Annotated in this window: 114 protein-coding genes and 2 pseudogenes (2 of these 116 only partly in view); 40 read left to right on the top strand and 76 right to left on the bottom strand. The window is 62.6% G+C overall.

What is annotated here, in order from left to right; all coding sequences use genetic code 11:
- A protein-coding gene (locus ATY29_RS31190; protein ID WP_097533741.1) for a GNAT family N-acetyltransferase crosses the window boundary here: on the bottom strand, positions 1-238 show its 5' portion. 206 nt of this gene lie to the left of the window's left edge; 238 of the gene's 444 nt are visible here — the first part of the coding sequence; the start codon lies at positions 236-238; the stop codon falls past the left edge of the window.
- Positions 239-249: 11 nt separating this feature from the next.
- Positions 250-1,197: an aldo/keto reductase gene (locus tag ATY29_RS31185; protein ID WP_025417540.1), complete on the bottom strand. Its 948-nt coding sequence runs from the start codon at positions 1,195-1,197 to the stop codon at positions 250-252.
- Between the two features lie 177 nt (positions 1,198-1,374).
- Here ATY29_RS31185 and ATY29_RS31180 point away from each other — a divergent pair, with 177 nt between their 5' ends.
- Positions 1,375-2,361, top strand: coding sequence for a Gfo/Idh/MocA family protein (locus ATY29_RS31180; protein WP_025417541.1), 987 nt, complete (start codon positions 1,375-1,377; stop codon positions 2,359-2,361).
- Positions 2,362-2,465: 104 nt separating this feature from the next.
- Here ATY29_RS31180 and ATY29_RS31175 read toward each other — a convergent pair whose 3' ends face one another.
- Both ATY29_RS31175 and ATY29_RS31170 read right to left on the bottom strand, forming a co-directional pair.
- Positions 2,466-2,843, bottom strand: a complete 378-nt coding sequence (locus tag ATY29_RS31175; RefSeq protein WP_025417542.1) for a GtrA family protein — start codon at positions 2,841-2,843, stop codon at positions 2,466-2,468.
- On the bottom strand, positions 2,840-3,847 hold the full coding sequence (locus ATY29_RS31170) for a glycosyltransferase (RefSeq protein WP_097533739.1): 1,008 nt from the start codon (positions 3,845-3,847) through the stop codon (positions 2,840-2,842). The genes ATY29_RS31175 and ATY29_RS31170 overlap by 4 nt, the downstream gene beginning before the upstream one ends.
- 161 nt (positions 3,848-4,008) lie before the next feature.
- Here ATY29_RS31170 and ATY29_RS31165 point away from each other — a divergent pair, with 161 nt between their 5' ends.
- The gene (locus ATY29_RS31165; protein WP_097533737.1) at positions 4,009-5,850 is read left to right on the top strand and encodes a hypothetical protein; all 1,842 of its coding nucleotides are present in this window, start codon (positions 4,009-4,011) and stop codon (positions 5,848-5,850) included.
- A gap of 23 nt (positions 5,851-5,873) precedes the next feature.
- Here ATY29_RS31165 and ATY29_RS31160 read toward each other — a convergent pair whose 3' ends face one another.
- Positions 5,874-6,122, bottom strand: a complete 249-nt coding sequence (locus ATY29_RS31160) for a hypothetical protein (RefSeq protein ID WP_003570968.1) — start codon at positions 6,120-6,122, stop codon at positions 5,874-5,876.
- A gap of 319 nt (positions 6,123-6,441) precedes the next feature.
- Between ATY29_RS31160 and xseA the strand changes: the two genes are divergently transcribed.
- Positions 6,442-8,028 (top strand): exodeoxyribonuclease VII large subunit, encoded by a 1,587-nt coding sequence (gene xseA / locus ATY29_RS31155; RefSeq protein WP_097533736.1) that lies wholly within the window; start codon positions 6,442-6,444, stop codon positions 8,026-8,028.
- A 1-nt stretch (position 8,029) separates the two neighbouring features.
- Positions 8,030-8,623: an NAD(P)H-dependent oxidoreductase gene (locus ATY29_RS31150; RefSeq protein WP_097533735.1), complete on the top strand. Its 594-nt coding sequence runs from the start codon at positions 8,030-8,032 to the stop codon at positions 8,621-8,623.
- On the opposite strand, the gene ATY29_RS31145 is transcribed toward ATY29_RS31150, so the two are convergent.
- Complete coding sequence (locus ATY29_RS31145) at positions 8,624-9,121, bottom strand: MarR family winged helix-turn-helix transcriptional regulator (protein ID WP_003570964.1); 498 nt, start codon at positions 9,119-9,121, stop codon at positions 8,624-8,626.
- A gap of 81 nt (positions 9,122-9,202) precedes the next feature.
- Here ATY29_RS31145 and ATY29_RS31140 point away from each other — a divergent pair, with 81 nt between their 5' ends.
- Positions 9,203-10,114 carry an EamA family transporter gene (locus ATY29_RS31140; protein WP_003570962.1) on the top strand — a complete coding sequence of 304 codons (912 nt, stop codon included), beginning with the start codon at positions 9,203-9,205 and terminating at the stop codon, positions 10,112-10,114.
- Here the strand turns inward: ATY29_RS31140 and ATY29_RS31135 are convergent.
- Both ATY29_RS31135 and ATY29_RS31130 read right to left on the bottom strand, forming a co-directional pair.
- Complete coding sequence (locus ATY29_RS31135; protein WP_097533734.1) at positions 10,062-11,315, bottom strand: aminopeptidase; 1,254 nt, start codon at positions 11,313-11,315, stop codon at positions 10,062-10,064. The two genes, ATY29_RS31140 and ATY29_RS31135, sit on opposite strands and share 53 nt — an antisense overlap.
- 249 nt (positions 11,316-11,564) lie before the next feature.
- The gene (locus ATY29_RS31130; protein ID WP_003570959.1) at positions 11,565-12,248 is read right to left on the bottom strand and encodes a glutathione S-transferase family protein; all 684 of its coding nucleotides are present in this window, start codon (positions 12,246-12,248) and stop codon (positions 11,565-11,567) included.
- 79 nt (positions 12,249-12,327) lie between these two features.
- On the opposite strand from ATY29_RS31130, the gene ATY29_RS31125 reads away from it, so the two are divergent.
- Positions 12,328-12,771: a MarR family winged helix-turn-helix transcriptional regulator gene (locus ATY29_RS31125; protein ID WP_037092517.1), complete on the top strand. Its 444-nt coding sequence runs from the start codon at positions 12,328-12,330 to the stop codon at positions 12,769-12,771.
- 2 nt (positions 12,772-12,773) lie between these two features.
- Here ATY29_RS31125 and ybaK read toward each other — a convergent pair whose 3' ends face one another.
- From ybaK to ATY29_RS31110, 3 genes are all read right to left on the bottom strand, one after another.
- Positions 12,774-13,247: a Cys-tRNA(Pro) deacylase gene (gene ybaK, locus ATY29_RS31120; protein ID WP_097533733.1), complete on the bottom strand. Its 474-nt coding sequence runs from the start codon at positions 13,245-13,247 to the stop codon at positions 12,774-12,776.
- A gap of 3 nt (positions 13,248-13,250) precedes the next feature.
- Positions 13,251-13,601 carry an ArsC family reductase gene (locus ATY29_RS31115; protein WP_097533732.1) on the bottom strand — a complete coding sequence of 117 codons (351 nt, stop codon included), beginning with the start codon at positions 13,599-13,601 and terminating at the stop codon, positions 13,251-13,253.
- Positions 13,602-13,703: 102 nt separating this feature from the next.
- The gene (locus ATY29_RS31110) at positions 13,704-14,765 is read right to left on the bottom strand and encodes a succinylglutamate desuccinylase/aspartoacylase family protein (protein WP_025417553.1); all 1,062 of its coding nucleotides are present in this window, start codon (positions 14,763-14,765) and stop codon (positions 13,704-13,706) included.
- 169 nt (positions 14,766-14,934) lie between these two features.
- Between ATY29_RS31110 and ATY29_RS31105 the strand changes: the two genes are divergently transcribed.
- Positions 14,935-15,501, top strand: a complete 567-nt coding sequence (locus ATY29_RS31105) for a methylated-DNA--[protein]-cysteine S-methyltransferase (RefSeq protein ID WP_025417554.1) — start codon at positions 14,935-14,937, stop codon at positions 15,499-15,501.
- A gap of 23 nt (positions 15,502-15,524) precedes the next feature.
- Here ATY29_RS31105 and ATY29_RS31100 read toward each other — a convergent pair whose 3' ends face one another.
- Genes ATY29_RS31100 through ATY29_RS31090 form a run of 3 tightly spaced genes read right to left on the bottom strand, consistent with a single transcriptional unit; the run spans position 15,525 to position 17,584 of the window.
- Complete coding sequence (locus tag ATY29_RS31100; RefSeq protein WP_025417555.1) at positions 15,525-16,259, bottom strand: SDR family oxidoreductase; 735 nt, start codon at positions 16,257-16,259, stop codon at positions 15,525-15,527.
- A gap of 42 nt (positions 16,260-16,301) precedes the next feature.
- The gene (locus tag ATY29_RS31095) at positions 16,302-17,153 is read right to left on the bottom strand and encodes an oxidoreductase (protein WP_172644317.1); all 852 of its coding nucleotides are present in this window, start codon (positions 17,151-17,153) and stop codon (positions 16,302-16,304) included.
- A 56-nt stretch (positions 17,154-17,209) separates the two neighbouring features.
- A complete protein-coding gene (locus tag ATY29_RS31090; RefSeq protein WP_003570941.1) occupies positions 17,210-17,584 on the bottom strand; it encodes an Atu4866 domain-containing protein in 375 nt (124 codons plus the stop codon).
- 97 nt (positions 17,585-17,681) lie between these two features.
- On the opposite strand from ATY29_RS31090, the gene ATY29_RS31085 reads away from it, so the two are divergent.
- The 4 genes and pseudogenes from ATY29_RS31085 to ATY29_RS38060 all read left to right on the top strand — a co-directional run.
- Positions 17,682-18,578: a LysR family transcriptional regulator gene (locus ATY29_RS31085; RefSeq protein ID WP_003570940.1), complete on the top strand. Its 897-nt coding sequence runs from the start codon at positions 17,682-17,684 to the stop codon at positions 18,576-18,578.
- A gap of 197 nt (positions 18,579-18,775) precedes the next feature.
- The gene (locus ATY29_RS31080; protein ID WP_003570939.1) at positions 18,776-19,630 is read left to right on the top strand and encodes an AraC family transcriptional regulator; all 855 of its coding nucleotides are present in this window, start codon (positions 18,776-18,778) and stop codon (positions 19,628-19,630) included.
- A gap of 38 nt (positions 19,631-19,668) precedes the next feature.
- Positions 19,669-20,214: a YbhB/YbcL family Raf kinase inhibitor-like protein gene (locus ATY29_RS31075; protein WP_025417559.1), complete on the top strand. Its 546-nt coding sequence runs from the start codon at positions 19,669-19,671 to the stop codon at positions 20,212-20,214.
- Between the two features lie 24 nt (positions 20,215-20,238).
- A pseudogene (locus tag ATY29_RS38060) lies at positions 20,239-20,334 on the top strand (VapC toxin family PIN domain ribonuclease); the annotation flags it as partial.
- A 109-nt stretch (positions 20,335-20,443) separates the two neighbouring features.
- On the opposite strand, the gene ATY29_RS31065 reads toward ATY29_RS38060, so the two are convergent.
- On the bottom strand, positions 20,444-21,346 hold the full coding sequence (locus ATY29_RS31065) for an MBL fold metallo-hydrolase (RefSeq protein WP_025417560.1): 903 nt from the start codon (positions 21,344-21,346) through the stop codon (positions 20,444-20,446).
- A gap of 56 nt (positions 21,347-21,402) precedes the next feature.
- Positions 21,403-22,035, bottom strand: a complete 633-nt coding sequence (locus tag ATY29_RS31060; protein ID WP_097533729.1) for a DsbA family protein — start codon at positions 22,033-22,035, stop codon at positions 21,403-21,405.
- Positions 22,036-22,148: 113 nt separating this feature from the next.
- On the opposite strand from ATY29_RS31060, the gene ATY29_RS31055 reads away from it, so the two are divergent.
- On the top strand, positions 22,149-23,054 hold the full coding sequence (locus tag ATY29_RS31055) for a LysR family transcriptional regulator (protein ID WP_025417562.1): 906 nt from the start codon (positions 22,149-22,151) through the stop codon (positions 23,052-23,054).
- Between the two features lie 96 nt (positions 23,055-23,150).
- Positions 23,151-24,032, top strand: a complete 882-nt coding sequence (locus ATY29_RS31050) for an AraC family transcriptional regulator (protein ID WP_003570934.1) — start codon at positions 23,151-23,153, stop codon at positions 24,030-24,032.
- A 121-nt stretch (positions 24,033-24,153) separates the two neighbouring features.
- Here the strand turns inward: ATY29_RS31050 and rpiB are convergent.
- From rpiB to ATY29_RS31030, 4 genes and pseudogenes are all read right to left on the bottom strand, one after another.
- A pseudogene (gene rpiB, locus ATY29_RS31045) lies at positions 24,154-24,602 on the bottom strand (ribose 5-phosphate isomerase B).
- Between the two features lie 64 nt (positions 24,603-24,666).
- Complete coding sequence (gene guaA / locus ATY29_RS31040; RefSeq protein WP_097533728.1) at positions 24,667-26,229, bottom strand: glutamine-hydrolyzing GMP synthase; 1,563 nt, start codon at positions 26,227-26,229, stop codon at positions 24,667-24,669.
- A 93-nt stretch (positions 26,230-26,322) separates the two neighbouring features.
- A complete protein-coding gene (locus ATY29_RS31035; RefSeq protein WP_025417564.1) occupies positions 26,323-26,961 on the bottom strand; it encodes a 5'-methylthioadenosine/S-adenosylhomocysteine nucleosidase in 639 nt (212 codons plus the stop codon).
- A complete protein-coding gene (locus ATY29_RS31030) occupies positions 26,958-27,407 on the bottom strand; it encodes a PaaI family thioesterase (RefSeq protein WP_003570928.1) in 450 nt (149 codons plus the stop codon). Before ATY29_RS31030 ends, ATY29_RS31035 begins: the two co-directional genes overlap by 4 nt.
- A gap of 228 nt (positions 27,408-27,635) precedes the next feature.
- On the opposite strand from ATY29_RS31030, the gene ATY29_RS31025 reads away from it, so the two are divergent.
- Positions 27,636-28,712 (top strand): DUF2252 family protein, encoded by a 1,077-nt coding sequence (locus ATY29_RS31025; protein WP_097533826.1) that lies wholly within the window; start codon positions 27,636-27,638, stop codon positions 28,710-28,712.
- A 68-nt stretch (positions 28,713-28,780) separates the two neighbouring features.
- On the opposite strand, the gene ATY29_RS31020 is transcribed toward ATY29_RS31025, so the two are convergent.
- From ATY29_RS31020 to ATY29_RS30980, 9 genes are all read right to left on the bottom strand, one after another.
- Positions 28,781-29,863 carry a DUF1513 domain-containing protein gene (locus tag ATY29_RS31020; RefSeq protein ID WP_097533727.1) on the bottom strand — a complete coding sequence of 361 codons (1,083 nt, stop codon included), beginning with the start codon at positions 29,861-29,863 and terminating at the stop codon, positions 28,781-28,783.
- A 4-nt stretch (positions 29,864-29,867) separates the two neighbouring features.
- Complete coding sequence (locus ATY29_RS31015) at positions 29,868-30,968, bottom strand: imelysin family protein (RefSeq protein WP_025417567.1); 1,101 nt, start codon at positions 30,966-30,968, stop codon at positions 29,868-29,870.
- Complete coding sequence (locus ATY29_RS31010; RefSeq protein ID WP_097533726.1) at positions 30,968-32,506, bottom strand: di-heme oxidoreductase family protein; 1,539 nt, start codon at positions 32,504-32,506, stop codon at positions 30,968-30,970. Before ATY29_RS31010 ends, ATY29_RS31015 begins: the two co-directional genes overlap by 1 nt.
- A gap of 43 nt (positions 32,507-32,549) precedes the next feature.
- A complete protein-coding gene (locus ATY29_RS31005; protein ID WP_097533725.1) occupies positions 32,550-33,824 on the bottom strand; it encodes an imelysin family protein in 1,275 nt (424 codons plus the stop codon).
- Positions 33,825-34,021: 197 nt separating this feature from the next.
- The gene (locus ATY29_RS31000) at positions 34,022-35,311 is read right to left on the bottom strand and encodes an RsmB/NOP family class I SAM-dependent RNA methyltransferase (RefSeq protein ID WP_097533724.1); all 1,290 of its coding nucleotides are present in this window, start codon (positions 35,309-35,311) and stop codon (positions 34,022-34,024) included.
- A gap of 149 nt (positions 35,312-35,460) precedes the next feature.
- The gene (locus tag ATY29_RS30995) at positions 35,461-35,823 is read right to left on the bottom strand and encodes a septal ring lytic transglycosylase RlpA family protein (protein ID WP_085735759.1); all 363 of its coding nucleotides are present in this window, start codon (positions 35,821-35,823) and stop codon (positions 35,461-35,463) included.
- 409 nt (positions 35,824-36,232) lie between these two features.
- Entirely contained in the window at positions 36,233-37,102 is an 870-nt protein-coding gene (locus ATY29_RS30990) for an SDR family oxidoreductase (protein WP_097533723.1), read from the bottom strand.
- On the bottom strand, positions 37,102-38,259 hold the full coding sequence (gene queG, locus ATY29_RS30985) for a tRNA epoxyqueuosine(34) reductase QueG (RefSeq protein ID WP_097533722.1): 1,158 nt from the start codon (positions 38,257-38,259) through the stop codon (positions 37,102-37,104). Before queG ends, ATY29_RS30990 begins: the two co-directional genes overlap by 1 nt.
- Before the next feature lie 12 nt (positions 38,260-38,271).
- Positions 38,272-38,964, bottom strand: coding sequence for a glutathione S-transferase family protein (locus tag ATY29_RS30980; protein WP_003570914.1), 693 nt, complete (start codon positions 38,962-38,964; stop codon positions 38,272-38,274).
- 229 nt (positions 38,965-39,193) lie between these two features.
- On the opposite strand from ATY29_RS30980, the gene ATY29_RS30975 reads away from it, so the two are divergent.
- A complete protein-coding gene (locus ATY29_RS30975; RefSeq protein WP_097533721.1) occupies positions 39,194-39,991 on the top strand; it encodes an undecaprenyl-diphosphate phosphatase in 798 nt (265 codons plus the stop codon).
- Between the two features lie 231 nt (positions 39,992-40,222).
- Here ATY29_RS30975 and ATY29_RS37115 read toward each other — a convergent pair whose 3' ends face one another.
- The 8 genes from ATY29_RS37115 to dnaN all read right to left on the bottom strand — a co-directional run bounded on the left by ATY29_RS37115 (position 40,223) and on the right by dnaN (position 46,142).
- Positions 40,223-40,375, bottom strand: coding sequence for a hypothetical protein (locus ATY29_RS37115; RefSeq protein ID WP_003570911.1), 153 nt, complete (start codon positions 40,373-40,375; stop codon positions 40,223-40,225).
- A gap of 280 nt (positions 40,376-40,655) precedes the next feature.
- Entirely contained in the window at positions 40,656-41,636 is a 981-nt protein-coding gene (locus tag ATY29_RS30970; protein ID WP_025417572.1) for a complex I NDUFA9 subunit family protein, read from the bottom strand.
- A gap of 112 nt (positions 41,637-41,748) precedes the next feature.
- Complete coding sequence (locus ATY29_RS30965; RefSeq protein ID WP_025417573.1) at positions 41,749-42,036, bottom strand: DUF1330 domain-containing protein; 288 nt, start codon at positions 42,034-42,036, stop codon at positions 41,749-41,751.
- A gap of 28 nt (positions 42,037-42,064) precedes the next feature.
- Positions 42,065-42,772, bottom strand: a complete 708-nt coding sequence (pyrF, locus tag ATY29_RS30960) for an orotidine-5'-phosphate decarboxylase (protein ID WP_025417574.1) — start codon at positions 42,770-42,772, stop codon at positions 42,065-42,067.
- A 6-nt stretch (positions 42,773-42,778) separates the two neighbouring features.
- Entirely contained in the window at positions 42,779-43,360 is a 582-nt protein-coding gene (locus ATY29_RS30955) for a histidine phosphatase family protein (protein ID WP_097533720.1), read from the bottom strand.
- A gap of 1 nt (position 43,361) precedes the next feature.
- Positions 43,362-43,961 (bottom strand): phospholipid N-methyltransferase PmtA, encoded by a 600-nt coding sequence (pmtA, locus tag ATY29_RS30950; RefSeq protein WP_003570903.1) that lies wholly within the window; start codon positions 43,959-43,961, stop codon positions 43,362-43,364.
- A gap of 95 nt (positions 43,962-44,056) precedes the next feature.
- Positions 44,057-44,968: a DUF72 domain-containing protein gene (locus tag ATY29_RS30945; RefSeq protein WP_003570901.1), complete on the bottom strand. Its 912-nt coding sequence runs from the start codon at positions 44,966-44,968 to the stop codon at positions 44,057-44,059.
- Between the two features lie 55 nt (positions 44,969-45,023).
- The gene (gene dnaN / locus ATY29_RS30940) at positions 45,024-46,142 is read right to left on the bottom strand and encodes a DNA polymerase III subunit beta (RefSeq protein WP_003570899.1); all 1,119 of its coding nucleotides are present in this window, start codon (positions 46,140-46,142) and stop codon (positions 45,024-45,026) included.
- 249 nt (positions 46,143-46,391) lie between these two features.
- Here dnaN and rsmI point away from each other — a divergent pair, with 249 nt between their 5' ends.
- From rsmI to ATY29_RS30925, 3 genes are all read left to right on the top strand, one after another.
- Entirely contained in the window at positions 46,392-47,309 is a 918-nt protein-coding gene (rsmI, locus tag ATY29_RS30935; RefSeq protein WP_097533719.1) for a 16S rRNA (cytidine(1402)-2'-O)-methyltransferase, read from the top strand.
- Positions 47,299-47,667: a YraN family protein gene (locus ATY29_RS30930; protein WP_097533718.1), complete on the top strand. Its 369-nt coding sequence runs from the start codon at positions 47,299-47,301 to the stop codon at positions 47,665-47,667. The genes rsmI and ATY29_RS30930 overlap by 11 nt, the downstream gene beginning before the upstream one ends.
- Positions 47,668-47,780: 113 nt before the next feature.
- Positions 47,781-48,284: a cupin domain-containing protein gene (locus tag ATY29_RS30925; RefSeq protein ID WP_097533717.1), complete on the top strand. Its 504-nt coding sequence runs from the start codon at positions 47,781-47,783 to the stop codon at positions 48,282-48,284.
- A gap of 20 nt (positions 48,285-48,304) precedes the next feature.
- On the opposite strand, the gene ATY29_RS30920 is transcribed toward ATY29_RS30925, so the two are convergent.
- Positions 48,305-49,315, bottom strand: a complete 1,011-nt coding sequence (locus tag ATY29_RS30920; RefSeq protein WP_003570892.1) for a LacI family DNA-binding transcriptional regulator — start codon at positions 49,313-49,315, stop codon at positions 48,305-48,307.
- A 333-nt stretch (positions 49,316-49,648) separates the two neighbouring features.
- On the opposite strand from ATY29_RS30920, the gene ATY29_RS30915 reads away from it, so the two are divergent.
- From ATY29_RS30915 to ATY29_RS30890, 6 genes are all read left to right on the top strand, one after another.
- Positions 49,649-50,632, top strand: coding sequence for a sugar ABC transporter substrate-binding protein (locus tag ATY29_RS30915; protein ID WP_097533715.1), 984 nt, complete (start codon positions 49,649-49,651; stop codon positions 50,630-50,632).
- Between the two features lie 152 nt (positions 50,633-50,784).
- Complete coding sequence (locus ATY29_RS30910; RefSeq protein ID WP_097533713.1) at positions 50,785-52,320, top strand: sugar ABC transporter ATP-binding protein; 1,536 nt, start codon at positions 50,785-50,787, stop codon at positions 52,318-52,320.
- Entirely contained in the window at positions 52,304-53,326 is a 1,023-nt protein-coding gene (locus ATY29_RS30905; RefSeq protein WP_097533711.1) for an ABC transporter permease, read from the top strand. The genes ATY29_RS30910 and ATY29_RS30905 overlap by 17 nt, the downstream gene beginning before the upstream one ends.
- Before the next feature lie 105 nt (positions 53,327-53,431).
- Positions 53,432-54,379, top strand: a complete 948-nt coding sequence (gshB, locus tag ATY29_RS30900) for a glutathione synthase (RefSeq protein ID WP_003570884.1) — start codon at positions 53,432-53,434, stop codon at positions 54,377-54,379.
- Positions 54,380-54,548: 169 nt separating this feature from the next.
- Complete coding sequence (locus ATY29_RS30895) at positions 54,549-56,081, top strand: YifB family Mg chelatase-like AAA ATPase (protein ID WP_097533709.1); 1,533 nt, start codon at positions 54,549-54,551, stop codon at positions 56,079-56,081.
- Between the two features lie 99 nt (positions 56,082-56,180).
- Entirely contained in the window at positions 56,181-56,654 is a 474-nt protein-coding gene (locus ATY29_RS30890) for a nucleoside deaminase (RefSeq protein WP_003570881.1), read from the top strand.
- 262 nt (positions 56,655-56,916) lie between these two features.
- Here the strand turns inward: ATY29_RS30890 and cysK are convergent, their stop codons facing one another.
- Both cysK and ATY29_RS30880 read right to left on the bottom strand, forming a co-directional pair.
- Positions 56,917-57,879 (bottom strand): cysteine synthase A, encoded by a 963-nt coding sequence (gene cysK / locus ATY29_RS30885; protein ID WP_003570880.1) that lies wholly within the window; start codon positions 57,877-57,879, stop codon positions 56,917-56,919.
- Between the two features lie 144 nt (positions 57,880-58,023).
- Positions 58,024-58,641, bottom strand: a complete 618-nt coding sequence (locus ATY29_RS30880; RefSeq protein WP_003583749.1) for a LysE family translocator — start codon at positions 58,639-58,641, stop codon at positions 58,024-58,026.
- 231 nt (positions 58,642-58,872) lie between these two features.
- Here ATY29_RS30880 and ATY29_RS30875 point away from each other — a divergent pair, with 231 nt between their 5' ends.
- Complete coding sequence (locus ATY29_RS30875; protein WP_025417595.1) at positions 58,873-59,391, top strand: Dps family protein; 519 nt, start codon at positions 58,873-58,875, stop codon at positions 59,389-59,391.
- Between the two features lie 45 nt (positions 59,392-59,436).
- Here ATY29_RS30875 and ATY29_RS30870 read toward each other — a convergent pair whose 3' ends face one another.
- Positions 59,437-60,336, bottom strand: a complete 900-nt coding sequence (locus tag ATY29_RS30870; protein WP_097533707.1) for a DMT family transporter — start codon at positions 60,334-60,336, stop codon at positions 59,437-59,439.
- A gap of 112 nt (positions 60,337-60,448) precedes the next feature.
- On the opposite strand from ATY29_RS30870, the gene ATY29_RS30865 reads away from it, so the two are divergent.
- On the top strand, positions 60,449-60,913 hold the full coding sequence (locus ATY29_RS30865; RefSeq protein ID WP_003570872.1) for an Lrp/AsnC family transcriptional regulator: 465 nt from the start codon (positions 60,449-60,451) through the stop codon (positions 60,911-60,913).
- A 118-nt stretch (positions 60,914-61,031) separates the two neighbouring features.
- Here ATY29_RS30865 and ATY29_RS30860 read toward each other — a convergent pair whose 3' ends face one another.
- Entirely contained in the window at positions 61,032-61,931 is a 900-nt protein-coding gene (locus tag ATY29_RS30860) for a GNAT family N-acetyltransferase (RefSeq protein ID WP_037092513.1), read from the bottom strand.
- A complete protein-coding gene (gene dut / locus ATY29_RS30855; RefSeq protein WP_003570870.1) occupies positions 61,931-62,401 on the bottom strand; it encodes a dUTP diphosphatase in 471 nt (156 codons plus the stop codon). The genes ATY29_RS30860 and dut overlap by 1 nt, the downstream gene beginning before the upstream one ends.
- A 90-nt stretch (positions 62,402-62,491) precedes the next feature.
- Between dut and ATY29_RS30850 the strand changes: the two genes are divergently transcribed.
- Positions 62,492-64,075 carry a peptide chain release factor 3 gene (locus ATY29_RS30850; protein WP_025417598.1) on the top strand — a complete coding sequence of 528 codons (1,584 nt, stop codon included), beginning with the start codon at positions 62,492-62,494 and terminating at the stop codon, positions 64,073-64,075.
- 26 nt (positions 64,076-64,101) lie between these two features.
- Here the strand turns inward: ATY29_RS30850 and ATY29_RS30845 are convergent, their stop codons facing one another.
- Positions 64,102-64,992, bottom strand: a complete 891-nt coding sequence (locus tag ATY29_RS30845; RefSeq protein ID WP_025417599.1) for a LysR family transcriptional regulator — start codon at positions 64,990-64,992, stop codon at positions 64,102-64,104.
- Between the two features lie 114 nt (positions 64,993-65,106).
- Between ATY29_RS30845 and ATY29_RS30840 the strand changes: the two genes are divergently transcribed.
- Positions 65,107-65,814, top strand: coding sequence for a glutathione S-transferase family protein (locus ATY29_RS30840; RefSeq protein ID WP_097533705.1), 708 nt, complete (start codon positions 65,107-65,109; stop codon positions 65,812-65,814).
- A gap of 102 nt (positions 65,815-65,916) precedes the next feature.
- On the opposite strand, the gene ATY29_RS30835 is transcribed toward ATY29_RS30840, so the two are convergent.
- The 4 genes from ATY29_RS30835 to ATY29_RS30820 form a co-directional block, all read right to left on the bottom strand.
- Positions 65,917-66,318: a GFA family protein gene (locus tag ATY29_RS30835; protein ID WP_097533703.1), complete on the bottom strand. Its 402-nt coding sequence runs from the start codon at positions 66,316-66,318 to the stop codon at positions 65,917-65,919.
- 9 nt (positions 66,319-66,327) lie between these two features.
- Positions 66,328-67,860 carry a S10 family peptidase gene (locus ATY29_RS30830; RefSeq protein WP_097533701.1) on the bottom strand — a complete coding sequence of 511 codons (1,533 nt, stop codon included), beginning with the start codon at positions 67,858-67,860 and terminating at the stop codon, positions 66,328-66,330.
- Positions 67,861-67,983: 123 nt separating this feature from the next.
- Positions 67,984-69,273 (bottom strand): CynX/NimT family MFS transporter, encoded by a 1,290-nt coding sequence (locus ATY29_RS30825; RefSeq protein ID WP_097533699.1) that lies wholly within the window; start codon positions 69,271-69,273, stop codon positions 67,984-67,986.
- Complete coding sequence (locus ATY29_RS30820) at positions 69,270-69,947, bottom strand: FadR/GntR family transcriptional regulator (RefSeq protein WP_097533697.1); 678 nt, start codon at positions 69,945-69,947, stop codon at positions 69,270-69,272. Before ATY29_RS30820 ends, ATY29_RS30825 begins: the two co-directional genes overlap by 4 nt.
- A 511-nt stretch (positions 69,948-70,458) precedes the next feature.
- On the opposite strand from ATY29_RS30820, the gene ATY29_RS30815 reads away from it, so the two are divergent.
- Complete coding sequence (locus ATY29_RS30815) at positions 70,459-71,271, top strand: class II glutamine amidotransferase (protein WP_003570859.1); 813 nt, start codon at positions 70,459-70,461, stop codon at positions 71,269-71,271.
- A gap of 12 nt (positions 71,272-71,283) precedes the next feature.
- Here the strand turns inward: ATY29_RS30815 and coaBC are convergent, their stop codons facing one another.
- Positions 71,284-72,489, bottom strand: coding sequence for a bifunctional phosphopantothenoylcysteine decarboxylase/phosphopantothenate--cysteine ligase CoaBC (gene coaBC / locus ATY29_RS30810; protein ID WP_003570858.1), 1,206 nt, complete (start codon positions 72,487-72,489; stop codon positions 71,284-71,286).
- 264 nt (positions 72,490-72,753) lie between these two features.
- Positions 72,754-73,518, bottom strand: coding sequence for an SDR family oxidoreductase (locus ATY29_RS30800; protein WP_003570857.1), 765 nt, complete (start codon positions 73,516-73,518; stop codon positions 72,754-72,756).
- Between the two features lie 126 nt (positions 73,519-73,644).
- Here ATY29_RS30800 and ATY29_RS30795 point away from each other — a divergent pair, with 126 nt between their 5' ends.
- Both ATY29_RS30795 and ATY29_RS30790 read left to right on the top strand, forming a co-directional pair.
- Entirely contained in the window at positions 73,645-74,550 is a 906-nt protein-coding gene (locus ATY29_RS30795; protein ID WP_097533695.1) for a LysR family transcriptional regulator, read from the top strand.
- Between the two features lie 30 nt (positions 74,551-74,580).
- Positions 74,581-75,822, top strand: coding sequence for an MFS transporter (locus tag ATY29_RS30790; RefSeq protein ID WP_097533693.1), 1,242 nt, complete (start codon positions 74,581-74,583; stop codon positions 75,820-75,822).
- 111 nt (positions 75,823-75,933) lie between these two features.
- Here ATY29_RS30790 and ertB read toward each other — a convergent pair whose 3' ends face one another.
- The 8 genes from ertB to ubiE all read right to left on the bottom strand — a co-directional run bounded on the left by ertB (position 75,934) and on the right by ubiE (position 85,819).
- Positions 75,934-77,595: a thiourocanate hydratase gene (gene ertB, locus ATY29_RS30785; protein WP_097533691.1), complete on the bottom strand. Its 1,662-nt coding sequence runs from the start codon at positions 77,593-77,595 to the stop codon at positions 75,934-75,936.
- 63 nt (positions 77,596-77,658) lie between these two features.
- A complete protein-coding gene (locus ATY29_RS30780) occupies positions 77,659-77,988 on the bottom strand; it encodes a TfoX/Sxy family protein (RefSeq protein WP_003570850.1) in 330 nt (109 codons plus the stop codon).
- A 3-nt stretch (positions 77,989-77,991) separates the two neighbouring features.
- Entirely contained in the window at positions 77,992-79,089 is a 1,098-nt protein-coding gene (gene ertC / locus ATY29_RS30775; protein WP_097533689.1) for a thiohydantoin desulfurase, read from the bottom strand.
- Positions 79,070-80,350, bottom strand: coding sequence for a Zn-dependent hydrolase (locus ATY29_RS30770; protein WP_097533687.1), 1,281 nt, complete (start codon positions 80,348-80,350; stop codon positions 79,070-79,072). The genes ertC and ATY29_RS30770 overlap by 20 nt, the downstream gene beginning before the upstream one ends.
- Positions 80,347-81,726 (bottom strand): hydantoin-5-propionate amidohydrolase, encoded by a 1,380-nt coding sequence (gene ertD / locus ATY29_RS30765; RefSeq protein ID WP_097533685.1) that lies wholly within the window; start codon positions 81,724-81,726, stop codon positions 80,347-80,349. Before ertD ends, ATY29_RS30770 begins: the two co-directional genes overlap by 4 nt.
- Before the next feature lie 13 nt (positions 81,727-81,739).
- Positions 81,740-83,329 (bottom strand): aromatic amino acid lyase, encoded by a 1,590-nt coding sequence (locus ATY29_RS30760; protein WP_003570844.1) that lies wholly within the window; start codon positions 83,327-83,329, stop codon positions 81,740-81,742.
- 90 nt (positions 83,330-83,419) lie between these two features.
- The gene (gene ubiB / locus ATY29_RS30755) at positions 83,420-84,994 is read right to left on the bottom strand and encodes a 2-polyprenylphenol 6-hydroxylase (RefSeq protein WP_025417614.1); all 1,575 of its coding nucleotides are present in this window, start codon (positions 84,992-84,994) and stop codon (positions 83,420-83,422) included.
- 48 nt (positions 84,995-85,042) lie between these two features.
- A complete protein-coding gene (ubiE, locus tag ATY29_RS30750; protein ID WP_003570840.1) occupies positions 85,043-85,819 on the bottom strand; it encodes a bifunctional demethylmenaquinone methyltransferase/2-methoxy-6-polyprenyl-1,4-benzoquinol methylase UbiE in 777 nt (258 codons plus the stop codon).
- Positions 85,820-85,967: 148 nt separating this feature from the next.
- On the opposite strand from ubiE, the gene mutM reads away from it, so the two are divergent.
- From mutM to ATY29_RS30725, 5 genes are all read left to right on the top strand, one after another.
- Positions 85,968-86,858 carry a bifunctional DNA-formamidopyrimidine glycosylase/DNA-(apurinic or apyrimidinic site) lyase gene (gene mutM / locus ATY29_RS30745; RefSeq protein WP_003570839.1) on the top strand — a complete coding sequence of 297 codons (891 nt, stop codon included), beginning with the start codon at positions 85,968-85,970 and terminating at the stop codon, positions 86,856-86,858.
- A gap of 20 nt (positions 86,859-86,878) precedes the next feature.
- On the top strand, positions 86,879-87,652 hold the full coding sequence (locus ATY29_RS30740) for an enoyl-CoA hydratase (protein ID WP_003570837.1): 774 nt from the start codon (positions 86,879-86,881) through the stop codon (positions 87,650-87,652).
- 191 nt (positions 87,653-87,843) lie between these two features.
- Entirely contained in the window at positions 87,844-88,122 is a 279-nt protein-coding gene (rpsT, locus tag ATY29_RS30735; RefSeq protein WP_003570835.1) for a 30S ribosomal protein S20, read from the top strand.
- Between the two features lie 856 nt (positions 88,123-88,978).
- Positions 88,979-90,529 (top strand): chromosomal replication initiator protein DnaA, encoded by a 1,551-nt coding sequence (gene dnaA, locus ATY29_RS30730; RefSeq protein WP_003570833.1) that lies wholly within the window; start codon positions 88,979-88,981, stop codon positions 90,527-90,529.
- Between the two features lie 211 nt (positions 90,530-90,740).
- Complete coding sequence (locus tag ATY29_RS30725) at positions 90,741-91,823, top strand: saccharopine dehydrogenase family protein (protein ID WP_003570832.1); 1,083 nt, start codon at positions 90,741-90,743, stop codon at positions 91,821-91,823.
- 65 nt (positions 91,824-91,888) lie between these two features.
- Here the strand turns inward: ATY29_RS30725 and hemW are convergent, their stop codons facing one another.
- Genes hemW through rph form a run of 4 tightly spaced genes read right to left on the bottom strand, consistent with a single transcriptional unit; the run spans position 91,889 to position 94,887 of the window.
- Positions 91,889-93,091, bottom strand: coding sequence for a radical SAM family heme chaperone HemW (gene hemW, locus ATY29_RS30720; RefSeq protein WP_003570831.1), 1,203 nt, complete (start codon positions 93,089-93,091; stop codon positions 91,889-91,891).
- Between the two features lie 9 nt (positions 93,092-93,100).
- Positions 93,101-93,745, bottom strand: a complete 645-nt coding sequence (rdgB, locus tag ATY29_RS30715) for an RdgB/HAM1 family non-canonical purine NTP pyrophosphatase (protein WP_097533683.1) — start codon at positions 93,743-93,745, stop codon at positions 93,101-93,103.
- Complete coding sequence (locus ATY29_RS30710; protein WP_097533681.1) at positions 93,746-94,171, bottom strand: VOC family protein; 426 nt, start codon at positions 94,169-94,171, stop codon at positions 93,746-93,748.
- Positions 94,168-94,887, bottom strand: coding sequence for a ribonuclease PH (gene rph / locus ATY29_RS30705; protein WP_025415198.1), 720 nt, complete (start codon positions 94,885-94,887; stop codon positions 94,168-94,170). The genes ATY29_RS30710 and rph overlap by 4 nt, the downstream gene beginning before the upstream one ends.
- Positions 94,888-95,013: 126 nt before the next feature.
- Between rph and hrcA the strand changes: the two genes are divergently transcribed.
- Together hrcA and grpE are read left to right on the top strand one after the other, a co-directional pair.
- Positions 95,014-96,102, top strand: a complete 1,089-nt coding sequence (gene hrcA, locus ATY29_RS30700) for a heat-inducible transcriptional repressor HrcA (protein WP_003570826.1) — start codon at positions 95,014-95,016, stop codon at positions 96,100-96,102.
- 108 nt (positions 96,103-96,210) lie between these two features.
- Positions 96,211-96,843: a nucleotide exchange factor GrpE gene (gene grpE, locus ATY29_RS30695; protein WP_003570825.1), complete on the top strand. Its 633-nt coding sequence runs from the start codon at positions 96,211-96,213 to the stop codon at positions 96,841-96,843.
- Positions 96,844-96,874: 31 nt separating this feature from the next.
- Here grpE and ATY29_RS30690 read toward each other — a convergent pair whose 3' ends face one another.
- The gene (locus ATY29_RS30690; protein WP_025415200.1) at positions 96,875-97,819 is read right to left on the bottom strand and encodes a nucleoside hydrolase; all 945 of its coding nucleotides are present in this window, start codon (positions 97,817-97,819) and stop codon (positions 96,875-96,877) included.
- Between the two features lie 290 nt (positions 97,820-98,109).
- Here ATY29_RS30690 and ATY29_RS30685 point away from each other — a divergent pair, with 290 nt between their 5' ends.
- Positions 98,110-98,535, top strand: coding sequence for an Hsp20 family protein (locus tag ATY29_RS30685; RefSeq protein ID WP_003570823.1), 426 nt, complete (start codon positions 98,110-98,112; stop codon positions 98,533-98,535).
- A gap of 47 nt (positions 98,536-98,582) precedes the next feature.
- Complete coding sequence (locus ATY29_RS30680; RefSeq protein WP_003570822.1) at positions 98,583-98,840, top strand: BQ00720 family protein; 258 nt, start codon at positions 98,583-98,585, stop codon at positions 98,838-98,840.
- A 224-nt stretch (positions 98,841-99,064) separates the two neighbouring features.
- On the opposite strand, the gene trmB is transcribed toward ATY29_RS30680, so the two are convergent.
- The 13 genes from trmB to ATY29_RS30615 all read right to left on the bottom strand — a co-directional run.
- On the bottom strand, positions 99,065-99,766 hold the full coding sequence (gene trmB, locus ATY29_RS30675) for a tRNA (guanine(46)-N(7))-methyltransferase TrmB (RefSeq protein WP_097533679.1): 702 nt from the start codon (positions 99,764-99,766) through the stop codon (positions 99,065-99,067).
- Positions 99,767-99,774: 8 nt separating this feature from the next.
- Complete coding sequence (gene metK / locus ATY29_RS30670; protein WP_003570820.1) at positions 99,775-101,013, bottom strand: methionine adenosyltransferase; 1,239 nt, start codon at positions 101,011-101,013, stop codon at positions 99,775-99,777.
- A gap of 178 nt (positions 101,014-101,191) precedes the next feature.
- Positions 101,192-101,611 (bottom strand): helix-turn-helix domain-containing protein, encoded by a 420-nt coding sequence (locus tag ATY29_RS30665; RefSeq protein ID WP_003570819.1) that lies wholly within the window; start codon positions 101,609-101,611, stop codon positions 101,192-101,194.
- Between the two features lie 147 nt (positions 101,612-101,758).
- Positions 101,759-103,363 (bottom strand): apolipoprotein N-acyltransferase, encoded by a 1,605-nt coding sequence (gene lnt, locus ATY29_RS30660; protein WP_003570817.1) that lies wholly within the window; start codon positions 103,361-103,363, stop codon positions 101,759-101,761.
- A gap of 66 nt (positions 103,364-103,429) precedes the next feature.
- Entirely contained in the window at positions 103,430-104,584 is a 1,155-nt protein-coding gene (locus ATY29_RS30655) for a hemolysin family protein (RefSeq protein ID WP_097533677.1), read from the bottom strand.
- Positions 104,581-105,096 (bottom strand): rRNA maturation RNase YbeY, encoded by a 516-nt coding sequence (gene ybeY / locus ATY29_RS30650; protein WP_003570815.1) that lies wholly within the window; start codon positions 105,094-105,096, stop codon positions 104,581-104,583. The genes ATY29_RS30655 and ybeY overlap by 4 nt, the downstream gene beginning before the upstream one ends.
- Entirely contained in the window at positions 105,096-106,148 is a 1,053-nt protein-coding gene (locus ATY29_RS30645) for a PhoH family protein (RefSeq protein ID WP_003570814.1), read from the bottom strand. Before ATY29_RS30645 ends, ybeY begins: the two co-directional genes overlap by 1 nt.
- A gap of 18 nt (positions 106,149-106,166) precedes the next feature.
- The gene (gene miaB, locus ATY29_RS30640; RefSeq protein WP_097533674.1) at positions 106,167-107,576 is read right to left on the bottom strand and encodes a tRNA (N6-isopentenyl adenosine(37)-C2)-methylthiotransferase MiaB; all 1,410 of its coding nucleotides are present in this window, start codon (positions 107,574-107,576) and stop codon (positions 106,167-106,169) included.
- Between the two features lie 151 nt (positions 107,577-107,727).
- A complete protein-coding gene (olsA, locus tag ATY29_RS30635; RefSeq protein ID WP_003570812.1) occupies positions 107,728-108,525 on the bottom strand; it encodes a lyso-ornithine lipid O-acyltransferase in 798 nt (265 codons plus the stop codon).
- Positions 108,526-108,552: 27 nt separating this feature from the next.
- Entirely contained in the window at positions 108,553-108,981 is a 429-nt protein-coding gene (locus tag ATY29_RS30630) for a Fur family transcriptional regulator (RefSeq protein WP_003570811.1), read from the bottom strand.
- Positions 108,982-109,065: 84 nt separating this feature from the next.
- Entirely contained in the window at positions 109,066-109,566 is a 501-nt protein-coding gene (locus tag ATY29_RS30625) for a GNAT family N-acetyltransferase (RefSeq protein WP_003570810.1), read from the bottom strand.
- Positions 109,563-110,225, bottom strand: a complete 663-nt coding sequence (tsaB, locus tag ATY29_RS30620) for a tRNA (adenosine(37)-N6)-threonylcarbamoyltransferase complex dimerization subunit type 1 TsaB (protein WP_003570809.1) — start codon at positions 110,223-110,225, stop codon at positions 109,563-109,565. Before tsaB ends, ATY29_RS30625 begins: the two co-directional genes overlap by 4 nt.
- 88 nt (positions 110,226-110,313) lie before the next feature.
- Positions 110,314-110,869, bottom strand: the 3' portion of a protein-coding gene (locus ATY29_RS30615; RefSeq protein ID WP_003570808.1) for a NifU family protein. Its footprint extends 11 nt past the window's final position; the window shows 556 of its 567 coding nt (coding positions 12-567); its start codon lies beyond the right edge, outside the window; the stop codon is at positions 110,314-110,316.

Below are 110,869 nucleotides of genomic sequence, written 5' to 3'. Positions count from 1 at the left end.
AGTCCCTGCCGCGGATCCACGTGCCCTCATGGGTGAGATAAAGCGCAAAGCCCATCGGTCTGCCATCGACGACGGCGACACGCATGGCAATCGCCGACGCCGGATCGAAGATCCGGCGCCATGTCAGATCGCTGATATCGGCATCGACCGCGACCTCGTAAAAGGCGAGATAGTCAGCCCAAAGTTCGCGCCAGCGTGCTTCGTCTTCCGGCCGGGCATCGCGGATTGTCACGGTCATGGGAGTTCCTTTCAGGCGCCGGCTTCGTCGAGCAGCGACATCGCCTCTTGGGAAAGCTGGAGTGTCGCCGATTTCACCAGGCTTTCAAGCTGCGAAAGGCTGGTGGCGCTGGCAATCGGCGCCGTCACGCCCTTCTTGCGCAACAGCCAGGCGAGCGAAATTTCCGCGGGCTTGGCGCCGGTCTCGGCCGAAACCGTGTCGAGTGCCGCCAGGATGCGCAGACCCTTGTCATCGAGATATTGCGAGACGCGACCCTCGCGGGCGCGGCCTTGCGTATCGGCCTTGCTGCGGTATTTTCCGGTGAGGAAACCGGCGGCGAGACTGAAATAGGTGATGACGCCGATATCTTGGCCGACGCAGAGATCGGCAAGCTGCCACTCGAAGCTTGCGCGCTCATAGAGATTATACTCCGGCTGAACCACGTCGTAACGCGGCAGGCCGGCCTTTTCGGCCGCGTCGAACGAGGCCTGCAGCAGCGTCGCATCGTAGTTCGAGCAGCCGATGGCGCGGATCTTGCCCTGCTGTTTCAGCTTGGCGAAGGCGCTGAGCGTTTCCTCGTGCGGCGTATCGGCATCCGGCCAGTGCGAGAGATAGAGATCGATATAATCAGTTTGCAGCCGGCTGAGTGAATCCTCGACCGCCTTCAGGATATAGCTCTCCTTGAGCGTCTTCCCTTGTCCCATGTCCGAACCGACCTTGGTGACGATGACGGCTCTATCGCGGGAAACTTTGCCCTGCTTCAGCCAGCGCCCGATGATCTCCTCGGAATCGCCGCCCTTATTGCCGGGAACCCAGGCCGAATAGACATCTGCCGTATCGATCGTATTCAGGCCGGCATCGAAGAAGGCATCGAGAATGGCGAAGGATGTTTTCTCGTCGGCCGTCCAGCCGAAGACATTGCCGCCGATGACGATCGGCGCGACTGAAAGACCTGTTTTTCCAAGCCGGCGCATTTCCATGACGCTCTCCAAAATGACTGAAATGTTTGAAATCGCAGTTAGGGCAGAACGCCGCCTGAACTAACCTAGCGCGATCCCGGGATCAGGGAAACCAAACTTCCGTGATTTCCAGTCGCGCCATTGCGCTGCAGCTAGGGCCTGAATAAGGTTCGCGGACATCAGCTTTGGGAGATTGATATGTTGCGCTTCGGTATCCTTTCAACGGCGAAGATCGGCCGCGACAATGTCGTTCCCGCAATCCAGGACGCCGAAAACTGCGTCGTCACGGCGATTGCAAGCCGTGATCTCTCACGCGCCAGGGAGATGGCGGACCGCTTCTCCGTGCCGCATGCCTTCGGTTCCTACGAGGAGATGCTGGCCTCCGACGTCATCGACGCCGTCTATATCCCGCTGCCGACCTCGCAGCATATAGAATGGACGATCAAAGCAGCCGATGCCGGCAAGCACGTGCTCTGCGAAAAACCGATTGCGTTGAAATCAGGCGATATCGACGATGTGATCGCCGCCCGCGATCGCAACCGCGTGGTGGTCACCGAAGCCTACATGATCACCTATTCACCGGTCTGGCTGAAGGTGCGCGCGCTGATCGACCAGGGTGCAATCGGTTCGCTCCGGCATGTGCAGGGCGCCTTCACCTATTTCAACCGCGATGCCGCCAACATGCGCAACATTCCCGAGCTCGGCGGCGGCGGCCTTCCCGATATCGGCGTCTATCCTGTCATGAGCACCCGATTTTCTACCGGCAAGGAACCGTTGCGGATCCAGGCGATCACCGAACGCGATTTGGATTTTGGCACGGATATCTATTCGAGCGTCAAGGCCGATTTCGGCGATTTCGAGCTGAGCTTCTATATCTCGACGCAAATGGCCAACCGCCAGATGATGGTCTTTCACGGCACCGACGGCTATATCGAGGTCAAATCGCCTTTCAACGCCAATCGCTGGGGGCCTGAGGAGATCGAGCTCGCCGACCGCAGCCACAATGAATCGCGTATCTTCCGCTTCCAGGACAGCCGCCAGTACAAGCGTGAGGTCGAGGCCTTCGCGCGGGCGGTCAAGGACGGCAAGGAAGAGATCGTCACGCTGGAAAATTCGAAGCTGAACCAGAAGGTGATCGACGCGATCTACCGGGCGAGCGAGAAGGACGGCTGGGAGGCGGTCTAGCGCATAACCCCGAAAATCGGAATCGATTTTCGGAAAGGATTATCGGCAGATTCAAGGTGTGACAGCGTCCTTTGCGCGTCCGAAAAAGGCGCGCGGCGCTATAATTATTCGGCGCGGAAGACGAAGCGCGAATAGCCGAAGAAGCTGAAGACCATCGAGGCGATGCTGGCGATCACCATGGCTGCAAGCGGCTGTAGTGCCGGCAGCGACAGCAGAAGCGCCGAATAGAGCCCGTAATTGACCAGCGCTGCCGTTACCCCCACCGAACCGTAGCGAAAGCCTTCAGCGGCAAGAGAACGACTGGTGCGCTCGAAGGTGAAGCTCCGGTTGAAAGCCCAGGTCGCCGCCATTGCGAGGGCGATCGCGACGAGCCGTGCCAGAAAAGGCCCGAGCGGCGTCAGATGGAGCAGCCCCGACAGGACGCCGGCATCGACGAGGAAGCCGATGCCGCCGGCGATAGTGAAGCGGATGAGCTTTCTCATGCCGCATCCGCCTTGCCGGGACGCGCGCGCGATACGGGCGCTGTTTGGCTGAGAGGCGCCTTGACCGCGCTCGGCGTCTCCAGGCTCATATAGTGGATACGAAGCTGTTCGGCGCGGGCGCGGGCCACCGAATCCAGGATGACGCCGGCGGTAAACAGCATGAAGGAGATCATCATCAGCGCCATCGACAGCACCCAGGTCGGCATGCGGCTGACGAGGCCCGTTGCGAAATATTCCGCCAGCACCGGCGCCATGAAGCCGAGGCTTGCCAGCATGAAGGTGGCGCTGATCGTGCTGAAGAAGGCGAAAGGCCGGGTTTCCTTCATCAGCATGGCGAACATCCAGAGGATCTTGCCGCCGTCGCGGAAGGTCGAAAGCTTGGAATGCGAGCCTTCCGGCCGGCGGCCGTAATCGAGTTCCAGTTCGCTGACCGGCAGCTTCAGCCGGGAGGCGTGCACGGACATTTCGGTTTCGATCTCGAAACCGCCTGACACCGCTGGGAAGCTCTTGACGAAGCGGCGCGAGAAAGCGCGGTAGCCGGAAAAGATATCGGTGAAGTCGGGGCCGAAGATCGTCCGGTAGAGCAGGTTGAAAAGCCGGTTGCCGAGCGCATGGCCCTGACGGCCGGCATCTGCGTGAACGCCGCGTCGGGTTCCAACCACCATGTCGGCGCGCTCGGTCAGCAGTGTCCGCACCAGCTCTTCGGCATCGCCTGGCGCGTAAGTGCCGTCGCCGTCGGCAATGATGTATATGTCGGCGTCGATATCGGCGAACATACGGCGCACGACGTGGCCCTTGCCCTGCCGCCGTTCGCGTACGACTTGCGCGCCCGCAAGCATCGCCTGCAGCGCGGTGCCGTCGGTGGAATTATTGTCATAGACGTGGATCGCTGCCTCCGGCAGCGTCGCGCGGAAGCCTCGCACTACGGGACCGATTGTCGCTGCCTCGTTATAACAGGGAAGCAGAACGGCAATGTTCGGGTTATCGGTACGCGATCGGGCCATGACTCTACTCGTTACACTTAAAGCCGCACGCAGCCTAAATCACGCGCCGTTAATAAGACCCTATGACGAGCGCAAAATCGGCCGCTGCCGCAATCGGCTTTACACTTTCTTGATCGGCGACGGCTAAGCTTCGGCCATCTGGAAACGAAGCGCTAACCACGATGAACGCCGTGCAGCCGATCGCCAATGCCGCATCCGTGACCGCCGCCCGAAGGGGCGGGTTGGGGAGGCTGATGATGCGCCTGTGGCCAACCGTCATTGCCTATAGCGTTATTCTCGCCACCATCCTCCTCGTCGCCAAGCTTTCCACCGCGACCGATTATGTCGGTCCCGACAATGACGACGGAATGCGTCTCATCGAGGTCCGCGATTTTCTCGCCGGGCAGGGATGGTTCGATCTGATGCAATATCGCCTCGGCCTCGGTGGCGGCACGCTGATGCACTGGTCGCGGCTGATCGATCTGCCGATCGCTTCGCTGGTCTGGTTCTTCGGCCTGTTTGCGCGCCACGAGACAGCCGAGGCCCTGGCGCTCGCCATCTGGCCGGTTTCGCTCGTCCTGCCCGCCATGCTTGCCATGGCCGTTGCCGGGCGGCGTATCGGCGGTATTGCCGGCATGCATATCTGTCTCGGCATGACCGGTCTTGCGATCTACACCGGCAACCGTTTCGCGCCGGGCGCCATCGATCATCACAATGCGCAGCTGGCGCTGGTTGCGACGATGGTGGCGATGTTGTTGGATCCACATCGGCGCGGTTGGAGTTATGCGATTGCCGGTGTGGCGGCCGCGGTTGCCATCGCCATCGGCGCCGAGACGACGCCGTTCGTCGCTGCCGTCTGTCTGACCATCGCTTTACTCTGGGCGTGGGAAGGGGAAGAATTCGCCGCCGCCGCGAAGGCCTTCGGCTTGGCGCTGGCAATTGCGATCAGCATTCTCTTTGTCGCAACGGTTCCGCCCCGGCTCTATTCGACGGTCACCTGCGACAATCTCTCGCTCGGTTACTACAGCCTGGCGGCAATCGGCGGCGGGTTGCTGCTGTTCTCGGCGGTCGTCACGAGCCACTTGCATCGGCTGTTGCGCTTTGCGGCGCTTGGCCTGGTCGGTGCCGGTGTTTTCGGTTCGGCGATAGTGATTGCGCCGCAATGCCTGAGCGATCCGCTCGCCGGTCTTGATCCGATGCTGGTCGAACTCTGGCTGAGGAATGTGTCGGAAGCACAGTCGGCCTTCGTTCTTGCTCGCACCGATCCCTTCTCCATCGGTGGCTTCTATGCGGCCGGCCTGTTCGGCATCGCGGTCTGCATCTTCCGCATCGTTCGGCGCGACCGCATGCAGGTCCATCTGGTCCTGCTTTTCCTGCTGGCCACGAGCTGGGCGATTGCGCTGGTCCAGGTGCGCGGCTCGACTTTCTCGAACCTACTCTCCATTCTGCCACTTGCCCTGCTGATCATCGATATCAGGCGGATCTCCAATAGCGACAGCGAGAACGTTGCCGCCGCCTTCGTTTATATCGTGACTGTCCTCGCAAGCGTGCCGGCCGCCTGGGCTCTCGGCGGCGGACTTGTCTCGCTGCAGATGGGCAATGGCGCGCAGAAGCAGGCGGCGGAAAAGGTGCTTTCCTGCACATCGAGGCAGGCACTGGCGCCGATTGCCGGTCTTCCGGCCGGGTTGGTTTCCGCACCCTCGGAAATGGGCGTGCCGATCCTCCGTTTTACGCAAAACCGGGTTCTTTCCGCGCCCTACCACCGCAATCAGCGCGGCATGCTGACGGAACTGCACATCGGGCTGGCGGAGCCGCAGGAGGCAGAAGCCTTCCTGAAGGGGGCTGGTGTGACGGAGCTTGGCTTCTGTCCCGGTGATCTACAGACGCGAGAGATTGCCAAGTTGAAACCGCATGGGCTCTATGCCGAACTCGGCAAGGGAAATATACCGCCCTATCTGGCGCCGCTTCCGAAGGCGGCGAACGTCGGCGTTCAGTTCTTTCGCTATCGGCCGGCGGCGAATTGACGCCGGCAGTTTTGGCCAATCCTTTAGTGGGAAACGCGCGTCGTCATGCGGCGAAGGCGCGTATTGGCATAGAGCCCGAGCACGAAGAGCATGAGGCCGCCATTATAGCCGAGGACGGCGTAGACGAAGGCCAGGATTGAGACCGGGCCGGGCGAGGTTATCGCCGCCAACGCGAAGGTTATTCCAATGAGCGCGGCGATCAACGCGATCGCGGCAGCCGAGCGCGTTTGCCCGGCGCTGATGCCCAATGCTGCTGCTGTGAGAGTAATCATTTCAGCACCTTCCCAGAGATAACGAGGGGAAGCATAGGAAGCGCCAGCTAACAAAGACTTACCGGCAATGCCCGCCGAAAAGCCTTTGAATTGCGGTGGTTAGCAATCCCTTTCGTCTATAACGCGCATTGTAACTATGCGTTCCGCAACCAAACGGATTTACCCGATTTCACTGTTCATCCGCCAAGCTCCGCGACCGCATACAGACGATGAGTAACGCAGACTGCGGCCGCCGCCAACGAGCTCGACAGCCGGGAAAACAGGCTTCGTCGGCGGACGCGACCTTCCAGTTTCCTGCCGATCGACATAGAAACAAGGGATGAGCAACGTCTTCGACAGCGATTCGCCGACCAACCTTGCCGAATATTCGGTTTCGGAGCTTTCCGGCTCGATCAAGCGCACCGTCGAAACGGCCTTCGATCAGGTTCGCGTGCGCGGCGAAATATCAGGCTATCGTGGCCCGCACTCCTCGGGCCATGCCTATTTCTCGCTGAAGGACGATCGTGCGCGCATCGACGCCGTCATCTGGAAGGGCACCTTCTCGCGGCTGAAGTTCCGTCCGGAAGAGGGCATGGAAGTGATTGCCACCGGCAAGGTGACGACCTTTCCCGGCTCCTCGAAATATCAGATCGTCATCGAGACGCTGGAACCGGCCGGCGCCGGCGCGCTGATGGCGCTGATCGAGGAGCGCAAGCGCAAGCTCGGCGCCGAAGGCCTGTTCGATGCCGCCCGCAAGAAGCGGCTGCCCTTTATGCCTCGTGTGATCGGCGTCGTCACCTCGCCGACCGGCGCGGTCATCCGCGATATCCTTCACCGTATCTCGGATCGTTTTCCAGTGCATGTCCTCGTCTGGCCGGTGAAGGTCCAGGGCGAGGGCTCCGGCGAGGAGGTGGCGAATGCCATCCGCGGTTTCAACGCGCTGGAACCTTCAGGCGCCATCCCGCGTCCGGACGTGCTGATCGTCGCGCGCGGCGGCGGCAGCCTGGAAGATCTCTGGAGTTTCAACGACGAAATAGTCGTGCGTGCTGCGGCCGAAAGCCGGATACCGCTGATCTCGGCCGTCGGCCACGAAACCGACTGGACGCTGATCGACTATGCCGCCGATGTCCGAGCGCCAACGCCGACCGGGGCTGCGGAAATGGCAGTGCCGGTCAAGGCGGAGCTCGAGGCGCAGGCCGCCACCCTTGCCGCGCGGCTGCAGGGCTGCATGAACCGACAGATGGATCAGCGCCGCCAGTCGGTGCGCGCCCTGATGCGGGCTCTGCCGTCGCTCGATCAGCTGCTCGCCTTGCCGCGTCGGCGTTTCGACGAAGCGGCGGCCGGCCTTGGCCGCGGACTGGAACTCAACACCATCAACAAACGCCGCGGCTTCGAGCGTGTCGCCGCGCATCTGCGCCCTGATGTGCTGTCCAATCGCATCGCCGAGCGCCGCCAGACGCTCAACGAGCGCATGGTGCGGGCCGAACGCATGGTCGAACGGCTGATCGATCGCTCGACATCCCGTGTCGACCGCGCCGAGGCGGTCTTCGCCTCGCTGCCCGCTCGCCTGCAGGCGCAAACCGGCCGCGCCCGCGACCATCTCGCCAATCTCATCCGGCACGCCGATATCGCGACGTCCCATCGGCTGATCCGGGCAAAAGCTGCGCTTGCGGCGCAGGACCGCGTGCTGCAGTCGCTCTCCTATAAAAATGTGCTGAAGCGCGGTTACGCGGTGATCCGCGACGACGAAGACAGGCCGGTGTCGCAGGCCGCCGCTCTTTCGGCCGGTGCCGCGGTCTCGATCGAATTTTCCGACGGCCGCATCGGCGCCGTCACCACCGAGGGCGGCACAGCGCCCGCGGCGCTGAAGAAGCGACCCACTCGGCAGGAAGCGGGCGATCCCTCGAAGCAGGGAAGTCTGTTCTGAGATGCGGATCTTGCTGGTGCTTGCCCATCCATTGCCGGAAAGCTTTGCAGCCTCGGTGGCGCGCACGGCCCGCGAGGCACTGGAAGCTTCCGGCCATGTCGTCGATCTCATTGATCTTTATGGCGAGGATTTCGATCCGCGTCTGTCTCCGGCCGAGCGCCGCAATTATTTCGATGTGCCGTACGACACGTCAGCAGTGGCCGATATCGTTGCCCGCCTGAGGGCAGCCGAGGGTCTTATTCTCGTCTTTCCGCAGTGGTGGTTCAATTTCCCGGCCATTCTGAAGGGCTTCTTCGATCGCATTTTTGCCCCCGGCATTGCTTTCACCCATGATGCCGCCGGCGGTCGCATCGTGCCGCAGCTCACCAATATCCGGCTGCTCTATGCGCTGACCACGACGGCCTCACCCTGGTGGCTGGTGCATCTCTATATGGGCAATCCGCTCCGCCGCCTGCTGAAGCGCGGCATCGCCAATTTCTGCTCGAAGAAGCTCGTCTTCCGCATGCTGAGCCTGCACGACATGGACCGCACGACGGAAGCCAGGCGCAAGGCGCATCTGGAACGCGTTCGCAAGACGCTCGCTGCCGTCTGGTAACTATTCGAAATCCGACAGGAATTTCTTCAGCAGCCGGTCGAGTTCCGCCTTGTCGGCAGCGCTCAGATTTGCCGTCAGCCGTTGCTGGTTGGCGGCATGGGCGTCGACCGCCTCTTCGACAGTGGCAAACCCCTTGTCCGTCAGGGCAATCAGCACGCTGCGCCTGTCTTCCGGATTGAGAATGCGCTGGACGAAGCCCGCCTTCTCCAACCGGTCGATCCGGTTCGTCATCGTCCCGGAACTGACCATCGTCATCTCCAGAAGCTCGCCCGGCGAAAGCCGGTGAGGCGCGCCGGAGCGGCGAAGGGTGGCCAACACATCGAAGGCCGAGGTGGAAAGGCCGTGTTTCAGCAGCACGACTTCGACCTCGCGGCCGAGATGAGTGCCAAGCCGCTTCAGACGCCCGAGAATGCCCATCGGTTCGACATCGAGATCCGGCCGCTCACGCCGCCATTGCGCCAGGATCCTGTCGACGTGGTCTTGCTTCTCTTTAGCCATTCCCTATCGATATCAGTGGACATCTTGACGTCAAGATAAAATACGCTATCCTGAATTTATCTTGAACTAGAGATTCTTGATATGAAGACAAATCCGCGATACCTCGGCGACGTGCTGACCACCGCTGTGGCGCCGGCCATCTGGGGCAGCACCTATTTCGTCACCACATCCTTCCTGCCCCAGGGCTATCCGCTGACGGTCGCCCTGCTGCGCGCCCTGCCGGCGGGCCTGCTGCTGCTGCTGATTGTTCGGAAGCTGCCGACCGGCCTCTGGTGGGGAAGGGCGTTCATTCTCGGCGCCCTGAACTTCTCGTTCTTTTGGGCCATGCTCTTCGTCTCGGCCTACCGGCTGCCCGGCGGCGTTGCCGCAACGGTCGGCGCCGTGCAGCCGCTGATCGTCATCGCGCTGTCACGGCTTTTCCTCGGCAATCCGATCCGGCCGCTTGCCGTGCTGGCGGGTCTTGCCGGCATGGCCGGCGTCGGCTTGCTGGTGCTGACGCCGAAGGCTGGGCTCGATCCTGTGGGTGTTGCCGCCGGGCTTGCCGGCGCCGTCTCGATGGCCTTCGGCACGGTGCTGACGCGGCGCTGGGCGCCGCCGGTGTCAAACCTCACCTTCACCGCCTGGCAATTGACCGCAGGCGGCATCCTGCTGCTGCCCTTCGCGCTTTTGCTCGAACCGTCGCTGCCGGCACCGAGCGCCGCAAACATTGCCGGCATCGCCTATCTGGGCCTGATCGGCGCGGCTTTCACCTATCTGCTCTGGTTTCGCGGCCTGTCGCGCATCGAGCCCTCGGCGGTCGCCTCGCTCGGTTTTCTCAGCCCTGTTGTCGCGACCCTGCTCGGCTGGCTGGCGCTCGGCCAGAGCCTGGCGCCGGCGCAGATCGCCGGCTTCGCCATGGTGCTTGCCGGCGTCTGGTTCAGTCAGCGCGCGACGATGCCGGTCAGGCCCATTCGCCCTGCCGCATCACCGGAACCCGCGAACCATCCGGTGTGATGCCGTCGATATCGACCTTGTTTGAACCGATCATCCAGTCGATATGGATCAGGCTGGAATTGCCGCCCTGCGCCTTGATCTCTTCCTGGCTCAGCGTCGCGCCGTTCAGGAAGCACTTGGAATAGCACTGGCCGAGCGCGATATGGCAGGAGGCGTTTTCGTCGAACAGCGTGTTGTAGAACAGAATGCCGCTGGCCGAGATCGGCGAGGAATGTGGCACCAGCGCCACTTCGCCGAGCCGGCGCGCGCCCTCGTCGGTATCGAGCACCTTGTTCAACACCTCTTCGCCGCGCGACGCCTTCGCCTCGACGATACGCCCGCCCTCGAAATGCACCTGGATATCGTCGATCAGCGTGCCCTGATGCGAAAGCGGCTTGGTGCTCGACACATGGCCTTCGACGCGCAGCGCATGCGGCGTGGTGAACACTTCCTCGGTCGGGATGTTCGGATTGCAGGTCACGCCATTCTTGGCAGTGGACGCGCCGCCATGCCATTCATGCCCGTCGGCAAGGCCGACCGTCAGATCGGTGCCGGGTCCCCTGAAATGCAGTGCGGCGAAGCGCTCGCCGTTCAGCCAGGCGGAGCGCTTGGCAAGATTGGCATTGTGCTCGGCCCAGGCGGCGATCGGGTCGCTGACATCGACACGCGAGGCGGCAAAGATCGCCTTGGCGAGCTTGGCGATCGCGATCGGCTCGGGGTCGTCGGGGAAAACCACCTTGGCCCAGGACGGATTGGGATAGGAGACGATGTTCCAGTTGATGTCGAAATTCGAGATCTTTTCCAGCGCCGGCTTATAGGCGGCGGAGTTGGCGCGATTGGCACGGCCGACCTTGCCGGCATCTTGCCCGGACAGCAGCAGCGGATTGTCGCCGGCGACCGCCAGACGGGCCGCGCCGTTGGCATAGGCCTTGGCCATGCCCTCATAGAGCCACTCGGAGGCGCGGTCGAAGCTTTCGTCGCTGCCGTGTTGATAGCGCGCCAGCGTCGTTTCTTCGTCGGAATAAAAGGCGGTCACCAGCCCGGCGCCGGCCTGATAGGCGTGTTTGGTGATCAGGCGGACGAGCGGCAACGCCACGACAGGCGCGGTGACCACCAGATCCTGACCCTCCTGCAGTTGCAGCCCGACCTTGACGGCAACTTCGGCAAGCTTGTCCAGCTTGTCGGGATCAATGGTATTCTGGCTCTGGGGCATGAAAGTCATGGTTCAACCTGCCTTCTGTGATCGACGCTAGAGCAATTCCAGGAAAAGTGCGAAGCGGTTTTCTCAGGCAAAGCGCGAAGCGCTTTTGCCGGGAATTGCGTGAATCCAAAAGATTGGAGCGGTTCTGCGCTTCCGTGAAAGCTGAACCGCTCCAGAGGTTGGCAGACTTAGCCCCGTTTGCGGCGAAAATGAAGTGCGCCGCTGCCGAAATTGATGCGGCCGGAAGTCGGTCCGGCCGCGCGGCGGGCCTCAAGCGGCGGCAGACTGCCTGAGCAGGATCGAGCTATGTTTCTCGAGAAACTCCATCAGCCGCTGCGGGTAATCCGCGCCGACGGCGTCCTTGACGCTCGCCCGCTGAGACAGCGCCGTGCGCCAGCGTTTGACCCGCTCGAGCCCGTCGAAAATGCCGCTATCGCTGAGCGTGTCGAAGAGATCGAAATAACGGAAGACCGGCGCGAAGACGGCGTCGACAAGGCTGAAGCTGCTGCCGGCGAAATAGGGTCCATCGGTCAGCGCGCCCTCGATCGTCGTGAATTTGGAAATCAGCGCCTGGCGCTTGGTCTCCAACTGCACCGCGTCCTGCGCCGTTTCATAACCCCAGAGGTCGGAGAGCACCGACGAGCCGAATTCCATCCAGCCGCGATGACGGGCGCGGGTCAGCGGATCGGCCGGATGCAGGGCGGCGCCCGCTTGCGTCTCTTCCAGATATTCGCAGATGACGCTGCTTTCGAACAGCACGGCCTCGCTGCCATCCGCCTCCTCGATCCGCAGCAGCGGCACCTTGCCGAGTGGCGAGATTTTCAGAAACCAGTCCGGCTTATTGGCAAGATCGATGTTGATGCGCTCGAAGGCCACGCCCTTTTCGAGAAGCGCGATGGCGGCGCGCTGCACATAGGGGCAGAGGTGATGGCTGATGAGGGTAAGCTTGCTCATAGGAAATCTCCCAACATTATATATGCAAATGCATCTAATATCGCTTGCTGCGGATTTCAAGGTAGATGTAATTGCATTGATGTCGCATAAAACAGTAGAGCCGAGCGAAGCCTCCACCCGCGCCTGGACGAGCATCATCCGCGCCCGCGAGCGTCTGCTCGGGGCGATCGAAGCCGATCTGAAAGCGGCCGGCATGCCGCCGCTTGCCTGGTACGACGTGCTGTGGGAATTGGCGCGCGCGCAAGATGGCAGGCTGCGTCCCTATGAGATCGAAGAGCAGACATTGCTTGCGCAATATAATCTTTCCCGCCTGATCGACCGGCTGGAAAGAGAGGGGCTCGTCCGGCGCGAAGTCTTCGCCAGGGATGGGCGAGGCCGCTGGGTTGTCATCACCGAGCATGGCCGGCAGCTGCGCGAGCGCATGTGGGGCGTCTATGGCAAATCGATCGAGACACATATCGGCTGCAGGCTTGCCGAAAGCGAAGCGAAGATGCTCGCGTGCCTGCTCGACCGTTTTCTCTGATATCAGGCGATCAATGGCGCAGCGATGGCCTTCAGCGTCTTCAACGCATCCTTCGGATCGAGCCGCACCTGCAGCCCGCGCTGTCCGCCATTGATATAGACGAGCGGCTCGGCAAGGGCCGATGCCTCGATCGCCGTCGGCACGCTCTTCTTCTGGCCGAAGGGGCTGATGCCGCCGACATGGTAGCCCGTCAGCCGCTCGGCATCTGCGGGTTTCATCATATTAGCCGACTTGCCGCCAAAGGCGCTCGCAAGCTTCTTCATGCTGACTTCGCGATCCGACGGCACAACGACGCAGACCGGCCTGCCGTCGACTTCGGCCATCAGCGTCTTCAGCACCCGATGCGGGGCCTCGCCAAGCGCTTCCGCCGCCTGCAGCCCGACACGCTCGGCGCCGGGGTCGTATTCATAGGCATGAACGGAGAAGGTGACGCCTGACTGCGAAAGAAGCTGTGTGGCGCGGGTGGTTTTGGACATTGCTCAGCCCTTGAACATATCCGCATAAACTTCTGGCCTGAAGCCGATCAGCAGCCTGCCCTTCGTCTCCAGCACCGGCCGCTTGATCATCGACGGCTGGTCGAGCATCAGCGCGATCGCCTTCTCCCGGGTCAGGTTCTCGCGCTCGGCATCGGGCAGTTTGCGGAAGGTCGTGCCGGCACGGTTGAGCACGGTGTCGAGGCCGGCCTGATCGATCCAGCTCTCGAGATGGGCGCGGTCGATGCCCAGCGCCTTGTAATCGTGAAATTCATGGGCGACGCCGTGGTCTTCCAGCCAGTTGCGGGCCTTCTTCATCGTGTCGCAATTCTTGATGCCATAGATGGTGACGGCCATGCCCGATCGATCTCCCTGTGATGGCAGCGAGATAGCATGGGCGAAGGCCGGCGCAAACGCCGTGCAGCCTTTTATCCCCTAGCGCATCGGTACTGGCGCGGCTCAATTCTCCAGCGTGCCGGCCTTGCGCAAGGCGCTACTGGGGCCGTCGCAGGCGATCTTCATCAGGTCGCCGCGTCGCCGTACCAGCCGGTCGGACGTTCGGGTCAGGACCAGGCCGTCCTGCGGGGCATGCAAGTCGATGCTACCGCCCGGCTGCCCCGGCCGGCTGACGATCGTCGCCAGAAGTTCCCCTTCGGCGATTCTTTGGCCGATGTTGCGATGGAAGAGCACGGCGCCGCCTTCGGGAGCACGAAGAATCTCGACATTGTCGAGCGGCACGGCGGGGCCGGAAAACGCGGCCGGCAGCACCTTCTCCTCGCCGACGATTCCTCGTGCGGCCAGGAAACGCCAGAGCCCATCCGCATCCTGCTTCGCCAGCATCGGATCGACATCGCGCTTGCCACGCAACTCGACAGTGACGGAAAGCCTGCCCGGCAGCCGGGATCGGCGCTCGCCGGGAACCTCATATTTCCATGCAAAACCGACGGCTTCCTCGAAGGCCGAGCTTTCGCCATCCGAAAGCAGCACGGCCTCCATCTCGAGCGCGGTGGCGAGATCGGCTGCCTCCGGCCAGAAGGCCTCGTCGATATAGGCATATTGCAGGGACTCGTCGTCGCAATGCAGGTCGAGGACAAGATCGGCGCCGAGTGCCATATGCAGCAACTGCCGCTTCAGCCTATCGGTAGCCGGGTAATCATCGAGATCGTCCAGCAGCGTGGCGCGATCGGCGACGGAGATCAGCGGAAAATCCCGGTTGAAATTGGTGCGCGAGCCAAGGTCGAAGCGGCCCTGCAGGTCGCCGAAATGCGATTGCGCCGCACCGATCGGATTGGCCTGCGGCACAATGGTGATGTCGCTGGCAATTCCGCCTTCGCTTTCCGCTTGCCGCAGCCTCTCACAGAGGAAATGCAAGGCCACGGTTCCCGGCAACTCGCCGGCATGCAGTGCCGCCTGTATATAGACCTTCGGCGCCTTCGGATCGCGGCCCTGGAAGCGCAGTACCGGCAGCCGCCATTCCGTTCCCGGCGTATCGCCCGGGATGGTGATCTCTGAAACGTCCATGATTTGGTCCCGCTTGCAATCGGATAGATTATCCGAGTTTTATGGACATAAATCCGGCCAGCACAAGGCCGTGATCGGAACAAAAAAAGAACTTGCGCGCAAGAAACGGGTTGAATCAGCGGCCACTCGGTACGATTTTGGTTTCAATCGAAAACGCGGAGGCTATGTCATGGACGAGTCGACAAGGCACCACTATCTCATTTTCGAAACCGCAGGCGGTTTCTGCGGCATCGCCTGGAGCGACGTCGGCATCACCCGTTTCCAGCTGCCGACGAAAACTGCGGAAGCGACCGAACGGCTGCTGTTGCGCCGCCTGCCGGATGCCGAACCCAGTACCCCGACCCCTGATGTGCTGGAGACGGTCGCCGCCGTGAAGCGTTATTTCCAGGGTGAGGAAATCGATTTTTCCGGCGTCGAACTCGATCTTGCCGGCCAGGATGACTTCTTCCGAAATATTTACGCGGCGGCACGACGTGTCGGCTGGGGCCGAACGACCACTTACGGCGCGCTGGCAAAGGAGCTCGGCGCCGGGCCGGAAGCGGCCCGCGATGTCGGCCAGGCGATGGCAAAAAATCCCGTCGCGCTGATCATTCCCTGCCACCGGGTGCTGGCCGCCGGTGGCAAGATCGGCGGCTTCTCCGCGCCCGGCGGCTCGTCATCGAAGACCCGGATGCTGGAACTCGAAGGTGTCCAACTCGGCCCACCGCCGCCAGCCCAGCAATCGCTGGGTTTTTAGGCGGCGAGCCGAACGTCAGCGGCTCAATGAGGGCTGGCTGTCGGGCGGATGATGATCTCGCTGACATCGACGTCATCGGGCTGGCTGATGGCATAGAGGATCGAATTGGCGATGGCCTCCGGGCTGATCGTGACCGCCCTGAACGCCTTCATGGCGTCGCGCGCGGTCGGATCGGTGATCGTCTCGGCCAGTTCCGAGGTCGTGGTGCCAGGAGAAATGACGGTGACGCGGATGCGATCGGTTTCCTGCCGCAGCCCGTCCGAGATCGCCCGGACCGCGTATTTGGTTGCGCAATAGACGGCCGCCGTCGGTGAGACACTGTGGCCGCCGATCGAAGACAGGTTGATGATCTGCCCCGATCCCTGCGCCTTCATGATCGGAAGGGCCGCCGCGATGCCGTAGAGAACGCCCTTGATATTGACGTCGACCATCCGGTCCCACTCCTCGACTTTGAGGGCCTCGAGCGGCGAGAGCGGCATGACGCCGGCATTGTTGACGATGACATCGAGCCGGCCGAATTCGGATCTGGCAAAGCTTGTAAAGGCCTCCACCTCGGAGCGGTTGGTGACGTCGAGCTTGCGCGGGCGCACCACGCCACCCTTCGCGGCGATTTCATCGGCGAGTTTTTCGAGGCGCTCGGTGCGGCGCGCGCCGATGACGATATGGGCGCCTGCGGCAGCAAGGACCTTTGCCGTGGCCTCTCCGATGCCGCTGCTGGCCCCGGTAATGGCAACTACCTTTGCTTTGATATCGGACATTTTAAACTCCATTTGCAGGTTTGAGGATTTCTGGGCGTCCGCTCAGCTCGGGAAGTCGGCGCTGAGCGTCGTTTCCGCCCAGGCATCGAAATTTGCCCGCAGCGCATCGAGCCGGTCGCGGGCGATTTTCAATGCGGGGGCGCCGAGCAGCAGGCGCAGCGGCGGCTCCTCCGCCTCGAACGCCGATATAATTGCCGTTGCGGCGCGCGCCGGGTCACCCGGCTGCTTGCCGGAGGCCGAACGGGTGGTCTGGCGCCGCTTGCCCGATGTGTCGGCATAGTCGTCGATAACAGTCTTGGATTCGACCATCGACCGGCCGGCCCAATCTGTGCGGAAAGCACCGGGTTCGAGGATCGTCACCTCAATGCCGAGCGGCTTGACCTCATGGGACAGCGATTCCGACAGGGCTTCGACCGCGAACTTGGTGGCGTGGTAATAGCCGGTCGCGGCGAAGGCGACGAGCCCGCCAAGCGAAGAGAGGTTGAAGATATGCCCCCGCCGGCGTGAGCGCATGCCGGGCAGAACCCGTTTGGTGACATCGATCAAGCCGAAGACATTGGTCTCGAACTGGGCGCGTATATCGGCATCCTCGCCCTCTTCGATCGACGAGAGGTAGCCATAGCCGGCATTGTTGACCAGCACGTCGATCGCGCCGAAATGGGTTTCAGCGTCATGCACCGCGCTGGCGACGGAGCGGCTGTCCGTCACATCGAGGGCAAGCGCCAGCGCGCGGTCGCCGTGTTCTGCCGTGAGATCGCTCAAGGCCTCGGGTCTGCGCGCCGTAATGGCGGCGCGCCAGCCGCGGGCGAGAACCGCTTCGGCAAGGGCCCGGCCGAGGCCGGACGATGCGCCTGTTATCAGCCAGATGGGGGTCGTGGAAGACATGATCGTCATCCTTTCCGGCCGCGCGACGCGGCCTCATCCTGTGTGAGTTTGCCTTTGAGACGGCATCACTTGCGGCGAAACACCATGCCGCCGTGATGGAGGGTGTTGCCGTCGACGAAATCGCCGTCGGCGGTGAAGCCGGTGTCGTCCCAATATTCGATGTGGTTTCCGGTGACTTCGTAACGGCCTCGATAGGCGCTTTCCCGACTGCCGCGGGCTTCGTCGTAACGGCCATTGGGCAGAAGTTCGTGGCGGATCCGGCCGTCATCCGTTACCCACATGCCGATATAAGGATGTTGCTGCATTGTGTTCTCACCTGGCTGTTGACGCATGCGGTTTCGGTCGTTCGAGCCATCTGCTGATGAGGCCGGGATCGCCGCGCCGACCAAGGTGGCCGCGGCGAGAAAATGCAGAACGCCGTTGCTTGAGAAGTTACGCATCGCTTTTCCTTTCGCTTGACCGCGACAGCAAGATAGCGTTTCTAAACGGGGCGATTAAGTTGCCAATCAGCGACGCCTTGGTTAGAATTGCTAACCAATGGTCGATGATCTCGAAGGTATCTCTGTCTTTCTTGCGGTGGCGGAGGCGCGCAATTTCCGCCTTGCCGGCGAGCGGCTCGGTGTCACCCGCTCAGCCGTCAGCCAGGCGCTGCAGCGCCTGGAGGATCGAGTGGGTGTCGCCCTGGTCCAGCGCACAACGCGCAGCGTCAGGCTGACCGAAGCCGGTGAAGTGTTCTTCGAGGCGGTTCGTCCATCGCTACGGCAGGTGAGGGATGCGGTGCAGACGGTGCGGGAGATGCAGGCGCGCCCGAGTGGCTTGCTGAGGATCACCGTTTCCTCGATCGCCGAGAGCTTCCTGTCCGGCACTTTGCTGGCCGGCTTCATGCAGGCCTGCCCTGAAATCAAACTCGATATCACCATCGGCGATGACGAATTCGATATCGTCGAGGCCGGCTTCGATGCGGGCGTCCGACTCGGCGAGCTGATCGAACAGGATATGATCGCGATCTCGGTCTCCGGCCAGCAGCGGCAATGCGCGGCCGCGTCGCCCGGCTACCTCGAGCGCCGTGGCCAACCCCGCCATCCCCGCGACCTTCAGAACCATGCCTGCATCGGCTGGCGGCCGCGCCCCGATACCGCGCCCTATCGCTGGGAATTCACCGAAAACGATCGCGACTTCGACGTCGCGGTTGATCCCGTCGTCACGACCAACGACATGGGAATGATGATCCGCATGGCCTGCGCCGGCGCTGGTATCACCTTCGGGATGGTGGAAACCTTTGAGCCCTATATCGAACGCGGTGAACTCCTGCCGCTGCTGGAAGACTTCTGCCCACCCTTCCCGGGCTTCCATCTCTATTATCCCCGGCGTCAGCGGCAGCCGCTGAAGCTGCGGGCCCTGGTCGATTATATCAGGAGGTCCGGCAGGCTGTAGAGATCGTCCATCTCCGATGCGCAGATTCATAGTGTTAGAGCGCCGCGCGTCCGGAAGAACGCACGGCGCCGTCATTTTTCAGCTGACCTCTTCGCGAGGCGCCGCCCGGTCGAGATTGCCCCTAGCACGGGCATTTGCTATTTCCGGCGCTCATGGCCGCCTGGGTCCATGATCATCCATCCGTTGCGGGAGAACCTATGCTGGACAATGTTTTTCCCGTTCCGACCAGGGCCCTGATCCGCCAGGGTGTGCGCGCCTGTTTTTATCGTCTCGTCAATACCAGCCCCTTGTTGTTCCGGGTGCAATCGGGAACGAAGATCATCATGGCGGATGAGAGGCCTTTGCGCCTCGAGGCCGGCGCGTATGGCCTGCTGCCCGACTATCAGCCATTGACGATGGAGAACATTCCGAAAGCCCCGCGAAACTATCAGACCGTAGCACTCCCTGTTCCCAGACAGTTGTTCGAGGATGCCTATGTCAGCATGGGGTCGATTGCCGTTCCCTCGCGGCCGCTCCCGGCAAGCGCCTCGAGCCTGCCGCAGGAAGCAGCGGAATTGTTTGACTATTGCTGCCAGCCCGGCAATTTGGCGAGGCTTCCCGGCGCCATTGCCAAGGCTCGTTTGGTGGAACTCGTCACCTGGTTTGCGCTCTGCGGTGCGGTGCTGGGTGAGAGCCAGAGTCCTCGGCTTGAGGATCGGCTGAGGCAGTTGATCGAAGGTAATCCGGCCTTTGCTTGGACATTGGCGCACGCGGCGCGTTCCTTCAACATGAGCGAAGCGACGCTGAGGCGCAGGCTCGCCGCGGAAAATACCGGCTTCAGCGAGATCCTGAGCGACACAAGGATGAACAGGGCCTTGGGGCTCATTCATACGACGACGCTTCCGATGGCGCAGGTCGCATTGGAGGTTGGTTACGATTCGCCGTCTCAATTTTCGGCGCGGTTCAAGGAGCGGTTCGGCGTCAATCCACGCCATGTGCGCAACGGCCCCGAGCCTTTTGAGCGGATCGGGGCAGAAGTTGAGCATAGCGGGGCAGATGCGCTCCTTCGATGACGATAGTTTTCCGGCGTCATCAACCGCAGGAAAACCAAATGCGTTTTATCACAACAGCACTTCTCGCCGCGTCCGTCGTCGGCGCCACGGCCGCACAGGCCGAAATGAAACTCACCTCTAAAGATCTGACGTCAGGCAAGGCCATGGCCGACGCGCAGGTCTTCAACGGCTTCGGCTGCTCGGGCAAGAACATCTCGCCGGAACTGGTCTGGTCCGGCGCTCCTGAGGGCACCAAGAGCTTTGCTGTCATGGCTTACGATCCCGATGCCCCGACCGGCTCCGGCTGGTGGCACTGGTCGGTGTTCAATATTCCCGCAGATGCTTCGAAGATCGCCACCGGCGCAAGCGGCGACAAGAAGCTGCCGGCTGGCGCCGTGCAAGGTCACACCGACTTTGGTGCGTCGGGATATGGCGGCGCATGCCCGCCGGCCGGCGATGCGCCGCACCACTACCAGTTCACCGTCTATGCACTTAAGGTCGACAGCCTGCCGCTTCCCGATACCGCGCCGGCCGCCATGGTCGGTTTCTATGTCCGGGCAAATATGCTCGACAAGGCATCCGTCGAGGTCACCTACGGCCGCTGAAGCCGGCTCTGGATCCGCAACACCGCCGTCGCTGTTGCGAACGGCTGCGTCGTGGTGTCGGACAACGAGAAGGACTTTGCCGGTCTCCAGATCGTCAACCCGATCGGCGGAGCCGGCTGACGCGGCTGCTGATGTTCGGATGTCGGAACAGGCAGAGCGGCCGGGAAGTGGCGCCGCGCTGCTCGGAGGGCCTTCACAGGTCCTCCGGATCAGGTCGGGATCGGCAGTCTCAGCCCCACTTCATTTCGCCTTTGGCGACCTTCGAGCCGATATCGAGGGCGACGCCCATGCCGAGGCCGGGGAAGCGGGCTTCCATGGCGGCCTTCAGCGCGGCGGCGTCCGGGGCCTTGGCCAGCTCTTCCTCGAAGGCGAGGAGGTAGGCCTTGGTGTGGGCGACGCCGGAAAGGTCGGTCGCCGCTTCGGGCACGAGGTGTCCCGGCACGACGACGGCCGGCTTGCGGGCCGCAATCTTGTCGAGCGTGGCGATCCAGGCGGTGCGCTGCTCTTTGCTCTGCGTGTCGGCTGTCCAGACATGGACGCCGGAGAAGATCATCACACCGCCGAACACGGCCGGCAGCGACGGCACCCAGAGATAGCGGCGGTTGGCGAGGCCGGCTTCGGCTGCGACGATCTCCACCGTCTCACCGTCGACGATCAGGCCCGGGCCGTCGAAGGCTTCCGGAAGGACGATATCGGCGAGCGTCTGCGGGCCGTTTTCCTTGAGTTGCGGTCCCCAGACCGCCAACTTCTTCTCGACATTGCCCTTGATGGCATCAAGCGTATCGGATGCGGCAAGCACCTTGGTGCCTGGGAAGGCTTCGAGAACGGGCTTCAGGCTGAAATAATAATCCGGGTCCGACTGGCTGACATAGATTGCGGTGAGCTTTTTGCCGGTCGCCTTGATGGCGTCCGCGAGCGCCCGCCCGTCGGGATAGCTGAAGCCGCCGTCGATCAGCAAGGCCTCCGACGGACCGCTGACGAGGACCGGCGCGCGGAAGAAACCGTTTGGACCGGCCGGGAAGTGCTTCCAGGACAGCTTGGATCCGGCGGCGTGGCCGAGATCGGCGGGCGCAAAAACGGCGCCGGCGCCAATGGCAAGAGTGGTCTTCATGATCTGTCTCCTCGAAAACATGTGGGACTCCAGGGAATGTGATGTGAGGGATGGTATCCTCGACGCAGCGGCAACCGTCAGGCTGCCCGCATCTCGGCAAGCAGAAGGTCGAAATGGCCGAAAAGGGCATTGCCGCGCAGCAGGCGCCGCCCGGCGCCATCGTCGAGCACGAGGGCCGGCACGCCGTCGACGCCGAAGCGCCGCATATCGGCACGGGCAGTGTCGATCCGCCGATGATAGGCCGCGAGAAGCTCCTCGTCGGGTGAACGGACACGCTGGGCTTGGTCTGTGAGGGCGGCTTCGGCAAGCAAGTCGGCGACGATGGCGCGATCAGCGATATCGCGGCCCTCTTCGTAACGGGCGCGCTGCAGCCGCTTCAGGATCTCGATTTCGCGGCCCGGTGCCTCGATGCCGGTCGCGACGATTCCGAGGGTGGCCGGCGCCGAATCGAACAGGGAGCCGGTCGCGCCGAGAACCTGGCTGCGATAGACCTCCGTGAACGGCTGTCCGGTCAGCCGGGCGATGCGCTGGTCGTTTTGCCAGGCATAGGCCGCAAAGCCCGCATCCATCGATCGTGCCCCCGCCCCGGCGAAAAGCCCGGTGGGGGCAAGCTCTACCGTCACGTCCTCGAGCGCCGCCAGGCGCTCGATGGCAGGGCCGGCACCGTAGCACCAACCGCAAAGGGCGTCGAAAAGATAGGTGATCCGCATGTGCGCCTCCGAACTGTCTGGAGGAAGAATAGCCCCATGCCTGATATGGATTAACAGCACTCAGTCTGACATACTGTAAGCTAGAAGCTAACAATGAGACGGTCAGCGCGACCATGGAAGCGATCAATCTCAACCGGCTCGCCTATTTCGCGGCGGTCGTCGGCACCGGGTCCTTCACCAGGGCGGCGGACCGCCTGGGGATCACCAAGACGGTGGTCAGCCAGCAGGTCGCCCGGCTGGAAGCCGAACTCGAAACCAGCCTGCTGATCAGGACGACACGCCGGGTGGAGCCGACGGAGGCGGGCCGCATGCTCTACGCACGCTGCGTCATGATCCTTCGCGAAGCGGAGGATGCCGTCGACGAACTTTCCGAGGCCCGGGCCGAGCCGATGGGCGTGCTGCGCATTGCCGCGCCCAATGACTATGGCGCCTCGATGATCGCGCCGTTGGCGGTGGGTTTTGCCCGGCGCTTTCCCGCCTGCACTGTCGACCTCGTTCTCTCCGACGCGAGGGCCGATCTCGTCGCCGATCATATCGACGTATCGATCCGGGTCGGGTGGCTCGACGATTCCACTCTCCAGGCCAGGCGGATCGGCACGTTCCGCCAGCTTCTCGTCGCCTCGGCAAACCAGTTGGGGACGATCGCCGCCCGGGAACCGGAAGATCTCGCAGCCTTGCCCTTCATCGCCAACGGCGCGCTGCGTGAGCCGCTGCTCTGGCATTTCGCCAGGGGAGATTTCGACCGCCGCGCCGTCCGCATGCGTCAGGCGCTCAGCATCAACACCACGACGGCGGTGCTGGCGGCCACGCTTGCCGGCGGCGGCCTGTCGGTGCTGCCGGATTTCCAAGTCGCTGACCATCTCGGCAGCGGCCGGCTCGTCGAGGTCCTGCCCGAATGGTCTCTGCCATCCGGTGGCATTCACGCCGTCTATCCCGCCGCCCGCTTCCGCCCACCAAAGGTGACGGCCTTCGTTGCGATGCTGGTCGATGAGATTCGGCGTTCGGAAAGGAACCGGTAAGACCGGCAACCGAAGCTTCGCGGCCAAAAGCGCAAGATCGGTCGAGCGCCGCCTTGCCTGAGCGATCTAGTTTGAGCTGCCACGGAGACTAAAGGAATGACCGCAGCGCTTCGGAACTATCATGAGCGGATGCAGCGGGTGCTGGATCATATCGACCGGCACCTCGATGACGATCTCGAACTTGATGGTCTGAGCGGTATCGCGGCTTTCTCGAAGTTTCATTTCCACCGGCAGTTCACGGCGACCTTCGGTCTATCCGTGCATCGCTATGTCAGGCTTGCCCGTTTGAAGCGGGCTTCATACCGGCTGGCCTACAGGGACAACGACCGCGTCACCGATATAGCGATGGATTCCGGCTACACCGCACCGGATGCTTTCGCCCGGGCCTTTCGGCAGAGGTTCGGGCAATCGCCTTCGTCGTTCCGGAAATCTCCCGACTGGGAGCCGTGGCTTGCGGCCTTCGGGCCTCTCGACAACGCCAGGAGCAAGCTGATGCAGAAGATTCTTACCCCCAACGACGTGACGATCCGCAACGTGCCGCCGACGCCGGTGGCGATCATGCAGCATCGGGGCGACCCGGCTATGCTCGGCGCCACCATCCAGCGGTTCATCGCCTGGCGCAAGGCCGCCGGCCTGCACCCCAGGACAAATCCAACCTTCAACGTCTGGCGTTCCGAGCGGCGTCCGGCGTCGCCTGCCGATTATAGCGTCGATCTTTGTGTCGGGACCGACCGGCCGATCGAGGCGAAGGGCGAAGAGATCAAAGCCGGCGAGATCCGCGGCGGGCGCTGCGCGGTGCTGCGCGTCATCGGCAATACCGACAATCTGGAACCCGCTGCGCTCTATCTCTATCGCGACTGGCTTCCGGAAAGCGGCGAGGAAGCACGCGATTTCCCGATCTACTGCCAGCGGCTGAGCTTCTTCCCGGAAGTGGCGGAGCATGAGGCGGTGGCGGAGCTGTTTCTGCCGCTGAAGTAGCGCTCTCTGACGGCGGCTTGTCCATTCTGATCGCCTAAGCGGACAGGCCGTTGTCTACTCCAGACCGGCCGGGGGCTTGGGTCGTGAAACCATCTCCTCCCAAGGAAGAAGAAAAGCGGCTCTAGCTTTCCAGCGCTTCGATCATCTCCACCCGCGTCGCATGCCGGCCGCCCTCGAACTGGGCGCTCAGAAACGCATGGACGATATCGAGCGCCAGCCCTTGGCCCACCACGCGCACGCCAATCGACAGCATATTGGCGTCGTTGTGCTGGCGGATCATGCGGGCTGAGAAGGTGTCGCTGCAGACCCCGCAGCGGATGCCCTTGACCTTGTTCGCTGCCATCATGATGCCCTGGCCGGTGCCGCACAGGATGATGCCGAACCGGCAATCGCCGGAGGCGACGAGCCGCGCTGCCGCTTCGCCGTGCTTGGGATAGGGTGTGCTCTCCGGCGTCGTCGGCCCGATGTCGACGACGATCCAGCCACGCGCCGCGATATGAGCGGAAATGGCCTGCGGAGCTCAATGGCGGCGTGGTCGCTGGAGAGGACGATGCGGTCGCTGGCAGTCATGAAGAAGTCGTCCCGTTTCCCGAAGCAATTTTCCGGCTTGGAGGAGGCGGATCAAACTTATCCCTCACTCCCACTCGATCGTGCCGGGCGGCTTGCTCGTCACATCATAAACGACGCGGTTGATGCCGCGCACCTCGTTGATGATGCGGGTGGCGGCGCGGCCGAGGAATTCCATGTCGTAGTGATAGAAGTCCGCCGTCATGCCGTCAACGGATGTGACGGCGCGCAGCGCGCAGACGAATTCATAGGTGCGTCCGTCGCCCATGACGCCGACGGTCTGGACGGGCAGCAGCACGGCGAAGGCCTGCCAGATGGCGTCGTAGAGGCCGGCCTTGCGGATTTCGTCGAGATAGATCGCATCCGCCTCGCGCAGGATCTCCAGCTTTTCGCGGCTGATGCCGCCGGGGCAGCGGATCGCGAGGCCGGGACCGGGGAAGGGATGGCGGCCGATGAAGCTGTCGGGCAGCCCGAGCTCGCGGCCGAGCGCGCGCACCTCGTCCTTGAAGAGTTCGCGCAGCGGCTCGACGAGCTGCATCTTCATGCGCTCCGGCAGGCCGCCGACATTGTGGTGCGACTTGATGGTCACCGACGGGCCGCCGGTGAAGGAAACGCTTTCGATCACGTCGGGATAAAGCGTGCCCTGGCCGAGGAAATCGGCGCCGCCGAGTTTCTTGGCCTCTTCCTCGAAGGTCTCGATGAACAGCCGGCCGATGATCTTACGTTTGGTTTCCGGGTCGCTGACGCCTTCGAGCTCACCGATGAAACGGTCGGAGGCGTCGACATGCAGCAGATGCAGATTGTAGTGCTCGCGGAACATGGCGACGACGTTGGCCGCCTCGTCCTTGCGCATCAGCCCGTGGTCGACGAGGATGCAGGTCAGCTGGTCGCCGACCGCCTCGTGGATCAAGAGGGCTGCGACCGAACTGTCGACGCCGCCCGAAAGCGCGCAGATGACGCGCTTGTCGCCCACCTGCTTGCGGATCTCATCGACCGCCTTCTGGCGGTAGGCCGACATTGACCAGTCGCCCTTGAGGCCGGCGACGTTGTGAATGAAGTTGCCGATCAGCTTGGCTCCGTCAGGCGTATGCACGACTTCCGGGTGAAACTGCACGCCGTAATATTTGCGCTTCTCGTCGGCGATGAAGGCGTAGGGCGCGTTGGAGGAGGTGGCGACCACCTCGAAACCTTCGGGCAGCGCCGTGACGCGGTCGCCATGGCTCATCCAGACCTGGTGGCGCGAGCCGGAGGACCAGAGGCCCTCGAACAGCTGGCAGTCCTTGTTAACCTCCAGGAAGGCGCGGCCAAATTCGCGGTGATGGCCGCTTTCGACCTTGCCGCCGAGCTGCATGCACATCGTCTGCTGGCCGTAGCAGATGCCGAAGACCGGCAGGCCGCTGTCGAAGATGATATCAGGCGCCCGCGGCGATCCCTCGTCCACCGTCGAAGCCGGGCTGCCGGACAGGATCACGGCTTTCGGCTGCAGGCGCTTGAAGCCCTCTTCGGCCGATTGGAAGGGAACGATTTCGCAATAGACACCGGCCTCGCGCACGCGCCGTGCGATGAGCTGGGTCACCTGGCTGCCGAAATCGACGATGAGAACGGAGTCGGGATGTGCTGTCTGGGTCATGGCGAGGCTTTAATGAAAAGCGCTTCGCCTGGCAATCCGGGAAATCGGCGGCGTCGGTTTTTATTGTTCCGATTGTCCCCGCTTTTGCGGGGTTCAGAACCAGAATACGCCGTCCTCCAGCGCTGTGAACAGGCTGTCAACGCCGTAGGAGAGCTTGCGATCGACGATGTGCAGATATTCGGTCCAGCCGGAAATATGCTGCAGCTCGACCGCGCCGTCGGAAATGCCGCGCAGGCCGATCAGCGGCAGCTTGTAGCCTTGGCATGCGCGCAGCACCGCAAAGGTTTCCATATCGACCATGTCGGCGTCGATGCCGCTATAGGCCGCGCCCGAGATGACGTTGCCGCCTGTCGAAAGGCTGGCTTCCGGAATGCCAGGAATGCGCAGCGGCAGCTCGAGGGTCGCCGGCAGGTCGAGGAAAGGTGTCCTGCCCTTTTCGAAGCCGAGCGGCGAGGCGTCCATATCGCGATAGGAAACCGAGGTCACCTGATAGATCTCGGTCTGCTCGAGTTTCGCCGAGCCGGCCGAGCCGAGGGAAACGACGAGATCGGGCAGATCGTCGGCCGCATCCAGCCGCGCCAGCGTCTTCGTCAGTGCCACCGCTGCCTCGACCGGGCCGACGCCGGTCATCAGGGGCTCGATACGCGAGCGCAGGAAGGGACCATATTCGGCCTCGGCCGCCATGACAAACAGCATGGACTTTCCCGCGACCGATTTCAGTTCGAACTTCATCCCGTAATTCCTTCTCTGCCGCGGATCACCATCATCGTTCCGGTCATGGAGGCAATGAGTTTCGCCGGCCCGTCGCTGATCGCGTAGCCTCGTCCGTCGGCGACGATGATGGTGGAGCCGGGCTTGGTGATTTCGCCGCGAAACAGGAAACGCTCGCCACGCCCCGGCGACATGAGATTGACCTTGAACTCGATCGTCAGGATCGAGGCTTCGGGGTCGATGACGCTGTAGGCGGCAAAGCCGCAGGCCGAATCGAGCGCGGCGGAAATGATGCCCGCATGCAGGATGCCGTGCTGTTGCGTCAGTTTGACGTCGAAGGGAAGCTCGATTTCGACGACCCCGTGCTCGACGCGCGTCAGTTCCGCGCCGATCGTCTCCATCGCCGCCTGCCGCGCAAAGTTGCGGCGGATTCGCGCGCGGAAATCGCCCCTGTCAGTCTCGCTCATGTCTGCCCCTCTTGCAGCGGCGAAAGTGGCATGACGGGCCGCATTCGACAAGCTGCACATTGCCGAAATCGGTCTGGACGGCGATGGAAACATCAAGCCGTGTCGCCAGCGCAACCTTTCGCCGTTTTTGTCATTGCGCATGCCGCCGGCCTTGTGCGAAGGCGATTGCAGCTTCGCGCTCAGCGGATATTCTCTGCGTCAGGTCTCGAAACGACGGAGCGCCGACGCATGACGACGATATCGCAATCGGTGCGAAATTTCGAGAGCTGGCTGGCTGGCGAACTCGGGGCCGATCTCGTCAAAGACGATCTACGCGAGAAGCACGAGAAGATGTGCAGTGACGATTTCGTCTTCCTGCGCGCCACCTATTGGCGCTGGTGCGAAATCATCTTCGATATCTGCCCGGAGCTTGCAACGGCACCCGAGGTCCTGGCGATCGGCGATACGCATCTGGAGAATTTCGGCACTTGGCGCGATGCCGAGGGCAGGCTCGTCTGGGGCGTCAATGATTTCGACGATGCAGCTGTTATGCCCTATGCGCTGGATCTCGTTCGTCTTGCGGCAAGTGCCATCCTGGCGCGGGGCGGCGACGGGCCCTCGGTTCGGATGATCGGCGAGCTGATCCTCGGCGGCTATCGCCGGGGCCTTGAAAATCCGCTGCCCGTCATCCTCGAACGTGATCACAAATGGCTGCGCAAGGCGCTGATGCTGCCGAATTCCGAACGTCGGGAATTCTGGGAGAAATACGAGACGTTGACGCCGGGCAAAAACGAGGCGCCCGCCACCTATACAAAGGCGCTCGCCGATGCACTGCCGCCCAGCTCCGGCCCCTTCGTGGTCAAGCCACGCAGCGGCGGAACCGGCAGCCTCGGCCGGCCGCGTTTCGTCGCCTATGCCGAATGGCAGGGCGGGCCGGTGCTGCGCGAGGCGAAGGCGCTGCTGCCGTCGGCCTGGTCGCTTCGCCACAGGCCGCAGGATGAGGTGATCCACGCGGGCGAGATTGCCGCCGGGCGGATACGCTCGGCCGATCCTCATTATCGTGTCTCCGGCCGTATTCTCGTGCGCAGGCTTTCGCCGAACAGCCGCAAGATCGAGATCGACCAGCATCCGGAGGTCCTGCTTTCGCCGACGATGATCGAGCTGATGGGCTTCGAGATCGCCAATTGCCATTCCGACGATGCGGCGGTCGCAGCAGCGATCCTGCGGGACTTGCAGGCCAAGGGACCGGAATGGCTGCATGAGGCGGCACGGACCGCCGCATTGACCATCAGTGCCGAGCAGAAGGACTACGCGCGCGCCCGCTAGAGCATCGCGGATGCGGCAAACCAACGACTTAAAGCGTGGCAAGCGAATCTGAAAGACCGCGACACGCTTTAAGAGATCCGCACGATGTGCTGATCCCAGGCGACGTCGCTGCGGGTCGACAGGAAATCGCCATCATAGGAGGAGACGGCAAAGCCGCTTTTTGCCGGCGCGATGCCGGCCGCGTCCTGAATGGCCGTCTCGGCCAGCACCTTGCCCGTCCTAGCGTCGATGGTCACCGAGGCGCCGCCCTTCGGCGAGGTCACGCCGACGAGACCCTCGCTGCGATTGACGGCGATCGCGCCGACATAATTGGCAAGCCTGCGCGTCGTCTGCTCCGGCAGGTCGATGAAGGAAAGGTCTTCGCCCTTGGCGAAATGGCCGATAAGCGGCGGCAGATCCTTGCGGTGGCCCTCGTACTGGCAGGCGAACCAGATACGGCCCTTGTCGTCGAGATCGACGTGGCGGGTGGAAAGTTCCGCCCATTGCGCCGGCAGTAGATGTTTTTCGATCAGGGCCCCGGTCGTTGCGTCGATCAGCACCAGCGACGGCTGCATCTCCCCGAGATTGAGCTTGGTGCGGCCGAAATCCGGATGCGTCTCGATGCCGCCATTGGCGACGATCAGAAGGCGTCCGTCATCGGAAACCGTCATGTCGTGCGGACCGATGCCGTAAGTCTCGAATTCGCCGATGCGGCTGAATCGGTTAGTGGCGTCGTAGAGGCCGATCATGCCGCGATTGCCGTCGAAGTCGTTCTCACTGGCATAGAGCAGCCGGCCATCGGGCGAGAAGGCGCCATGGCCGTAGAAATGCCGGCCCTCGATAGAATTGATGACGATCGGCTCGCGCTTATTGCGGGCATCGAAAATCATCGCATAGGTGCCGGGCCGGCGGGCGAAGGCGACGGTCATGCCGGTGGCGGCGCTGAAGGCCATGCCGTGGGCGCGCGCGGGAAGCGCCACCTGATCGACGACCTCGCCGCGCTCCGTCACGGTCGCGACGGCAAAGGAGCCGTCGGCAGCCCGAATGCCCGATGCATAGACCGCATCGGTCCGCTCCAGCGCCATCAGCGACTTTGGCGTCAAGGCCGCAAGGAAGCCGATCCCGGCCGCCTTGACAAAACTGCGTCGGTCGATTGCGGCACTTCGCATCATCGCTTCAATCTCCATCCGAAAAGGAAAAGCCGGCCGAAAGGCCGATGGCCGCGCCATATTCGTCGCTGATCCTGGTGATCAGGTCGCGGCTCTCGGCAAGCAGCGTATCGAGCTTGGCCTTCTCCGCATCGCTTACGGCAACGTCGATATCGGGATTGAGCTTCGGCACGCTGTCGAGCAGCGATTTGAAGTCCTCGTCGATCGAGGCGGCGACGGCCTGTTTGTCCGGCGGCAGAAGCTCGGCCATGCCGGCCTTCTGCCAGAGCGTGCGCAAGCCGTCGATATTGGCGGCCATCGATTTCCAGGTATTCTTGGAGCGCCAGTAGATCGCCATGCGCGGGCGCGGCGCCGTGTCCTTGCCCTTGTAGAATTGCTCCAGCCGCTGGTCGCGGACATTTTCGGCGCCGTGGACGAGAATGCCGAGCAGCGCGGTCACGGCTTCCTTGTTGTCCATAAAATCATTGCTTTGCGGGCCGGGATGTTTCCAGCTCGCCTGCACCCCGTCGGGCTTTTCCCAGGCGGCGACGACTTCGCCGGCCTCGCGCTGGATATTGCCGGCGACGGCGGCGCCGTAAAGGCAGCGGAAGCCGCCCTTCTGCCCGACGAGATTTTCGGAGCCATTGCCGTAAAGCACGTATTCCAACGCCGTCAGGCCCTGCAGCGCCACGCTCTTGCCGGCGATCGCATCGACCGCCGCATCCTTCGGATCGGCCTTGGCGATCAGCGCCTGCACCTGCTTCAAGCCGACGCCCTTGCGGTCGGGATAGAACAGGATGTGCTCGAAGAGATTGTCCTGGATGACCGGTCCGGTCTGGACGATCTCGATGATCGACCAGTAGCGGATCGTATCGTCGAAGGCCGATTTCGCCTTTTCGAGCGTCTGCTGGGTGCCGCCGTCGCAGAGATCCTTCATCGCCGTCGTCAGCCGGGCGGCCGATTGCTGCATGTTGCGATAGCCCGGGCGGATCACCTCGTCGACCGCGCGCTGCATGACGGCGGGAACGGCATCCTCGTTCAGCCCTGCCGGAGGAGCGGCGGTCTGGGCGGCCGCTGATGTGGCGAGGCCGATCAGAGTGAGGCAGAGCAGGGGGTGCCAAAGGCGCATCAAAGTGACTCCAGGAATGTAATCAGGGCCGCCCTGTCGTCTTTCGACAGGGAGGAGAAAGCGTTGCGGGCCTTTTCAGCTTCGCCGCCGTGCCAGAGAATCGCCTCGGTGAGATTCCGCGCACGGCCGTCATGCAGGAAAAAGCTGTGTCCGCTGACAGTCCGGGTCAGTCCTATACCCCATAGCGGTGGCGTGCGCCATTCACGTCCGCTTGCAAGGCCGACCTGCTGTCCGTCGGCAAGTCCGTCGCCCATATCGTGCAGAAGAAAGTCGGAATAGGGCCAGATCAGCTGGAAGGATTGGGCCTTGTCGGGCGTATCCCGACGGGTGACGAATTTCGGCAGATGGCAGGAAATGCAGCCGGTTTCGTAGAAAATCCGCTTGCCCTTCAGCGTCTCGGGGAAACTCGCCTTACGACGCGCCGGCACGGCAAGATTTTCGGAGTAAAAGGTCACGAGGTCGAGAATGGGACCCGGCGCTTCTTCCGCGCCCAGCCGTTTCTGGACGCCGGTCGGCATATCGAGGCATTTCTTTTCCGCCTCGGTGCAATCGCCATGTGCATCCGGGTGGTCGGGGGTCGAGATGCCGATATCATTGGCGAAGGCGTCGGCATTCTGGTCGCGCACCGTGGCGTTTTGCGCCTTCCAGCCGAAGCGGCCGAGCGCGATCTTGCCGCTGCGGTGGTCGCTCACGATCGCCGCCTTGGCCGAAATGCCGTCGCCATCGGCATCGTCAGGGTCGGCATGGGCAAGTATATCGGCGTCGGGGATCGCCTCGATCAGTCCGAGGCCGATCATCGCAGGAGCAACACGCGCCGAGATCGTCGTGGCCGGATCGAGCGGCCCATAGGTAAGTTTGGTCGCCGCATAATGCGGGCGGCGCAGCGACACGGCCTCGCCGTCGCCAAGTGTCACCGTCTCCTCGTCATAGCGGATCGTCATACGGCCTTCGGCGGCAAGGCCGGGAACGGCAAGATCCTGCAGCTGATGGCCATAGACTGGATCGGGGAAATTGAGGATATCGGCGCTTGCGATCGCCCTTTCTTCCGCGGCTGTTTTGGCCGCGCGGGAAAGCCGCAGGAACATCGAGACGGCGCTTGGGCCGCCCTCCGGCGGTTTGCCGCGACCGTCATTGACATGACAGCTCATGCAGGAGCGCGCGTTGAACAGCGGCCCGAGCCCATCGGAGGCCTGTGTCGAGGAGGGCGAGGAAACCCAGAGCTTGCGGAACAGTGCGTTGCCGAGCTTGAAATTCTGCTCTTCCTCGAAGGGAATATTGGCCGAAATATGCGAGAAGCTGTCTTCGGTGATCGGATCGATCGAGGTCGTGCCACCGGCCTGCATCGCTTCATATTGTTCGGCCTTGGAAAAATCCGTAGTCGGCCGGGTCACGTCGGCAACGCGTTTGAGATCGGCCTCGGAAAGGTCGGTGCGTTTCGCCGGCAGATCGAAACCGGCGGCGATCATTGCGGAAAAACCGGCAAGCGTGGCGCAGAACGCTGCGCTGGCGATCAATCGGCGGGCCGGGGCATGCGACATTTCAGGGTCCGGGCCGCTCCACTGAGAGCGGCCCGCCTTTTGCTTATTTGAAGACGGCGTTAGGATTATCCAAGCTGTCGGAACCTTCAAGCTGAACCGTGCCGAGATCGAGTGCGGCAATAACGCGCTGTACCGATTTCGTCTGGTCGATCAGCCCATCGATGGCAGCCTGGACCACGGCGTTGCCTTCTTTGTTGCCCTCGCCGATCATCTGGTCGTACTTCTCGACCGTCTCGCCGCGCTTAGCCATGGCGTTCATCGCATCGAGCGTCTTGTTGAGCTTGCCTTCCATCTCGGCATCGACCGCCTTGTCCTTGGCGGCGACGAGATCGTGCAGCGACGGACCGCTGAGCTTGGTGCCGTCGACGCGGGTATAGTTGCCGGTATAGGCGGCGGCGATGCCGATCGCGTCGTTGAGGTGCGAGTTGTAGGTATTGTCGGAGAAGCAATCATGCTCTTCTTCCGGATCGTGCAGCAGCAGGCCGAGCTTCATGCGCTCGCCGGCAAGCTCGCCGTAGGAAAGCGAACCCATGCCCGTCAGGATCGCGACGAGGCCGGCCCTCGGATCGGCTTCGACGTTCTTCGTCGCAGCCCCGTCAGCCTTCCAGTTGTCGGTCATTTCCTGCAGGTCGGACACCAAGAGGGTCGAGGCGGATTTCAGGTATTCGGCGCGGCGGTCGCAATTGCCGTGCGTGCAGTTCTTCAGGTCGTAGTCGGTGGCCGGACGGTCGCCGGCGCCGGGTCCCGTGCCGTTCAGATCCTGGCCCCAGAGCAGGAATTCGATGGCGTGGTATCCTGTCGCGACATTGGCTTCGATGCCGCCGGCCTCGGCGAGCGTGCCGGAGAGGAATTCCGGCGTCAGCTTGGAGGCATCGACATCCTTGCCGTCGATCTTGATCGTCTTGTTGGCGATGACATTGGCCACATAGAGAGAATTTTCGTCGCTCTCGGTGCCATAGGAGGTATCGACATAGTCGATCAGGCCTTCATCGAGCGGCCATGCGTTGACCTTGCCTTCCCAGTCGTCGACGATCGGATTGCCGAAACGATAGACTTCCGTCTGCTGATAGGGGACGCGCGCCTTGACCCATGCGTCCCGGGCGGCTTTCAGCGTCGCATCGGTCGGCGCCTTGAGAAAGGCGTCGATGGCAGCATCGAGCGCCTTGGCCGTCGTCAGCGAGTCCTCGTATTTCGCATGCGCCACGTCGGCATAGTGTTTCACCACGGCGCCAGCATCGGTCTCGGCCTGCGCGGGAAGGGCGAGCAGAGCGGCGGGGGCAATCGCCAGCACGGCTGCGCGGAATGTGTTGAGCTTCATGATCCTCTCCTGTGACGGATCTTCCGTCTAATCGGGCTCCGTCTCTTCGCGCAAAAGCAAACTGGTGTCAAACACTCTAGTTTGGAATGATTTTAAGATGAGCGCTTGCTGGAAGATCGTCATTTTGCCGGGCATTTGCTCGAAAAATCGGCTTATCCGCGGCCCTCTTCCCGCATCGGAGTGCGGCTCGGCGGCGCTCAGCCCTTGCGCTGCATACGGCAGAAGAAAAAGCCGTCCGTATCGGTCGAGGCTGGCGTCAGCGTCACCGTCAGGCCGTCGGAAGAATGCGGACGCGGCGTGTCCTTTCCGAAGAGGCCATCCCAGGCGGGCAGGGCGCTGACGATCTGGAAATCAGGATTGTCGGCCGTGAAGCGTCGCACTCGTTCCTCGTTCTCCTGGGGCAATACCGAGCAGGTGACGTAGATCAGTTCGCCGCCTGGCTTGACGAAGCTGCTCGCCTGGGCGAGCGCATCCTGCTGCTGGGTCGTGCGCTCGTCGAGGTTCTTCGCCGTCAGCCGCCATTTGGTATCGGGGCGGCGGCGCCATGTGCCGGTGCCGGTGCAGGGCGCGTCGACCAGCACCTTGTCGCAGCGCCCGGTAAGGCCGGAAAGCCCCTTGGCGTCGTCATGCACCTGGACATTGCGCGTGCCCGCCCGCTTCAGCCGCTCGATGATCGGCGCCAGCCGCTTGCGGTCGGCGTCATAGGCGTGAACCTGTCCCTTGTTCTGCATGGCCGCCGCCATGGCGAGCGTCTTGCCGCCGCCACCGGCGCAATAGTCGAGCACCTGTTCACCGTCTTTGGCGAGCACGAGGTCGGCGACGATCTGCGATCCCTCGTCCTGAATTTCGAACCAGCCTTTCTGGAACGAAAGCTCGGCTGTCACGTTGGGAAGACGCGAAGCGCCTTCGCCGGCGGCAATCCGGATGCCGTAGCGAGCGATCTTCGCAGCCTGCGCGCCTGTTCTTTCGAGCGCCTTGACGGCCTTGTCGCGGGAGGATTTCAGGATGTTGGCGCGCAGATCGAGCGTCGGGCGTCCGGCAAGCGCCTGTGCCTCGGCAAGCCAGCCGGCGCCGAAAGCCTGTTCGAAGGAGGATTGGACCCATTCGGGAATATCGCCACGGATATGCGGCGGGGCATCGTCGAGCGAACGGCTTTCGAAGGCCGCGACGGCATCGGCCGAAAGCGGTGGCGGCGCGAACTTGTCATCTGCCAGCGCCGCGGCAAGACTATCGGGCGTGAAACCCCATTGGCGGAACATGACGGCATGGGCAATCGCTATGGCACTGTCGTCATCCATCAGCCAGGCATGGGAAAGCCGCATGCGCAGGGCGTCATAGACGATGTTGCCGATGGCGGCGCGATCGCCGGAGCCGGCGAAACGATGCGCAAGGCCCCAGTCCTTCAGCGCGTCGGCGACGGGTCGCTTGCGGGCATCGATGTCCGCGAGCACAGAAATCGCCCCTTCGAGGCGGCCGCCCAGACGCATTCACAAGTCTCCTGTTGCCATGCTTGCGAAGGATCCCGTCAGCCGCGACAGTTACGGGACGGATTGTTCACAAGTCTCAACCGCGTGGTAACCGCGATTGGCGGCAAGAGCAAGCGCCGCTGACGGCGCAGCCGGTCGTAAGCTCCGGCCTAGCTGATCACCTGGTAGCAGACCTTCGCCGTGCCGGAGCTCACCATGCCGATATTCTGCGCCGCGGCGCGCGACAGGTCGAGCACCCGGCCGCGGATGAACGGGCCGCGATCGTTGATGCGAACGACGACGGTGCGGCCATTGTTACGGTTGGTGACCTTTACCTTGGTGCCGAAGGCGAGCGAACGATGTGCGGCAGTCAAGACGGCAGGGTTCATACGTTCCCCGGAAGCAGTTTTGGAGTGGAGTGCGTACCATGAAGCACCGCCACAGCCATTTCCAGCAAAACTCTCCGCCGGAAGCAAGGAAGAGCAGGCTGCAATAGTTGCGGCAGCGATAATAGAACGGCTTATTTTCTTCAAAACAGAGTATCCCTCAACTATTGAACTCAACGCCCTTGCAGGCGGCGGGGCTTAAATCCGCCGAAAAATGGCGAAAAAGTGCCGCATGCGATCACGGAATATTACAGTCTGTAATATTTGCGAGGTCATTGATAAAATATGAGAATTTGCCGCGTATGGCGGGATGTGGAAAAAACGCAATGAAATCAGCTAAAATTCAAATGATTTTTCCGAGGAAGCCTTAATCTTCGATGGCTTCACAAAAATCACGAAATATTTTTTCTGACTTCGCCATATTCTTCGCCGCATTTGCGCAAATTCAAAGGCTGTTAACCATGATATGCGGCGAGAATTGTTCTGCCAACTGCTGAAAGTAGGAATTTCCTACTCAATTTGGGTGATAACCCTGGTCTCCCCAAGCGGCCGAGGTTTAACCGCGCCAGCGACCGTCCTGCCACAATTGCGCAAGTGACATCACGTAGTCAGGGAAGGAGAATTCGAAGCCGGCCGCCTTGAGTTTCGCATTCGAAACCCGTTTGTTCTCGCCGTAGAAGGAGCGCGCCATCGGCGTCAGCTCGGCGGTTTCGAAGGCCTGTTCCGGCGGCGGTTCGACGCCCATCAGCCGTGCTGCCTCGACAATCACATCCTGCGGCGGCCCGGGCCTGTTGTCGGTGATGTTATAGAGGCCGCCGAGGCTGTGATCGGACAGAAAGCGGGTCGCCGCGCCGATATCCTCGACCCGGATGCGGTTGAACACCTGGTCTTTCTTGATCAGGCGCCGCGCCGTGCCCTTTTCCAGATTGCAGAAGGCATTGCGCCCCGGCCCATAGATCCCGGCAAGGCGGAGCACTGCCGCCGGCACGCCACGCTGCCTGCCCATTGCCAGCCAGCCCGCTTCCGCCTCCAGCCGCTCCTTCGAGCGCCCGGAGACGGGCACGCAAGGTGTTTCCTCGTCGATCCATGCGCCCTTGTGATCGCCATAGACGCCGACGGTTGAGAGATAACCGATCCATTCTAGGCGGGACGGCAGGCTTGCGCGATCTTCGTCCATCAGCCGCAGCAGCGGGTCGCCTTTTCCAGGCGCGATCGACTGAACGAGGTGGGTGACGCTCCCCAAAGCCCTCCGCAAGTCGTCGCCCAGGGTCTCGCCGTCGAAAAGGAAGGCTTCAACGCGGTTTTGCCGGAGCGCCTCCATTTTGTCGGCCGAGCGCGTGGTGCCGGAAACACGCACACCGTCGCCGGCGAAGGCTTCGGCGATCGCCATGCCGGAATAACCGCAGCCAAAAATCATCACATGCATCAAACCACTCCCGCCAGCCGCCATTCGTTCAGGACGTCGCCATCGCTCTCACCGGCCCTTTGTGCGGCAAAGAGAGAGAATTCGCCAGCCGCCATCAGTCGCGAAAGCGCCCAGACAGCCATTCCCCTCACCACCGGCGAGGTATCGCCGGCGAGCATGCGACATTGGGCGATGAGAGCCTTCTCGCCGGAATTGCCGGCAGCGATCAGCAGATTGCGGACGAAGCGATCGCGGCCGATCCGCTTCACCGGCGACCCGCTGAAGAAGGCGCGGAAGGCCGCATCGTCGAGCGTCAGCAGAAAGGCGATCGACGGTTCCTTCAGCTCTTCCCGCGCCTGCAATTTCATCTCGGAGGCGGAGCTTGCGAATTTGTTCCAGGGACAGGCGGCAAGACAGTCGTCGCAGCCATAGATGCGATTGCCGATCAGTGGCCGCAGCTCGGGGTCGATCGGCCCTTTGTGTTCGATGGTGAGATAGGAGATGCAGCGCCGTGCGTCGATCTGATAAGGCGCCGGGAAGGCAGCCGTCGGGCAGGCGTCGAGACAGGCGCGGCAGGAGCCACAATGATCGGTCTCCTCAGCGTCGACAGCGAGATCAGCAGTGGTGAACATCGTACCGAGAAACAGCCAGGAACCATGGGTGCGGCTGACGAGGTTGGTATGTTTGCCCTGCCAGCCCAAGCCGGCCGCCGCCGCCAGCGGTTTCTCCATCACTGGCGCGGTATCGACGAAGACTTTGACGTCGGCGCCGGCGCGCGCCGCAAAACGCGTGGCGATCTCCTTCAGCCGGCCCTTGATGACGTCATGATAATCGCGATTGCGGGCATAGACGGAGATCGCCGCTTTATCCGACTTGTCGAGGATGCCGCGTGGATCTTCCTCCGGGGCATAATTGAGGCCGAAGACGACGACGGATTTCACCTCGCTCCAGAGGGTGCGCGGATCACCACGCCGGTCGCGCGTCTCCGCCATCCATTCCATCGTCCCGTGGCGTCCGGCATCGATGAACTCGCCGAGACGCTGCTTCGCCTCCGGGATCGCATCCGGACGCGTGATGCGGCAGAGATCGAAGCCCTTGGCGGCAGATTCCGCCCGCACGAACTCGGTCAAATTGTCGCGGCGGCGGCGCTCTTTGTCATCTCTATCGGCTTCGGGCATGGAGAGCCCTCGTCAGAAATCCAGATCGGCATAATGCGAAACCGGTGTCAGGCCGCGCACCCGCTCGGTCAGCATCGGCCGGAAGGAGGGGCGCGATTTCAGCCGCTGATACCAGTCCTTGACCACGGGCGCATCCGCCCACTCGATCTCGCCGAGATAATCGAGGATCGAAATCGAGGCGGCGGCGGCAAGGTCGGCATAGCTCATCCGCTCGCCCGCCAGCCATTGGCGCGAGCCGGCAAGCCAGGTGAGATAGCGCATATGCTGGCGGATATTCGCGCGGGCCGTGCGCAAAATCTTCGAATCCGGCGCTCCGCCGCCCTGATCGGCGGTCATCTGCAACTTGTAGACACGCTCGCGGGCGAGCGGCTTGGTTACGTCGTTTTCCATCTTCTGCATGAACCATTCACTCAGCCGGCGAATTTCCGCCCGCTGGAAAGGGTCCTCGGCGAGCAGCCGCCGGTCGCGCTTCAACACGCCATGCGTCTCGTCCAGATATTCGGAAATCACGGTGGCGCCGCAGAGCGCCCGCATGCTGTCGTCGACATAGACCGGCAGCGTACCGGCCGGGTTGAGCGCCAGGAAATCCCGGCGCTTTTCCCATGTCTGCTCCTCGATCAGATCCGCCTGATAGCCGTATTCCGCCAGGATCAGCCGGACGAAGCGAGATGCGGATGACATGGGATGATGATAAAGCGTGGGCATCGATACTCGGGCTTTGTGATTGCTGTTACAGGACTGTGTGGCGGCTCGATTATAGCGCCCTAGTCATGACTCATTGGTTGAAGCTATAGGAGCTTGGCCCCGCCAATACAAGCGAATCGGATTTTACGCCATCCGACGATGGCGAACACGGTCTAACGAACGAATGGAAGCGGCGGCCCGATCGGCCCAAGCGCTCAGGCCCGCCCGCATTTTAAACCGGAGACAATGTATGGATTATATCAATGCCGCACTTCTCGGTGTCATCGAGGGGATCACCGAATTTCTGCCGATCTCGAGCACCGGCCACCTGATCATTGCCGAGCAATGGCTCGGCCACCGGTCGGACATGTTCAATATCGTCATCCAGGCCGGCGCCATCCTCGCCGTCACAATCATCTACTGGCGCCGATTGCTGGATCTGGTGCTTGGCTGGCACGAGCCTGCAAATCGCGATTATGCCGCCAAGCTGATCGTCGCCTTTCTCATCACCGCAATCCTCGGGCTCGTCGTCAAGAAGCTCGGCTTTGAGCTGCCGGAGACGGCAACGCCGATCGCCTGGGCGCTGATCATCGGCGGTATCTGGATGATCTTTGCCGAATGGGCTGCGGCGCGCAAAGCCCCCCATAAAGAGATCACCTGGCTCGTCGCCATCCTGGTCGGCATCGCCCAGATCGTTGCCGGCATGTTCCCGGGAACCTCGCGCTCCGGCGCCACGATCTTTGTCGCCATGCTGGCCGGCACCGGCAACCGCGCCGCCGCGACCGAATTCGCCTTTCTCGTCGGCATACCGACAATGTATGCGGCGAGCGGCTATGAATTGCTGAAGACGTTTAAGGATGGCGGAGCGGCAAACGAGGATTGGACCGCACTCGGCATCGCCTTCGTCGTGTCTACGATCGTCGCCTTCATCGCCGTCAAATGGCTGCTCGCCTATATCAGAAGCAACCGCTTTACGCTGTTTGCCGTCTACCGCATCATTCTCGGCGTCCTGCTGCTCGGCATGGCCGCAACCGGCCTGATCGCCTGAGGCATTCCCACCACAATTGCATTCGCGCAGCCCGCGCGGATGCAAATGCTCCGCCGGGCTTGGTGTACAAACACCCGATTCCGGCAGCCGCCGATTTTTCAGATAGGCGATATTGAGAGATGAAGCGCCCGCTGTTTATAGCCGGCAAGACCAAGCGTTCATTTGGGAACGTCCTGCTTCAGACACCCGCTGCTTGTCTTTCTAAGGCCGGCACCGAAGCCGGCCGTTTCGTCAATGGCTGATCGAAGCAGTCGAGCAAGGATCGACGCCGTAAGCCGGCGAGCAGCCGCCCTTGACCGCTGCGACCGAACCGGACGCAACGAAGGAGCCTGCAAGGATAACCAGCGCCGCACACGCAAACAGGAGCGCGATTGACTTGCCCATCGAGAAATGCCTTTCACAGTGATTGCCGCACGTGATCCCAAGCGTTGAGTCCGTTGGAAGACGCGCGGGTTTGGTAGTCAGTGGAATGGCAAATAGCAATAAATGTTCCTGCTAAATTTGGCGTTAATTTCACAAATTTTCCGATGCGTCTTTTATGCAACTGCACTTCATATGACCGGCACAACAACATTTCAAACTTGCGCCAGCTTTGCTTGAGGCGACAAAGGAAAATGCCGCCCGCGTTATGCGCGAACGGCGTTGTTTCGAAGGTTCAAATTGTTCAGGCGGCCTTGCCGGTGCCCGTGTACTGGCCGTGCGGGCGATAGTGGACGAGATAGGAGCCGAGCACCGATGCCGGCATGGTGGGCGCAATCCCGAGGCCCTTCAGCGTGCGGCCTTCCGCTTCGGCTTCTGCGGAGACGATGTTGTCGCGCTTCAGCAGCCGCACCTGGTCAGGGGTGATCGGCGGCGTGATGAAGGGGATCAGCGAGGCGATGCTGCCGATCATCGACGCGATGCCGAAGGGCAGGGAGACCAGCGGGTTCTTGCGGCTCGTCACCTTCAGCATCATCTCGAGACATTCGCGGAAGCTCAGCACCTCGGGCCCGCCAAGCTCGTAGATCTTACCGCCGGCGACCGTACCGTCGACGGCGCGGGCGACGGCCTCGGCGACATCCTCGACATAGACAGGCTGGAATTTCGTCTTGCCGCCGCCGACCAAAGGCAGGACCGGCGACATGCGGGCCATGTCGGCAAACTTGTTGAAGAAGCTATCCTCCGGGCCGAAGACGATCGACGGGCGGAAGATCACCGCATCGGGCTTGACGGAGAGAATTGCTGTTTCGGCACGGCCCTTGGTGCGGCCATAGCCGGAGTCGGAATTGGCATTGGCGCCGATCGCCGAAATATGGGCGAGCGTGGCGCCTGCGCCGCGCGCCGCTTCAGCGACCGCACGCGCGCCGAATTCCTGCACGGCGTCGAAAGTGTTGCGGCCGGTCTCGTGCAGAATGCCGACGCAGTTGACGACGTGGTCGGCACCATCGACGGCGCGGTCGATCGAGTTGCGATAACGCAGGTTCGCCTGGACGAAAGAGATCTGGCCGACATTGCCGAGCGGCTGCAGAAAGCCGGCGAGATCGGGGCGGCGCACGGCGACGCGGATGCGGTAACCGCGCTTGGCCAGTGCCCGGACCACGTGCCTGCCCACGAAGCCGGATCCTCCGAATACGGTGACGAGCGGCGGCAGGTTGGCAAGGGTCATGGCAGGTTCCTCGAAAGGCTTGGCGGGATGCTGTAACGGTCCCCGTCTTAGCCCAATCGCGGCGCGACGGGAAGGCCTATCGCGCCGTCAGTTTTTTGGCGATGCGAGCAGCTTAGACGCCTTCGACGACGACCATTTCCGCATCCGCCACTTCCTGGCGTATTTTGGCGGCGATCTGGTATTCCGGCGAATTGTAGCAGTCGACCGCATGCTGAATCGAGGGGAACTCGATCACCACGTTGCGGGCTCGCGCCGTGCCCTCGAGTTCGGTGAAAGCGCCGCCGCGTGCAAGGAAATTCGCCCCGTATTTTTCGAAGGCCGGTTTGGCCGCCGCCACATAATCCTTGTAGCGCTCGGCATCGCGAACGTCGACGCGGGCGATCCAGTATCCCTTGGCCATGATCTTCTCCCTTTTGCGTTGGTTTCCGTCAGCGGTTTGCCGGCCAAAGCGCGCCGACCATCTCGTTGAGCACGGCGCGGGCGGCCGCTCGCGGATCGGGCGCCTTGACGATCGGCCGGGCAACGACCAGATGCGTCGCTCCCGCCTTCAGCGCGTCGAAAGGCGTCATCACCCGCTTCTGGTCGCCATGGTCGCTGCCGGTCGGGCGAATGCCGGGGGTGACGATCGCCATATCAGGCCCGACGATTTCGCGCACCTCGGCGGCTTCGGCCGCCGAACAGACGATACCGCCCATGCCGGCGGCGCGCGCCTGTCCGGCGCGGCGCAGCACCAGGCTGTGCGGATCCTGGCTGTAGCCGGCGTCAGCCAGGTCTTCGGCATCCATCGAGGTCAGCACGGTGACGCCGAGCAGGCAGAGGCCGGAGCCGGCCGCCGCCTCGACCGCCGCCTTCATCGCCTTGGGATAGGCATGCAGCGTCAGCATCGACATGCCCATTTTGGCAATGTTTTCGACACCCGAGGCAACGGTGTTGTCGATGTCGAGCAGCTTCATGTCGAGAAAGATCTTCTTGCCGCTGGCGGCAAGGTCACGGGCGAATTCGAGGCCGCCGGCAAAGACCAGCTGATAGCCGATCTTGTAAAAGAGAATGTCGTCACCGAGCGTGGAAACCAGTCTTTCCGCCTCGCCGATCGTTGAAACATCCAGGCCGACGATCAGCCGCTCGCGTGCGTCCATTTCAACTCACCCCCGCCAGTCTTCGATGGGTGTCCAGTCGCATGTCAGGGCCAGATCCGCAAGGCCGAAAGCATAGAGATTGCCGCCGCCGGGCGGCTGGTCACGGTCGCGGCCGATCGGCCTGCCGGTCAGATGGCATTTGAGCAGCGTGCCGACGCCGCCATGGCCGACGAAGGCGATCGGGGCTGTCGCATCATGTGTGGCAAGAACGGTCCTCACCGCGTCGACGATGCGGGCCTGCGCGTCGACGGCGCGCTCCCAGCCTTTGAAGCTCTCTTCCGGGTGGGCGAAGAACCAGTCGGCCGCTTCTTCGAATTGCGGCGGCGGCAGGAAGCCGGTGGCCGAACGGTCGTTCTCGTGCATGCCGTGGACGACCTCGATCGTCACGCCGGACGCTGCCGCCAGAATTTCGGCCGTCTCGATCGCCTTCGTCTCGTCGCTGGAGATGATGCGCCGCAATTGCCTGGCCCAGCCGCTCTCGACCGCCTTGTGCGCCCGCGCCGCGCCAAGATCGGAAAGCCCCCATTTCGGCACGGGCACGTTGGCATCGATCTTGACTTGCGGATGGGTGATGTAGATCCCGAACATCTTAGCCGCGCCGGTAGATCCAGAGCTGCGCCGGTGGAATGTTGCGCATGACGAAATCGAAATGCTGGATGTGGTAGCGGTCGGGATTGGCGGCGATCGGCGAGATCGCGCCGTAGGAGATCTGCACCACCGGCCGGCCGGCCGGCAGGCGGTCGAGCAGGCTTTCGAGCAGCGAGACGCGCATCGCCATCGGGAAATTCAGAAGCGGAATGCAGGAGATGACGCAATCGAACGTCCGGTCGCCGAATTCACCCAGCGTGGTCTTCAGATCGAAGGCATCGCCGTTGATAAAGTGGACACCGGGATAGGCGCGAAGCAGATGCTGGTGGAAATCCGTCGAATATTCGATCGCGACCAGATTGTCGGGCTTCACGCCGCGGCCGAGGATCGCCTTGGTGATGGCCCCGGTGCCCGGCCCGAGTTCGAGCACCGGCAGCCCCGAATGCATGTCGATGACGCTTGCCATGCGCTTGGCGGTGATCGAGGAGGTCGGCACAATCGAGCCCACCGTCTTCGGCCCCTGCATCATGCCCCGGAAGAAACGGATTTCCTCATCGAATCTCTTCCCTAGCTGTTCCTTCACCTTGACCCTTAAGCGCATTCTCCACCCATCCGCATGTTGATCGACTGTCTTAATATGCTGCTTGTCGCTGTCGGGACAAGGATTTTCGCAACAAGGACATCGGCGTCAACAACTCATGCGGCTTTCGGCGCGGAACGCGGCATGAGGTCGGCAAGCCTTTGGCTGAGGTGATCGGCGTCGACCGGGGCGCGCAGCTTCTTGTCGGTATTGTCGAAATAGAGATAGACGTCGCGGCCCCTGTCGGCCGCGGCGAGCGGCGCCAGCACCCGCGTCGCATTCTTCGGCTCCCCGCCGGTTGCCCAGGCGCGGATGCGCTCGGCCCATAGGTCGAGTGCCTCGTCCTCATAGCCGCTGACATAGAGTTGTTCGGAACCATGCAGGCGGCAATAGATGAAATCGGCAGTGATATCCATCAGCAATGGCCATTCCACTGTGTCGGCGCAGACGAGAGCGACATTATGTCGCCGGAGCATCTCGACGAAGGCGGGTGAGCCGAAGCTGTCGTGGCGGATTTCGAACGCGTGGCGGATCGGCTGATCGCCGTCGCTTCGAAGCCAGGCCCGGCCTTTGACATGACCGTCATGCCGCTTGGCGAGGGCGGTCGCCGCGTCGCGGTCCTGCGGCAGCAGCGCCAGGAAATTCTCGAAAAGATCGGCATCGAAGGCCATGTTCGGCGGGAATTGCCAGAGGATCGGCCCAAGCTTGGGGCCAAGCCGCAGCAGGCCGGAGGCGAGAAAATTGGCGAGCGCTGTCTCGATCCCGCGCAGCCGCAGCATATGAGTGATGAAGCGCGGTCCCTTGACCGCGAAGACGAAATCGTCGGGCGTTTCGTCGCGCCAGCGGCCGAAGCTTTCGGAACGCTGCAGACTGTAGAAGGTGCCGTTGATCTCGATCGACGGGAAGTGCCGGGCGGCGTAGGAAAGCTCCTGCTTCTGCGGCAGGTCTTCCGGATAGAATTGGCCGCGCCAGGGCGCATAGGTCCAGCCGGATACGCCGATGCGCACCGTTCCCGCCTTTTTCATCATCGGATCCTCCGCTTTTGACAGGAGGAAAAACGGAGGCGGGCGGCCTTCGTTCCCGTCAGACGCGCATCGGCATCAGCACGTAAAGCGCGTCGTCGCCGGCCGTGTCGCGGATCAGCGTCGGCGAGCCGGCATCGGCAAGCAGGAAGATCGCTTCCTCGCCGGAAAGCTGCGCGGTGATATCGAGCAGATATTTGGCATTGAAGCCGATTTCCATCGCATCCGTATCGTAGCCGACGGCGACTTCTTCCGTAGCGCTGCCGGAATCGGGATTGTTGACGGTCAGCATCAGCTGTCCCTCGGACAGCGCCAGCTTCACGGCGCGGCCGCGTTCGGAGGAAATGGTCGAGACGCGGTCGACGGCCTGGGCGAAGCTCGTGCAGTCGACGCGCATTTCCTTGTCGTTGCCGGTGGGGATGACACGCTGGTAATCCGGGAAGGTGCCGTCGATCAGTTTCGAGGTCATGACGATCGAGCCGATGGTCAGGCGGATCTTGGCATCGGAGACCTCGACGGTCACCGTCACCTCCGGATTGTCGACCAGCTTCTGCAACTCGCCGACCGTCTTGCGCGGGATGATGATGCCGGGCATGCCTTCGGAGCCGGAGGGCGCATCGACATCGGCGCGCGCCAGCCGGTGGCCGTCGGTGGCGACCGCCCTCAGCTTCAGGTCGCCCTTGCTCTCGATCGTATGGAAGAAGATGCCGTTGAGATAATACCGCGTCTCCTCAGTCGAGATCGCAAACTGGGTGCGGTCGATCAGCATCTTCAGATCGGTCGCCTTCAGCTTGAAGGAGTGCGTGAAGGTACCGGCTGTCAGATCAGGGAAGTCCGATTCCGGCAGGCACTGCAGCGAGAATTTCGAGCGGCCGGATTGCACGGTCATCGAGCCTCCATCGCTGCTGGTGGCCAGCAGAACTTCCGAGCCGTCGGGAAGCTTGCGCACGATATCGTAGAGAAGGTGGGCCGGAACAGTGGTGGCGCCTGCTTGTTCGACACTTGCCGGCGTTGCCTCGGTGATTTCGAGGTCGAGGTCGGTCGCCTTCATGTCGAGGTTCTGACCGTCGGCCTTGAGCAATACGTTGGACAGGATCGGGATCGTGTTGCGACGTTCGACCACGCGGTGCACGTGGTTCAGCGATTTCAACAGGTTTGACCGCTCAATAGTAATACGCATGGAATGCTACCGCTTTCGACCGTGACTGTCCGGGCGCATCGAGCACCCGAGGAATGCTTTCCCGGCCTGAGACCGGGGGAGTGGACGGGCAAAATGGCAGACTTCAGCATCGGATTGCAAGAGGCATGCAGGGCCGATCGCCTGCATTTGCGGTTTTCCAGAGCAATTCTCACAGAAATCCGAACCCTTGCCGAACCCTTGCCGCTCGCCCATAAAGGCGCAATGACGGCGGGACGGAAAGCAAATGGCATGAATGAGGAAACGACAGCGGAGGCTGCCACCCGGCGAAGTTTCCGCCTGCACAATATGGCGGTGCCGGCGCGGCCGCTGGAGCCGGCGCTGTATCTGGTTGCCACGCCGATCGGCAATCTTGGCGATATCACGCTGCGCGCGCTGGAAACCTTGGCCGGCGCCGATGTGCTGGCCTGCGAGGATACGCGCGTCACCCGTGTGCTGCTCGATCGCTACGGCATCCAGAACCGCCCCTTCGCCTATCATGAATATAATGCCGACGAGGCCGGCCCGCGGCTCCTCCAGGCGCTGGAGGCGCGCTGCTCGGTGGCGCTGGTGTCCGATGCCGGCACGCCGCTGGTCTCCGATCCCGGCTATCGGCTGGCGCAGCAGGCGATCGCGGCGGGTTACCGCGTTATTCCCATTCCCGGCGCCTCGGCGCCGCTCGCAGCCCTTGTCGGCTCCGGCCTGCCGAACGATGCCTTCCTCTTCGCCGGCTTCCTGCCGGTCAAGGACAAGGCCCGCCGCGATCGTCTGGGTGAACTTGCCGTAGCTCCGGCGACGCTGATCTTCTTTGAATCGCCGCATCGCATCGGCGCCACGCTTCTGGCTGCCGCCGATGTGCTTGGCAGCGCGCGGCCCGCCTCCGTCTGCCGCGAGTTGACCAAGACCTATGAGGAGTTCCGCCGTGGCACGCTTGGCGAGCTTGCCGCGCATTACGAGCAAGTGGACAACGTCAAGGGCGAGATCGTTCTTGTCGTCGGCCCGCCGGAACCGGTGGAAACGCCTGAAGCCGATGTCGAAGCCGTGCTGGCCGATCTCTCAAAGACCATGCCGACGGCCAAGGCGGCGACTGAGGCGGCCCGCCTCACCGGCCTGCCGCGCAAGGTGCTCTACCAGCGCCTGCTGGAGTTGAAGGGCGCCGATGGCCGATAGCGACCTCACTGCTATGAGAAGGAAGGCGCTGCGCCGCGGCCTGATGTCGGAATATGTCGCTGCCGTCTTTCTGATGCTGAAGGGGTACCGCATCCTGGCGCTGCGCCACCGCACCCGGCTCGGCGAGATCGATATCATTGCCCGCAAAGGCGATCTCGCCGTTTTCGTCGAGGTCAAGGCCCGCCGTGGCGAGGCCGCGGCTGTCGACGCCGTCTCCGCCGCCGCCCAGAAGCGCATACGGGCGGCAAGCGATCTCTGGCTTGCCCGGCAAGTGGATCAGGCCCGGCTTTCCCAGCGCTACGATATCGTCGCGGTTATGCCCGGCCGGCTGCCGCGGCACTTTCCCGACGCTTTCTGACCCTCTTTCAACCGATCGCCTTCCCAATCGTTAAACTTTTAGTTCCCGTGTGAACCAGCTTCTTACGCCTCTCTGCTACGCCCTAAGTGGGGATAACAATTGGGGATTGTTTCATGGCCTGGAAGATGATGCTTGCAAGTGCGGTCGCCATGGCCGCGCGCACGGTGCCTTATGCCGTGGTGAAGCCGGCCGGGAAATCCTTCGTCGCCCATGCGAGCGATCTCTTGCCGATGAAATCGACGCCGATCAATCCGGACTGGATCGTCAGGGGCAATCCGCAGGCCCGCACCGGCGAACATTCGCGCGGTCATGACGAGGCCTCGCTGACGGCGATCTGGGACTGCACATCGGGTGAATTCCGCTGGTATTTCGGCTGGGACGAGACCGTGATGATCCTCGAAGGCGAGGTCCATATCACCGCTGACGACGGCACTGAACGCACGCTCTGCACCGGCGACGTCGCCTTTTTTGCGGGCGGGACCTGGGCGAGCTGGCGGGTCGACACCTATGTCCGCAAGGTCGCCTTCCTGCGCAAGCCTTTCCCCAAGCCCTTGGCGATCGCCTATCGCCTCCGCAACATGCTGCGCAACGGCGGCAACCAGGGCATCGCCGCCTGAACGGCGCTGCCGGTTATGCGCTAATCCGGCTGGGGCGGGGCGGTCGTCTCCCCCTCTAACACCTCGCAGGCAAACAGGATCGGATTATCGAGCTCGGGCGCGGTCTGCTTGTTCAACAGAACGGCGACCGCGGCGGCGGCGACGTCTTGGATCGGCTGCTTCACCGTCGTCAGACGCGGCGTCGTCATGCTGGCGAGCGGAATGCCGTCGAAGCCGACGATGGAAAGGGCTGCAGGGATCGGAATTCCCAGATCATGCGCCGCCCGCATGCAGCCGATCGCCTGCTGGTCCGAGCTGGCAAAGATCGCCGTCGGCCGCTCGTTGCGCGCCCGGGCCAGAAGATAATTTCCCGCGGAGCGGCCGCTTTCATAGTCGAAAGCCGCCTCGGCAATCAGCGGCGGTCCGGCCATTTTCGTGCCGCCATCCGCCTGCTCCATGGCGTCGAGATAACCCCTGAGGCGGTCATTGGCGGGGACGGAGTGCCCGGGCCCGGAAATGAAGCCGATGCGGCGATGGCCGAGCTTGAGAAGATGCTCGACACCAAGACGAACGCCAGAGCGGTGATCGGCGGCAATGCCGGAATATCCGGGCATCAGACGGTCGACGACGACGATCGGCAATCCCTTGGGCAGCTTGATCGTGTGGAAATCATTGCTCGGAACGAGAATGATGCCGTCGACCTTCCTGCTCGTCAGCTGCTTGATCCGATCGGCTTCCTTGGCCGCATGATCAAGCGAGGTCATGACGATGATATTATAGCCGTGATTGGCCGCCGCCTGCTCCGCCGATTGCACAAGTTCGGAGAAGAATGGATTGGTCAGATCCGGAATGACGATGCCGATCAGGCGGCTGACCTTGCTGCGCATGCTTCTTGCCGACGGGTCGGGCAGATAACCCAGGTCCTTGATGATCTCTCCGACCCGCGCCCGCACGTCCTTGGTCACCGAGGGATGATCGTTCAAAACCCTGGAAACGGTGCCGGTGGAAACACCTGCAAGCTTGGCAACGTCCCTGATCCCGACCTTTGACATGACAGAAATAGTTGCCCTTCATCGTTGCTTGCGCAAGACGCCCGCGAGCGTCTGATCCAAGTTTCCAGCTAATGGTCTTCAGCTCCCCAGTCAAAGGGTTGCGTCTCGATTTCGACGGTCCAAGCTGCTGAGCGGAACCTATAGAACGAACATGGAAACGGTTCATCACACATATGTCAATATGAATCGAACCAGCCCATAAAGGTGGCTTCTCCGCCTTCCTTCGGCCGCTTGACAATTCCTGAAGGCGTGTTACCCATTCGTCGTTGGAAACGGTTCATTGCCGAGGGCAACTCAGATGGAGCTGAGCCCAGAGCCGTTCGGGAGGAAAAAATGTCCAATTTTAAGCGTGAATCCGTCATGATCAGTGCGCCGCGTCGTGCGGCCTTGAAGCTCGGGCTTGCCGGCACCCTGGTGCTGGCGCTGTCCTGCAGCGTGTCAACAGCCTTTGCTGCCGAAAAGCCGAAAGTCGGCCTGATCATGAAGTCCTTGTCCAATGAGTTCTTCAAGCAGATGAAGGCCGGCGCCGACAAATATGCGGCCGAAAACAAGAACAAATTCGAGTTCAAGGCCGTCGGCATGAAGGACGAGCGTGATTTTGCCTCGCAGGTCGACGCCGTCGAAAACTTCGTCACTCAGAAATACGATATCATCGTTGTGGCTCCGGCCGATTCCAAGGCGATGGCCACCCCGCTGGCAAAGGCCGTCAAGGCCGGTGTCAAGGTGATCAACATCGACGTGCCGCTCGATGCCGACGCCAAGAAGAAGGCTGGGATCGATCTGGCTTTCTTCGGGCCTGACAACAAGGAAGGCGCAAAGCTTGCGGGCGATGCGCTTGCCAAGGATCTGGGCCCCGGCGCCAAGGTCGTCATCCTCGAGGGCAACCCCGAGGCCGACAATGCCAAGGAGCGCAAGGAAGGCTTCATGGACTCCGTCAAGACCGGCAAGCTCGAGCTTCTCGACAGCAAGACCGCCCATTGGGAGACGGAGGAAGCCAACACCGTCATGACCAACTTCCTGACGAAGTATAAGGATATTCAAGGTGTCATGGCCGCCAACGACTCCATGGCCCTCGGCGTCGTCAAGGCCCTCGATGCCGCCGGCCAGGCCGGCAAGATCAAGGTCGTCGGCTTCGACAACATTCCGCCCGTCCAGCCGCTGATCAAGGACGGCAAGATGCTTGCCACCGTCGAGCAGTATGGTGCGCAAATGGCGGTCATGGGCATCGACTATGGCATGCGCGAACTGGCCGGCGAAAAATTCACTGGCTGGGTCAAGACCGACGTCAAGCTCGTCACCGCGGCCGATCTGAAATAATCGACAGCAAGCAAGGGAGGCGTCGGCCGCGGCCGGCGCCAACCGCTGCAGCATCGATCCTTCCGGGTGAGGCTTAATCTCAAGCCTCCGGGATGCGCGTCGCGCTTTTCCGGCACGTGGAGGACGCTGTAACATTTCGAATTGAAAAGACCATGCATGAGGTCGCCGTGTCAGATAGAGCAGATGACGACATCCTGAGGCTTGAGGGGATCGGCAAGCGCTTCCCCGGCGTCGTGGCGCTCAGGGATGTCTCCATTCGGATCGGCCGCGGCAAGGGGCACGTTCTCCTCGGCGAGAACGGCGCCGGAAAGTCGACCCTGATCAATCTGCTCGGCGGTGTCTTCCGGCCGGATGACGGCCATATCCTGTTTGACGGCAAGCCTTATCATCCGTCTTCGCCGCTGGAGGCGTTCAGGGCGGGCATCCGGGTCATTCACCAGGAACTGCACCCGCTTTCCAACCTGACGGTGGCCGAAAACCTGCTGTTTGAGCATCTGCCGCGCCGATACGGCCTGGTGAACTACAAGGCGATGAACGCCAGGGCGGCGGAACTCCTCGAAGAGGTCGGCCTCGACGTGGCGCCGACGACACCGGCAAGCCGCCTCAGCGTCGCGCAACTGCAGCTGGTCGAGATCGCCAAGGCGCTGTGCTACGAAAGCAAGCTTCTCGTCCTCGACGAACCGACGGCAACGCTGACCTCCAAGGAGGTCGATCGCCTCTTCGAAATTCTGAAGCGCCTGAAGAGCCGCGGCGTCCCCACGCTCTACATCTCGCACCGGCTGGAAGAGATCTTCGAAGTCGGTGACGATGTGACGGTGCTGCGCGACGGCCAGCACGTGATCACCCGTCCGCTGCCAGGACTTGGCATCCCCGAGATCGTCGAGCTGATGGTCGGACGCAAGCTTGCCGATCACGGCATTTTCAAAGGCGACAGCACGGTATCCGGCGAGGCGCTCGGCGTTTCCGGCCTGAAGGTGACGCGCCATAGCCCGGAACTGTCCTTTTCCGTGGCCAAGGGCGAAATCGTCGGCGTTGCCGGCCTGGTCGGCAGCGGCCGCACCGAGGCGGTGCGTGCCCTGTTCGGCGCCGACCTCAAGGCGGCAGGCGAGATCCGCCTGAACGGCGAGCCAGTCGAGATCCATTCGCCCAAGGATGCGGTTGCCGCCGGGCTGTGCCTTGCGACCGAAGACCGCAAGATGCAGGGCCTGATGCTCGACATGAGCTGCGCCGAAAACGCCACCATCACTGCCCTCGACAAGATCTCCCGCAACGGCCTGATCATGGGCAAGGCGGAAAATGATCACGCCCAGCGTCTCGTGCGCGAGCTCAGGATCAAGACCCCGTCCATCCATCAGGCGGTCCGGACCTTTTCCGGCGGCAATCAGCAGAAGGTCGTCATTGCCAAATGGCTGTTTCGCGGCCCCAAGGTGCTGATTTTCGATGAGCCGACGCGGGGTATCGACGTCGGCGCCAAGGCCGAAATCTATGAGCTTCTGTGGAAGTTTGCGGCCGAGGGCAAGGGTGTTCTGGTCGTCTCTTCGGATCTGCCGGAGCTGATGGGCATCTGCCATCGCATCGTCGTTTTCTCCGACGGCAAGATATCAGGGGAAATAGCCCGGGAACAATTTGACGAAAGCAGGATCCTTTCGCTCGCCTACAAGGAGTACAGCCGTGTCCGCCAACATTGAAAAACAGACCGAGACGAAAGAGGTCAGCGTCTGGGACAAGCTGATCCGGATCTCGATGAAGGAGGCGGGCGTTGCCATCGCCCTCATCCTGATCCTGGCGTTTTTCTCGGCGACGGCGCCCTATTTCGCCACACCGGAGAACTTCCTGAAGATCTTCGTGCAGATCGCCATCAACACCGTGCTGGCCGCCGGCATGACCTTCGTCATCCTCATCGGCGGCATCGATCTTTCTGTCGGCTCGCTGCTGGCCCTTTGCACCGTCATCGGTGCGACGATCATGATCAACCCGGCGTTTTCGCCATGGCAGGCAATCGTTCTCGCCTGCCTGGCCTCGATGGGCACGGGTGCAGCCCTTGGCGCCGTCAACGGCTGGATCTGCGAGAAGTGGAAGCTGCCGTCCTTCATCGTCACCCTCGGCATGCTGAACGTCGCGAGCGGCCTGGCGCGTGTCGTCAGCGACAATTCGACGATCACAGGCCTGCCGCAGCCCTTCGTCGATTTCGGCAACCTGATCTTCTGGGGCATCTTTCCGTCGATCTTTCTGATCGCGATCGTCGTCGTGCTGGTCGGCTGGTTCGTGCTGCGCTACACCGTCTTCGGCCGCTTCGTCTTCGCGATCGGCACCAATGAAGAGGCCGTCCGCCTGTCGGGACATCAGCCGAAGCGATACAAGATCGCCGTCTTCACGATTTCCGGGTTGACCGCCGGTATTGCCGCCATGGTCTATCTGCTCCGCCTCAATGTCGGCAGCCCGGTTGCCGGCATCGGCTACGAGCTGAACGCCATCGCCGCCGTCATCATCGGCGGCACCAGCCTCTCGGGCGGCAAGGGCTCGATCATCGGTACGCTGGTCGGTGCATGCATTCTGCAGGTGCTGTCGACCGGATTGCAGCTCCTCGGCGCCGACGACAATATCAAGCCGATCGTTATCGGCGCCGTCATCGTGCTTGCCGTCATTCTCGATAGCTATCGCGGCCGGCTGATGCGCATTCTCGAAACGCGCTGATCAGCCGATGCGAGCATAAACAACGGCCGATCGGAAGCCCCGATTGGCCGTTGCGTTTGATATCCCGCCGACCTACATCTGTCCGGCATTCAGCGAGGGACGGAAATGGCCAAGATCACCAATGTAGCGGTCCAGATGGACCATGTCGCCAGCATCAATATTGCAGGTGATTCCACCTTCGCCATGAGCCTGGAGGCGCAGGCGCGCGGCTACAAGCTGTTCCATTACACGCCCGAGCGCCTGAGCTTCCGTGACGGCAAACTCTTTGCCAGCGTCGAGCCGATGCTGCTGCGCGACGTCAAGGACGATCACTTCGAGCTTGGCGCGCCCGAGCGCGTCGACCTCTCGACCATGGATGTCGTGCTGCTGCGCCAAGATCCGCCCTTCGATATGGCCTATATCACCTCGACGCATTTGCTCGAGCGCATCCATCCGAAGACGCTTGTCGTCAACGATCCGGCCTGGGTGCGCAATTCGCCGGAAAAAATCTTCGTCACCGAATTTGCCGACCTGATGCCGAAGACGCTGATCACCAAGGATGCTGCCGAGATCCGCCGCTTCCGCGACGAGATGGGCGACATCATTCTGAAGCCACTCTACGGCAATGGCGGCGCCGGCGTCTTCCATTCGACCCGCGACGACCGCAACCTCTCCTCGTTGCTGGAAATGTTCGGCCAGCTTTTCCGCGAGCCCTTCATCGCCCAGCAATATCTGCCCGACGTGCGCAAGGGCGACAAACGGATCATCCTGGTCGATGGCGAATTCGCCGGCGCCATCAACCGCGTTCCGGCCGAGCACGACAGCCGCTCCAACATGCATGTCGGCGGCCGCGCCGAGGCGACCGAACTGACGGCGCGCGAACAGGAAATCTGCGCCCGCATCGGCCCGGCGCTGCGGGAGCGTGGCTTCCTGCTCGTCGGCATCGATGTGATCGGCGATTACATGACCGAGATCAACGTCACCTCGCCGACAGGCATCCGCGAGGTCAAAAAGTTCGGCGGCGCTGACATTGCCAGCCTGCTCTGGGATGCGATCGAGCGCAAGCGCGGCTGATCCTGCCGCGTGACCCCGAGCGCTGTGACCGGGTACAACCTCGGTCACAGGCGATACGACTACGTTCCTTGATTGTTCTTGTTTTGTTCCCGCTTCCGTGCCAGATTGCAACCGCTGGCCCTGACGGGTTGCAAGCGCTATAAGAGTTTGCGGGCAAGGGGATGGGTCGATGGTTGCGCGTGTCAGTACGGTGGCATTTCAGGGCATCGAAGGTGTGCCGGTCGAGGTCCAGGTCATGGTCGCTCCCGGCAAGGTCGGCATGCAGATCGTCGGCCTGCCCGATAAGGCTGTGGCCGAAAGCCGCGAGCGCGTGCAGGCGGCCCTTCATGCCTCCGGCTTGGCGCTGCCGGCCAAGCGGGTGACGGTCAACCTGGCGCCCGCCGATCTGCCAAAAGAGGGTTCACATTTCGATCTCCCGATTGCGCTCGCGCTGATGGCCGCCCTTGGCGCCATCCCCGCCGATGCGCTGTCGGATTATGTCGTCGTCGGCGAACTCAACCTTGACGGCACGATCGCTGCCATATCGGGCGCGCTGCCGGCTGCCATCGGCGCCAATGCGCTCGGCAAGGGGTTGATCTGCCCGGCTGAAAGCGGCGCCGAAGCCGCCTGGGCCGGCGCCGAGGTCAATATTCTCGCACCGCGCAGCCTGATTGCCCTTGCCAATCACTTCCGTGGCACCCAGGTGCTCACGCGGCCGGAAGCGTCGATCCGCGCCAATGCCGCCAACCTGCCGGATCTGGCCGAGATCAAGGGCCAGGAAAGCGCCAAGCGGGCGCTCGAAGTGGCGGCCGCCGGCGGCCATAATCTCCTGATGGTCGGGCCTCCCGGCTCCGGCAAGTCGATGCTGGCGTCCCGGCTGCCGTCGATCCTGCCGCCGCTCTCGGCCGCCGAACTGCTTGAGGTGTCGATGGTCCATTCGATCGCCGGTCAGCTCACCGGCGGCAAGCTCTCCGACCGCCGGCCCTTCCGCACTCCGCATCATTCCGCCACCATGGCAGCCCTTGTTGGCGGCGGACTGCGTGCCCGACCGGGCGAGGCCTCGCTTGCCCATCACGGCGTGCTCTTCCTCGACGAGTTTCCCGAGTTCACGCCGCAGGCGCTCGATGCGCTGCGCCAGCCGCTCGAAGGCGGCGAATGCGTCATTGCCCGCGCCAATCACCGCGTCTCCTATCCCGCTAAATTCCAGCTGATCGCGGCGATGAACCCCTGCCGCTGCGGCATGGCCGGTGAACCCGGCCACACCTGCGCCCGCGGTCCGCGCTGCATGAGCGATTACCAGGCCCGCATCTCCGGCCCGCTGATGGACCGCATCGATATCCGCATCGACGTGCCCGCCGTCTCCGCCGCCGATCTGATCCGGCCGATGGCAGCCGAGACCAGCGCCGACGTCGCCCGGCGCGTCGCCCGCGCCCGCGAGATCCAGCAGCAACGCTTCGAGGCCGCCGGCGCCAAGGGCATCGGCACCAACGCCCGCTGCTCCACATCAATGATCGAAAAACTCGCCGAACCCGACGCCGGCGGCCTGCAACTTCTGCGCGACGCCGCCGAAAAAATGAAATTCTCCGCCCGCGGCTACCACCGCGTCCTCAAGGTCGCCCGCACCTTGGCCGATCTCGACGGCAAGCCGACGGTGGGTCGTCTTCACCTCGCTGAGGCGATTTCTTACAGGATCGCCGGCGAAAGGCTGACGGCAGCGGCATAACGGCAAGGGCAAGCGCCGACTTGAATCTGATTGCGCCCCTTGGAAATCCCTCCGATTCAAGACAAAATCATCCGGCTCTAGCTTTTTCGGGGGACTCTGATGGAAAACCACGAGCCGTTCTTGCGCGAGGCGATTGCGCTCTCGAAATCCGCCATGGAACGCGGCGACGAACCGTTTGGCTCGGTGCTGGTGAGGGAAGACGAAGTCATCCTGCGCGCTGAAAACAGCGTTTTCACCGGCCACGATATGACCAACCACGCCGAGATGAATCTGGTTAAACTGGCGGCGCAGCACTACGACACTGCTTTTCTCGCCGACTGTACGCTCTACACCAGCACGGAGCCGTGCGCGATGTGCTCCGGGGCGATTTACTGGTCGGGCATCGGGCGTATGGTGTTTGCCTGCTCCGAAACGCGGCTTGGCGAGATCGCTGGGATCGGGTTGAACGTGCCGAGCCGGGCGGTTTTGCAAACCGGTGCGCGCGTCGTCACTGTGGTTGGGCCGACGAACCTCGAAGACGAAGCCGCCGAAATACATCAGGAATTCTGGCCGAAGCATCTGGGCAAGGCTTGAGCCTCGCCTCAGGACCTTATTGATTAAGGAAGGGCAGGTGTGATGCGTGCGCCCGGACAGTGTGCCGGGCAACTCGCTCTTCGCTTGCCGTCATCCTCGGCTTGTGCCGAGGATCTGCTGCGTATGATCGTGACCGGCGCAGATGCTCTGGACAAGCTCGAGCATGACGAAAGAGGAGTTGGCCAAAGCTTGAGGCGAGCGCCGAAGCGCCCCGACACTTCCCCAAATATGAATGACCGGGAACGCCTCGGCCAGCTTTACCTCAGCTCCCCAACCCCTCAAACAGCGCCGTCGACAGATAACGCTCCGCAAAGGACGGGATGATGATGACGATGTTCTTGCCGGCATTCTCCGGACGGCTGCCGACCTTGATGGCGGCGGTCAGCGCAGCACCCGAGGAGATACCGACCGGCACGCCTTCGAGCCTGGCGACCAGGCGCGCCTGTTCGAAAGCCTCGTCATTGGTGACGGTGACGACCTCGTCGTAGATTCCGGTGTCGAGGATTTTGGGCGCGAAGCCGGCGCCGATGCCCTGGATTTTGTGCGGGCCGGGATTGCCGCCGGAGAGGATCGGTGAATCGGCCGGTTCGACGGCGATGATCTGGATCTCGGGTTTGCGGCTTTTAAGCACCTGGCCGACGCCGGTGATCGTGCCGCCGGTGCCGATGCCGGAGACGACGATATCGACGGTGCCGTCGGTATCGTTCCAGATTTCCTCGGCCGTCGTCTTGCGGTGGATTTCGGGATTGGCCGGGTTTTCGAACTGCTGCGGAATGATGGCGTCGGGAAGCGATTCTGCCAGTTCCTCGGCCTTGGCGATGGCGCCCTTCATGCCTTTCGGCCCCTCGGTCAGCACCAGTTCGGCGCCGAGCAGCGCCAGCATCTTGCGGCGCTCGACCGACATGGTTTCCGGCATGGTGAGGATCAGCCGATAGCCCTTGGCGGCGGCGGCAAAGGCGAGCGCGATCCCTGTGTTGCCGGAAGTCGGCTCGATCAGCACCGTTTTCCCTGGGGTGATTTTGCCCTGGGCTTCCAGGCTTTCGATCATCGCCACGCCGATGCGGTCTTTGACCGAGGCGATCGGGTTGAAGAATTCGAGCTTGCCGATCAGGTTGGCGACGACGCCCTTTTCCCGCGCCAGCTTGTCGAAGCGCACGAGCGGCGTGTTGCCGATGGTCTCGGTGATCGAGGAATAGATGCGGCCGCGGCCGGGCTTGTGCGACATGAGTGCCTCCCTTTGAAATCCTGTTCGTAAAATCGAGGAGGAGAATAGGGTCAAAGGCCTGAAGAGGCCAGACCGCGTTCATGCCGGCGGGGCGGGGTGCGGAGAAAAAAACCTTTGGAAACCGCTTCTTGCCGAATGTTTATTTCAGGCCGCCCGGGTGGCGATGAAGGCGGCCGTGCCGGCGAGGATGCCGGCCGCCACGCGGTTCAGCACCTGCAAGGCGCGCGGCTTTTTCAGCATCGTCCGGGCCCGTGAGGCAAGCAGCATATAGGGAACCAGGACCACGATCAGCACCACGAAGGTGACGGCGAGCAGCATCGCATAGTCGCTGAGGCCGATATTGCCGATATCGATCAGGGTCGGCGCCAGGGCGACATAAAACAGCATCGTCTTCGGATTGCCGAGCGTCACCAGCAGGCCGGAGAGGAAGGATAGGCCGATATTGCTGGATTTCTTCGCCGCGATATCCTGCGGCAGCAGGCCCGCCGTCCAGAGTTTCCAGGCGATATAGCCGAGATAAAGCGCGCCGGCGATCTTGATGACGATGAAGACCTCGGTGAAGGTCTGCGCCACGAAGGCAAGGCCGAGGATGACGGCGGTGAGATAGGTCATGTCACCGAGCACCAGGCCGAGACCCATGAAGAAAGTCTCACGGAAATTCGAGCCGAGCGCGCGCGCGACGATCGCGGTGATTCCGGGTCCCGGAATGGCGGCAGCGATGAACAGGGCTCCGGCATAGGCGATCAGGGCGGTCAGGCTCATCTGTCATATCCATTGGATTGCGCCGCCTCTCTATAGGCACGCCTTGCGGCGTCATCAATGCCTTGGCGCTGATCGGTCCATCACCATAAGGAATAGATCTGCGGCACCATGATCCACTTGGAAAGCAATCCGGCTTGACTAGTTTTCCCTCTGCACGCGCGCCGTCAGCATTCCTTGCATGGTTGAGGACGGAAGTCGCTGTCGAGATTTTCGTCACCAAGGAGAGAATGGATGTCCCCCACCTCAGCCGAAACCCGCAGGCTCTCGCCTCTCAAGACGCCGTCCAGCCTGCCGACCAATGCCGTCACCGATATTTCGGCAGCACTCACTGCGCTGCTTGCCGATGTCTTCGCGCTTTATCTGAAAACCAAGAACTTCCACTGGCACATGTCCGGCCCGCATTTCCGCGACTACCATCTGCTGCTCGACGAGCAGGCGGAGCAGATCTTCGCCATGACCGACGACATTGCCGAGCGCGCCCGCAAGATCGGCGGCGTGACGCTGCGCTCCATCGGCCAGATCGCCCGCCAGCAGCGCATCGCCGACAATGATGCGGATTTCGTCACCGCCGAGGACATGCTGTCGGAACTTCGCGAGGATAATGGTCAACTCGTTTCGCTGCTGCGCGAAGTGCACGATCTCTGCGACGAGCACAATGATGTCGCCACCGCCAGCCTGATCGAGAACTGGATCGACGAGTCCGAGCGCCGCACCTGGTTCCTGTTCGAAACGACCCGGCCCCAGAAATAATACTGGCAGCCGGGCGTAGCGTCATATGTAGGGCACGCCCGGCTCTCAACTCTCCAGCGCTCTCGGCCGCAGCCATCTCGGGTTCCAGCCAAGGTTCATGCCGGCGGCGGCAATGAGGATGATGGCCGCGCCCGCGATCTGCATCGGCTGCAGCGCGTGGCCGAAGGCGAGCCGGTCGACGAGGATCGCGGCGATCGGATAGAGGAAGGAGAGGGCGCCTGTCAGATGTGTCGGTAGCCTCTGGATCGCGCCATAAAGCAGCACATACATCAGCCCGGTATGGACGACGCCGACGGTAACGAGGATCGCCCATGTCCCCACATCCGTGGGCGGATGGGAAAAGTCGGTCATCGGCGCCAGCATCAGCATGCCGGTCGCGACCTGGATCAGCGCGATCAGATGCGGCGGCGTGCCTTTCAGCCATTTCGCCGCAAGCGCTGCCAGCGCATAGAAGAAGGCCGCGCCCAGCGCCATCAGGATGCCGAGGCCGTAGTCACCGGCTACCCCGCCGGTGTGCGGTTTCACCTGGACGATCGCCATCATGCCGGCGAAAGAGAGCGCCAGCCAGAACAGCTTGGTGGCGGTGATCTTTTCGCCGAGAAACAGCGCGCCGAGCATCAGCAGCATGAAGGGCTGGGTGTTGTAGACGGTCGTGGCGATCGAGATCGTCGCATGCGAATAGGAGGCAAACAGCAGCAGCCAGTTCAACACGATGGCGACGCCGCCGAAAACGGCGATGCCGAAGGCGCGTAGCGTGAGGATGCCGGGCCGCAGCAGCCCGAGAGCACCGCAGATGGCGAGCAAAGTGAGCGCGCCGAACAGGCAGCGCCAGAAGACCACGCCACTGACCGGCTGGCCCGACATGACCACGAACCAGCCGATCGTCCCCGAGATCAGCATCGCTGCCGTCATTTCCGCCGTGCCCCTTTTGATATCGCCGCTCATGATTGCCTCCGTTTTAAATGACATCAGAATATTGCGGCGGCGAACGAATTTATATAATCATAGGAAGGAACATGATCTGAATAGCCTATTCATATGAGGAGAGATAGACGATATGCCTAATGATGTGCAATCGCTCGACGAGATAGATCAGGCCATTCTGGAAGCGCTGGCAGGCAATGCGCGGATCTCGCTGAAGGAGCTGGCGCAGCAGGTGGGGCTTTCCTCGCCAAGTGCCGCCGAGCGCCTGCGGCGGCTGGAGGAGCGCGGCGTCATCAAGGCTTTTACCATCGATCTCGACCCTGCCGCCGTCGGTTATCCCCTGCAGGCAATCGTGCGCGTGCGGCCGCTGCCGGGACAGCTGCACTTCGTCGAGCGGCTCATCCAGGAGATCCCCGAAATCGTCGAATGCGACAAGGTGACCGGCGAGGATTGTTTTATCGCCCGCCTGGTCATCCGCTCGATGGCGGAACTCGACGGACTCCTCGACAGGGTTGCAGAACGGGCGGAAACCAACACCGCGATGATCAAAGCCTCGCCCGTCAAACGCCGCCTGCCGCCGCTGACACGTAAAAAGTAGAATCGGCGAACGTGCCCTTAGAGCATTTTCGGTTTTCTCCGAATCCCTAAAATGCTCCGTCTCTTGTTTTCACGCCATTCCGAACGCAAAACCGCTATGCACTTTTGCTGGAATTGCTCTAGAAATCCGCCATAGGCGACAGCATCGCCGGAAATTGCGGAGCCTCACTGCCGAGCCCGCGCAGCATCAGCACCGTGCCGCTCTCCATCGGCTGCGGCGCGCCCACCCAGTCGAGCTTGTCGGGACGGAAAAGCACTTCGACAGTGCCGGGCGCGATCTTCAGCCCGCCGAGGATCGCTGCAAGCGAGGGCATCTCGGCCGCCACGACATCGAGAAGACTGAAGCGACCCGCCTCATCCATCTTCCAGGCGATCACCGCTCGCATGTCTTCCATGAAGCTGACGCGGACATCGGGATCGAGCCGCGTGTTGATGAGAAACATCGCTGCGTTCGCCGCGACCGAGAGCGACGTCGAAACCGGGCTTCGTGCCTTCAGCAGCAATTGCAACAGGGCAAGATCATCCGCATTGGTCGGCGCAAGCAACCGGGCAGGTCCGGCGAAAGCCGACAGCTCGGGTGCCGCTCCCTCATATCGATGCTGCGCTATCGCGCGAAAACCGTAGGCTTCGTAGAGCGACGGCTTGTCGGTATAGAGGATGACGGCTTCAAAACCCTGCCGCTCGCACCAGTCGAGCGCCTTCACCGTCAGGTTGCGGTAGAGCCCGCGCCGCCGCCATGGCGGCCGCACCGCGCCCGATTGCAGCCCGGCGGCATGGACGATCCTGCCGTTGAGGACGAAGGGCAGCGCAAAGGCCGTGATATTGGCGGCCAACTCGCCTTCGACATCAAACCAACCGAAGGGCATGCTGGTGGCATCCGGTCCGCCAAGCTGCTGCAGCGGGCCGATATCGATGCCGAAAATATCCTTGAGCAGACAGACCAATGCCGCCCAGCCAGCGGGGTCGTCGAAGTAATCCTGCCGAAAGGTCAGGTCGGCGCTGTTGACGCCCTTCGGCATCATACCCCGGTGGAGCCGAAGCCGCCGGCGCCGCGTGTCGTCTCGCTTGCGGCGGCACTTTCGGCCACCCGCACTTGGGTTACCGGCGCGATCACCATCTGGGCGATGCGCATGCCGCGCTCGATGACGAAGGGTTCGTCGCCGAGATTGACGAGCAGCACCTTCACCTCGCCGCGATAATCGCTGTCGACGGTGCCTGGTGTATTCAGGCAGGTAATGCCGTTTTTGAAGGCCAGGCCGGAGCGCGGCCGCACCTGGCCTTCGAAACCCTCGGGGATTTCGAAGATGAAGCCGGTCGGCACCAGCGCCCGTCGGCCGGGCGAAAGCATCAGCGGCGTGGCCCCGTCGACGGCGGCGCGCAGGTCCATGCCGGCCGCCCCCTTGCTTTCATAGGCAGGCAGGTCAAGGCCCTCGCCATTGGTCAGGCGGATGAGGTTCAGCGTCGGACGCGTGTCGTGATGAATGGTCATGGGTCATTACTTTGCGCGCGGGAGAGCAAGGTCAATTGCAAAGCCGGGCTTTAGTCGCTAGTTAAGCGGCAATTCCACAGGATTCATAGTATGGCCGAAAGTCTCGCCGAGGCGGTCTCCCGCCGCCGCACATTCGCTATTATCGCCCACCCGGACGCGGGCAAGACGACGCTCACGGAAAAGCTGCTGCTGTTCGGCGGTGCCATTCAGCTTGCCGGCGAAGTCAAGGCGAAGAAGGATCGCATGCAGACGCGCTCCGACTGGATGAAGATCGAGCGCGAGCGCGGCATCTCCGTCGTCACCTCGGTGATGACCTTCGAATATAACGACAATGTCTTCAACATCCTCGACACACCAGGTCACGAGGATTTCGCCGACGACACCTATCGCACGCTGACGGCCGTCGACGCCGCCGTCATGGTCATCGATGCCGCCAAGGGCATCGAGCCGCGCACGCTGAAACTCTTCGAAGTCTGCCGCATGCGCGATATCCCGATCATCACCTTCATCAACAAGATGGATAGGGAAAGCCGCGATCCCTTCGAGATCCTCGATGAGGTGGAAGAGAAGCTGGCGCTGGACACCGCGCCGATTACCTGGCCGATCGGCCGCTCGAAGACCTTCTGCGGTTCCTATAATATCGCCGCCAACACGGTGCGCGGCTCGGATACCGAAATCGAGGGAACGCCTGTCAACGGCCCCCAGAGCGTTGCCAACAGGCTGCCGGAAAACGAACGCCAGGTCTTCGTCGAGGAGACCGAGCTGGCGATCGAGGCCTGCCGCCCCTTCGACCGCCAGGCCTTCCTGGAAGGCCATATGACGCCTGTCTTCTTCGGTTCGGCGCTGCGCAATTTCGGCGTTCGCGACCTCATCAACGCACTCGGCGATTTTGCCCCGCCGCCGCGTGACCAGGTTGCCGATACCAGGACCGTGCACGCGACCGACGACAAGATGACGGCCTTCGTCTTCAAGATCCAGGCCAACATGGATCCCAACCACCGCGACCGCATCGCCTTTGCCCGCATCTGCTCCGGCAAGCTCGAGCGCGGCATGAAGGCAAGACTTGCCCGCACCGGCAAACAGCTCGGTCTGACGGCGCCGCAATTTTTCTTCGCCTCGCAGCGCCAGCTCGCCGACACTGCCTATGCCGGCGACGTCGTCGGCATTCCCAATCACGGGACGCTCCGCATCGGCGATACGCTGACAGAGGGCGAATCGCTGGTCTTCCAGGGTGTGCCAAACTTCTCGCCGGAGATCCTGCGCCGCGTGCGTCTGGAAGATGCGATGAAGGCGAAGAAGCTCAAGGAAGCGCTGCAGCAGATGGCCGAGGAAGGCGTCGTCCAGCTGTTTTCGCCGGAAGACGGCTCACCGGCGATCGTCGGCGTCGTCGGCGCCCTGCAGCTCGACGTCCTGAAGGAGCGGCTGATGGCCGAATACGGCCTGCCGGTCTCCTTCGAAATGTCGCGCTTCTCCGTCTGCCGCTGGATCTCGGCCGATCAGCCGGCCGACCTGGAAAAATTCCTCACCGTCAAACGGGGCGACATCGCCCGCGATCTCGACGGCGATCCGGTCTTCCTCGCTCAGGACGGGTTCTCGCTGCGTTACGAGTCCGAGCGCCATCCGGCAATCAAGATGGTCGCCATCAAGGAATATCACGCCGCCAAGGCGGCGTGATCGCCTGGGAAAAGTGTGAAGCGGCGCTAGCCGCCGAGCCGTTCCGCCAGGAAATCGACGACGGCGCGCACTGCCGGCAGCTGGCCGCGCCGGTGCGGCATCAGGATCGTCGTGTCGATGCCGCCTGCCGTCCATTCCGGCAGCACCCGCACCAGTCGCCCCTCTGCCAGCGCCTTGTGGCAGACGGATGTTGGCAGGCAGGTGATGCCGAGCCCCGACATGGCCATTTCCATCAAGACATAAGGCTCATCCGCGGCCATGACGGAATGCAGGGTGACGAGAACCTCGTCGCCACCCGAATGAAGCCGCCACTGGTCTTCCGTCAGGCTGGTCATGATCGTCGCATGCTGTGCCAGCTCCTCCGGCCGGCGCGGTTCGCCATGGGCACTCACATAATCCGGAGAGGCGAGGATGAAGAAAGGATGGCTGGCGAGCTTGCGCTGGACCAGCGCCGAATCCGGCAGCGGCGTCCGGTGGCTGCGCAGTGCGATATCGAAACCTTCCTGCACGATATCGACGAAACGGTCGGTCACGTGCACGCAGAGCCGGAGCTTCGGATAGCGCACAGCCAGCGCCGGCAGATGTTCCGTCAGGGTAAACTGCGCCGTCGGCACCGAGGCGGTGAGGCGAACGCTGCCGGCGGGTTCAGCCAGATGCCGCCGCACGATGCCTTCGGCCATTTCTGCCTCGATGATCGAGGCCTGGGCATGCTGAAAGAATTCCCGGCCGAGCTCGGTCAGCGCGAAGCTTCGCGACGTGCGCTGGATCAGCCGGACGCCGAGCCGTGCCTCCAGCTCGGCAACCCGCTTGCTCACCGTCGATTTCGGCATGCCGAGATGTCTGGCGGCGGCGGTAAAACTGCCGCTGTCGACGGCCTGCACGAAAAGATGGAGGTCGTTGAGGTTGAAAAGCGCCATCGCCAGCTTCCAGATTTGTGGACATTGCGATGCATTTATAGCGTCTACCGCATGATCGTCTACATTGGCACATTGATCGCGTCCAAAAGCGTTCATTTCTGAAAGGAACGATTGATGTCACCCATATTGTTTTACGGCGTCCCGGAAGGCTGCTCCTTCGGCTCGATCGTCGCGCTGGAATGGTCCGGTCTGCCGTATCGGCTTTGCCGTGTCGAGATGCCGGAAATGGTCTCCGGCGATGACTACCTCAGGATCAACCCGGTCGGCGAAACACCATCGCTGCTGCTTGACGATGGCAGGGTCATCAGCGAAAGCATGGCGATCCTCCAGCATATCGGCGCCCGCACGATCGGCAGCGGCCGGGGTTTTGTGCAAGGATCGGAGGATTTCGATCGTCTGAACCAGATGCTCGCCTTTCTCAACACGACTTTCTTCAAGGCCTTCGGGCCGCTCTGGTATGCGTTCGAACATGCGCTGGAGCCGCATGAAAAGCAGACCCTCGCGGCCTATGGCATCGCGGCAGTCGAAAAGGCGCATTATACGCTGGAACGTCTGCTCGATAGCCGCGAATGGCTTGTCGGCAACGGCCCGAGCCTGGCCGAGGCCTATTTCGTCGGGATTGCTCGCTGGAACGATTTTCACAAGGTCGTCGACCGAAGCCAATTTCCCAGTCTGCACCGCCTCTATGAGCGGATGCAGCAGCAACCGGCCGTGCGTTTTGCGCATGCGATCGAGCACCGGCAGGAGGCAAAAAGCAGCGGCGCTTTCCTCGGCGAGGTTGCTCTGACCGAGGCAATCGGCCTGTTGAAACAAGCGGCCTGATCGCCGCAGCCGTCGCACCTTCGCGGTGCGGCGGCGATGATCTCGATCTCGACGAGCCAGTCGCGAGGAGATGCACTCGGTTGCCGGTGATGCCAGCCCGTCCTAGTCCTCGCCATCGAACCGCGGCAGCGGCTCGATATTATCCACCCAGGGCAAAGCCGACCGGCACCATATCTGTTTCTTCGGTGCCAGGTCCCGCCGCTGGTCGATGCCGCCGAGACGGATGCCGATCGCGCCGCCGTCGCCGTTGGTGCGGTAGAGCGGCGACCCGCAATTCGGACAGAAGAATTGCCGGCTGAGGCCGCCACTATCGCCATATTTCGTGTAGCCGCGTGGCTCGCCTGATAGGAGTGTGAAGCTTCCGGGCTGCGACGGTGCGGTGATGCGGTAAGCCGCGCCCGTCAGCCGCTGGCAATCGGTGCAATGGCAGATCGACACCCGCTCGGGATCGATTTCGGCCTGGTAGCGGATCGCTCCGCAATGGCATCCCCCGGTGATATGCATCGGCAATCCTCAATCCGCCGGCGGAGCGGCCGGGCGTGTGGCATAGAAGGCCTTGGCATCCGCCGTGAAGGCGGTCCGCTGATCGGCATTCGTATAGAACATATGGCCGCCGCGATAAAGTTTCAGCCCGACCCGGCCGCGGGCGAGCGACGGCGGCAGGTGGTCCACCACGTAGCGGCTGACCCCGTACGGCGTCACCAGGTCGCTGTAGCCATGGGCGATCAGCAGATGCAAAGCCGTGTTCGAGGCAAGCAACTGCCTGACGTCGTCGGTGGCGCTGGCTTGCAAGCGCGATCCGCCGCCGCGTCCGCCGCCCCATTCCCAGCGCCGGCTGATATCGCTGTCGAGCAGCGAATAGGTCATCTCGGTCTTGAAGCCGAGGTCGTTGCGGGCATAGTCGGCAAAGGCGCCGCCATAGGCGCGGACGAAGCCGTCGAGGATGGCGTCGTCGCCGCGATCGTAATCCGATTCCGGATAGGGGTCGGGAGTGGCAAAGGCGGCGTCGTAGGGGCTCGTCACCGCGCCGCTGCCGGCGTCGGAATGTTTGACGAAGGAATTGCCGAGGAAGCCGCGATTGCGGCTGACGATATCCTCGGGAATTCCGGTAAGTTTCGCGATCCTGCCATAGAAAGCGGCGGCATCGGCACCCGTCGGCGGCGGCCCGGCGAGCGTCGTCAGATAGTTCCCGAGCGCGAAGGCTTCGGCTTCGCGCTGCTTGCCTTCGTCAAAGGCATTGTGCCGGTCGAGTTCGGCCGCAGCCAGCGACGGCAGCTCCAGCGCGGCGCCGAATGGGAACTCATCGGCGTTGAACATCAGCTGGCCCTCGAGCAGCGGCGAAAGCATCACCGCGCCGGCAACGATGATGCCCTGGCTTTCCTGCAGCGCTGAGGCGACCTTGGCGGCGCGGAAGCCGCCATAACTCTCGCCGAGCAGATATTTCGGCGAATTCGAGCGGTTGGCATGCGCGACATAAAGGGCGATCGCCTTGGCGATGCTCTGGGCGTCCGAGTTGACGTTGTAATAGTTCGAGGCGTCGTCGGCCTTCACCGTCCGGCTCCAGCCGGTGCCGATCGGATCGATCAGTACCAGATCGGTGAAATCCAGCCAGCTTTGCGGGTTGTCGACCAGTTTCGCATGGGCGCCGTCGCGGGACTGAGGGCCGAAATCGAGCACCTTAGGCCCCACCAGCCCGAGATGCAGGAAGGCGGAAGCCGCACCTGGCCCGCCGTTGAAGGCGAAGGTCAAAGGCCGGTCCGGCCCTGAGTCCTTCGCAACGTAAGCGGTGTAGAAGATCGCGCCGGTCTGCGCTCCGTCCTGGCCGAAGAGATCGAGCGTGCCGGCGGTGGCGGTATAGGCGATTTTCCGGCCGCCGATCGTCAACCCGTGCTCGGTGATGGAATCGGCCGGCAGCAGCTTCAGCACGCCGTCGCGCGCACTGCTCTCGACATTTGCCTTGGAGTGAGCGTTTTCCTGCGCAGGGGAGAGGGCAGGGACCAGGGACGCCGCGAGCGCTGCAAGCAGAAACAGTGGATGTAAACGCAAGATTTCTCCTCCGGCGGTGCGGGATGTGAGCTTGAAATAGCGTAGCATCCGCGATCGGCGACGGGCATCAAGAGATGGTGATGGGCCAGTGAAGGAAATAAGCGAGCGAATTGAAGGGGCGACTCATGGCGCCTTCTCAGCATACACATTGATCTCCACCGCCCGGCCGGCCTTCCAGCCGTTGATTGCGGCGCCGAGCCCGAGCGCGACGAAGAGGAGCGCGCACCAGGAAAAGCTTCCCGTCCAGCCGCGAATGAGGCCGACGATCAGCGGCCCGATGGCGGCAAGCAGGTAACCGACGCATTGCGCCATGCCGGACAGATGGGCGGCGACATCGGGATCGCGTGAGCGCAGCACGATCGTCGTCATCGCCGCGGCGATCAACCCGCCCTGGCCGATGCCCTGCAGTAGGGCCCACAGCCAGACCGTCGACAGCGGCGCAAACAGCAGGCCGAGCAGCGCGATGACGGCGACGCCGCAGAGGCTGGCATTGATCAGCCGCTGATCTTTCCCGCGTACGGCGATATGCGGCACGATGAGGCAGGATGCCGCCTGCACCATCACCGAGAGCGAAACGATCGCCCCGGCGGTGACGCCATCGAGGCCGCGTTCGCGCAGGATCGGAACCAGCCAGCCGAAGACGCAATAGGCAAGCGCCGATTGAAGTCCCATGAACAGCGTCACCTGCCAGGCAAGCCGGTCGCGCCACAGGCCTTTGACGTGAAAGCCGTTTCGCCTGGCCTGGCCGCCGGTCCGCAGAACCTGCGGCAGCCAGATCAGACCGACGACGAGCGCCGGCAGCGCCCAGACGGCGAGCGCGCCTTCGAGAGAGCCGCTGAGCGCGTGCTCGATCGGCAGCGTCAGCCCGGCGGCACTTGCCGCACCGGCGCAGAGCGCCATCGTGTAGAAGCCGGTCATCAACGCCGCGCGCCCGGCGAAATCACGCTTCACCAACCCCGGCAGCAGCACGTTGCCGACGGCGATGCAGGCGCCGGCAAGCGCCGTGCCGATGAAGAGCAGCGGCACGGAGGAAAAGCCGCGCAACGCGGTGCCGAGCGCCAGCAGCAGGACAACGCCGAGCAGCGTGCGTTCGGTGCCGATGCGCTGGGCAAGGCGCGGCGCAAGCGGCGAAAAGGCCCCGAGGCAGACGACCGGCAGCGTCGTCAGCAAGCTGGCGCCGAGCGTGGTGAGGCCGAGTTCGGCGCGGATCTCCGGCAGCAGCGCCGAGGCGCTTGAAAAGACCGGTCGAAGGTTGAAGGCGATCAGCACCAGGCTGGCGCCGAGCAGAAAACGATCTGCGGCACCCCGCACCGGTGTTGCCTGCAGCGGCGGCAGCAGGCTGCCGGCCTCGGCGTCTACAAGCAGGTCGTCGGCGGCGTCGAGCGCATTGATATCGGTGGAGGGCATGGTCATGACAGGATCATCCGGTCGAGGGCGGCGAGAACCGGCGCCATGAAGCGCCGCACCGCCGCATCCGCCTGGTCGGGATCACCGGTCTCGATGGCGTCGACGATATCGGCATGCGCCTGCATATCCGGTTCGGGAATATCCTTGCCGAGCGTCGCCGCGATGGTATCGGCGATCGAAGCGGAGAAGAAATCGTAGATCTCGATCATCGCCCGGTTGCCGGAAGCGGCGATGATGGCCTTGTGGAAGGCGAGGTCGCGTTCGATGAAGGCGGCCTGGTTGCCGCCGTCGTAACTGCCGCGTTCGCCAAGCAGCCGGCGAAGCCCGGCGACCGTCGTCGGCGTCTTGCGGACTGCCGTCAGCCGGGCCGCCTCGACGTCGAGCGCTAGGCGCGCTTCGAACTGGTCGCGCAGGCTGGCCCGTCGCGCCATGGTCAACGGCCGGCCGGCATCGCGAGTCGAACGCACATAGGTTCCAGAGCCCTGGCGTGTTTCGAGATAACCTTGGGATACCAGAACCCGCACTGCCTCGCGCACCGTACCGCGGCTGACGGCGAGCATCGCCGACAGCGAGGCTTCGTTCGGCAATTTCTCGCCGACAGCCCAGCGTTTGCCGAGAATGTCGCTGCGGATTGCCTCGATCGCCTCATCGGCGAGATTGGTCTTGCTGAGGGCGCGCATCCATTACTCATAAAGTCATCAGATGACTTTATGAGTAATGGGATTTTGCTCTTCCGTCAACGCGTTCACATCAAGGCAATAAAAAAGGGCCGCCTCGGCGACCCTTTCCATGAGTTTGGCCTCAAACTGGCCTAGACTGTCTAATGCAGCCCTAGGGAAGGCGGGGATTACAGCGAGGGCTGCCTCGCTTTCTTCACCTCTCCCATGCCCGTTACGAGGTCCGAAATCTCATTAGACATTGGATCACCTTCCTTTCGTTCTGTTGCTGATAGCCCAAAGGTAGGCCGATTCGTCCGAGATGCAAGAAGAAATCCTCGCAGAGTCTCGCCGCGGCCAGCTCAACTGTTCACAAGAGAAGACAGGCTTTCGCCGAATTTGAACATAGCAAGGGTCATGAAACCGTCATCTTGCGCTTGCAAACCGGCGGCGCGTTAAGCTGTTATTAGCCTCAGCGTTCGACAATTTAGAGCATGCCCGCCGGTGCGGCGGCGGGTTCCGGAGCAAGAAAGCCATGTGTCGCTGGGCAGCCTATCGCGGAGACCCTCTCTATCTCGAGGAGCTGGTATCCTCGCCCGCCCATTCGCTGATCGAGCAATCCCACTGCGCCACCCGCGCCAAGACGGCGACCAACGGCGATGGCTTCGGCATCGCCTGGTATGGCGACAGGCCCGAGCCCGGCCGCTACCGCGATATTCTGCCGGCATGGTCGGATTGCAATCTGAAGAGCCTGGCGCGGCAGATCCGCTCGCCGCTCTTCCTCGCCCACGTCCGCGCTGCCACCGGCGGCGGCACGCGCCGCGACAATTGCCATCCCTTCACCCACGGCATCTGGTCCTTCATGCATAACGGCCAGATCTCCGGCTTCGAGCGCTTGCGCCGGCCGATGGAGGCGATGCTTGACGACGAGCTGTTCAATGCCCGCGGCGGCACCACCGATTCCGAGCTGATGTTCCTGCTGGCGCTGCAATTCGGCCTGCGTGAGGCGCCGATCGCCGCCATGGCCGAAATGGTCGGTGTCGTCGAGGACCTGGCCGAAAACCTCATTGGATCCATCCTGCTGCGCTTTACCGCCGCCTTCTCCGACGGCAACGCGCTTTATGCGATCCGCTATGCCACGGATCGCAAGGCCCCGACGCTCTATGCCTCTCCGGTGGGTGCGGGCTATTGCCTCGTCTCCGAGCCGTTGAACGATGATGGCGATGCCTGGGCGGAAATTCCGAATGGCAGCGCCGTCACCATCGGCAAAAATGGTTTCGACGTCGCCGACTTCCGGCCCGAAAAGCGAAGCGGCGCCAAGCCGCAGCGCGTGGCGATCTCGGCCTGAAACGCTCTGACGTCAGCGCAGCCGTTCGGCGATCAGCGCCGCCAGCCTTTCGGCAACCTCTTCCTTGGCGAGGTCAGGCCATTGCTCGACGCCGTCGCGGCGAATGAGTTTGACGCTGTTGCGGCCGCCGCCCATGATGCCGGTCGCAGGCGAAACGTCGTTGGCGACGATCAGGTCGGCGCCTTTTCTTTCAAGCTTCGCCTTCGCATTGCTTTCCACATCCTGCGTCTCGGCGGCAAAGCCGATCACCAGCTTCGGCCGCATCGTGTGATGTCCCAGAGTTTTCAGAATGTCCGGGTTCTCGGTCAGCGCCAGCGTCGGAATGGACTCGCCCGGATGTTTCTTCAGCTTCTGGTCGGCGGCCGATGCGACGCGCCAGTCCGCCACCGCCGCGACCATCACGGCGACATCGACCGGCAGCGCCGAAAGCACGGCATCACGCATTTCCTCCGCCCGCTCGACATGCACGACGTTGACGCCGACCGGATCGGCGATCGTCACCGGCCCCGATACCAGCGTCACCTCGGCCCCGAGCTTGGCAAGCGCTGCGGCGATCGCATGGCCCTGGCGGCCGGAGGAGCGGTTGGCAATGTAGCGCACCGGATCGATCGGCTCATGGGTCGGCCCCGAGGTGACGATCGCCTTGCGTCCCTTCAGTGGTTTAATTCCGTCGTCGAGCAGGGTTTCGGCGGCCGCGACGATCTCCAGCGGCTCCGCCATCCGGCCGAGCCCGGCCTCGTGGCTCTCTGCCATCTCGCCGGCCATCGGCCCGACGAAACGCACGCCGTCGGCTCTCAGCGTCGCCGCATTGCGCCGCGTCGCCGGGTGCGCCCACATTCTGGGATTCATCGCCGGGGCGGCCAGCACCGGTTTCTCCGTCGCCAGCAGCACCGTCGAGGCGAGATCGTCGGCAAGCCCATTCGCCATCTTGGCCATCAGGTCGGCCGTGGCGGGGGCGATGATCACCAGGTCGCAGTCGCGCGCCAGCCTGATATGGCCGACATCCTGTTCGTCCTGGCGTGAAAACAGATCGAGGAAGACGTGGTCCGCCGCCAATGCGCCGACGGCAAGCGGCGTGACGAATTCCTGCGCCCCCTTGGTCATGAGAGGACGAACGCTCGCGCCGCGCTCGCGCAGCCGGCGGATCAGATCCATGCTCTTATAGGCGGCGATGCCGCCGGAGATGATGAGGAGGATGCGTTTTCCGCTGAGAGCCATGGCTTTCTTCCCGTCGCCTTATTGACCGGCCCCGACCCTAAGCCTTTGGCGGAGAACATGCAATCGCCGAGAGAAAGGCATCGGATCTGCTCGGACCGGCGTCCGCTTGCGTCGAAAGAAAGATGCCGCGCCGCCCATATCCCTTTCATCGTCTCATCCGCAGAAAGGCTGATGTCTGTCTCAGTTGGTGCAACGTGTTACCCTCCCCCTTGGGGGAGGGGTTGGGTAGGGGCTTTTTCGGGGTCGATGGCGGTCCTCGCCGTCTCAACTGCGGGTGATCGAAACGCCGCCGTCGACCAGCGAAGCCGTGCCGGTGACGAAACTTGCATCGTCGGAGGCGAGGTAGAGAACCGAGCGGGCGATTTCTTCCGGTGTCGCGACGCGCTTCAAGGCATGCATAGCGGTGACGGCGGCCTGTTTCTCCGTCGTATCGTTCACATCGCGGTACATGTCGGTATCGACGGCGCCCGGCAGGATCGCATTGACGCGCACGCCCTGTGGCCCGAATTCGGCGGCCAGCGCCTGCGTCAGGCCGATCAGGCCGGATTTGCTGGCGGCATAGGCGGCAATACCGGGAAAGGCGAAGCTGTAGCCGACGAAGGTCGAGGTGAAGATCACCGAGCCGCCGCCCTTTTCCGCCATCGCGCCGATCTGATGTTTGGCAGCCAGGAAGGATGCGGTGAGATTGACGGCCAGCGCCTCGCTGAAGCCTGCTTCCGAGACGCCTGTGCTCGGACCGGCTTCGCCGATGATACCGGCATTGTTGAAGGCGATATCGAGCTTGCCGTAATTGGTGATGGCGGCCGCCACCAGCGCCTTGTGATAGTCTTCCGAGCGGACGTCGCCGGCAACCGCAATGGCGTCGCCGCCTTCTGCCTTGATCTCGGCGACGAGGCTGTCGAGTTCGCGCTCGCGGCGAGCGCCGACGACGACCTTCGCACCTTCGGCGGCAAAGAGTTTTGCCGTGACGCGGCCGATGCCGGAGCTTGCGCCGGTGACGATCGCGACCTTGTTGTTCAAGCGGTTCATGCTTCCATCTCCTGTGTTTGCGCTAAGGCGGCCCTTGCCGTCCCTTTCGTTGAATGGAAGATGGCATTTTCCCTTCGTTCGGATTAGTCTCCAGATGATGGAACTCGAATTCGGAAAATCCGAACGATGATCAAGGTCGAAGGCATTGCGGCTTTCGTCGCCGTGGTCGAGGCAGGCTCGATCAGCGAGGCCGCCCGGCGGCTGCGGCTCTCCAAATCCGTCGTCAGCGAAAGGCTGGCGGAACTGGAGAAGTCACTCGGCGGCATCCTGCTGCACCGGACGACGCGCAAGCTCACCTTGACGGAGGATGGTGCGGCCTTTCTGGAGCACGCCGGGCGCATCGTCCGGGAGATCGACGAGGCCACGGCCGCGATGGCCGAGCGGCGCGGCACGCTGTCGGGACCGATCCGTATCGCCGCGCCCGTCACCTTCGGCCGCATGCATCTTGGACCGGCGCTCTATCCCTTCCTAGCCGAACATCCCGATATCGAACTGACGCTCGATATCGACGACCGGCGTGTCGATGCCGCCTCGGACGGCTATGACGCCGTCATCCGCAATGGACCGATCGCCGACAGCCGGCTGGTCGCCTGGAAGCTTGCGCCGAGTCGCCGTCTTCTCTGTGCGTCGCCGGATTATCTCGCGCGCTGGGGGATTCCGTCGTCGCTTGCCGACCTGAACAGCCATCGCGGTATCTTCTACACCAATCGCGGCGTCGCCGACTGGCGCTTCCAGACGCCGGAGGGCGCGGTCGTCGTCCGCGCGAAACTGGCGCTCGGCATGAACAACGGCGATATGCTGCGCGACGCTGCGATTGCCGGCCTCGGCATCGCGCTGCTGCCGGCCTTCATTGCCGGCCCGGCCATCCGCGAGGGCCGGCTTGCCGAAATCGACGTCGGTCGCCGGCCGGAAGCCGAATTCATCTACATGGCCCATCCCGAGGGGCGAAATCCCTCCGCCAAGCTGCGGGCCATCGCCGATCACCTGAAGAAGAGCTTCGGTGATCCGCCCTATTGGGATCCGGCGGGCTGACCCATGACCTCAGAAGGCAGGGATGATGAGATGCCGGCAGCACATGCCGTGAAGACTTCCGTGCAGACCGCGATGCCAGGACAAAAATACTACCTGACGCGCGGCACCGGCGCCTATCGCCGCGCCAGCCTGGCGCTATTTCTCTCCGGTTTCTCCACCTTCTCGCTGCTCTATTGCGTCCAGCCGCTGCTGCCGATCTTCGCGCAGGAATTCTCCGTCAGCCCGGCCGAAAGCTCGTTGTCCCTGTCGCTCTCCACCGGCTTCCTCGCGCTTGCCATCGTCTGCGCCGCCGCCGTCTCGGAAGGTCTCGGCCGGCGCAGCCTGATGTCGATCTCGCTGGTCGGCGCGGCGCTCCTGACGATCGCCACGGCTTTTGCCCCGAACTGGCACCTGCTGCTTATCATCCGTGCCCTGCAGGGCCTCGTTCTCGGCGGCGTGCCGGCCGTAGCCATGGCCTATCTAGCCGAGGAAATCGATCCGCGCGGCCTCGGCGCCAGCATGGGCCTCTATGTCGGCGGCACGGCCTTCGGCGGCATGTCCGGCCGGGTGCTCACCGGCATCTTCGCCGAGTATTTCGGCTGGCGGCCAGCGCTCTTCCTCATCGGCGCCATCGGCCTAGCCGCCGCGATCGGCTTCATCGCCCTGCTGCCGCCGTCAAAGAATTTCGTCCGCCGGCCGGGCTTCGATCCCAGCTTTCATGCAAAAGCCTGGCTCAGCCATCTCGCCAATCCGGCGTTGCCTTTGCTTTTCGCCATCGCCTTCCTGGCCATGGGCTCCTTCGTGACAATCTACAATTATGCCGGTTTCCGCCTGGTGGCGCCACCCTATGGCCTCAACCAGACCCAACTCGGCCTGATCTTCACCGTCTATCTCTTCGGCATCGGCGCCTCCTCGATCGGCGGTTTCATCGGAGACCGCATCGGGCATTTTCGCGTGCTTCTCTTCGGCCTGGCGCTGACCGCCGGCGGCAGCGCGCTGACACTCTCTGCCTCGCTGCCATCCATCATCCTAGGCATTATCGTGCTGACGACCGGCTTCTTCATGAGCCATTCCATCGCCAGCGGCCTTGTTGGCAGACTGGCGCTCGGCACCAAGGGGCACGCCTCGTCGCTCTATATGCTGGCCTATTATGTCGGCTCCAGCCTCATGGGCTCGGCCGGCGGCTGGTTCTTTGCCGCCGAAGGCTGGGCCGCCGTCGTCATTTTCACGATTGCCATGCTGGCGCTGGCCTTTATCTCAGCCTGTGTCGCTCAACAGCTGACCAGGAGATAGGCATGATCCGCATCGACCGTCTCGACCACCTCGTGCTCAGAAGATCTTTGCTGTTTCCATGTCATGGCCCCGATGAGATATGACAATGATTGCAGCAATTCGCGATCCAGTTCAACCGAGCCTTATATAGGGCACGTCCTTCTTCGCGACCTCGTCCAGCGCCTCCTCGTAGTCCGCATCGGCGTAGCGCATGACGCCAAGCGCCGTGTCGTTGGTTAGCGCGTGATCCAGCCGCTCGTCGGCGGCATCGGTGCCGTCAGCGATGACGGTGACGCCGCAGCTGGTCATGTAGCCGGCATATCCGCCGCCGCCGGAATGGACGACGACGAGGTCGGCCATCGAGGAGCAGAGCATCATCGCATCGATCAGCGGCCAGTCGGCAATCGCATCGGAGCCGTCCTTCATCCGCTCGGTCATGATATTGGGGTGCGCCATGGCGCCAGCATCGAGGTGGTCGCGCGAGAAGGCGACAGGCCCTTCGAGTTCGCCGCTCGAAACCAGCGCATTGACGCGCCGTGCCAGCATAGTGCGTTCGCCGTGGCCGAGCCAGGCGATGCGGGCCGGAAGCCCCTCGAAGGGCACATGCTCGCGCGCCAGGCGGATCCAGTTGGTGATGATCTTGTTGTCGGGAAACATTTCGAGCAGCAGATCGTCGATGCGGGCGATATCGCTCTCCTCGCCTGACAGCGCCATCCAGCGGAACGGCCCGATCGCCCGGGCAAATAGTGGCCGGAGATAGGCTTCCGTGAAGATCGGGATGTCGAAAGCGTTGGTGACGCCGCCCTCCTTCGCCTGTGTGCGGATCAGGTTGCCGTTGTCGAAGACTTCGGCGCCCTTCTTCTGGAATTCCAGCATCGCATTGACATGCTCGACGATCGAGGCGCGGCTGGCCGCCATCAATTGCCCCTGGCCGTCGTCGCGCAGCCCCTTGACCTGGTCGAGGTTCATGCCCTTCGGCACATAGCCGTAGACGAGGTCGTGCGCCGAGGTCTGGTCGGTGACAATGTCGGGCACGATGCCGCGCCGGGCGATTTCCGGATAGACCTCAGCCGCATTGCCGACGAGCCCGACGGACAGCGCCCGCTGGTCCTTCACCGCCCTATCGATCATTTGAAGGGCGGTATCGAGATCGGGTGCGATCTCCTGGAGATAGCCGATCTGCTGGCGCTTGCGGGCACGCTCCGGATCGATGTCGACGCAGAGGATCGCCGCACCGGCCATGCGGCCGGCGAGCGGCTGCGCCCCGCCCATGCCGCCGAGGCCGGCAGTCAGCACGAAGCGGCCGGCGAGATCGCCGCCAAAGCGACGCTCGGCAATGCGCATGAAGATCTCGTAAGTTCCCTGGATGACGCCTTGGCTGCCGATATATTGCCAGGCGCCGGCCGTCAGCCCACCCCAGCAGATCAGTCCCTTGCGCTGCAGTTCGTAGAACACCTCGGCCTTTGCCCATTGCCCGACGATGTTGCAGTTCGCCATGATGACCAGCGGCGCCTTGGCATGCGTCCGCACCAGCCCGATCGGCTTGCCGGACTGGATGAGCAGCGTCTGATCCTCGTCCATCTCGGTCAGCGCCTTGACGATGCCTTTATGCGCCGCCCAATTGCGGGCAGCCTTGCCGAGTGCGGCATAAACGACCAGGTTTTCCGGATCCTCGCCGACAGCAAGCACGTTTTCAAGCAGCCGCAGCAGCGCCTCCTGCCGCCAGCCCTTGGCGCGCAGCTCCGGCCCGCCGGGAATCGGAAATTTCGGATGACGTGGATTGGCCTTCGGCATCGTTGGTTCCTCGCTTGGTTCTCTGCTTTTTCCCTTCTCCCCGCTGGGGTAGAGAGAATGGCGTCACTTGTCCGGCAGCGATTCCACATAGGCAAGCGCAGCATCGAGCAGACGCCGTCTCAGCGCATCGTCACCGTAAACCTCGGCATTGGCGCGCACCCAGCCGTGCATGACCCGCTCGCCCATCAGCATCTGGATTACGCCGGGCAGCGCCAGTGCCCAGCCGTCATTGCCCTTGCCGAGACGGACCAGCAGGCTGTCACTGCGGGCGCCGCAGAGAAGGTTGCCGTTCAGCAGGAAGGCCCAGCCACCGAACATGGATTTTTCGGCTAGGCCCGGCCGATCGCCGAGTTCCTCGCGCAGCAGTTCTTCCAGTCCCCGATCGCGCGCCACGGCTCAGGCCCTCGCCGCCAACGCATAGCGGGCGATCTCGATCCCCATCGCCTTCTCGACGACGGGATAGACGCTCGGATCGAGCACGCTTGCCGAGAGCGGAATGATCTCCATCGGCACGTGCAGGATGAAGACCGGCATGCCCTCGCGCAGCTGGCCGACGCTGAGCGGCTCGCCCTCCGTCGACAGCGTGGTGATGACGGCGGGGAAGGTGGCAAGCCGCCCGCCATCGGCATCGTCGACCGCCATATATTCGTTCATCACATGCAGCGTCACCGATTTCTCGCCCGCGCCAACGCGGATCGTGCCGATGTCGAAGGCCTCCTTGGTGTAGACGACCTCTTTGCGGGTGATGGCGCCCTCGGCGAGGATATGTCCGCCGGTCGTCTTGCAGATCGCGTCGATAACGGCAGATCCGCCGCGTTTCTCCGCCGCGATGATCGCTTCGCCGAGCGCAAGCGCCATCGAGATGCCGCCGAGCGCCGCATGGCTGCGAACGTAGGACGCCCGAAGCGGATTGCGGCAGCTGGCGATGAAGCCGCCGGATTGATCGGCGGCGGCGCGCAGCACCGGCGAGATCTTCGCCGTCGCCCCTTTCACCACCAGCTCGATATAGCGGTTCTCCGCCCGGTTGCCGCCGACCGCGGTCTGGATCATCGGCTCGGGCGATCCGGCCATGCCGATCGAGCCCATATCGCCTGTCGGATGCGCGCGGATATCGCCGACCGCGTCGACCACCTTGGTGCCGAGGATAGCCGACGGCAGCCAGCCGTTCAGCGTCGAGGATTTGCCGTTCTGGCCGATGATCAGCCCGGAGAGTTTCTCGCCCAGCGCCTCCTGTAAGAGCTGCACTGCCTTCACATAATCGATGCCCTGCATTTCCCAGGGGGTGGTCGAGGCTGGCGCGCCGATCGCCGCTGCCGTGGCGATCCAGTCCTCGTCCTGCAGCTCGTCGATCGAGACCAGCTCCGGCTTGCCGACATTGACGGCGGCATAACCGAGCATGCGGCCATGATCGGCCCAGCCGCCGCCGCCGGCGGCATAGACGGAGCCGCCCTTGACGGCGGCTTCCACATCCTTCTCAACCAGTATGCGCCCCATTGGCCGTCTCCTCGTTCAAAGCCTTATCCATCTCGCGCACTGCTTGGAAAAGCACGGCGGCGCCGAGCGCAATATCGTCATTCTCGGCCCATTCGTCGGCGGAATGGCTGCGGCCTTCCCGGCAGGGCACGAAGATCATCGCCGCCGGCGCCACCTTGGCGATCCAGGCCGTATCGTGTCCTGCACCGGAGGCCATGCGCCGATGTTTTGCGCCGGCGCGTTCGCAGGCAGCCTCCAGCGTCGAGAGCAGGCCGGCATCGCCGGGTGTCGGCTGATTGTCGGAAACCCGGTTCGGTGTCCCGATGGTCACGCCGTAGGCTGTTGCCAGCTTTTCGACATGGCCGTCGAGCCAGCGGCAGAAGGCGTCCATGTCGGCGCGGATTTCGGCGCGGCCGTCGATCAGCAGCACCACTTTCGACGGCACGACATTGGCGGCATTCGGCTCGATCCGGAATTCGCCGACCGTCGCGGCGAAATGGCCTGGCGTCCTGGCAAGCTCGGCGGCGGCATTGCGGATGTCGAGCACCAGCTGCGAGGCCGCCACCAGGGCATCCGCCCGCCGGTCCATCGGCGTCGTGCCGGCGTGGTCGGCGCGCCCCTCGACGGTGATCTCGATCCGGGTGATGCCCGAGATCGCGGTGACGATGCCGATATCCTCCCTTCCGGCTTCGAGCACCGGGCCCTGCTCGATATGCAGCTCGAGAAAGCCTGCTATATCCGGCCGCTTCTGCTGCGCCAGCACACCTGGCCTGCCACCCACCTCAGCGATGCCTTCGGCAAGGTCGCGCCCATCGCTGACCCGGGAAAGCCAGGCCTCCGGCAATTGCCCGGTCATGCCGCGGCTGCCGATGCAGGAGACGCCGAAAATGCTGACCTCCTCGGCAAGGAAATCGACGATTTCGAGATCGTGGTCAAGTTCGATAGCCTGGTCGGCGAGCGCGCGCGCCACCTCCAGCGCCGAGATCACCCCGGCAATGCCGTCGAAGCGGCCGCCGTCCGGGACCGTGTCGGAATGCGAGCCGAGCATGATCGTGCCGAGCCAGGGTTTGCGACCGGTGCGCCGGCCGATCAGATTGCCGGCGGCATCGATCCGGGTTTCCAGCCCCGCCGCCTTCATCCGCGCCTCGATATAGGCCCGGCCGTCGAGGAAGAGCGGCGAAAAAGCCCGCCGCGTCCAGGGATGCCCCGGCTCGGTGATTGCGGCGAGCGCCTCGATATCCCCGGCGATCCGTTCTGCATTGACGGGCAGATTACGGTTCATGCACCGCCTCCCGCAATGACCTGGCGTGGCAGCGGCCGGATGAATTGCCCGGTGCCAGGCTCGGCCAGCACATTTCCGCCTTCGGCGATCTTTTCGCCGCGAAGATAGGTGGCGGCAACGGTCCAGGGCAGGCGAATGCCGTTGTAAGGGCTCCAGCCGACGATGTTGTTGCCGCTTGCCGACGCGTCATAGACGCTCTCCGTCGGTTCGAGCACGGTGATATCGGCATCCTTGCCCGGCGTCAGCGCCCCCTTGATATGGTCGAGCCGGAAATGCCTGGCCGGATTTTCCGCCATCAGCCGGACTGCCCAGGTCAAGGGAATGCCACGTTCGATCGCGCCTTTGACGAAGAGCGGCACCAGCACCTCGAGGCCGGGAACGCCGGAGGCGTTGGCAAGCATATCAGGGTTGGTCTTGCGGTTTTCCGACCAGCTGACGTGATCGGTCGAGACCAGCCAGACATCACCGTCGGCCACTTTCCGCCAGAGCTTCTCCACCTCGGCGCGCGGCCGCAGCGGCGGATTGATCTTCGCCTTGCCGCCGAGGCGCTTCACGTCGTTTTCCTCGTCGAGCGTCAGATAGTGAATGCAGCATTCGACGGTCGCCGCAAAGCCGTCGCGGCGATAGGCGCGGGCGATGTCATAACCGCGCCCGAGCGAGCAGTGCACCACATGGGCCGGGCAGCCGGTGTTCGCACCCGTTTCGAAGATCGTGTGCATCGCCAGCAGTTCGGTAATCGCAGGCCGCGACAGGCCATGCGCCCGCCAGTCGGTGATACCGCTCGCCTTCACCTGCTCCATATAGCTGCGCACCGCCTCGTCATCTTCATTGTGCACACCGGCCGTCAGCCCGGTCGGAGCGATTGCCGCAAAGCAGGCGTCGAGCAGGGCGGGCGGAATGCGCGGAAAACGCTTGGGGTCGGTGCCGAAGGTCGAGAATTTGAAGGCCGCAACACCGGCCTCGACCATCTCGGCAATTCGCGCCGGGCCTTCTTCCGGATCGATGGTGCCGTAAAGTGCGAAATCGACGCGCGCCTGCCTGCCGGCATGCTCGATCTTGCGTTTGACCGCCGCCGCCGAACAGACGAGATCGCCCTCGTCATAAGGCATGTCGACGATTGTTGTCACGCCGCCGGCGGCTGCCGATCGCGTCGACCAGATGAAGTCCTCCTGGTTCTTCTGGGACAGCGAATGCACCTGCGCGTCGATCGCGCCGGGCATGATCAACGCTTTGCCGAGCAGATGGCGTTCACGCGCCGCAGGCGGCACGCCGAGGCCGACCTCGGCAATCTTACCGTCGTGCACGGCGACATAACCCGCTTCGAGAATGCGGTCCGGCAGCACCACCGTGCCCTGCAGAACGAGATCGAAATCCATGCCGATTCCCTTCCTAAGCTGAAATCAGAGGCTCCTGGCGGGTCAGCCGTTCCTCGATGCGATCCAGCGAGCCGAGCGCGAAGAAATCGTCGAAGGACGCGATCGGAACCTGCTCGGTCAGCTTCGAGAGGAAGTCGTCCGAGCCGAGCTCTTCCTCGATCGCCTCCACCTCCGCCGAAAGCGGCCGGTCAACGATATAGAAATCTGCATGTTTGCGCACCACCTCGTAGAGCATGGCGGCCACACCCTTCGGTTCGTCACCGAGGATGTCGATCGCCTGGGCCGACAGCAGCGCTTCGAGTGCTGCCAGGCGCTTCAGCGCCTGCATCTGCCGCTCGAAGCGCTCGATCACCAGCGGCAGGAAGGCCGCCTCGTCCTCCAGCCCGGCCGCCACCACCAGCGATTGCGCCGAAACCGGATTGGACATCGACAGCACGCGCGAAAAAATCTCGCCGGCAAGCTTGATGATCGGCCCGAAACCGGTGGCGATCCGCCCCGGCGGCACGAGATTGACCGGCAGGTCGCGCCGCTGGCCGTTGCCGAGGATAACGCAGCGGTTGAAGGCGTTGCGCGCCGCATGCGCCATGCAGAGTGCTGCCGATTCGAGCAGGATCGTCACATCGAGCGGCAGTGACCCGCCCGACGTCATTACCCGGCCCTCGACCACGACGGGATTGTCGTCCGAACGCCCGGTGGCCGCAAGGATCTTATGGCCTGTTGAAAGCAGGTTTTCGATCACGGCGCCGAACACCTGGGCGATCATCCGCAGGCTGAGCGGATCCTGCACGTGCGTTGCAACTGGCCAGTTCCAGTCGTCGGAAGCATTGCAAAGCCAGGCGCCGATCAGCGCCTCGCGCGCCGTGCCGACATGGCGGACCGCCTTCCAGGGATCGCGGGAGGCGCCGAGCGCGCCGGCAGCCATCATCGCCGTCGCCAGCAGGATACGGATCGAGGCCGCCGCATTGCGCGTCGTCTCCGCCGCCGCCGCAAAGCTCACCGCATTGATGCTGAGCGAGGCGAGGCTGTCGCGCGGCGCCATCCGCACCGGCTGCAGGCCCGCCGCCCGGAAAGCCTCTGCCGCCTGCATCCGCTGGCCGCGATAGACTGCTTCGCCGACGCCGGTCAGCACCGCGCCGATCTGCCCCATCAGCCCGATATCGGCGCAGCCGATCGAGCCGGTGCGGCGCACGACCGGGATGAGATCGGCTTCGAGCATGGTGATATAGGCCTGGATCAGCTCCGGCGTGCAGCCGACCTGGCCGGTCAGCGCCGTGTTGACGCGGATCGCCATGGCATTGCGCACGACGTTGCAGGAAAACGGCGTGCCGGTGCCGAAATGATGGGCGCGCACCAGGCCGAGATTGAACGTGTCGAGCTCGTCGGCCGACCACTCGACATCCTTCATCGCGCCGACGCCCGTCGTCGAGCCATAGACCGGCATGCCGGAGGCAATCGCATCCTCGACGATCTCGCGGGCGATCGCGATGCGGGCCATGCCGGTCGCCGAAGCCGAAATCGTCGCCTTGCCTGCACCGATCGCCGCCATCTCGGCAAAACCGAGCGGTCGTCCGGAAAGTTCGATGCCAGGGCGTTCGTGCTGCATGTGCCGTATCTCCTAAACTGCGAGACTAAGCGAGCCCTCCCTAAGATGGGATATCCTAAATGCCGAACACAGCATGTTATCGAAAGGCAGTCAGCTCAGCATCCAGGCAATATAGAGAAGCGTCAATGCGATGATCCACAGCGCAATCCTGGCCGAACGGTTATGCCGCGCCTCGGCCTTGCCGATCGCTTCGGCGGTCTCAGCGTCGAAACGTAAGCCGTGTTCGCTCATATGCAGGAGCTGATGGTGGAATTTTTCGGTCTTTGCTGCAATTTCCGGCACGGCTTCGGCGAGCTTTACCGCCGCCTTCAGCCCGTCCTTGAGATCGGTGGCGATCCGCTTCGGGCCGAGATTGGTTCGGATCCAGTCCCCGACGACGGGCTCGGAGGCCTTCCACATGTTGAAGCGCGGATTGAGCATGCGCGACACGCCCTCGACCACGACCATGGTCTTCTGCAGCATCACCAATTCCGGCCGCGTCGCCATGTCGAAGAGTTCGGTCACTTCGAACAGCAGCGTCAAGAGCTTGCCCATCGAGATCGTCTCGGCCGGCTGTCCGTGGATCGGCTCGCCGATCGCCCGGATCGCCTGGGCAAAACTCTCGACATTGTGGTGTCCCGGCACATAACCCGCCTCGAAATGCACCTCGGCAACGCGGATATAATCGCGGGTGATGAAGCCATAGAGAATTTCGGCGAGGAACCGCCGTTCCTTTTTGCCGAGCCGCCCGACAATGCCCATGTCGACGGCGACGATCATGCCGTCCGCATCCACGAAGAGGTTGCCGGGATGCATGTCGGCATGGAAGAAACCGTCGCGCAGCGTATGGCGCAGGAACGACTGGATCAGTGTATCGGCAAGCAGGTTGAGATCGTGGCCGGCTGCCCGCAGGCCCTCGACATCGGACATCCTCGTGCCGTCGATCCACTCCATGGTGATGACGTCGCGGCCGGTGCGCTCCCAGTCGACCTTCGGCACGCGGAAACCGGGATCCCTCTCGGTATTTTCGGCGATTTCGGAAAGTGCTGCCGCCTCCAGGCGAAGATCCATCTCCACTTTCGTCGTCTGTTCCAGCGTCTTCGTCACCTCGACCGGCCGCAGCCGCCGGCTGGAGGCCAGGAAACGCTCCTGCATATAGGCGACGAGATACATCGCTTCGATGTCATGGGCAAAGCGCTGGCGCACGCCCGGCCGCACGATCTTGACGGCGACCTTCTTGCGGCCTGCTGATGTCTCGACCTCGGCCGGATGCACTTGGGCGATCGATGCGGCGGCGATCGGATCGCCGAAGCTCGCATAGAGCTCGCCGATCGGCCGTCCGAGCGAGCCTTCGATATTGGCCTTGGCGGCAGCCGAGGGAAAGAAGGCCATCCGGTCCTGAAGCTGCGACAGGTCGTTGGCGAATTCGACGCCGACGACATCCGGCCTCGTCGCCAGGAACTGCCCGATCTTCACATAAGAGGGGCCGAGCCGCTCGACGGCCTGCGCCAATCGGTCGCTGCGCTTCTGATGCCGCGCCTTGCTCCGCTCGAATATCGTAATGAAGGATTTGGCAAGCGCGATCGGCGCCGGCAGGCCTTCGGAAGGAAGCGCCGACACGACGCCCTCACGCACGAGCACCCAGCCGACGCGCCAGAGGCGGAAATAGGCTCCGAAAGTGCTCATGCGGCAGTGCCCCGCCGAGGGAGGTCCGTGTTTCTTTTCTTCATTCCCTCAGAGCTTCCAGCCGGAATGCAGCGCGGCAATGCCGCCGGTATAATTGGTGTAGGTGACGCGGGAAAAGCCGGCCTGGCGGATCATCGCCGCGAAATTCTCCTGGTTGGGGAATTTGCGGATCGATTCGACCAGATACTGGTAGGGTTCGGCATCGCCGGTGATTGCCTTGCCGAATTGCGGAATGGCATTGAACGACCAGGCGTCATAGATCTTGTCGAGAAGCGGCATGTCGACTTCGGAAAATTCCAGGACCAGCAGCCGACCGCCGCGCTTCAGCACGCGATAAGCCTCCGACAGCGCCGCATCGATCCGGGGCACGTTGCGTATGCCGAAGGCGATCGTATAGGCGTCGAAGCTGGCCGCCTCGAAAGGCAGTTCCTCGGCATTCGCCTCGACGAAGGTGAGATTGCCGGAAAGCTTCTTCTTTTCGGCCCGTTCGGCGCCGACGCCGAGCATCGAGCCGTTGATATCGAGCACGGTCGCATGCGCCTGCCGGCCGGAAGCCTCGACGATGCGGAAGGCGATGTCGCCAGTGCCGCCGGCAACGTCGAGCACCTTGTAACCCGGCTCCTTGCGCGGGTTGAGCGCCGAGATCATCGCATCCTTCCAGGCGCGGTGCATGCCCATCGACATGACGTCGTTCATGATGTCGTAGCGCTTGGCGACCTTGTGGAACACCTGGTTCACCAGGCCCTGCTTGTCGCCGCCCGGCACCTCGCGGAAGCCGTAGGAGGTCTCCATGCCGCCATCGGCGGAGGTGCGGCTTTCTGACATCAGGCTGCTCCATTCCTTGAAGATCGCTGCGGCGGCCATAGCGAAAGACCGCGCGCGACGTTATCACTGGGCCGCGCTCTCCGCGGCACTCTGGCGCTATAGCGCACATCGTCGTCGGTTGAAACACGTTAGATATAGATGGGTTAAGATGCCGGAATTGCCAGAAGTCGAAACGGTCAAACGCGGCCTGGCGCCGGCGATGGAGGGGGCTCGCATCGCAAGGCTGGAGCTGCGCCGCGGCGATCTGCGCTTCCCCTTTCCCGACGCTTTCGCCGACAGGGTTTCCGGCCGCACCATCGTCGGGCTCGGTCGTCGCGCCAAATATCTGCTGGTCGATCTCGACGACGGCAATACGCTGATTTCCCACCTCGGCATGTCCGGTTCTTTCCGTGTCGAGGAGGGTGGCGCCTCGGCCACGCCTGGCGAATTCCACCATGCCCGCGCAAAGGACGAGAAGCACGATCACGTCGTCTTTCATCTCGAAGGTTCAGGCGGCCCGCGCCGCGTCGTCTATAATGATCCGCGCCGTTTCGGCTTCATGGATATGGTGGGGCGTGCCGAGCTCGCTGGCCATCCCTTCTTCCGCGATCTCGGCCCGGAGCCGACCGGAAACGAGCTTGGCGCCGCCTATCTGGCCGAACGCTTCCGCGACAAGGCGCAGCCGCTGAAAAGCGCGCTGCTCGACCAGAAGAACATTGCCGGTCTCGGCAATATCTATGTCTGCGAGGCGCTGTGGCGCTCGCATCTTTCGCCGATCCGGGCCGCCGGCACGCTGGTGACACCAGGCGGGCGGCCGAAGGCACAGCTTAGCCTGCTCGTCGCCGCAATCCGCAACGTCATCGCCGATGCAATCGCCGCCGGCGGGTCGTCGCTGCGCGACCATATCCAGACCGACGGATCGCTCGGCTATTTCCAGCATTCCTTCTCCGTCTATGATCGCGAAGGTCAGGCTTGCCGCACGCCCGGCTGCAGCGGTACGGTCGCCCGTATCGTCCAGGCGGGCCGCTCCACTTTTTACTGCGCCACCTGCCAGAAATGAGAGAGAACCGGGAGAACAGCATGGCCTATGAGACCGTGATCGTCGAAACCCGAGGCAATGTCGGCCTCATCACGCTGAACCGCCCGCAGGCGCTGAACGCGCTGAATTCCACCGTGCTGAAGGAATTGAAGCAGGCCTATGCCGCCTTTCACACCGACGAGGCGGTCGGCGCCATCGTGCTGACCGGGTCCGAACGCGCCTTTGCCGCCGGTGCCGATATCAAGGAGATGCAGCCGCTTGCATTCGCCGATATCTATAAGAGTGATTTCATCAGCGGCTGGGACGAGGTTGCCAAGGCCCGCAAGCCGGTGATCGCCGCCGTCAGCGGCTTTGCGCTCGGCGGTGGCTGCGAACTCGCGATGATGTGCGATTTCATCATCGCCTCGGAGACGGCGAAGTTCGGCCAGCCGGAAATCACCCTCGGCGTCATTCCCGGCATGGGCGGCTCGCAGCGGCTGACGCGCGCCGTCGGCAAGGCAAAGGCGATGGATCTGATCCTGACCGGCCGGATGATGGATGCGGCGGAGGCCGAACGCTCGGGACTCGTTTCGCGTGTTGTGGCGCCCGATCGTCTGCTCGACGAGGCTTTTGCCGCGGCCGAAAAGATTGCCTCGCTGTCTCAGCCCTCGGTCCTGATGGCCAAGGAGGCGGTCAACCGCGCCTTCGAGACGACGCTGGAGGAGGGCTTGCGTTTCGAACGCCGGCTGTTTCACAGCCTCTTTGCCACGGACGACCAGAAAGAAGGCATGGCGGCCTTTGTCGAGAAGCGCAAACCGGCTTTTAGGCACCGCTGAATGCTTTTCGGCGGTTCCCGCGGCAAAGCTTGAAAATCCGCGTTGACGTGGGCCGGCTTTAGAGTTATATGCCCGCCCACGGTTCGGAAAGCCGGTTTGGTTTTCCGCGATTGCTCCCGCATTGCTGGATTTTGTGGCCGCAGGGCCCGCGGTAATGGCGGAGTTTGTTCGAATTCTTGAGAGAGGCATCCATGGCCAATACAACTTCGGCGAAAAAAGCGACCCGCAAGATCGCCCGCCGTACCGACGTCAATAAGGCTCGTCGCTCGCGCGTTCGTACTTTCGTTCGCCAGGTCGAAGAGGCTATCGCATCCGGCGACGCCGCCAAGGCGAAGGAAGCTTTCCTGGCGGCTCAGCCCGAGCTTGCCCGCGCCGCCAGCAAGGGCGTGCTGCACGCCAACACGGCATCGCGCAAGGTCTCGCGTCTCGCCGCTCGTGTGAAGGCTCTTTCGGTCACCGCGACCGCGTAATCTTCCGTTAACGCCTTCATCTTTATGATTAGCCCGGTAATTTTACCGGGCTTTTTCGATTCCGCCGATCAGCTCCTGTATGGTTAATCTCACGACTGTTTCGTGTCAGCACCATGACAGGAAAAAACGTTTAAAAACAAAGACTTGCGCAAGGATGCTTCGACGCTACGCGACTCTGCCCCACGCTTGCGGAACCAGGGGGGAGTCAAGCAGATTTTTATTTTTTTTCTTTCCATGCGTGTCAAAATAGCCCGAACGGGGAATCTCCTTGATTCAAAAGCGATTCTTTTTTGACGCTGGTGTGACGCCCGAAAAGGGCCGGCGGAGTCAATGCCCGCTTCTTAATTTTGCGTAAAATTCATCGTTGATATTGCCTTTTGATCCTGCCTAAATGGCCTCCAACAAAGGGCGCGGACATCACCTGCAGAGGCTCGGTCTTAACTGCCACGTCGGCAGGGCGATAAGTTTGTGCCATTTGTTACGGGGCCTTGCGCTTCCGTTTTTTCAAGCACTCGACGGATTTGGGCCGTAACGTGGCTGTTACGGGCAGGGATGTTTTGTGCCTTCAGCGGCCACACGTTTAAGGCGAGGTCGTCGGAGAAGGTTAAAGTGATATTGCGTTCGGGCTGTCGGCCGAAAACGAGGATCGACCGCCAGCCTGGCACGGAAAGCCGATGAAGGTTGCCGCATGACTGCGGTCCCTGCAACGGAATTCTGTGCCGGTCCCTTCGGGGGCAGTGTTTGAGTGAACCGGCAGGCAAGCGGCTTCATGAGGATGCCGTCAGCTCGCCAAAGCGGGGAATAATCGGGCGGCTATTTTAGCGGAAGCCGCCCGGTGGAATTGAAAGGCGGCATTATGCAGATGAATACGATGACGGCGGGCGGGCTCGACAATGGGGAAGTGGCGCCGCAGACGTTTGGCTCCATTCGCCTTGAAGTGGGAGAAGCAAAGGCGGAAATGCAGCACAGCATCTTGTTTGAGCGCGTCAGCGCTCGCTTGAAGGCGCAGGTCGGCCCTGACGTCTATGCCAGCTGGTTCGCCAGGCTGAAGCTTCATTCGGTATCGAAGAGCGTGGTTCGCCTGTCGGTTCCCACCACCTTTCTGAAATCCTGGATCAATAATCGTTATCTCGATCTCATTACCGGTCTGTTCCAGGCCGAGGATCCGGAAATTCTAAAGATCGAAGTCCTGGTGCGCACGGCGACACGCAGCGGCACGAAGACGCTCGATGAGGCGGTCCAGCCCGAGCCGGTCGTTGCCCCCCAGTCGCGCCGCCCCGCAAGCGCCCAGCCGGCCGGCCAGGCCGTCCAGCAGGCGGTTTCCTCCGTTGCTGCGGCAAGGCCCGCAAGCTTTGGCTCGCCGCTCTTCGGCTCGCCGCTCGATAGCCGCTTCACCTTCGACACCTTCGTCGAAGGCAGCTCGAACCGCGTCGCGCTTGCAGCGGCGAAGACGATCGCCGAAGCCGGTTCCGGCGCCGTGCGCTTCAATCCGCTGTTCATCCATTCGACGGTCGGCCTCGGCAAGACCCATCTGCTGCAGGCAATCGCCAATGCGGCGGTGCAGAATCCGCGGGCACTGCGCGTCGTCTATTTGACGGCCGAATATTTCATGTGGCGCTTCGCCACCGCGATCCGCGACAATGACGCGCTAACGCTGAAGGATTCGCTGCGCAACATCGATCTCCTGATCATCGATGACATGCAGTTCCTCCAGGGCAAGATGATCCAGCATGAATTCTGCCATCTGCTCAACATGCTGCTCGACAGCGCCAAGCAGGTCGTCGTCGCCGCCGACCGCGCCCCTTGGGAGCTGGAATCGCTCGATCCCCGTGTGCGTTCGCGCCTGCAGGGCGGTGTCGCGATCGAATTCGACGCGCCGGATTACGAGATGCGCCTGGAGATCCTCAGGCGTCGCCTTGCGGCAGCCCGGCTCGAAGATCCGTCGCTGGAAATTCCGGCCGAGCTGCTCCAGCATGTCGCCCGCAACGTCACGGCCAGCGGCCGCGAACTCGAAGGCGCTTTCAACCAGCTGGTCTTCCGGCGCTCCTTCGAGCCGAACCTGTCGATCGAGCGCGTCGATGAACTGCTTGCTCATCTCGTCGGCTCCGGCGAACCCCGCCGCGTGCGCATCGAGGACATCCAGCGCATCGTCGCCAGGCACTACAACGTCTCGCGCCAGGAACTGGTTTCGAACCGCCGCACCCGCGTCATCGTCAAGCCGCGCCAGATCGCCATGTATCTGTCGAAGACGCTGACGCCGCGCTCCTTCCCCGAGATCGGCCGCCGTTTCGGCGGGCGCGATCACACGACCGTGCTGCATGCCGTGCGCAAGATCGAAGAGCTGATTTCCGGCGACACCAAGCTGTCGCACGAAGTCGAGCTGCTGAAGCGGCTGATCAACGAATAGAATTCAAAGTGTTCCAGTGTCGTTTGCGCGTCTGGAAAGACGCGTGGCGTTGCAGACATTCGATGGCCGGAAGCGATTCCGGCCGTTTTCTTTTATAAGCTTTTTATTCTATACCTCCGGCCATCCAATGCCGGTCGCCCGGAAGGGCGCAGCGGTTTTGGAATGTGACATAAGACGAAGAAGCGCCGAAAAGGGCGCAACGGGAGGAATGATGAGTTTCAGAAAGATCGCCGTTCTCGGCCTCGGCAAGGTTGGACGGCTGGCGGCAACGCTATTGCATGAAGGTGGCTTCGAGGTCATCGGCGTCGATGCGCAACTGCCGCTGGGCGACGTTCCGTTCAAGTGCCGCACCGGCGATATCTCCGATCCTGCGGTGATCCGCGAGTTGCTCTCCAATGTCGAGGCAGTGCTCTCCTGCCTGCCTTATCATCTGAACATCGAATTGGCGCGCGCCGCCCATCTCGCCGGCATTCATTATTTCGATCTGACCGAAGACGTTCCCACAACGAATTTCATTATCGAATTGTCGAAGACTGCCCGCGGCCTGATGGCGCCGCAATGCGGCCTGGCCCCGGGTTTCGTCGGCATCGTCGGCGCCAGCCTAGCCGACGGCTTCGAGCGCTGCCGTTCGATCCGCATGCGCGTCGGTGCCCTGCCGCAGCATCCGACGGGATTGCTCGGTTATGCCTTCAACTGGTCGCCCGAAGGCGTCGTCAACGAATATCTGAACGATTGCGAGGTCATCGAGGGCGGGATGCGCAAGCTCGTCTCGCCGATGGAATGGCACGAAACCGTCTATGTCGGCGGCGTCAAGCTCGAAGCCTTCACGACCTCGGGCGGCCTTGGCACCATGTGCGACACCATGCTCGGCAAGATCGACAATCTCGACTACAAGACCATGCGTTATCCCGGCCACATGGAGCTGATGAACTTCTTCTTCCATGAGCTTCTGATGCGCGACAAGCGCAAGCTGGCCGGCGAAATCCTGACCAACGCCAAGCCGCCGGTTGAAGACGACGTCGTCTATGTGCATGTCGCAGCCGAAGGCACGGAGAACGGCAGCCTGCGCCGCAAGGAGTTCGTGCGCGCCTATTATCCGATCGAGATTGCCGGCGCGCGCCGCACGGCAATCGCCTGGACGACGTCGGCCTCCGTCGTTGCCGTGATCGAAATGGTCCGCGACGGCCTGCTGCCGGCGACCGGCTTCCTGCACCAGGAGCATATTCCGCTGGAGATGTTCCTGAAGACGCCGACCGGCAGCCTGTTCAAGGCGGGCGCCACCAGCCACGGCTGAAAACGCCTGTCGATGCGGCGGCGATGTCGATGCCGCCGCACTCGAAACCAATGGTCCCATGGACCTCAGCAGGCGAGATCGGCGACGACGGAATCGAGGATCAGCATGCCCGAGGGTGTGCAGCGCAGGCGTGAATTGCCGATCCGCTCGATGAATTTGTGTTCGAGCAGAAACTCTTCGCGTTTCGGGTCGAGGTCGCGGCCGGAAAGCTGCTGCCAGCGGGCAAGATCGACGCCTTCCCGCAGCCGCAGTCCCATCAGCAGCAATTCGTCGGACTGTTCCTCGTAGCCGAGCCGTTCCTCGTCGAGAATGCCATGGCCGTCGCGCTCGACCATCTCGAGCCAGGCTTCCGGCTTGCGCTCGGTCGCCGTCGCGATTTTTTCGGGGCCGCGCGTCAGCCTTCCATGCGCGCCCGGGCCGATACCGGCATAATCGCCGTAACGCCAGTAGGTCAGGTTATGCCGGCTTTCGGCGCCCGGCCGGGCGTGGTTGGAGACCTCGTAGGCCGGCATGCCCTCGCGTGCGGTGATCTCCTGCGTCGCCTCGTAGAGCACGGCCGATTGCTCGCCATCCGGCACCACCAGCTTGCCCGATTTATGCAGGCCGTAAAAGGGCGTGCCTTCCTCGATGGTCAGCTGGTAGAGGGAGAGGTGGTCGACCGCATAGGAGATCGCCTCCTTGAGTTCCTTTTCCCACTGTTCGACCGTCTGCTCCGGTCGGGCATAGATCAGGTCGAAGGACATGCGCGGAAAAATGTCACGCGCCAGCCGGATCGCCTTCAGCGCATCGGCGACGTCATGCAGCCGGCCGAGGAATTTCAGATCCCGATCGTTCAACGCCTGCACGCCGAGCGAGACGCGGTTGACGCCGGCCGCCCGGTAGCCGCGGAAGCGGTCGGCCTCGACGCTCGAAGGGTTCGCCTCCATGGTGATCTCGATGCCGGCAGGCACATGCCAGTGCCGGGCAATGCCGTCGAGAATGGCCGAGACCGTTTCCGGTTTCATCAGCGAGGGCGTGCCGCCGCCGAGGAAGACGCTGGTGACCGTCTTCGGGCCGCTGATGGCCCGGACCGCCGCCATCTCCTTCAGGAAAGCGGCCGCAAAGCGCTCCTGATCGACCGGCTGATGACGCACATGGCTGTTGAAATCGCAATAGGGACACTTCGCCGCGCAGAAGGGCCAATGCACATAGACGCCGAAGCCGGGCTCGCCGGTATCGGGCAGAAGTGCGGCGTCTCGCGAAAGGCTTGGCGTGTCGAAATTGTCCACGAACCGACCTTATGCCTCCAGGCAGGTTTCGACAAAGAGTTTGAAGGCACGGGCCCGGTGCGACAGCGCCTGCGGCTTGCCGATCGCCCAGCCGTGTTTTTCCTCGCCGCTCATCTCGCCGAAGGTGACGCCATATCCCTCGGGCTGGAAGACCGGATCGTAGCCGAAGCCCTGCGTGCCGCGCGGCGGCCAGACGACATTGCCCTCTACCTCGCCGCGGAAGAGCTCCGTGTGACCGTCCCGCCAGGCAAGGCAGAGCACGCTGACGAAACGCGCGGTGCGCTGTTCCGGCTTGGTCGCGCCGGCATCCTGCAGCGCCTTTTCCACCTTCGCCATCGCGATGTCGAAATCGCGCGTGCCGTTGGATGTCTCCGCCCAATTGGCGGTATAGACGCCGGGATCACCGCCGAGCGCGTCGACCACCAGGCCGGAATCGTCCGAAAGCGCCGGCATGCCGGCAGCATTGGCCGAGGCGACCGCCTTGATCGTCGCATTCTCCTCGAAGCTCGTGCCGGTTTCGTCAGGTTCGACGAAATTCAGCTCGGCCGCCGATTTGGCGGTGAAGCCGAGCGGGCCGATCAGTTCCTGGATCTCGCGGATCTTGCCGGCATTGTGGCTGGCGACGACGATGGTCTTCGTTTCGAGCTTGCGCATTCAGATATCCTGTTCGATGCCCCAGATTTTAGCCTCCGCGCATTCCAGGCTGTTGCCGGCGGGATCGCGGAAATATATCGAGCGGCCGCCATTCGGCCAATGCACTTCCGATTCGATCGCAACGGCCGCCGCCCTCAGCCGCTCGGCCATGGCATCGATATTGCGGCCTGAGACCCTGAAGCAGGCATGGCCATTTCCGCTCGTGCCGTGCGGCGGCACCTGCAGCGCGTCGGGCGCCGGCGGCTTCACCGTTTCCTCGGGATTGAAGATCAGGAGAACGCCGGGGCCGCAGCGGAAGAAGACATGCCGGTTGGCAGCGCGGGTAATCTTTTCAAGCCCGAGAACGTTCTCGTAGAACGCCTCGGCCTCATCGAGATCCCGCGCATAGAGCGCCGTTTCCAGCATGCCTTCCAGCATGGAGTTCATCCCGCAATCGCCTGTTTCTGCAGGGCGACGAGCTCGCCGATGCCGTTCTTGGCAAGACCCATCAGCGAGGTGAATTCCTCTTCGGAAAACGGCGTGCCTTCGGCCGTCCCCTGGATTTCGACGATCCCGCCGGCGCCGGTCATCACGAAGTTGGCGTCGGTCTCGGCCGAAGAATCCTCGAGGTAATCGAGGTCGATCACCGGCTGGCTGGCGAAAACGCCGCAGGAGATGGCGGCGACATGATCCTTCAGGACCCGGTCGACCTTGATCATGTTGCGGCTTTCCATCCATTTCAGGCAGTCGTAAAGCGCGATCCAGCCGCCGGTGATCGAGGCTGTCCGGGTGCCGCCATCCGCCTGGATGACGTCGCAATCGAGAGTGATCTGCCGCTCGCCGAGCGCCTGCAGATCGACGACGGCGCGCAGCGACCGGCCGATCAGCCGCTGGATTTCCTGGGTGCGGCCACCCTGCCTGCCGGCGGCCGCCTCGCGTTTCATGCGCTCGCCGGTCGCCCGCGGCAGCATGCCGTATTCGGCCGTGACCCAGCCCTTGCCGGTATTGCGCAGCCATGGCGGCGTTTTTTCTTCGAGACTCGCAGTGCAAAGCACATGCGTATCGCCAAACTTCACCAGGCAGGAGCCTTCCGCATGCTTGGAAAAATTGCGCTCGAACGAAACCTTGCGCATCTGGTCGATTTTTCTGCCTGAAGGCCGCATTCTTATCTCCTGGGGTTTGTTGACCGCTTCTACGATTGGCGGCGCTCATTTGCAAATTCCCTTTTGCCACGGGTGCAAGTTTGACTTAACTTTGGGCAGTATCATCAGCGCGGGTTCGAGAGGTTCATGGGCATCAGGTCGACATCGGTTTCGGATGCCGTTGCTGCGCTCGACGAGCGCTCCAGGGAAATTTTTCGCCGCATCGTCGAAGGCTATCTGGAGAGCGGCGAGCCGCTCGGTTCGCGCAATCTGTCCCGCCTGCTGCCGATGTCGCTGTCGCCGGCCTCGGTGCGCAACGTCATGAGCGATCTCGAAGATCTCGGCCTGATCTATTCGCCGCATATTAGCGCCGGCCGGCTGCCCACCCAGATCGGCCTGCGATTCTTCGTCGATGCCTTCATGCAGGTCGGCGACCTCTCGGCCGAGGACCGCGCCAGCATCGACCGTCAGGTGCGGGCCGAAAGCGGCGGCAATCCGGTGGAATCGATGATGAACGAGGCGAGCCGCATGCTGTCGGGCATTTCGCGCGGCGCCGGCCTGGTCATCACCTCGAAAAGCGATCCGGTGCTCAAACATGTCGAGTTCATCCGGCTGGAACCGACAAAGGCGCTGGCCGTGCTCGTCGGGGATCACGATCAGGTGGAGAACCGCATCATCGAGCTGCCGGCGGGCGTCACCTCCTCGCAGCTGGCGGAGGCGGCGAATTTTCTCAATGCCCACATGTCCGGCCAGACCCTGCCGGAGCTGCGCAAACAATTAAGCCAGCTGAAGGATAACGTCCGGCACGAACTCGATGCCCTGTCGCGGGATCTCGTCGAGCGCGGCATCGCCGTCTGGGCCGGCAGCCCGGACGAGGGCAAGCCGGCGCAGCTGATCATCCGCGGCCGCGCCAACCTGCTCGAAGGTCTCGCCGGCGCCGAGGATCTCGACCGGCTCCGCCTGCTGTTCGACGATCTCGAAAAGAAGGACAGCCTGATCGAGATCCTCAATCTCGCCGAAACCGGTTCGGGCGTGCGCATCTTCATCGGCTCGGAAAACAAGCTGTTCTCGCTCTCCGGCTCGTCGCTCATCGTCGCGCCCTATCGTGACGATGACGATCGCATCGTCGGCGCCGTCGGCGTCATTGGCCCGACGCGGCTCAATTATTCCCGCATCGTGCCGATGGTGGACTATACCGCCCAGCTCGTTTCCCGGCTTTCGCGCAATCCGCTTTGACAGTTTGACGAAGACGGCGGAATTTTCGCTTCTTTGTCACGCAGACTTGATTTTTTTCGGTCAAACCTCGATATCGGGCGCATCTGAAGACACCAACCGGAGACCGTCATGACCGATGACACGACGAAAAACGGACCTGACGCAACTGCGGCCGATGCCGCAGCCGACGCTGCCGCCTACGTCGAGAACGATATTGCGCAGGAAGAGGCCTCGCAGCCGGACCCGCTCGAGCTTCTGAAAGCCGAAAACGGCGAGCTGCGCGACCGCTATCTGCGCCTAGCCGCCGAGATGGACAATCTGCGCCGGCGCACCGAGCGCGAGGTGAAGGATGCCAAGTCCTATTCCGTCGCCGGTTTTGCGCGTGACATGCTCGCCGTCTCGGACAATCTGCGCCGGGCGCTCGATGCGATCCCTCCGGAGGCCAAGGATGCGGCCGATGCCGGCCTGACCACCCTGATCGAGGGTGTCGAGATGACCGAGCGCGCCATGCTGTCGGCGCTCGAGCGCCACGGCGTTCGCAAGCTTGAGCCGATCGGCCAGAAGTTCGACCCGAATTTCCATCAGGCGATGTTCGAGGTGCCGAACCCCGAGGTGCCGAACAACACGGTCGTCCAGGTCGTACAGGCAGGTTTTTCCATCGGCGAGCGCGTGCTGCGCCCGGCCATGGTCGGCGTCGCCAAGGGCGGCCCGAAGGCGGCCGAAGCCGAAACCAATTCCGTCTTTGACGAGAAGGACGCCTGAGACCATTTCCCTTTGTTGAAGGACGCCGAAATCAGATGCGGGCGAAACGTTCGATCAAAAGATCGAAGAAGCCGTCCGCATCGACATGGCGCATGACTTTTGCATTGCGCTTGCGCTCGGTGACGTACCACCAGTCGACGACCGTCATGCCGGCGGTGAGTTCGGAGCCGACCTCGATCTCGACATTGCAGTCCCGGCCATTGAAAAGCTCCGGCTTCAGCAGGTAGGCGATCACGGTCGGGTCATGCAACGGCCCGCCGTCCGAGCCGTATTTCTCGATATCGAAGCGCTCGAAGAATTCCAGCATCTCGACCATCGCCTTAACAGGCGCCGTACCGATCTCGGCCATGCGCTTTACCCGGTCTTTGCGGGTCAGCAATTGGTGCGTCACATCAAGCGGCATCATCACGATCGGCACGCCTGAGCGGAAGACGATATCGGCGGCCTCGGGATCGACATAAATATTGAATTCGGCCGCTGGCGTGATGTTGCCGCCCTCGAAGAAGCCGCCGCCCATCATCACCAATTCGCGGATGCGCGGGGCAATGTCGGGGGCCTTTTGCAAGGCCATGCCGATATTGGTGAGCGGTCCGAGCGTGCAGAGCGTCACCGTGCCCTCAGGCTCGCGGCGCAGTGTCTCGATGATGAAGTCGACGGAATGGCCGGGCTGCAGCGCCATCGTCGGTTCGGCGAGCTCAGGACCGTCGAGACCGGTCTTGCCGTGCACATGTTCGGCGGTCACCAGCTTGCGGGCGATCGGCCTGTCTGCGCCGGCGAAAACCTTGGTCTCCGGCCGGCCGCAGAGCTCGCAGACGATGCGCGCATTGCGACTGGTAAGCGAAAGCGGCACGTTGCCGGCAACCGTGGTGATCCCCAGCACCTCAAGCTCGTCGGGGCTGCCGAACGCCAGCATGATGGCGGCCGCGTCGTCCTGGCCGGGATCCGTGTCGATGATGATCTTTCTCACGCTTGTCATTCGATCGTCCCATCCCTCGCTATGCCGGTTGTCTCGGCATGCAGCATTTATTCATTTCCCGTCACAAATCAGCACATTTCGCGCCGGCACGTTTTGATGCGAGGCAGCCAGCTCTTTGTCAAGCAAGGACGCCAGCGGCCATCTTAAAATCGAGAAGGCTTAAATCGATCAGGCGGCGCCAACCGGCCGCCTGTGCCTTGCAGCGCCGGGTTGCTGTCCCCATATTAGCGGCATCCGGATGCTGCGCTTAAGGTCCGGGATGGTCGCTTGCATCAAGGACTTGAAAAAAGATGAGCCGCATTACCCCTTTCGCCAGCCCGCTGCTTCTGGGCTTCGATGCCATGGAAAAGACACTGGAGCGCATTTCCAAGGCGAGCGACGGATATCCCCCCTATAATATCGAACGCATCGGCGCCGATAGCGGCGCGCCGGAACGTCTGCGCATCACGCTGGCTGTGGCCGGTTTCGGCGAGGAGGAACTCGATGTTTCCATCGAGGAGAACCAGCTTCTGATTCGCGGCCGTCAGGTGGAACAGGGGGAACGGGACTATCTCTATCGCGGCATCGCCGCCCGCCAGTTCCAGCGCACCTTCGTTCTTGCCGACGGCATGCAGGTGTTGGGAGCCGGTCTGAAGAACGGTCTGCTCTCCGTCGATCTAATTCGTCCGGAACCCGCGCGCATGGTCAAGAAAATTAACATTTCGGTTTCACAGTAGCACAACGGTTTGTCGAACCGTTGGTCCCTTCTTCCGGAGGAACAGGAATGTTGATGAAAGAAGCCACGTCTCACTTGACCAAATCCGAGCTTGCCCACATCGGCAGCGGCGAGGTCGCCTATATCAGAAAGATGCGCACCGAAGAGGTCGCCAAGTGTTTTCCAGAGGCGCCGGATATCGATCCGAACGTCGATCTCTGGGCACTCTTCGGCGCCGACGGCACGCCGATCCTCTTGACGGACAACCGCTCCAGCACCTTCTTCAAGGCTGCCGAGGACGAGCTGAAGACGGTCAGTCTGCACTGACCGTTCAATAGTGCCTGTCGCGTTTCACCGCTCTTGCGGTGCGTGGTCGTTGTAGCCGATTAGCGGTGCTCGCGACGGATGTCGCGACATATCGCCTTACAGGACTATGAAAAACGAAATGCCATCAGGCATTTGCAGCGATGCTGCTTCGGGATAAACTGATCGTCGTTGGTGCCGCACGGCACGGCTTCACGATCGTCCTTCAACAGCTTCCAGCGCCGGATTCAGATCTTCCGGAACGTCAGATAGGCTGACGACCGGCCCTCACGCCGGGCCTTGGCCTCGTAACGCGTGCTCGGCCAGCCCTCGTAAGGCGTCAGCCAGTCCGCTGCATTATCGGCCATCCAGTCGAAGCCGCTATGGTCGCCGCATTTGAGCAGCGTCCAGTTGACATAGGTGTCGATGTCGGAGGCGAAGCAGAACAGGCCGCCGGGCTTCAGCACGCGATGAAAGCGGTCGAGATTGGTCTTCGAAACGAAGCGGCGTTTCCAGTGCTTCCGCTTCGGCCAGGGGTCGGGATAGAGCAGGTCGATCTGATCGAGCGAAGCGTCCGGCAGCCAGTCGAGCAGTTGCGTCGCGTCGTCGTTATAGACGCGGATATTGCGTGCTCCGGTCTCACCGATGCGAGACAGCAGTTTCTGCATGGAATTGACGAAGGGCTCGACGCCGATGAAGCCGATGGAGGGTTTCTCCAGGGCGCGGTGGATCAGGTGTTCGCCGCCGCCGAAACCGATTTCCAGCCGCAATTTTTCGACCGGAGCCGGGAAGAGGGATGTCAGCGGCTCCGGTGGAGCCGCCGGGAGATCGATAAGGAATGCCGGCAGCAGGCTGTTCAGCGTTTCGGCTTGCTGTTCGCGCAGGGCCTTGCCCTTGCGGCGACCGAAGAAGGCTTCCGTCGCCCGGCCGCGGCGTTCCATATCAGTCATGCTTTATCTCAGGCCTTCACGCTTTCCTTGAGCGCCTTCACCAGATCGGTGCGCTCCCAGGAGAACGAGCCGTCGCGGCCGGCTTTGCGGCCGAAATGGCCATAAGCGGAGGTCTTCGCATAGATCGGCTTGTTGAGGTCGAGATGGCGGCGGATGCCGGTCGGCGACAGGTCCATGTTCTTGCGGATCGCCGCCTCGATCTGATCTTCGCTGACCTTGCCGGTGCCGTGCAGGTCGACATAGATCGACAGCGGCTGGGCAACGCCGATCGCGTAAGAAATCTGGATCGTGCAGCGGTCGGCAAGGCCGGCAGCAACGACATTCTTGGCGAGGTAGCGGGCGGCATAGGCGGCCGAACGGTCGACCTTCGTCGTGTCCTTGCCGGAGAATGCGCCGCCGCCATGCGGAGCGGCACCGCCGTAGGTGTCGACGATGATCTTGCGGCCGGTGAGGCCTGCATCGCCGTCCGGTCCGCCGATGACGAACTTGCCGGTCGGGTTGATGTACCACTTGCAATCGTCAGCGATCTTCAGTTCGCCGAGCGCTTCTCTTATATAGGGCTCGACGACGGCGCGGACCTTCGTCGAATCCCAGCTCTCGTCGAGATGCTGGGTCGAAAGCACGATCGAAGTTGCTTCCGACGGCTTGCCGTCGACGTAACGCACCGTCACCTGGCTCTTGGCGTCGGGACCGAGCTTGGCGACTTCGCCGTCGCCCTTCTTGCGGGCAACCGCGAGCAGCTGCAGGATCTTGTGGGAATAATAGATCGGAGCCGGCATCAGGTCTGGCGTTTCCTTGCAAGCGTAACCGAACATGATGCCCTGGTCGCCGGCGCCTTCGTCACCCTGCTGGTCGGCGGCGCTGTCGACGCCCTGAGCGATGTCGGCCGACTGCGAGTGCAGGAGCACGTCGATCTTGGCCTTCTTCCAGTGGAAGCCGTCCTGCTCGTAGCCGATATCCTTGATGGCGCGGCGGGCGGCGGCCTTGAACTTCGACGGATTGATGACGTCCTTGCCGTCCTTGTCCTTCTTCATCAGGCTCGGCGGCAGGCGGACTTCGCCGGCGATGACGACGCGGTTGGTGGTCGCCAGCGTTTCACAGGCAATGCGCACGCCCCACGGATTGACGCCGGTCTTGGCCGCTTCGCGGTAGACCAGATCGACGATCTCGTCGGAGATGCGGTCACAGACTTTGTCCGGATGACCTTCGGCAACAGATTCGCTGGTAAAGAGATAATTCGCGCGCATTCCGGGATTCCCCTCAAAGAACAAAAAGCTAGCTAGTAGGTACTCAGTTCGCGGCTCGATGACAAGCGCAGAAGGACATAAATATATCTTTATATCTGCGTCAAAGTGACAAATTTTGCCCCAAAAACGCAAAAAAGCGGCCTTTCGACCGCCTTTCGGATTTTGCGAGGGAGGTGGTTCAGTCGGCGTCGGCTTCAGCAGCCAAAGCCTTGACCAGCTCCACGACCTTGCGGCGAACCTTCGGATCGGAAATCTTCACGAAGGCGCGGTTGAGCTGCAGGCCTTCGGAAGAGGAGAGGAAATCGACGACGTAATTTGAGCTCGAAGCTTCGGCCATGCCGCCGCCGGCACCGGAATGTTCGCCGGGCGCGTCCTCGAAGAAAAAGGAAACCGGAACATTGAGGATGTTCGAGATATTCTGCAGACGGCTTGCGCCGACGCGGTTGGTGCCCTTTTCGTATTTCTGGATCTGCTGGAAGGTGATGCCGAGGCTTTCGCCGAGTTTTTCCTGGCTCATGCCCAGCATTGTTCGGCGAAGGCGAATGCGGCTGCCAACGTGAATGTCGATCGGGTTAGGCTTCTTTTTGTTTTCAATCATGGTCGTGCCCTAGCTAAGAATTTCAACCTGTTTAACCGGCATGCCCTGATCCATCCCAAACGCCACGTTGCAAGCGGTGTGAACCCACCTTTGAACAGACATTCGAAACGCCGATTGTCATCACTATGCAATTTTAGGGGTTTTTGGTCAATTCAACCCAGAAATAAAACCTCTACGAGAAACCAGCGCAATCAAAATGAGCAGCGCCTCGGTCAACCAGAAGTATGTTTGCCGGGGGAATGTTGTTCCACCCTTTACGCCGAGCCTATCAAGAGTTGCATCAATAAAGCCGGTTTGTTCGAGATCAAGGCCGGCAATAATTTCCCCCTGTGTATTCACAATTGCTGAAATACCGCTATTGGCGTCGCGAATCAGCGGCAGGCCGGTCTCGACGGCCCGCACCCGCGCCTGCTGGAAGTGCTGATAGGGGCCGGGGGTCGCACCGAACCAGGCATCGTTGGTGATATTGAGGATCGCATTGGCGTCTTTGATGTCGCCGGTCATTTCATCGGGGAAAATGATCTCGTAGCAGATCAGCGGATAGAGATTGAGCCCGCCTGGCAGCGCCAGCAGGTGCCGGCTCGCCGCTGCCGAAAACCCTCCCGGCATCTCGACGACGTTCTGGATGCCGAATTCGGTAAGCAGGTCTTCGAAGGGCAGGTACTCGCCGAACGGCACCAGATGCACCTTGTCGGAGGCGGCGATGATCTGGCCGCGGCCGTCGATCACGTAGATGGAATTATAGTAGCGCGTCGGCGTGCCCGGTCCCATCTCCTCGGCGCGCACCGCACCGGCGATCAGGATCTGGTTGTCGTCGAGCGTATCGGCGATCCGTGTCAGCGCATCCTGGTTGTCGGTCAGGATGAAGGGGATCGCGGTTTCCGGCCAGACGATGATGTCTGGCTTGCGCCCGCCATTTTTCGGTGCTTCGGCCGACAGCTTCAGATGCGTCTCGAAGATCGCATTGCGGTCGGCGTCGTTGTCCATCTTCGCCGCCTGATCGATATCAGGCTGCACCAGCCGCACGACCGGCTGCTTGTCCTGCGGCAAGGCTTCCGGCCGCGGCGCGAGATGGAGGACATAGGCGCCATAACCGAGATGGGCGGCAAACAGCAGAACGGCAAGCGCGATGCCCGCCAGCGCGCCTTGCCGTGTGCCGAGAAGGGCCGGCGCAGAAAAGACGAAGACGGCAAGCGCCGTCACTCCCATCGCCCCGATCACATGCGCCGACTGCATCATCAGCGGAACCGGCATCATGCCGTAACCGATGGCGTTCCAGGGAAAGCCGGTCAGGATCACGCTTCGAAGCCATTCCATCAGCCCGAAGCCGGCCGCCAGTGCGGCGATCCGTCCCATGCCGTCGGACCAGAAGATGCGGGCAAGGGCGGCCGCCAGCCCGTAGAAAATCGCCAGACCGGCCGGCAGGCCGAGAATGGCGAGCGGCAGCGCCCAGGCAAAATCCTCCTGATCGACCAGCAGCGCATGGCCGAGCCACCAGAGACCGGCGACGAAATAGCCGAAGCCGAACAGCCAGCCGGTGGCAAAGGCCGGCCACAGCCTGCCGACCACGCCGCTGTCAGGCGAAGCCGCCGCCCCGTCGATCAGCCAGACGAGCAGCGGGAAGGAGACGAACATTGCCGCGAAGAAGCCGAAGGGCGGCAGCGCCAGCACGGCGAATGCCCCGGCGGCGATAGCCAGCAGCGACCGTTTCAAACCCCAGACGAGGATAACCCTGTCCGCAAGCCGCTCCATGCGCACTCCCATCAAACCGCGAATCAACCCATTCGCAGTCTTTCAAAAAAGCGGCTCTTTGTCCTGTCAGTTGGCGGTCGATTCCGCCGGCCGGTCGTCGCCGGGGTCGGAGCCGGGCGGAATGTCGCCATCCACCTTGGCGCGGCGGCGGATCGCATGGCGCTTGCGGGTAATGCGCAGCCGCTTGATGCGGCGCGGATCGGCGTCGAGAATGTGGAATTCGAAGCCCGGCAGCGCTTGGACGACTTCGCCGCGAACCGGGATGCGGCCGAGCGCGGAGAAGATCAGGCCGCCCAGCGTATCGACCTCGTCGACCTGCTCGCTGATGTCGAAATCCGGCCCGATCGCTGCGGCGATCTCTTCCAGTTCGACGCGGGCATCGGCGATGAAGACGTCTTCGGCGACCCGCTTGAACATCACCTCTTCGTCGTCATGTTCGTCGTCAATGTCGCCGACCACCATTTCGACGATGTCCTCGTGCGAGGCGAGGCCGTCAGTGCCGCCATATTCGTCGATGACCAGCGCCATCTGCGTGCGGTTCACCTGCATGCGGCGCAACAAGTCGGAGGCCAGCATCGACGGCGGTACGAACAGGATCTTGCGGATGATGCCGGCTTCCGTCAGCGTCTTCTGCAAGTCGACGCGGGCGAGATCCAAATTCGGCTTGGCCGAACGCGTGGTCTTCTGGATGTTTTCGGGCGCAACCTCGATCGCCGGCAGCGCCGGCACGGCAACGGCCGGTTTCGTCGGGCCGCGGCGTTTGTTGCGCGCCTGCTTGGCGACATAGGAGAGCAGGTCGCGGATATGCACCATGCCGCGCGGATCGTCGAGCGTATCGGCATAGACGGGCATGCGCGAGCGGCCGGATTCCTCAAACAGGATCATCAGCTCGCCGATGGTGATGTTCTGGTCGACCGCCTCGATATCGGCGCGCGGCACCATCACGTCAGCGACGCGCACCTCGCGAAAGCGCAGGATGTTGTGCAGCATTGCCCTTTCGTCGGGCGAAAAGGCGTCGTCGCCGGCCGCATCGGTCATCAGCGCGTCGGCAAGATCTTCGCGCAGCCGCGAGCCTTGCTGCGGGCGAAGGATGCGCGCGGCGCGCGACCAGAAGGATTGAGATCGGCCGGATGGCCGACTACTACTGCCCGCCTCGTCCGAAGAGGAGGATGGCTCGGAGTCCTTGGCGTCTGCCGCCGGCTTCGTCGTAAAGTCGCTCATGGTTCCATTTTAAGGTCTTGACCCTCGTAGGGATCAGATAGGCCGAGCTGCGCCAAAATGCGAGTCTCCAGCCCCTCCATAATTTCGGCTTCGGCACTATTCATATGGTCGTAGCCGAGAAGATGCAAGAAACCATGCACCAGAAGATGGGTCAGGTGGTCGTCGAAACTCTTTTCGAGCTCGACGGTTTCCCGTTCCACCGTCTCCCGCGCGATGATAATGTCGCCGAGCATCGGACCAGGCATCTTGCCGGGCCGAACCGGAAAGGCCGGAAAGGAGAGCACGTTGGTCGCCTTGTCCTTGCCGCGCCATTCGGCGTTGATGTCCTGAATCGAGGCGTCGTCGGTGAAGACAAGCGAAACCTCCGGCGGCATGGTCGGGAAGGGCTGTTTCTCGCTGTCGCGAAGATAGATGACGGCCGCGCCGAGCACGCGTTCGCAAAAGGACAGCAGCGTCTCTTCGCCCGGCCAGCCGATGTCGTCGACGCTGATCTGGATATCGAGTTCTGCCATCAGTCCTGCCGGCGGACTTCTTCGGCTTCGGCGGCATAGGTGGAATCATAGGCCCTGACGATGCGCCCGACCAGCGGATGGCGGACGACGTCGGTATCCTTGAAGCGCACGATCGAGATGCCCTCGACGCCGTTCAGAAGCTGCAACGCCTCGACGAGGCCGGATTTGACGCCGCGCGGCAGGTCGATCTGGCTCGGGTCGCCGGTGACGATCATCCGGGCATTCTCGCCGAGACGCGTCAGGAACATCTTCATCTGCATCGATGTGGTGTTCTGCGCTTCGTCGAGGATGATCGCGGCATTGGCAAGCGTGCGGCCGCGCATGAAAGCGAGCGGCGCGATTTCGATGACGCCGGCAGTGATCGCCCGGTCGACCTTGTCGGCCGGGATCATGTCATAGAGCGCGTCATAGAGCGGGCGAAGATAGGGATCGACCTTTTCCTTCATGTCGCCGGGCAAGAAGCCGAGGCGCTCGCCGGCTTCGACGGCCGGGCGCGACAGGATGATCTTTTCGACCGCCCCGCGCTCCAGCAGCTGGGCGGCATGGGCGACGGCGAGATAGGTCTTGCCGGTGCCGGCCGGCCCGACGCCGAAGACCAGCTCGGCGCGTTCCAGCGCCCGGATATAGGCGTCCTGCGTCGGCGTGCGGGCGATGATCGTCTTCTTGCGGGTGGAAACCTGCGCCATCGTCAGCTTGGCCTTGCGCTCCATTGTGGGAAGGCTGAGCTGATCGTCGGCGGCGACCGCCATGCGGATTGCGCCCTCGACGTCGGATCGTTCCACGCTGCCGCCTTTCTGAAGCTTCTCATAGAGATAATCGAGCGTGCGCCGCGCCTGGTTGGTGGTCACGACATCGCCTGATATGACGACGGAATTACCGCGAGCCCGCGCATCGATGTTGAGCCGTTCCTCGAGCAGCTTGAGGTTCTGGTCGAATTGACCGAAGAGCTCGCTGGCGAAGCGGTTGTTCTCGAACGTCAGGACGAAGTGATTGGAGTCGCTCGGCGTGCGGGGGTGGCGCGGTGAAGAAGAAACCAATTCTTGTCCGTTCAAGCGGTCGGGCTCCTTGGGTTAAACCGCAGCCTCTGCGTGTTCGGCAAACAGGCTGTTGTTTCCGGTTCCTGTGATTCGCACTTTAATAATGTCACCGATTTGCGATGCTTTTGCATCAACATTCACAGATTGAAGCCAGGGAGAACGGCCGATCAGCTGTTCCGGCATGCGACCGGGCTTTTCCAGCAACAGGTCGATCTCTTTGCCGATGCAGGATTCGGCAAATTCCTGCTGCTGCTTCAGGAGAAGCGCTTGCAGGCGTTCCAGCCGTTCTGCCTTGATCTGTTCCGGCACCTGGTCCTTCAGTTCCGCGCCGGGCGTGCCCGGCCGTGTCGAGTATTTGAATGAAAAGGCCTGCGCATAACGGACCTCCTCCACAAGCCTGAGTGTATCCTCAAAATCGGCGTCTGTCTCCCCCGGAAAGCCGGTAATGAAATCGCCCGACAGCGCGATATCGGGCCGCACCGTGCGGATGCGTTCGATCAGGCTGAGATATTCGGCCGCCGTGTGGCGCCGGTTCATCGCTTTGAGGATGCGGTCGGAGCCCGATTGCACCGGCAGATGGAGGTAGGGCATCAGCGCCCGCAGATCGCGATGGGCGTCGATCAGCCGGTCGTCCATGTCACGGGGATGGCTGGTGGTGTAGCGCAATCGCGCAAGGCCGGGGATTTCGGCAAGCCGATAGAGCAGGTCGCCGAGGCTCCATGCCTCGCCCTGCGGCCCGGCGCCGTGCCAGGCATTGACGTTCTGCCCGAGCAGGGTGATCTCGCGCACACCACCTTCGACGAGCTTTTCGGCCTCCTCGACGATCTGAGAGACCGGCCGCGACACTTCCGAGCCGCGTGTATAAGGCACGACGCAGAAGGTGCAGAACTTGTCGCAGCCCTCCTGCACCGTCAGGAAGGCGGTGACGCCGCGGGCGCGGATCTTTTTGCTTTCGGCGATCGGCAGATGCTCGAACTTGTCCTCGATGGCATATTCCGTATCGACGACCCGCTGGCCCTCCTTCGCCCGGCGCAGCGCCTCCGGCAGGCGGTGATAGGTCTGCGGGCCGATGACGACGTCGACGGCGGGCGCGCGGCGCAGGATCTCCTCGCCTTCGGCCTGGGCGACGCAGCCGGCAACGCCGATCATCATCTCCCGTCCGTCCGCCGCCTTCCTCTTTTTCATGTCGCGCAGCCGTCCGAGGGCCGAATAGACTTTCTCGGCTGCCTTCTCACGGATATGACAGGTGTTGAGCAGAACGAGGTCCGCCTCTTCCATGTCTTCGGTCGGTTCGTAACCGTCGCGGGCGAGCGCGTCGCTCATACGCGTGGAATCATAGACGTTCATCTGGCAGCCATAGGTCTTGATGAAGACCTTGCGGCTGTTGGAGCCATCTCGGAGTATCTGTTCCGGAGCCGGGAGAAGGGCGCTGTCCTGTGTCATGGCGCGCTATTTAGTGGTTTTTGCCGTCCGAGAAAAGGGACTCTCGGTTTAAAGCGCGTCGCGATCTTTCAGATCCGCTCCTTGCGCTTTAAGTCTTTATTTTACACATGTCTTTCCTGCAAAACCGCGGGACACTTTTGTGCGACATGCTCTAGACGACATTTCGCCCGCGCAGGCTTGTATTGAGCAGGCTGCGGATGCGGGTGGCGATCGCAGCGCTCACCTCCTTGCGATTGGTGTCGGCGCGATATTCCACCGCCTCGCCGAAGGAGACCTCGGCGTCGATCGCGCCGCAGCGCACGATGTCGAGGAGGTGCGGCAACAGCTCGATATCGCCCGGCCAGGCAGCGAGCGGCCGGTGAAAGCGCCCCATGGCGATGCCGTGCACCCTGGTATAGGCAACCGCCACCGGCTGCACCACGACGGTTCCGGTCGGCGAAGCGGGCACGGCCATGGCGGCGGCGCCGAACAGCGAAGACTTGACCTCCAGCAGCCGGTTGCCATCCGAGGTTGTGCCCTCAGGAAAGAGCACGACGATTTCGCCGTCGGCCATGCGCCCGGCGATCTCGTTAGCCTGGTGACCGGTCCGGCGCCTCTCCTCGCGCACGACGAAGACGCTCTTCTGCAGCTTGGCGAGCGTGCCGAAGATCGGCCAGTCGGCCACCTCGATCTTGGCGATGAAGGCCACATCGGCAACGGACGACATCACCATGATATCCATCCAGGAGGAATGGTTCGAGCAGAGCATCAGCGGCCGGCGCTCTTCCAGCCGGCCGCTGACACGGACTCGGATGCCGAGACAATAGCAGACGATACGGTGCCAGACGCGTGGCAGCCGGCGGCGCAGCCGCCAGTCGAAACGCAGCGCCAGCAGTTGCAGCGGCACGAGCACGATGCTGACGGCCAGGATGACGACCGCAGCACAGGCAATGCGCAGCCAGGCGATCAAATGCTGCTCTCCCGGGCTGCCATTGCTTCAGCGATCGTCCTTCTTCAACGGAACGCCGTAAAGCTCCAGCCGGTGGTCGACCAGCTGGAAGCCATGCTCGCGGGCGATGCGCTCCTGCAGCGCCTCGATCTCCGGCGAGCGGAATTCGATGACGGTGCCGGTCTTCAGGTCGATCAGGTGGTCGTGATGCTCTTCCGGCACCGTCTCGTAACGCGAGCGCCCGTCGCGGAAGTCGTGGCGGGCGATGATGCCGGCATCTTCGAACAATTTCACGGTGCGATAGACCGTCGAGATCGAGATCTTCGCATCGACCTTCACCGAGCGGCGGTAGAGCTCTTCGACATCGGGATGGTCTTCGGAATCTTCGAGGATGCGCGCGATCACGCGGCGCTGCTCGGTCATGCGCATGCCGCGTTCGGTGCAAAGCTCCTCAAGGGTCTTGGCTGCGTCCGTCATGGCCCGCCTTTAAAAATATATTCATATTGCGCCAATGCCGGACGGCTTGGGCGCCGGCCAGCATGTCATCTCTCTGTCAGGGAACTAGCGAAGAACGCGCTTCATGACAAGCGCCGTGGAGAGGGCGCCGTTTTCCTGCTTGTAATAACCCTTGCGTTCCCCGACCTTTTCGAAGCCGAGCTTGCGATAGAGGCCAAGCGCTGCCGTATTGCCGTCGTCGACTTCGAGAAACATGCTCTCGCCGCCGCGTGCGCGGGCTTCCCGCATCGCCGCCTGCATCAGCCGCCAGCCAAGCCCGGCGCGGGCGACCTTCGCCTGCACGGCGATCGTCAGGATCTCCGCCTCGCCGGCGACATGGCGGGCAAGGATAAAGCCGGGAAGCGGCTTTTTCAGGATGGCGTTGGTTTGGCGCGCCACGAATCCGAACACGGTGTCCTGCATCAGCAGCCCGTGAAATTCACCATCGCCCCAGGGCCGGGCAAAACGCTCGCCATGCAGGACCGCGACATCGCGGCAGTCCTCACGCTCCATGGCGATGATCTCGAATTCCGGCTTCAGCGTCAGATAGGCTTCCAGCATCGTCATACTCGTCGGGCAATCGCATACCCGGCCTGCGGCTTGGCGTCGGGTCCGCGCAGATAAAGGGGCTTCGGTTTTCCGGCATCGGGGGAGGCGGCAGCACCGAGGCGCGCCACCACAGAGATCGGGAATGTGTTGGTGTGATCGCCGCCGGCGTCCGGCTTCAGCAGGGCCGTCGCCGAACCGGCGATTTCGCCGTCGAAGCCTTCGGCAAAAGCCTGTGCTTGCGCAACGCTTAACGCCCGCGGCGTGTCGAGGGGCGAACCGTCCGATGAAAAGGACTGGAGGTAGATTTCGTCCCGCTTGGCGTCCATCGCCGCCAGCACGGGGCGATGCGGTGTCTTTTCGCGCTGGGCTGATGCCATGACCTCGAGCGTGGTGACGCCGACGGCGGGCACATTGAGGGAAAGCGCAAAACCGCGGGCTGCGGCAACGCCGACGCGGATACCGGTAAACGAGCCAGGGCCGATGGTGACAGCAATCCGGTCAATATCGGAAAGCTCCATATCAGCCTGATCGAGCGCGCGATCGACGATACCGATCAGATGTTCAGCATGCCCCTTGCCGATCATGTCCGATGCCTCCCCCAGCACCGTATTCCTGCCGCTGTCGTAAACGGCGGCAGCGCAGTCTACACCTGCCGTGTCGAGCGCCAGAACAATCATGCCATCAATTTCCGAAAAATCTATTGTCGCCTGATCATAAATTCGTCTTGCCGAACAAGAGATGAACGGCCCGACGAACGCCAGAATTTTAAGCGGCAATCACTTCCTGCACTTCCGGAACGAAATGCCGCAGCAGGTTCTGAACGCCATGCTTCAGCGTTGCCGTCGAAGACGGGCAGCCGGCGCAGGAACCCTTCATGTTCAGATAGACCTTGCCGTCCTTGAAGCCGCGGAAGGTAATATCGCCGCCGTCCTGTGCAACGGCGGGGCGCACGCGGGTCTCCAGAAGTTCCTTGATGGTCAGCACGATCGATTCGTCGCCTTCGTCAAAAAACTCGTCGCCGGCGTCGAGGTCTTCGGAGAGGATGGAAGCATCGCCCATGACAGGCTTGCCCGACATGAAATGCTCCATGATCGAGCCTAATATAGCCGGCTTAAGATGCTGCCATTCGGCATCGTCCTTGGAGACGGAAATGAAATCATAGCCGAAATAGACGCCGGTAACACCGGGGATTTCGAACAGTCGGGCCGCGAGCGGCGAAGCTTCGGCCTCCTCAGCGCTGCGGAACTCGGCCGTGCCGTTTTCCATCACCACCTTGCCCGGCAGGAACTTCTGCGTGGCGGGGTTCGGCGTGGCTTCGGTC

The sequence above is a fragment of the Rhizobium hidalgonense genome (assembly GCF_002914525.1).
Taxonomy (GTDB): domain Bacteria; phylum Pseudomonadota; class Alphaproteobacteria; order Rhizobiales; family Rhizobiaceae; genus Rhizobium; species Rhizobium hidalgonense.
The sequence above is the reverse complement of the archived record's forward strand: the minus strand, read 5'-3'. Positions and strand labels throughout refer to the sequence as shown.

Coding starts and splice junctions, on each gene's coding strand:
- ATY29_RS30860 (WP_037092513.1), bottom strand. CDS start 61,931: ATGCCGAAGGGCGTCAACAGCGCCGACCTGACCTTTCGGCAGGATTAC.
- ATY29_RS31005 (WP_097533725.1), bottom strand. CDS start 33,824: ATGAAGCTCAACACATTCCGCGCAGCCGTGCTGGCGATTGCCCCCGCC.
- ATY29_RS31035 (WP_025417564.1), bottom strand. CDS start 26,961: ATGAAGTTCGAACTGAAATCGGTCGCGGGAAAGTCCATGCTGTTTGTC.
- ATY29_RS30725 (WP_003570832.1), top strand. CDS start 90,741: ATGAGTTTCAGAAAGATCGCCGTTCTCGGCCTCGGCAAGGTTGGACGG.
- ertD (WP_097533685.1), bottom strand. CDS start 81,726: ATGGATTTCGATCTCGTTCTGCAGGGCACGGTGGTGCTGCCGGACCGC.
- ATY29_RS31010 (WP_097533726.1), bottom strand. CDS start 32,506: ATGTCGCATGCCCCGGCCCGCCGATTGATCGCCAGCGCAGCGTTCTGC.
- ATY29_RS31170 (WP_097533739.1), bottom strand. CDS start 3,847: ATGGCCCGATCGCGTACCGATAACCCGAACATTGCCGTTCTGCTTCCC.
- ATY29_RS30890 (WP_003570881.1), top strand. CDS start 56,181: ATGGAAAACCACGAGCCGTTCTTGCGCGAGGCGATTGCGCTCTCGAAA.
- ATY29_RS31105 (WP_025417554.1), top strand. CDS start 14,935: ATGGACGAGTCGACAAGGCACCACTATCTCATTTTCGAAACCGCAGGC.
- mutM (WP_003570839.1), top strand. CDS start 85,968: ATGCCGGAATTGCCAGAAGTCGAAACGGTCAAACGCGGCCTGGCGCCG.
- ATY29_RS30970 (WP_025417572.1), bottom strand. CDS start 41,636: ATGACCCTTGCCAACCTGCCGCCGCTCGTCACCGTATTCGGAGGATCC.
- ATY29_RS31115 (WP_097533732.1), bottom strand. CDS start 13,601: ATGGCCGTCACCATCTATGGCATCAAGAATTGCGACACGATGAAGAAG.
- metK (WP_003570820.1), bottom strand. CDS start 101,013: ATGCGCGCGAATTATCTCTTTACCAGCGAATCTGTTGCCGAAGGTCAT.
- ATY29_RS30870 (WP_097533707.1), bottom strand. CDS start 60,336: ATGAGCGGCGATATCAAAAGGGGCACGGCGGAAATGACGGCAGCGATG.
- ATY29_RS31030 (WP_003570928.1), bottom strand. CDS start 27,407: ATGAGCGAGACTGACAGGGGCGATTTCCGCGCGCGAATCCGCCGCAAC.
- ATY29_RS31140 (WP_003570962.1), top strand. CDS start 9,203: ATGAAGACAAATCCGCGATACCTCGGCGACGTGCTGACCACCGCTGTG.
- grpE (WP_003570825.1), top strand. CDS start 96,211: ATGACCGATGACACGACGAAAAACGGACCTGACGCAACTGCGGCCGAT.
- cysK (WP_003570880.1), bottom strand. CDS start 57,879: ATGTCGCACAAGCCCGGCCGCGGCCGCATCTATTCCTCGATCACCGAG.
- ATY29_RS31060 (WP_097533729.1), bottom strand. CDS start 22,035: ATGCGGATCACCTATCTTTTCGACGCCCTTTGCGGTTGGTGCTACGGT.
- ATY29_RS31150 (WP_097533735.1), top strand. CDS start 8,030: ATGCGGATCTTGCTGGTGCTTGCCCATCCATTGCCGGAAAGCTTTGCA.
- ATY29_RS30800 (WP_003570857.1), bottom strand. CDS start 73,518: ATGAACCGCTTGAACAACAAGGTCGCGATCGTCACCGGCGCAAGCTCC.
- ATY29_RS30955 (WP_097533720.1), bottom strand. CDS start 43,360: ATGTTCGGGATCTACATCACCCATCCGCAAGTCAAGATCGATGCCAAC.
- ATY29_RS30655 (WP_097533677.1), bottom strand. CDS start 104,584: ATGAGCGACTTTACGACGAAGCCGGCGGCAGACGCCAAGGACTCCGAG.
- ATY29_RS31000 (WP_097533724.1), bottom strand. CDS start 35,311: ATGCGTCTGGGCGGCCGCCTCGAAGGGGCGATTTCTGTGCTCGCGGAC.
- coaBC (WP_003570858.1), bottom strand. CDS start 72,489: ATGGCTCTCAGCGGAAAACGCATCCTCCTCATCATCTCCGGCGGCATC.
- ATY29_RS30790 (WP_097533693.1), top strand. CDS start 74,581: ATGCCGGCAGCACATGCCGTGAAGACTTCCGTGCAGACCGCGATGCCA.
- rdgB (WP_097533683.1), bottom strand. CDS start 93,745: ATGCGCAAGCTCGAAACGAAGACCATCGTCGTCGCCAGCCACAATGCC.
- ATY29_RS31135 (WP_097533734.1), bottom strand. CDS start 11,315: ATGACTTTCATGCCCCAGAGCCAGAATACCATTGATCCCGACAAGCTG.
- ATY29_RS30895 (WP_097533709.1), top strand. CDS start 54,549: ATGGTTGCGCGTGTCAGTACGGTGGCATTTCAGGGCATCGAAGGTGTG.
- ATY29_RS31175 (WP_025417542.1), bottom strand. CDS start 2,843: ATGAGAAAGCTCATCCGCTTCACTATCGCCGGCGGCATCGGCTTCCTC.
- lnt (WP_003570817.1), bottom strand. CDS start 103,363: ATGGAGCGGCTTGCGGACAGGGTTATCCTCGTCTGGGGTTTGAAACGG.
- pmtA (WP_003570903.1), bottom strand. CDS start 43,961: ATGCGCTTAAGGGTCAAGGTGAAGGAACAGCTAGGGAAGAGATTCGAT.
- ATY29_RS30980 (WP_003570914.1), bottom strand. CDS start 38,964: ATGCCCACGCTTTATCATCATCCCATGTCATCCGCATCTCGCTTCGTC.
- ATY29_RS30665 (WP_003570819.1), bottom strand. CDS start 101,611: ATGATTGAAAACAAAAAGAAGCCTAACCCGATCGACATTCACGTTGGC.
- ATY29_RS31180 (WP_025417541.1), top strand. CDS start 1,375: ATGTTGCGCTTCGGTATCCTTTCAACGGCGAAGATCGGCCGCGACAAT.
- ertC (WP_097533689.1), bottom strand. CDS start 79,089: ATGGGGCGCATACTGGTTGAGAAGGATGTGGAAGCCGCCGTCAAGGGC.
- guaA (WP_097533728.1), bottom strand. CDS start 26,229: ATGACCCAGACAGCACATCCCGACTCCGTTCTCATCGTCGATTTCGGC.
- ATY29_RS31080 (WP_003570939.1), top strand. CDS start 18,776: ATGCTGGACAATGTTTTTCCCGTTCCGACCAGGGCCCTGATCCGCCAG.
- ATY29_RS30965 (WP_025417573.1), bottom strand. CDS start 42,036: ATGGCCAAGGGATACTGGATCGCCCGCGTCGACGTTCGCGATGCCGAG.
- ATY29_RS31050 (WP_003570934.1), top strand. CDS start 23,151: ATGACCGCAGCGCTTCGGAACTATCATGAGCGGATGCAGCGGGTGCTG.
- trmB (WP_097533679.1), bottom strand. CDS start 99,766: ATGACTGATATGGAACGCCGCGGCCGGGCGACGGAAGCCTTCTTCGGT.
- ATY29_RS30915 (WP_097533715.1), top strand. CDS start 49,649: ATGTCCAATTTTAAGCGTGAATCCGTCATGATCAGTGCGCCGCGTCGT.
- ATY29_RS30910 (WP_097533713.1), top strand. CDS start 50,785: ATGCATGAGGTCGCCGTGTCAGATAGAGCAGATGACGACATCCTGAGG.
- ATY29_RS31020 (WP_097533727.1), bottom strand. CDS start 29,863: ATGATGCGAAGTGCCGCAATCGACCGACGCAGTTTTGTCAAGGCGGCC.
- ATY29_RS30925 (WP_097533717.1), top strand. CDS start 47,781: ATGGCCTGGAAGATGATGCTTGCAAGTGCGGTCGCCATGGCCGCGCGC.
- ATY29_RS31125 (WP_037092517.1), top strand. CDS start 12,328: ATGTCGCATAAAACAGTAGAGCCGAGCGAAGCCTCCACCCGCGCCTGG.
- ATY29_RS30740 (WP_003570837.1), top strand. CDS start 86,879: ATGGCCTATGAGACCGTGATCGTCGAAACCCGAGGCAATGTCGGCCTC.
- ATY29_RS30930 (WP_097533718.1), top strand. CDS start 47,299: ATGGCCGATAGCGACCTCACTGCTATGAGAAGGAAGGCGCTGCGCCGC.
- ATY29_RS30945 (WP_003570901.1), bottom strand. CDS start 44,968: ATGATGAAAAAGGCGGGAACGGTGCGCATCGGCGTATCCGGCTGGACC.
- ATY29_RS30850 (WP_025417598.1), top strand. CDS start 62,492: ATGGCCGAAAGTCTCGCCGAGGCGGTCTCCCGCCGCCGCACATTCGCT.
- ubiB (WP_025417614.1), bottom strand. CDS start 84,994: ATGAGCACTTTCGGAGCCTATTTCCGCCTCTGGCGCGTCGGCTGGGTG.
- ATY29_RS31015 (WP_025417567.1), bottom strand. CDS start 30,968: ATGCGCCTTTGGCACCCCCTGCTCTGCCTCACTCTGATCGGCCTCGCC.
- ertB (WP_097533691.1), bottom strand. CDS start 77,595: ATGCCGAAGGCCAATCCACGTCATCCGAAATTTCCGATTCCCGGCGGG.
- tsaB (WP_003570809.1), bottom strand. CDS start 110,225: ATGATTGTTCTGGCGCTCGACACGGCAGGTGTAGACTGCGCTGCCGCC.
- ybeY (WP_003570815.1), bottom strand. CDS start 105,096: ATGGCAGAACTCGATATCCAGATCAGCGTCGACGACATCGGCTGGCCG.
- ATY29_RS30760 (WP_003570844.1), bottom strand. CDS start 83,329: ATGCAGCACGAACGCCCTGGCATCGAACTTTCCGGACGACCGCTCGGT.
- queG (WP_097533722.1), bottom strand. CDS start 38,259: ATGCCCGAAGCCGATAGAGATGACAAAGAGCGCCGCCGCCGCGACAAT.
- ATY29_RS30625 (WP_003570810.1), bottom strand. CDS start 109,566: ATGACGATGCTGGAAGCCTATCTGACGCTGAAGCCGGAATTCGAGATC.
- ATY29_RS30770 (WP_097533687.1), bottom strand. CDS start 80,350: ATGAACCGTAATCTGCCCGTCAATGCAGAACGGATCGCCGGGGATATC.
- ATY29_RS30835 (WP_097533703.1), bottom strand. CDS start 66,318: ATGCATATCACCGGGGGATGCCATTGCGGAGCGATCCGCTACCAGGCC.
- ATY29_RS31160 (WP_003570968.1), bottom strand. CDS start 6,122: ATGATTACTCTCACAGCAGCAGCATTGGGCATCAGCGCCGGGCAAACG.
- ATY29_RS31095 (WP_172644317.1), bottom strand. CDS start 17,153: ATGACGATCATGTCTTCCACGACCCCCATCTGGCTGATAACAGGCGCA.
- ATY29_RS30975 (WP_097533721.1), top strand. CDS start 39,194: ATGGATTATATCAATGCCGCACTTCTCGGTGTCATCGAGGGGATCACC.
- ATY29_RS31130 (WP_003570959.1), bottom strand. CDS start 12,248: ATGAGCAAGCTTACCCTCATCAGCCATCACCTCTGCCCCTATGTGCAG.
- ATY29_RS31185 (WP_025417540.1), bottom strand. CDS start 1,197: ATGGAAATGCGCCGGCTTGGAAAAACAGGTCTTTCAGTCGCGCCGATC.
- ATY29_RS31075 (WP_025417559.1), top strand. CDS start 19,669: ATGCGTTTTATCACAACAGCACTTCTCGCCGCGTCCGTCGTCGGCGCC.
- ATY29_RS30820 (WP_097533697.1), bottom strand. CDS start 69,947: ATGCGCGCCCTCAGCAAGACCAATCTCGCCGATGAGGCGATCGAGGCA.
- ATY29_RS30845 (WP_025417599.1), bottom strand. CDS start 64,992: ATGGCGCTTTTCAACCTCAACGACCTCCATCTTTTCGTGCAGGCCGTC.
- gshB (WP_003570884.1), top strand. CDS start 53,432: ATGGCCAAGATCACCAATGTAGCGGTCCAGATGGACCATGTCGCCAGC.
- ATY29_RS37115 (WP_003570911.1), bottom strand. CDS start 40,375: ATGGGCAAGTCAATCGCGCTCCTGTTTGCGTGTGCGGCGCTGGTTATC.
- ATY29_RS31065 (WP_025417560.1), bottom strand. CDS start 21,346: ATGTTTTCGAGGAGACAGATCATGAAGACCACTCTTGCCATTGGCGCC.
- pyrF (WP_025417574.1), bottom strand. CDS start 42,772: ATGGACGCACGCGAGCGGCTGATCGTCGGCCTGGATGTTTCAACGATC.
- hrcA (WP_003570826.1), top strand. CDS start 95,014: ATGGGCATCAGGTCGACATCGGTTTCGGATGCCGTTGCTGCGCTCGAC.
- ubiE (WP_003570840.1), bottom strand. CDS start 85,819: ATGTCAGAAAGCCGCACCTCCGCCGATGGCGGCATGGAGACCTCCTAC.
- ATY29_RS30630 (WP_003570811.1), bottom strand. CDS start 108,981: ATGACGGACGCAGCCAAGACCCTTGAGGAGCTTTGCACCGAACGCGGC.
- ATY29_RS31100 (WP_025417555.1), bottom strand. CDS start 16,259: ATGTCCGATATCAAAGCAAAGGTAGTTGCCATTACCGGGGCCAGCAGC.
- ATY29_RS31145 (WP_003570964.1), bottom strand. CDS start 9,121: ATGGCTAAAGAGAAGCAAGACCACGTCGACAGGATCCTGGCGCAATGG.
- rsmI (WP_097533719.1), top strand. CDS start 46,392: ATGAATGAGGAAACGACAGCGGAGGCTGCCACCCGGCGAAGTTTCCGC.
- ATY29_RS30875 (WP_025417595.1), top strand. CDS start 58,873: ATGTCCCCCACCTCAGCCGAAACCCGCAGGCTCTCGCCTCTCAAGACG.
- ATY29_RS30840 (WP_097533705.1), top strand. CDS start 65,107: ATGTCACCCATATTGTTTTACGGCGTCCCGGAAGGCTGCTCCTTCGGC.
- ATY29_RS30680 (WP_003570822.1), top strand. CDS start 98,583: ATGTTGATGAAAGAAGCCACGTCTCACTTGACCAAATCCGAGCTTGCC.
- rph (WP_025415198.1), bottom strand. CDS start 94,887: ATGCGGCCTTCAGGCAGAAAAATCGACCAGATGCGCAAGGTTTCGTTC.
- ATY29_RS31110 (WP_025417553.1), bottom strand. CDS start 14,765: ATGGACGTTTCAGAGATCACCATCCCGGGCGATACGCCGGGAACGGAA.
- ATY29_RS30710 (WP_097533681.1), bottom strand. CDS start 94,171: ATGAACTCCATGCTGGAAGGCATGCTGGAAACGGCGCTCTATGCGCGG.
- ATY29_RS30880 (WP_003583749.1), bottom strand. CDS start 58,641: ATGAGCCTGACCGCCCTGATCGCCTATGCCGGAGCCCTGTTCATCGCT.
- ATY29_RS30795 (WP_097533695.1), top strand. CDS start 73,645: ATGATCAAGGTCGAAGGCATTGCGGCTTTCGTCGCCGTGGTCGAGGCA.
- ATY29_RS31165 (WP_097533737.1), top strand. CDS start 4,009: ATGAACGCCGTGCAGCCGATCGCCAATGCCGCATCCGTGACCGCCGCC.
- ATY29_RS31085 (WP_003570940.1), top strand. CDS start 17,682: ATGGTCGATGATCTCGAAGGTATCTCTGTCTTTCTTGCGGTGGCGGAG.
- ybaK (WP_097533733.1), bottom strand. CDS start 13,247: ATGTCCAAAACCACCCGCGCCACACAGCTTCTTTCGCAGTCAGGCGTC.
- ATY29_RS30685 (WP_003570823.1), top strand. CDS start 98,110: ATGAGCCGCATTACCCCTTTCGCCAGCCCGCTGCTTCTGGGCTTCGAT.
- ATY29_RS30825 (WP_097533699.1), bottom strand. CDS start 69,273: ATGACCATGCCCTCCACCGATATCAATGCGCTCGACGCCGCCGACGAC.
- ATY29_RS30920 (WP_003570892.1), bottom strand. CDS start 49,315: ATGTCAAAGGTCGGGATCAGGGACGTTGCCAAGCTTGCAGGTGTTTCC.
- ATY29_RS31090 (WP_003570941.1), bottom strand. CDS start 17,584: ATGCGTAACTTCTCAAGCAACGGCGTTCTGCATTTTCTCGCCGCGGCC.
- ATY29_RS30865 (WP_003570872.1), top strand. CDS start 60,449: ATGCCTAATGATGTGCAATCGCTCGACGAGATAGATCAGGCCATTCTG.
- miaB (WP_097533674.1), bottom strand. CDS start 107,576: ATGACACAGGACAGCGCCCTTCTCCCGGCTCCGGAACAGATACTCCGA.
- ATY29_RS31025 (WP_097533826.1), top strand. CDS start 27,636: ATGACGACGATATCGCAATCGGTGCGAAATTTCGAGAGCTGGCTGGCT.
- dnaA (WP_003570833.1), top strand. CDS start 88,979: ATGCAGATGAATACGATGACGGCGGGCGGGCTCGACAATGGGGAAGTG.
- xseA (WP_097533736.1), top strand. CDS start 6,442: ATGAGCAACGTCTTCGACAGCGATTCGCCGACCAACCTTGCCGAATAT.
- rpsT (WP_003570835.1), top strand. CDS start 87,844: ATGGCCAATACAACTTCGGCGAAAAAAGCGACCCGCAAGATCGCCCGC.
- ATY29_RS31055 (WP_025417562.1), top strand. CDS start 22,149: ATGGAAGCGATCAATCTCAACCGGCTCGCCTATTTCGCGGCGGTCGTC.
- ATY29_RS30990 (WP_097533723.1), bottom strand. CDS start 37,102: ATGCATGTGATGATTTTTGGCTGCGGTTATTCCGGCATGGCGATCGCC.
- dnaN (WP_003570899.1), bottom strand. CDS start 46,142: ATGCGTATTACTATTGAGCGGTCAAACCTGTTGAAATCGCTGAACCAC.
- ATY29_RS30690 (WP_025415200.1), bottom strand. CDS start 97,819: ATGACAAGCGTGAGAAAGATCATCATCGACACGGATCCCGGCCAGGAC.
- ATY29_RS30815 (WP_003570859.1), top strand. CDS start 70,459: ATGTGTCGCTGGGCAGCCTATCGCGGAGACCCTCTCTATCTCGAGGAG.
- dut (WP_003570870.1), bottom strand. CDS start 62,401: ATGACCATTCATCACGACACGCGTCCGACGCTGAACCTCATCCGCCTG.